Annotated in this window: 116 protein-coding genes, 3 pseudogenes and 1 other annotated feature (1 of these 120 running past the window's edge); of the genes and pseudogenes, 35 read left to right on the top strand and 84 right to left on the bottom strand. The window is 34.3% G+C overall.

Going from position 1 to position 115,343, the window contains the following annotated elements; genetic code table 11:
• On the top strand, positions 1-304 hold the final stretch of the coding sequence (locus tag ACIP9G_RS00595) for an MFS transporter (protein ID WP_401016598.1). Its footprint begins 914 nt before the window's first position; only the last 304 of its 1,218 coding nucleotides appear in the window; its start codon lies beyond the left edge, outside the window; it ends in the stop codon at positions 302-304.
• Positions 305-350: 46 nt separating this feature from the next.
• Here ACIP9G_RS00595 and ACIP9G_RS00590 read toward each other — a convergent pair whose 3' ends face one another.
• The 14 genes from ACIP9G_RS00590 to ACIP9G_RS00525 form a co-directional block, all read right to left on the bottom strand.
• Positions 351-1,217: a helix-turn-helix domain-containing protein gene (locus ACIP9G_RS00590; RefSeq protein ID WP_401016597.1), complete on the bottom strand. Its 867-nt coding sequence runs from the start codon at positions 1,215-1,217 to the stop codon at positions 351-353.
• 699 nt (positions 1,218-1,916) lie between these two features.
• On the bottom strand, positions 1,917-2,861 hold the full coding sequence (locus ACIP9G_RS00585) for an L-threonylcarbamoyladenylate synthase (RefSeq protein WP_401016595.1): 945 nt from the start codon (positions 2,859-2,861) through the stop codon (positions 1,917-1,919).
• Between the two features lie 663 nt (positions 2,862-3,524).
• Positions 3,525-4,505 carry a S8 family peptidase gene (locus tag ACIP9G_RS00580; RefSeq protein ID WP_401016593.1) on the bottom strand — a complete coding sequence of 327 codons (981 nt, stop codon included), beginning with the start codon at positions 4,503-4,505 and terminating at the stop codon, positions 3,525-3,527.
• 386 nt (positions 4,506-4,891) lie between these two features.
• Positions 4,892-6,613, bottom strand: coding sequence for an ABC transporter ATP-binding protein (locus tag ACIP9G_RS00575; RefSeq protein ID WP_401016591.1), 1,722 nt, complete (start codon positions 6,611-6,613; stop codon positions 4,892-4,894).
• A gap of 19 nt (positions 6,614-6,632) precedes the next feature.
• Positions 6,633-7,976, bottom strand: a complete 1,344-nt coding sequence (locus tag ACIP9G_RS00570) for a lanthionine synthetase C family protein (protein WP_401016590.1) — start codon at positions 7,974-7,976, stop codon at positions 6,633-6,635.
• 6 nt (positions 7,977-7,982) lie between these two features.
• Positions 7,983-11,042 carry a lantibiotic dehydratase gene (locus ACIP9G_RS00565; protein WP_401016589.1) on the bottom strand — a complete coding sequence of 1,020 codons (3,060 nt, stop codon included), beginning with the start codon at positions 11,040-11,042 and terminating at the stop codon, positions 7,983-7,985.
• Between the two features lie 644 nt (positions 11,043-11,686).
• Positions 11,687-11,827, bottom strand: coding sequence for a helix-turn-helix domain-containing protein (locus tag ACIP9G_RS00560; protein WP_401016587.1), 141 nt, complete (start codon positions 11,825-11,827; stop codon positions 11,687-11,689).
• A 149-nt stretch (positions 11,828-11,976) separates the two neighbouring features.
• Positions 11,977-12,162 carry an FDLD family class I lanthipeptide gene (locus ACIP9G_RS00555; RefSeq protein ID WP_401016585.1) on the bottom strand — a complete coding sequence of 62 codons (186 nt, stop codon included), beginning with the start codon at positions 12,160-12,162 and terminating at the stop codon, positions 11,977-11,979.
• A 640-nt stretch (positions 12,163-12,802) separates the two neighbouring features.
• Positions 12,803-15,895 carry an isoleucine--tRNA ligase gene (gene ileS, locus ACIP9G_RS00550; RefSeq protein ID WP_401016583.1) on the bottom strand — a complete coding sequence of 1,031 codons (3,093 nt, stop codon included), beginning with the start codon at positions 15,893-15,895 and terminating at the stop codon, positions 12,803-12,805.
• 55 nt (positions 15,896-15,950) lie between these two features.
• Positions 15,951-16,189: a binding site (T-box leader), on the bottom strand.
• A gap of 36 nt (positions 16,190-16,225) precedes the next feature.
• Positions 16,226-17,074: a DUF2785 domain-containing protein gene (locus tag ACIP9G_RS00545; RefSeq protein WP_401016581.1), complete on the bottom strand. Its 849-nt coding sequence runs from the start codon at positions 17,072-17,074 to the stop codon at positions 16,226-16,228.
• Between the two features lie 33 nt (positions 17,075-17,107).
• Positions 17,108-17,512, bottom strand: coding sequence for a hypothetical protein (locus tag ACIP9G_RS00540; RefSeq protein ID WP_401016579.1), 405 nt, complete (start codon positions 17,510-17,512; stop codon positions 17,108-17,110).
• A 100-nt stretch (positions 17,513-17,612) separates the two neighbouring features.
• Entirely contained in the window at positions 17,613-18,560 is a 948-nt protein-coding gene (locus ACIP9G_RS00535; RefSeq protein ID WP_401016577.1) for a DUF3221 domain-containing protein, read from the bottom strand.
• Positions 18,553-19,068, bottom strand: coding sequence for a sigma-70 family RNA polymerase sigma factor (locus tag ACIP9G_RS00530; protein WP_401016575.1), 516 nt, complete (start codon positions 19,066-19,068; stop codon positions 18,553-18,555). Before ACIP9G_RS00530 ends, ACIP9G_RS00535 begins: the two co-directional genes overlap by 8 nt.
• 66 nt (positions 19,069-19,134) lie before the next feature.
• Positions 19,135-19,578 carry an Lrp/AsnC family transcriptional regulator gene (locus ACIP9G_RS00525; RefSeq protein ID WP_401016573.1) on the bottom strand — a complete coding sequence of 148 codons (444 nt, stop codon included), beginning with the start codon at positions 19,576-19,578 and terminating at the stop codon, positions 19,135-19,137.
• Positions 19,579-19,719: 141 nt separating this feature from the next.
• Here ACIP9G_RS00525 and ACIP9G_RS00520 point away from each other — a divergent pair, with 141 nt between their 5' ends.
• Entirely contained in the window at positions 19,720-20,304 is a 585-nt protein-coding gene (locus ACIP9G_RS00520; protein ID WP_401016571.1) for a DJ-1/PfpI family protein, read from the top strand.
• 64 nt (positions 20,305-20,368) lie between these two features.
• Here the strand turns inward: ACIP9G_RS00520 and ACIP9G_RS00515 are convergent, their stop codons facing one another.
• The 5 genes from ACIP9G_RS00515 to ACIP9G_RS00495 form a co-directional block, all read right to left on the bottom strand.
• On the bottom strand, positions 20,369-21,613 hold the full coding sequence (locus ACIP9G_RS00515) for an MFS transporter (protein ID WP_401016569.1): 1,245 nt from the start codon (positions 21,611-21,613) through the stop codon (positions 20,369-20,371).
• Positions 21,614-21,962: 349 nt separating this feature from the next.
• On the bottom strand, positions 21,963-22,334 hold the full coding sequence (locus ACIP9G_RS00510; RefSeq protein WP_401016567.1) for a DoxX family protein: 372 nt from the start codon (positions 22,332-22,334) through the stop codon (positions 21,963-21,965).
• 471 nt (positions 22,335-22,805) lie between these two features.
• The gene (locus ACIP9G_RS00505) at positions 22,806-23,279 is read right to left on the bottom strand and encodes a MarR family transcriptional regulator (protein WP_401016566.1); all 474 of its coding nucleotides are present in this window, start codon (positions 23,277-23,279) and stop codon (positions 22,806-22,808) included.
• 154 nt (positions 23,280-23,433) lie between these two features.
• On the bottom strand, positions 23,434-26,139 hold the full coding sequence (gene acnA, locus ACIP9G_RS00500) for an aconitate hydratase AcnA (RefSeq protein WP_401016564.1): 2,706 nt from the start codon (positions 26,137-26,139) through the stop codon (positions 23,434-23,436).
• Positions 26,140-26,479: 340 nt separating this feature from the next.
• Positions 26,480-27,964 carry a methyl-accepting chemotaxis protein gene (locus ACIP9G_RS00495; protein ID WP_401016562.1) on the bottom strand — a complete coding sequence of 495 codons (1,485 nt, stop codon included), beginning with the start codon at positions 27,962-27,964 and terminating at the stop codon, positions 26,480-26,482.
• Positions 27,965-28,105: 141 nt separating this feature from the next.
• Between ACIP9G_RS00495 and ACIP9G_RS00490 the strand changes: the two genes are divergently transcribed.
• Positions 28,106-29,059 carry an MBL fold metallo-hydrolase gene (locus tag ACIP9G_RS00490; protein ID WP_401016561.1) on the top strand — a complete coding sequence of 318 codons (954 nt, stop codon included), beginning with the start codon at positions 28,106-28,108 and terminating at the stop codon, positions 29,057-29,059.
• 72 nt (positions 29,060-29,131) lie between these two features.
• Here the strand turns inward: ACIP9G_RS00490 and ACIP9G_RS00485 are convergent, their stop codons facing one another.
• Positions 29,132-30,973, bottom strand: coding sequence for a DNA ligase D (locus ACIP9G_RS00485; protein ID WP_401016559.1), 1,842 nt, complete (start codon positions 30,971-30,973; stop codon positions 29,132-29,134).
• Positions 30,974-31,075: 102 nt separating this feature from the next.
• Between ACIP9G_RS00485 and ku the strand changes: the two genes are divergently transcribed.
• Both ku and ACIP9G_RS00475 read left to right on the top strand, forming a co-directional pair.
• Entirely contained in the window at positions 31,076-31,894 is an 819-nt protein-coding gene (ku, locus tag ACIP9G_RS00480) for a non-homologous end joining protein Ku (protein WP_401016557.1), read from the top strand.
• A 167-nt stretch (positions 31,895-32,061) separates the two neighbouring features.
• Positions 32,062-33,099 carry a serine hydrolase domain-containing protein gene (locus tag ACIP9G_RS00475; protein ID WP_401016555.1) on the top strand — a complete coding sequence of 346 codons (1,038 nt, stop codon included), beginning with the start codon at positions 32,062-32,064 and terminating at the stop codon, positions 33,097-33,099.
• 41 nt (positions 33,100-33,140) lie between these two features.
• On the opposite strand, the gene ACIP9G_RS00470 is transcribed toward ACIP9G_RS00475, so the two are convergent.
• Both ACIP9G_RS00470 and ACIP9G_RS00465 read right to left on the bottom strand, forming a co-directional pair.
• Entirely contained in the window at positions 33,141-34,490 is a 1,350-nt protein-coding gene (locus tag ACIP9G_RS00470) for an MATE family efflux transporter (protein WP_401016553.1), read from the bottom strand.
• Positions 34,491-34,562: 72 nt separating this feature from the next.
• On the bottom strand, positions 34,563-34,985 hold the full coding sequence (locus tag ACIP9G_RS00465; RefSeq protein WP_401016551.1) for a MarR family winged helix-turn-helix transcriptional regulator: 423 nt from the start codon (positions 34,983-34,985) through the stop codon (positions 34,563-34,565).
• 303 nt (positions 34,986-35,288) lie between these two features.
• On the opposite strand from ACIP9G_RS00465, the gene csaA reads away from it, so the two are divergent.
• Both csaA and ACIP9G_RS00455 read left to right on the top strand, forming a co-directional pair.
• Positions 35,289-35,621 (top strand): chaperone CsaA, encoded by a 333-nt coding sequence (gene csaA, locus ACIP9G_RS00460; protein WP_401016549.1) that lies wholly within the window; start codon positions 35,289-35,291, stop codon positions 35,619-35,621.
• 394 nt (positions 35,622-36,015) lie between these two features.
• Positions 36,016-36,969 (top strand): TRM11 family SAM-dependent methyltransferase, encoded by a 954-nt coding sequence (locus ACIP9G_RS00455; RefSeq protein WP_401016547.1) that lies wholly within the window; start codon positions 36,016-36,018, stop codon positions 36,967-36,969.
• Between the two features lie 127 nt (positions 36,970-37,096).
• On the opposite strand, the gene ACIP9G_RS00450 is transcribed toward ACIP9G_RS00455, so the two are convergent.
• The 10 genes from ACIP9G_RS00450 to ACIP9G_RS00405 form a co-directional block, all read right to left on the bottom strand.
• Complete coding sequence (locus tag ACIP9G_RS00450) at positions 37,097-37,948, bottom strand: leucine-rich repeat domain-containing protein (protein ID WP_401016546.1); 852 nt, start codon at positions 37,946-37,948, stop codon at positions 37,097-37,099.
• Between the two features lie 49 nt (positions 37,949-37,997).
• Complete coding sequence (locus tag ACIP9G_RS00445) at positions 37,998-38,414, bottom strand: NUDIX hydrolase (RefSeq protein WP_401016544.1); 417 nt, start codon at positions 38,412-38,414, stop codon at positions 37,998-38,000.
• A 15-nt stretch (positions 38,415-38,429) separates the two neighbouring features.
• Complete coding sequence (locus ACIP9G_RS00440; protein ID WP_401016542.1) at positions 38,430-38,873, bottom strand: NUDIX hydrolase; 444 nt, start codon at positions 38,871-38,873, stop codon at positions 38,430-38,432.
• Between the two features lie 179 nt (positions 38,874-39,052).
• A complete protein-coding gene (locus ACIP9G_RS00435) occupies positions 39,053-39,805 on the bottom strand; it encodes an SDR family NAD(P)-dependent oxidoreductase (RefSeq protein WP_401016539.1) in 753 nt (250 codons plus the stop codon).
• A 378-nt stretch (positions 39,806-40,183) separates the two neighbouring features.
• Positions 40,184-40,357: a hypothetical protein gene (locus ACIP9G_RS00430; RefSeq protein WP_401016537.1), complete on the bottom strand. Its 174-nt coding sequence runs from the start codon at positions 40,355-40,357 to the stop codon at positions 40,184-40,186.
• A 425-nt stretch (positions 40,358-40,782) separates the two neighbouring features.
• Complete coding sequence (locus ACIP9G_RS00425; protein WP_401016536.1) at positions 40,783-41,988, bottom strand: EAL-associated domain-containing protein; 1,206 nt, start codon at positions 41,986-41,988, stop codon at positions 40,783-40,785.
• A gap of 154 nt (positions 41,989-42,142) precedes the next feature.
• The gene (locus ACIP9G_RS00420; RefSeq protein WP_401016535.1) at positions 42,143-43,039 is read right to left on the bottom strand and encodes a DegV family protein; all 897 of its coding nucleotides are present in this window, start codon (positions 43,037-43,039) and stop codon (positions 42,143-42,145) included.
• Between the two features lie 206 nt (positions 43,040-43,245).
• Entirely contained in the window at positions 43,246-44,349 is a 1,104-nt protein-coding gene (locus ACIP9G_RS00415; protein WP_401018129.1) for a TFIIB-type zinc ribbon-containing protein, read from the bottom strand.
• 14 nt (positions 44,350-44,363) lie between these two features.
• A complete protein-coding gene (locus ACIP9G_RS00410) occupies positions 44,364-45,683 on the bottom strand; it encodes an SPFH domain-containing protein (protein WP_401016533.1) in 1,320 nt (439 codons plus the stop codon).
• A 113-nt stretch (positions 45,684-45,796) separates the two neighbouring features.
• Positions 45,797-46,513 carry a nucleotidyltransferase domain-containing protein gene (locus ACIP9G_RS00405; RefSeq protein WP_401016531.1) on the bottom strand — a complete coding sequence of 239 codons (717 nt, stop codon included), beginning with the start codon at positions 46,511-46,513 and terminating at the stop codon, positions 45,797-45,799.
• A gap of 229 nt (positions 46,514-46,742) precedes the next feature.
• On the opposite strand from ACIP9G_RS00405, the gene ACIP9G_RS00400 reads away from it, so the two are divergent.
• Positions 46,743-47,525: an ABC transporter ATP-binding protein gene (locus tag ACIP9G_RS00400; RefSeq protein ID WP_401016529.1), complete on the top strand. Its 783-nt coding sequence runs from the start codon at positions 46,743-46,745 to the stop codon at positions 47,523-47,525.
• A gap of 2 nt (positions 47,526-47,527) precedes the next feature.
• Positions 47,528-49,147: a hypothetical protein gene (locus ACIP9G_RS00395; RefSeq protein WP_401016527.1), complete on the top strand. Its 1,620-nt coding sequence runs from the start codon at positions 47,528-47,530 to the stop codon at positions 49,145-49,147.
• Positions 49,148-49,296: 149 nt separating this feature from the next.
• Here the strand turns inward: ACIP9G_RS00395 and ACIP9G_RS00390 are convergent, their stop codons facing one another.
• The 6 genes from ACIP9G_RS00390 to ACIP9G_RS00365 form a co-directional block, all read right to left on the bottom strand.
• On the bottom strand, positions 49,297-49,764 hold the full coding sequence (locus tag ACIP9G_RS00390) for a GNAT family N-acetyltransferase (protein WP_401016525.1): 468 nt from the start codon (positions 49,762-49,764) through the stop codon (positions 49,297-49,299).
• Between the two features lie 223 nt (positions 49,765-49,987).
• Positions 49,988-50,413, bottom strand: a complete 426-nt coding sequence (locus ACIP9G_RS00385) for an acyl-CoA thioesterase (protein WP_401016523.1) — start codon at positions 50,411-50,413, stop codon at positions 49,988-49,990.
• A gap of 163 nt (positions 50,414-50,576) precedes the next feature.
• Positions 50,577-50,996 carry a hypothetical protein gene (locus ACIP9G_RS00380; RefSeq protein ID WP_401016521.1) on the bottom strand — a complete coding sequence of 140 codons (420 nt, stop codon included), beginning with the start codon at positions 50,994-50,996 and terminating at the stop codon, positions 50,577-50,579.
• A 390-nt stretch (positions 50,997-51,386) separates the two neighbouring features.
• Positions 51,387-53,087 (bottom strand): hypothetical protein, encoded by a 1,701-nt coding sequence (locus ACIP9G_RS00375; protein ID WP_401016519.1) that lies wholly within the window; start codon positions 53,085-53,087, stop codon positions 51,387-51,389.
• Between the two features lie 338 nt (positions 53,088-53,425).
• Positions 53,426-53,752 carry a hypothetical protein gene (locus tag ACIP9G_RS00370; protein ID WP_401016517.1) on the bottom strand — a complete coding sequence of 109 codons (327 nt, stop codon included), beginning with the start codon at positions 53,750-53,752 and terminating at the stop codon, positions 53,426-53,428.
• A 651-nt stretch (positions 53,753-54,403) separates the two neighbouring features.
• Complete coding sequence (locus tag ACIP9G_RS00365) at positions 54,404-54,616, bottom strand: hypothetical protein (protein WP_401016514.1); 213 nt, start codon at positions 54,614-54,616, stop codon at positions 54,404-54,406.
• A gap of 216 nt (positions 54,617-54,832) precedes the next feature.
• Here ACIP9G_RS00365 and ACIP9G_RS00360 point away from each other — a divergent pair, with 216 nt between their 5' ends.
• Entirely contained in the window at positions 54,833-55,330 is a 498-nt protein-coding gene (locus ACIP9G_RS00360) for a GNAT family N-acetyltransferase (protein ID WP_401016512.1), read from the top strand.
• 470 nt (positions 55,331-55,800) lie between these two features.
• On the opposite strand, the gene ACIP9G_RS00355 is transcribed toward ACIP9G_RS00360, so the two are convergent.
• From ACIP9G_RS00355 to ACIP9G_RS00335, 5 genes and pseudogenes are all read right to left on the bottom strand, one after another.
• Entirely contained in the window at positions 55,801-56,265 is a 465-nt protein-coding gene (locus tag ACIP9G_RS00355) for a GNAT family N-acetyltransferase (protein ID WP_401016510.1), read from the bottom strand.
• A gap of 452 nt (positions 56,266-56,717) precedes the next feature.
• Positions 56,718-57,095 (bottom strand): annotated as a pseudogene (locus ACIP9G_RS00350) (BclA C-terminal domain-containing protein); the annotation flags it as partial.
• Between the two features lie 601 nt (positions 57,096-57,696).
• The gene (locus ACIP9G_RS00345; protein ID WP_401016508.1) at positions 57,697-58,011 is read right to left on the bottom strand and encodes a hypothetical protein; all 315 of its coding nucleotides are present in this window, start codon (positions 58,009-58,011) and stop codon (positions 57,697-57,699) included.
• 152 nt (positions 58,012-58,163) lie between these two features.
• Complete coding sequence (locus tag ACIP9G_RS00340) at positions 58,164-58,484, bottom strand: YqfO family protein (RefSeq protein ID WP_401016506.1); 321 nt, start codon at positions 58,482-58,484, stop codon at positions 58,164-58,166.
• A 112-nt stretch (positions 58,485-58,596) separates the two neighbouring features.
• Positions 58,597-59,010 carry a hypothetical protein gene (locus ACIP9G_RS00335; RefSeq protein WP_401016504.1) on the bottom strand — a complete coding sequence of 138 codons (414 nt, stop codon included), beginning with the start codon at positions 59,008-59,010 and terminating at the stop codon, positions 58,597-58,599.
• Between the two features lie 328 nt (positions 59,011-59,338).
• On the opposite strand from ACIP9G_RS00335, the gene ACIP9G_RS00330 reads away from it, so the two are divergent.
• From ACIP9G_RS00330 to ACIP9G_RS00305, 6 genes are all read left to right on the top strand, one after another.
• On the top strand, positions 59,339-59,482 hold the full coding sequence (locus ACIP9G_RS00330) for a YjcZ family sporulation protein (protein WP_401012140.1): 144 nt from the start codon (positions 59,339-59,341) through the stop codon (positions 59,480-59,482).
• 626 nt (positions 59,483-60,108) lie between these two features.
• Positions 60,109-60,546, top strand: coding sequence for a general stress protein (locus ACIP9G_RS00325; protein ID WP_401016502.1), 438 nt, complete (start codon positions 60,109-60,111; stop codon positions 60,544-60,546).
• Between the two features lie 409 nt (positions 60,547-60,955).
• Positions 60,956-61,195: a hypothetical protein gene (locus ACIP9G_RS00320; RefSeq protein ID WP_401016499.1), complete on the top strand. Its 240-nt coding sequence runs from the start codon at positions 60,956-60,958 to the stop codon at positions 61,193-61,195.
• A gap of 317 nt (positions 61,196-61,512) precedes the next feature.
• Entirely contained in the window at positions 61,513-61,704 is a 192-nt protein-coding gene (locus ACIP9G_RS00315) for a hypothetical protein (protein WP_172771363.1), read from the top strand.
• A gap of 375 nt (positions 61,705-62,079) precedes the next feature.
• Entirely contained in the window at positions 62,080-62,373 is a 294-nt protein-coding gene (locus tag ACIP9G_RS00310) for an ArsR/SmtB family transcription factor (RefSeq protein WP_401018127.1), read from the top strand.
• A 38-nt stretch (positions 62,374-62,411) separates the two neighbouring features.
• Positions 62,412-63,410 carry an NADP-dependent oxidoreductase gene (locus ACIP9G_RS00305; protein ID WP_401018124.1) on the top strand — a complete coding sequence of 333 codons (999 nt, stop codon included), beginning with the start codon at positions 62,412-62,414 and terminating at the stop codon, positions 63,408-63,410.
• Between the two features lie 182 nt (positions 63,411-63,592).
• Here ACIP9G_RS00305 and ACIP9G_RS00300 read toward each other — a convergent pair whose 3' ends face one another.
• From ACIP9G_RS00300 to ACIP9G_RS00280, 5 genes are all read right to left on the bottom strand, one after another.
• On the bottom strand, positions 63,593-63,892 hold the full coding sequence (locus ACIP9G_RS00300) for a hypothetical protein (RefSeq protein ID WP_401016497.1): 300 nt from the start codon (positions 63,890-63,892) through the stop codon (positions 63,593-63,595).
• 277 nt (positions 63,893-64,169) lie between these two features.
• Positions 64,170-64,403, bottom strand: coding sequence for a hypothetical protein (locus tag ACIP9G_RS00295; RefSeq protein WP_401016495.1), 234 nt, complete (start codon positions 64,401-64,403; stop codon positions 64,170-64,172).
• Between the two features lie 555 nt (positions 64,404-64,958).
• A complete protein-coding gene (locus tag ACIP9G_RS00290; protein ID WP_401016494.1) occupies positions 64,959-65,804 on the bottom strand; it encodes an MBL fold metallo-hydrolase in 846 nt (281 codons plus the stop codon).
• An 88-nt stretch (positions 65,805-65,892) separates the two neighbouring features.
• Positions 65,893-66,024 (bottom strand): hypothetical protein, encoded by a 132-nt coding sequence (locus ACIP9G_RS00285; RefSeq protein ID WP_401016492.1) that lies wholly within the window; start codon positions 66,022-66,024, stop codon positions 65,893-65,895.
• A gap of 201 nt (positions 66,025-66,225) precedes the next feature.
• Positions 66,226-66,435: a VOC family protein gene (locus tag ACIP9G_RS00280; protein WP_401016489.1), complete on the bottom strand. Its 210-nt coding sequence runs from the start codon at positions 66,433-66,435 to the stop codon at positions 66,226-66,228.
• A 173-nt stretch (positions 66,436-66,608) separates the two neighbouring features.
• Here ACIP9G_RS00280 and ACIP9G_RS00275 point away from each other — a divergent pair.
• The 3 genes and pseudogenes from ACIP9G_RS00275 to ACIP9G_RS00265 all read left to right on the top strand — a co-directional run.
• Positions 66,609-66,719: pseudogene (locus ACIP9G_RS00275) on the top strand (manganese catalase family protein); the annotation flags it as partial.
• 40 nt (positions 66,720-66,759) lie between these two features.
• Positions 66,760-66,879, top strand: a pseudogene (locus ACIP9G_RS00270) (manganese catalase family protein); the annotation flags it as partial.
• A gap of 339 nt (positions 66,880-67,218) precedes the next feature.
• Positions 67,219-67,443 carry a gamma-type small acid-soluble spore protein gene (locus tag ACIP9G_RS00265; protein WP_401016486.1) on the top strand — a complete coding sequence of 75 codons (225 nt, stop codon included), beginning with the start codon at positions 67,219-67,221 and terminating at the stop codon, positions 67,441-67,443.
• A 128-nt stretch (positions 67,444-67,571) separates the two neighbouring features.
• Here ACIP9G_RS00265 and ACIP9G_RS00260 read toward each other — a convergent pair whose 3' ends face one another.
• Entirely contained in the window at positions 67,572-68,051 is a 480-nt protein-coding gene (locus ACIP9G_RS00260) for a GNAT family N-acetyltransferase (protein ID WP_401016483.1), read from the bottom strand.
• A 467-nt stretch (positions 68,052-68,518) separates the two neighbouring features.
• Here ACIP9G_RS00260 and ACIP9G_RS00255 point away from each other — a divergent pair, with 467 nt between their 5' ends.
• Entirely contained in the window at positions 68,519-68,665 is a 147-nt protein-coding gene (locus ACIP9G_RS00255; protein WP_401016479.1) for a YjcZ family sporulation protein, read from the top strand.
• Between the two features lie 218 nt (positions 68,666-68,883).
• Entirely contained in the window at positions 68,884-68,997 is a 114-nt protein-coding gene (locus tag ACIP9G_RS00250; protein WP_401016476.1) for a YjcZ family sporulation protein, read from the top strand.
• A gap of 724 nt (positions 68,998-69,721) precedes the next feature.
• On the opposite strand, the gene ACIP9G_RS00245 is transcribed toward ACIP9G_RS00250, so the two are convergent.
• Together ACIP9G_RS00245 and ACIP9G_RS00240 are read right to left on the bottom strand one after the other, a co-directional pair.
• Positions 69,722-70,462 carry a lysozyme gene (locus ACIP9G_RS00245; protein ID WP_401016473.1) on the bottom strand — a complete coding sequence of 247 codons (741 nt, stop codon included), beginning with the start codon at positions 70,460-70,462 and terminating at the stop codon, positions 69,722-69,724.
• A 131-nt stretch (positions 70,463-70,593) separates the two neighbouring features.
• Positions 70,594-71,406 (bottom strand): LysR family transcriptional regulator, encoded by an 813-nt coding sequence (locus tag ACIP9G_RS00240; RefSeq protein ID WP_401016470.1) that lies wholly within the window; start codon positions 71,404-71,406, stop codon positions 70,594-70,596.
• A gap of 131 nt (positions 71,407-71,537) precedes the next feature.
• Between ACIP9G_RS00240 and ACIP9G_RS00235 the strand changes: the two genes are divergently transcribed.
• A complete protein-coding gene (locus tag ACIP9G_RS00235) occupies positions 71,538-72,491 on the top strand; it encodes a TDT family transporter (protein ID WP_401016467.1) in 954 nt (317 codons plus the stop codon).
• A gap of 112 nt (positions 72,492-72,603) precedes the next feature.
• Positions 72,604-73,137: a hypothetical protein gene (locus ACIP9G_RS00230; protein ID WP_401016464.1), complete on the top strand. Its 534-nt coding sequence runs from the start codon at positions 72,604-72,606 to the stop codon at positions 73,135-73,137.
• A gap of 39 nt (positions 73,138-73,176) precedes the next feature.
• Here the strand turns inward: ACIP9G_RS00230 and ACIP9G_RS00225 are convergent, their stop codons facing one another.
• The 13 genes from ACIP9G_RS00225 to ACIP9G_RS00165 form a co-directional block, all read right to left on the bottom strand.
• Entirely contained in the window at positions 73,177-73,842 is a 666-nt protein-coding gene (locus tag ACIP9G_RS00225) for an ABC transporter ATP-binding protein (protein WP_401016461.1), read from the bottom strand.
• Between the two features lie 20 nt (positions 73,843-73,862).
• Complete coding sequence (locus tag ACIP9G_RS00220; protein ID WP_401016458.1) at positions 73,863-74,648, bottom strand: hypothetical protein; 786 nt, start codon at positions 74,646-74,648, stop codon at positions 73,863-73,865.
• Positions 74,648-75,445 carry a hypothetical protein gene (locus ACIP9G_RS00215; protein ID WP_401016455.1) on the bottom strand — a complete coding sequence of 266 codons (798 nt, stop codon included), beginning with the start codon at positions 75,443-75,445 and terminating at the stop codon, positions 74,648-74,650. The genes ACIP9G_RS00220 and ACIP9G_RS00215 overlap by 1 nt, the downstream gene beginning before the upstream one ends.
• Complete coding sequence (locus ACIP9G_RS00210; RefSeq protein ID WP_401016453.1) at positions 75,423-76,211, bottom strand: hypothetical protein; 789 nt, start codon at positions 76,209-76,211, stop codon at positions 75,423-75,425. The genes ACIP9G_RS00215 and ACIP9G_RS00210 overlap by 23 nt, the downstream gene beginning before the upstream one ends.
• 83 nt (positions 76,212-76,294) lie before the next feature.
• A complete protein-coding gene (locus ACIP9G_RS00205; RefSeq protein ID WP_401016450.1) occupies positions 76,295-76,687 on the bottom strand; it encodes a hypothetical protein in 393 nt (130 codons plus the stop codon).
• A gap of 254 nt (positions 76,688-76,941) precedes the next feature.
• Positions 76,942-77,463, bottom strand: a complete 522-nt coding sequence (locus tag ACIP9G_RS00200; RefSeq protein WP_401016447.1) for an SMI1/KNR4 family protein — start codon at positions 77,461-77,463, stop codon at positions 76,942-76,944.
• Positions 77,464-77,780: 317 nt separating this feature from the next.
• Complete coding sequence (locus ACIP9G_RS00195) at positions 77,781-78,662, bottom strand: DUF3298 and DUF4163 domain-containing protein (protein ID WP_401016445.1); 882 nt, start codon at positions 78,660-78,662, stop codon at positions 77,781-77,783.
• A 6-nt stretch (positions 78,663-78,668) separates the two neighbouring features.
• Positions 78,669-79,223 (bottom strand): RNA polymerase sigma factor, encoded by a 555-nt coding sequence (locus ACIP9G_RS00190; protein ID WP_401016442.1) that lies wholly within the window; start codon positions 79,221-79,223, stop codon positions 78,669-78,671.
• 99 nt (positions 79,224-79,322) lie between these two features.
• Positions 79,323-80,153, bottom strand: coding sequence for a polysaccharide deacetylase family protein (locus ACIP9G_RS00185; RefSeq protein WP_401016439.1), 831 nt, complete (start codon positions 80,151-80,153; stop codon positions 79,323-79,325).
• Between the two features lie 233 nt (positions 80,154-80,386).
• Positions 80,387-80,734, bottom strand: coding sequence for a YhjD family protein (locus ACIP9G_RS00180; protein WP_401016436.1), 348 nt, complete (start codon positions 80,732-80,734; stop codon positions 80,387-80,389).
• Complete coding sequence (locus tag ACIP9G_RS00175; protein ID WP_401016433.1) at positions 80,727-81,068, bottom strand: YolD-like family protein; 342 nt, start codon at positions 81,066-81,068, stop codon at positions 80,727-80,729. The genes ACIP9G_RS00180 and ACIP9G_RS00175 overlap by 8 nt, the downstream gene beginning before the upstream one ends.
• 11 nt (positions 81,069-81,079) lie before the next feature.
• Positions 81,080-82,339 carry a Y-family DNA polymerase gene (locus ACIP9G_RS00170; RefSeq protein ID WP_401016430.1) on the bottom strand — a complete coding sequence of 420 codons (1,260 nt, stop codon included), beginning with the start codon at positions 82,337-82,339 and terminating at the stop codon, positions 81,080-81,082.
• On the bottom strand, positions 82,336-82,557 hold the full coding sequence (locus tag ACIP9G_RS00165; RefSeq protein ID WP_401016427.1) for a transcriptional regulator: 222 nt from the start codon (positions 82,555-82,557) through the stop codon (positions 82,336-82,338). The genes ACIP9G_RS00170 and ACIP9G_RS00165 overlap by 4 nt, the downstream gene beginning before the upstream one ends.
• Positions 82,558-82,972: 415 nt before the next feature.
• On the opposite strand from ACIP9G_RS00165, the gene ACIP9G_RS00160 reads away from it, so the two are divergent.
• Genes ACIP9G_RS00160 through ACIP9G_RS00150 form a run of 3 tightly spaced genes read left to right on the top strand, consistent with a single transcriptional unit; the run spans position 82,973 to position 86,739 of the window.
• A complete protein-coding gene (locus ACIP9G_RS00160; RefSeq protein WP_401016425.1) occupies positions 82,973-84,493 on the top strand; it encodes a spore germination protein in 1,521 nt (506 codons plus the stop codon).
• Positions 84,494-84,509: 16 nt separating this feature from the next.
• Positions 84,510-85,631 carry a GerAB/ArcD/ProY family transporter gene (locus ACIP9G_RS00155; RefSeq protein ID WP_401016422.1) on the top strand — a complete coding sequence of 374 codons (1,122 nt, stop codon included), beginning with the start codon at positions 84,510-84,512 and terminating at the stop codon, positions 85,629-85,631.
• Positions 85,618-86,739 carry a Ger(x)C family spore germination protein gene (locus ACIP9G_RS00150; protein ID WP_401016419.1) on the top strand — a complete coding sequence of 374 codons (1,122 nt, stop codon included), beginning with the start codon at positions 85,618-85,620 and terminating at the stop codon, positions 86,737-86,739. The genes ACIP9G_RS00155 and ACIP9G_RS00150 overlap by 14 nt, the downstream gene beginning before the upstream one ends.
• 34 nt (positions 86,740-86,773) lie before the next feature.
• Here ACIP9G_RS00150 and ACIP9G_RS00145 read toward each other — a convergent pair whose 3' ends face one another.
• Together ACIP9G_RS00145 and ACIP9G_RS00140 are read right to left on the bottom strand one after the other, a co-directional pair.
• Positions 86,774-87,733, bottom strand: coding sequence for a nucleoside hydrolase (locus tag ACIP9G_RS00145; RefSeq protein ID WP_401016417.1), 960 nt, complete (start codon positions 87,731-87,733; stop codon positions 86,774-86,776).
• 614 nt (positions 87,734-88,347) lie between these two features.
• Positions 88,348-90,951, bottom strand: a complete 2,604-nt coding sequence (locus tag ACIP9G_RS00140) for a cation-translocating P-type ATPase (protein WP_401016414.1) — start codon at positions 90,949-90,951, stop codon at positions 88,348-88,350.
• 819 nt (positions 90,952-91,770) lie between these two features.
• Between ACIP9G_RS00140 and ACIP9G_RS00135 the strand changes: the two genes are divergently transcribed.
• Positions 91,771-92,343 carry a GNAT family N-acetyltransferase gene (locus tag ACIP9G_RS00135; RefSeq protein ID WP_401016411.1) on the top strand — a complete coding sequence of 191 codons (573 nt, stop codon included), beginning with the start codon at positions 91,771-91,773 and terminating at the stop codon, positions 92,341-92,343.
• Positions 92,344-92,654: 311 nt separating this feature from the next.
• Here ACIP9G_RS00135 and ACIP9G_RS00130 read toward each other — a convergent pair whose 3' ends face one another.
• On the bottom strand, positions 92,655-93,239 hold the full coding sequence (locus ACIP9G_RS00130; protein ID WP_401016408.1) for a TetR/AcrR family transcriptional regulator: 585 nt from the start codon (positions 93,237-93,239) through the stop codon (positions 92,655-92,657).
• Positions 93,240-93,348: 109 nt separating this feature from the next.
• Between ACIP9G_RS00130 and ACIP9G_RS00125 the strand changes: the two genes are divergently transcribed.
• Positions 93,349-94,749 (top strand): MDR family MFS transporter, encoded by a 1,401-nt coding sequence (locus ACIP9G_RS00125; RefSeq protein WP_401016405.1) that lies wholly within the window; start codon positions 93,349-93,351, stop codon positions 94,747-94,749.
• Between the two features lie 301 nt (positions 94,750-95,050).
• On the opposite strand, the gene ACIP9G_RS00120 is transcribed toward ACIP9G_RS00125, so the two are convergent.
• The 3 genes from ACIP9G_RS00120 to ACIP9G_RS00110 form a co-directional block, all read right to left on the bottom strand.
• On the bottom strand, positions 95,051-95,449 hold the full coding sequence (locus ACIP9G_RS00120) for a hypothetical protein (protein WP_401016402.1): 399 nt from the start codon (positions 95,447-95,449) through the stop codon (positions 95,051-95,053).
• A gap of 74 nt (positions 95,450-95,523) precedes the next feature.
• Positions 95,524-95,829, bottom strand: coding sequence for a hypothetical protein (locus ACIP9G_RS00115; protein WP_401016399.1), 306 nt, complete (start codon positions 95,827-95,829; stop codon positions 95,524-95,526).
• A 179-nt stretch (positions 95,830-96,008) separates the two neighbouring features.
• The gene (locus tag ACIP9G_RS00110; RefSeq protein WP_401016396.1) at positions 96,009-96,236 is read right to left on the bottom strand and encodes a hypothetical protein; all 228 of its coding nucleotides are present in this window, start codon (positions 96,234-96,236) and stop codon (positions 96,009-96,011) included.
• 90 nt (positions 96,237-96,326) lie between these two features.
• Here ACIP9G_RS00110 and ACIP9G_RS00105 point away from each other — a divergent pair, with 90 nt between their 5' ends.
• Positions 96,327-97,262 (top strand): hypothetical protein, encoded by a 936-nt coding sequence (locus ACIP9G_RS00105; protein WP_401016393.1) that lies wholly within the window; start codon positions 96,327-96,329, stop codon positions 97,260-97,262.
• A 413-nt stretch (positions 97,263-97,675) separates the two neighbouring features.
• On the opposite strand, the gene ACIP9G_RS00100 is transcribed toward ACIP9G_RS00105, so the two are convergent.
• The 4 genes from ACIP9G_RS00100 to ACIP9G_RS00085 form a co-directional block, all read right to left on the bottom strand.
• Positions 97,676-98,722 (bottom strand): phosphotransferase family protein, encoded by a 1,047-nt coding sequence (locus ACIP9G_RS00100; protein WP_401016390.1) that lies wholly within the window; start codon positions 98,720-98,722, stop codon positions 97,676-97,678.
• A gap of 11 nt (positions 98,723-98,733) precedes the next feature.
• The gene (locus ACIP9G_RS00095) at positions 98,734-99,510 is read right to left on the bottom strand and encodes an SDR family oxidoreductase (protein WP_401016388.1); all 777 of its coding nucleotides are present in this window, start codon (positions 99,508-99,510) and stop codon (positions 98,734-98,736) included.
• Positions 99,507-100,742, bottom strand: coding sequence for an acyl-CoA dehydrogenase family protein (locus ACIP9G_RS00090; RefSeq protein ID WP_401016385.1), 1,236 nt, complete (start codon positions 100,740-100,742; stop codon positions 99,507-99,509). The genes ACIP9G_RS00095 and ACIP9G_RS00090 overlap by 4 nt, the downstream gene beginning before the upstream one ends.
• Before the next feature lie 226 nt (positions 100,743-100,968).
• Positions 100,969-101,859: a LysR family transcriptional regulator gene (locus tag ACIP9G_RS00085; RefSeq protein WP_401016382.1), complete on the bottom strand. Its 891-nt coding sequence runs from the start codon at positions 101,857-101,859 to the stop codon at positions 100,969-100,971.
• A 128-nt stretch (positions 101,860-101,987) separates the two neighbouring features.
• Here ACIP9G_RS00085 and hutG point away from each other — a divergent pair, with 128 nt between their 5' ends.
• Both hutG and gltS read left to right on the top strand, forming a co-directional pair.
• A complete protein-coding gene (gene hutG / locus ACIP9G_RS00080; RefSeq protein WP_401016379.1) occupies positions 101,988-102,953 on the top strand; it encodes a formimidoylglutamase in 966 nt (321 codons plus the stop codon).
• On the top strand, positions 102,950-104,134 hold the full coding sequence (gene gltS / locus ACIP9G_RS00075) for a sodium/glutamate symporter (RefSeq protein WP_401016376.1): 1,185 nt from the start codon (positions 102,950-102,952) through the stop codon (positions 104,132-104,134). Before hutG ends, gltS begins: the two co-directional genes overlap by 4 nt.
• Before the next feature lie 79 nt (positions 104,135-104,213).
• On the opposite strand, the gene ACIP9G_RS00070 is transcribed toward gltS, so the two are convergent.
• The 7 genes from ACIP9G_RS00070 to ACIP9G_RS00040 form a co-directional block, all read right to left on the bottom strand.
• Complete coding sequence (locus tag ACIP9G_RS00070; protein ID WP_401016373.1) at positions 104,214-105,482, bottom strand: polysaccharide deacetylase family protein; 1,269 nt, start codon at positions 105,480-105,482, stop codon at positions 104,214-104,216.
• Between the two features lie 111 nt (positions 105,483-105,593).
• Positions 105,594-106,151 carry a hypothetical protein gene (locus ACIP9G_RS00065; RefSeq protein ID WP_401016370.1) on the bottom strand — a complete coding sequence of 186 codons (558 nt, stop codon included), beginning with the start codon at positions 106,149-106,151 and terminating at the stop codon, positions 105,594-105,596.
• Positions 106,152-106,161: 10 nt separating this feature from the next.
• A complete protein-coding gene (locus tag ACIP9G_RS00060) occupies positions 106,162-106,998 on the bottom strand; it encodes a D-alanyl-D-alanine carboxypeptidase family protein (protein WP_401016368.1) in 837 nt (278 codons plus the stop codon).
• Positions 106,999-107,120: 122 nt separating this feature from the next.
• Positions 107,121-107,732 (bottom strand): histidine phosphatase family protein, encoded by a 612-nt coding sequence (locus ACIP9G_RS00055; RefSeq protein ID WP_401016365.1) that lies wholly within the window; start codon positions 107,730-107,732, stop codon positions 107,121-107,123.
• Between the two features lie 51 nt (positions 107,733-107,783).
• Complete coding sequence (locus tag ACIP9G_RS00050; protein WP_401016362.1) at positions 107,784-108,206, bottom strand: DUF3995 domain-containing protein; 423 nt, start codon at positions 108,204-108,206, stop codon at positions 107,784-107,786.
• Between the two features lie 88 nt (positions 108,207-108,294).
• The gene (locus ACIP9G_RS00045; protein WP_401016359.1) at positions 108,295-108,807 is read right to left on the bottom strand and encodes a TetR/AcrR family transcriptional regulator; all 513 of its coding nucleotides are present in this window, start codon (positions 108,805-108,807) and stop codon (positions 108,295-108,297) included.
• A gap of 360 nt (positions 108,808-109,167) precedes the next feature.
• Complete coding sequence (locus tag ACIP9G_RS00040; RefSeq protein WP_401016356.1) at positions 109,168-110,856, bottom strand: AAA family ATPase; 1,689 nt, start codon at positions 110,854-110,856, stop codon at positions 109,168-109,170.
• Positions 110,857-110,949: 93 nt separating this feature from the next.
• On the opposite strand from ACIP9G_RS00040, the gene ACIP9G_RS00035 reads away from it, so the two are divergent.
• On the top strand, positions 110,950-111,378 hold the full coding sequence (locus ACIP9G_RS00035) for a hypothetical protein (protein ID WP_401016353.1): 429 nt from the start codon (positions 110,950-110,952) through the stop codon (positions 111,376-111,378).
• A gap of 129 nt (positions 111,379-111,507) precedes the next feature.
• Here ACIP9G_RS00035 and ACIP9G_RS00030 read toward each other — a convergent pair whose 3' ends face one another.
• Positions 111,508-111,948: a GNAT family N-acetyltransferase gene (locus ACIP9G_RS00030; protein ID WP_401016350.1), complete on the bottom strand. Its 441-nt coding sequence runs from the start codon at positions 111,946-111,948 to the stop codon at positions 111,508-111,510.
• A 100-nt stretch (positions 111,949-112,048) separates the two neighbouring features.
• Positions 112,049-112,237 carry a transmembrane Fragile-X-F protein gene (locus ACIP9G_RS00025; RefSeq protein WP_401016347.1) on the bottom strand — a complete coding sequence of 63 codons (189 nt, stop codon included), beginning with the start codon at positions 112,235-112,237 and terminating at the stop codon, positions 112,049-112,051.
• Positions 112,238-112,896: 659 nt separating this feature from the next.
• Here ACIP9G_RS00025 and ACIP9G_RS00020 point away from each other — a divergent pair.
• Entirely contained in the window at positions 112,897-113,682 is a 786-nt protein-coding gene (locus ACIP9G_RS00020; protein WP_401016345.1) for a hydralysin-2, read from the top strand.
• Between the two features lie 102 nt (positions 113,683-113,784).
• Here ACIP9G_RS00020 and ACIP9G_RS00015 read toward each other — a convergent pair whose 3' ends face one another.
• Entirely contained in the window at positions 113,785-114,222 is a 438-nt protein-coding gene (locus ACIP9G_RS00015) for a hypothetical protein (protein ID WP_401016342.1), read from the bottom strand.
• A 94-nt stretch (positions 114,223-114,316) separates the two neighbouring features.
• On the opposite strand from ACIP9G_RS00015, the gene ACIP9G_RS00010 reads away from it, so the two are divergent.
• Together ACIP9G_RS00010 and ACIP9G_RS00005 are read left to right on the top strand one after the other, a co-directional pair.
• Positions 114,317-114,547, top strand: coding sequence for a hypothetical protein (locus tag ACIP9G_RS00010; protein ID WP_172771310.1), 231 nt, complete (start codon positions 114,317-114,319; stop codon positions 114,545-114,547).
• Positions 114,548-114,908: 361 nt separating this feature from the next.
• Positions 114,909-115,343: helix-turn-helix domain-containing protein (locus tag ACIP9G_RS00005; RefSeq protein WP_401016337.1), on the top strand; the 435-nt coding region annotated here is incomplete at its 3' end.

Below are 115,343 nucleotides of genomic sequence, written 5' to 3'. Positions count from 1 at the left end.
ATTGTTAATAGGATTACTTATCGGTGGATTTGCACAAGGTTTATTTTTAATTTTTTTAAATACGTATTTACAAAGCAATGTAGAAGAGAAATATCTTTCACGAGTATACAGCTTATACCATTTCGTTTACACTGGAGTAAGCTTGCCAGGATATCTACTTTTCGGATACTTTATTGATCGTATCGGCATAATTAATACAGGTTTTATTATTGCAGCCTATTTAATACTAATTGCTTTAGTAACGATTTTCTACTTACCCTCTTTACGAGATAAAAAGGAAATCTTAGAAGAAAGGCATTCTTAAAAAAATCCAGCTATCTGATTTTTATTGATAGCTGGCTATTATATTTTTATTGGTTTTTAAGCTTTTTTATATATGATTGTAAGTATTCTTCATAATTTAGAGCATGATTCAAGGATTCAACCTTATGTAATATATCTATTGATTCTTGAGCAAGTTCAAGACCTTGTTTATATTTTGTATGCATTTTGAATATACCGAAGTAAAAATTTAGAATTGTTTTTTCTAAAATAAAGGTTTCAGGTATATTTTGATTTTTTAATTCATATAAGTATGCTTCAGTTTCTTTCAACTTATTATGCTCAAGACATGTTCTAATTGTATTAAAATAGATATCAAATAAATTACGCTTGTAACTTAACATGTTTTTGAAATACATACTCTTTTTTATGACTTCTGAGGATAGCATAATTACAGTATCTATAGCCAATAAATGTAATGTATTTCCATAAAGAATTATTTCATATTCTCCCCAGACTTCTACTTGCCATAAATAATCAACGAGTATTTCTAAATTTTCTTGTTTAACTTTGTTGTTAGTAAGGTCCGAAATAATTGCTTCGATCATGATGCTGTTTAATTTATATGACAATACATTAGTTAATTCGAATTTAAAAATTTCATCATTTCTTAACTTATTTAAAAACTTTAAATCTCCACGTAAATAAGCTTCCTTCATGTTTATAATTAATTCTTCAAAATGCCCTACTTTAAATTCATTATGGATATAGATAAATTCTTCAAAACTTACATTAATTCGATTAAGTAACAATAATAACTTAGAAACAGTTATGCCCGTTTCATCTCTTTCAAATTTAGATAAATGAGAAACAGACATTATATCTTTTGCTGTATTATTAAGACTATAACCTTTGTGTAACCGTAACTTGCGAAAAGTATGACCTAAGTTATCCATAAAAATCACCTTTATCATATATTAAAATAGAAATTATTGTTCAAATTGCCTCCCATTTTGTGCTTTATAAATTTCATCTTATATTGCTAGAATAAGTTCTGATTTTGCGTCTCAATCTCAATATATCCCTTAATTAAAATTTTCAGAAAAAAGATGATATTATTTTTAAAACCTTTATTTTCTTTTTTTCGTTAACTACATTTAGGGTAAGGTGGTGTTATCTTGAAAAAAGACATAATAAAAGTGGTATTAGTTTTTAGTATTGGTTCGATTTTAGTACTATTGGTTCCTTTTCTATTTTAGTATTTCTGTTTGACAAAGACGAAACAACAAGAAGCATATTATTTTACGCTTCTAAGTGAACTTGACAGGTAAAATGCCATTTCCAGAGCAAAATTATAAACAGTCCTAAACAATTTAACATTTGGGAAATTCTATCTTAAATTATAATTGTAAAATGCATCGACCATTTTAAGTAAACGATCATTTATTCTATGCGTCACCATTATAATTGTTAAATCACTTGTGCTAAATAAAAAATATTCTATTTTTTCGGCAGTTTCAGGGTCCAGGTTGGCTGTAATTTCGTATAAAAGTAGAATGTTTTTATTTCTCAATAAAGCCCTAGACAATGCAATTCTCAATTTGACCACCAGATAAAGGAATGATCTAGATTATAATCATAAACATGTTTAATAATCATAAGTCCTCCAAATTTATATATGTCCTATGGGCTAACATGCTGATTTTTTCATTAAATAATTTATCAGCGTAGATTAACGGTTCTCTCATTTCTGCGACAATAAACTTTACTCTATCAGTTTGAATAGAATTAATATTATCATATAAATTTTTTAAGGCTTCTTGGGAATCATCACTTATTACAATCACATTTTTAAGATTCGATAAATTGGTTTTCTTAGTTGTTTGTTCTCTAACTAACCAGATGTAATCATCATTTGTATAGTTGTACTTGTTTTCTTTTAATTGGCTCATAGAAGTCAGTAAAAATTTAATATTCCCTGCCAATGAATAATATATTTCTGATTGTTTATCACTTATAGTTTTCTTTAGGGTAGATTCAATATTATCTTTAGATATGATTCCATGCCTGATAATTTTATAGTTTTCATAAGATGACATATCTAAAATAGTTGATTCGATTCCGATACTTGGTTTTCCTCCATCCAAAAAGAATATGTCTGTTTGCGGAAAATAACTCTTAGTTTTCTCGATATTGGTGGAAGCTAATAGACCTGAAATATTTGCAGAAGTACCTGATATAGGAGCTCCAAAATTCTCAATAACTTTCAAAGTCAAACTGTTATCAGGCATTCTAAACCCTATGTTCTTTTCCTCACTGATCGATTTTAAAATAAATGTTATAGGACCTGGCCAAAAATATTCCATTAGAAGCCTAGTATCTTCTGAAATATAAGCTAATTTACTTACCATATCAATACTAGAGACATTTAAAACAAGAGGCTTATGTATAGGTCTATTTTTGATTTTATAAAGTTTTTTTAACCCTTCAATATTTTGAGAATCCACTCCAATTCCGTAAACTGTTTCTGTAGGATAAATTAATAAATCCCCTTTTTTCAACGCAGATATAGATTTTTCAATAAGGGCTTCCTCGTTCATCCTATATTCACCCCGTATATATAATCTTGATTTACATTTAGTTTTGTAAGGTAATCTCGACTTCCTTATCAAACAATTTCGCCTGAATGACATTTTCTCCTGATTGCACTTCCCCGAACAAAATGATGAATATCTTCAATAAATGTTCAGCAATCTTTATTTTGGGAACCACTATTTATTTACTGAGTGGTTTACTTTAATCTGGTACATATTTTAGATTTCATTGTTTTAACAACGTTTTGAGATTTATGAATTACGGTTTATTGAGCATAGCTATTAATGTAGTTATTCATATTTACAATGTTGGTCTCTCCAAGTTGCCTATTATGCTTCTTTAAATTTCAATAAGACCCCCCAGATTTGGAATGGTCTTATTTTTCAAAATCCTTTAAAAGGTATATGGCGCTGTATAGTTTGCAAAATAATGAAGTTACTTTGTGGGTGGACCTGATAAATAGTGAAATTAGGAGTCGTCGTATTTTAGCAGTTAGTTTTAACCAATAGGTTCATCCATGGTTGGTTTTCGCCTCTACACATTCCATAAAACACAGATATAGCGGAGCGAAGGGGCGGATAACCATACAATTACCAAACAGTCTGACCATAAATCGCAGTTACTCATTACCTACTATTTATCAAAATCTAGAAGTAACTTTCGAAATTTTATGATATTGAATCATGTAAAAGATTTAATAAATTATATGTATTAATCTCTTGGAGATTAATACAATTCGCATTTTCATCTTTTGCTTTATAACTTTTCTTTAAGTAATAGTTAATTATTTCAATACTTGGCTTTTCACCGTTCAACTCTAAAAAATAACTAATGAAAAGTGCAATTGTTCCACTAAAATGTGCACAAGAAATACTTGTTCCATAACTTATAGTATAGCCCTGCGGGAGGCCCAAATTTTTTCTTAAAGGATCTATGTTTTTTAAATGTTTTGGATAGGTTGTAATGATAACTTGCGTGGGATCATTAGTATCAAAAAACCATTCCCCTCCCGGAGCAAGCAAGCATTTATCACTGTAATTTGAATATGTTGAGAGTTCACCTAATTTATTGCTAGCTGCAACTATGTAAACACTGGGGTTAAACCCTAACATATGTAATTCTGGGTGGACATCTAAATTAATTTTAGTGTTACCTGCAGAAGTAATAATTAATATATTTTTATTAGTGGCCTCTTCTATCAATTGATTAATAATATTCAGTAAATTGTTATCATTAGTTTTTATAAACATTGAAAGACTTATATTTATTACATCTACATTACAACTTATTGCATATTTAAATGCTTGTAAGAAGAGTCTTAATTTAAACTTTTTATTATCCGTTATTTTGCAAATAATCAAAGAAATATTGGGGGCTAAACCCGTTAAAATCCCATTTCCACAAATAATTCCAGCAACCATAGTTCCATGACCATCGTAGTCCATTATATTTGTATGTTCACCTACAAAACTTCTTGAATTTTGAAAGTCTATGTTAGAAAGTAGATTTTCATGAGTATAGTCTATTCCACTATCGATAATAGCCACTTTAATTTCAGAACTTCCTATTGAAAAATTATAAACTTCCCCATTTTTTGTTAATTTAGAAATACTCCATTGGTATTTAAATAGTGTACTTTTATCAGACATTATTCGTCTCAAAAAAGAGTTGTATTTTACGGGAAAGTTCTTGCTTTTCCTCTCGATTTCTTATATTTGCGTTTAAAATTAGCCTGGATAGTTCTGAGTTTTCCTCGAATATTCGCTTGTTTTTGTCATATAAATCCTTTATTTCTGGATTATCTTTTGACAACTTGTCAACTCTTATATTTATTTTCCTTTGTGGAGTTCCATACCCCAATGCTACATATGCATTTATTATCAAATCAACGATTAAATCAAAGATTATAAACATATACTAACACTCACCTCATAATTAGTTATAATAACGTTTGTCATTACTAGTTCTAGACGTACTTCTTATTTCAGTGGCTCGTTAAAAGATTTAATTTAAGTGTTGTCATATGGGCATCCTCTTATAAATTGTTAATAGCTTGAGTTTCTACAAATAAAGCATATTTTTTATGAGTTTCTAATAATTCTTGATGTAATCCAATTCCTGTTATTTCCCCATTATCTAAGAATATAATCTGATCTGCATTTTTAATGGTAGATAATCTATGGGCAATTACTATAGTGGTTCTACTTTTCATCAATTTCTTTAAAGCATCTTGTACTAATTGTTCGCTTTCACTATCAAGACTAGCTGTTGCTTCATCTAATAAAAGAAGATTTGGATCACGTAAAAAAGCCCTACCAATAGCAATTCTTTGTCTTTGCCCACCAGATAGTTTTATACCCCTTTCACCTACAAGAGTATTAAAGCCATCTGGAAAATTTTTTATAAATTCATATGCATTTGCAAGTTTAGCATACTGTATTATTTTTTTATCATCTACATCATCTACTCCATACATTAAATTTTCTTTAATAGTGCCATTTATCATAGCGCTTTCTTGCATAACATAACCAATAACATTACGCCATTCTTTTAATCCATAGTCTGAAATAGAAACTCCACCATAATAAATAGCACCTACTTGTGGTTCATACATACGTTCTATTAAATAAAAGAGTGAAGATTTTCCTGATCCTGAAGGTCCGACTATAGCTGTAGTTTTATTTTCAGGAATCGTAATATTTAAATTTTTTAATACATTAACTTTTCCATCGTAACTGAAGCTTAAATTTTTAATTAATAAGTTAGAATCTACATCATTTATTGGGATGTTTGAGTTATATATTGCTTCTTGGGGCATAATGTATATTTCATACAATCTCTCTGTAGATCCTATAGTTTTTTTATAATCAGTATAAAATGAGGATAAAGATGCTATAGGAGTTATTAATTGAATTAAGTAAAAGAGTATAGCAACAAATGTACCTGCAGAAATTTCCCCATTAGATACTCTCAAACCACCATACCCTATTATTATTAATAGCATTAGCATCATTGTACCTGTTACAATTGGCGATACGATTGCTTGAATTTTGGCTTCCTTTAAATTCAAATTAAATAGTTCAAATAATTTTCTTTCCCCATTTTTAAACTCTTTCGTTTCAGCACTATAACTTTTGACAAGCCTTATCTCAGTAAGTACCCGATTTAAAAAACCAATAAAATTAGCAGTTTCATTTTGCAAATTGAGAGATATTTTATAAGTGAGGTTCCCTATAGGTAATATTACAAATAAAGTAACTGGAATAATTGATAACATTGCTAATGTTAGTTTCCAATCTAATACAATTAACATTGTTACTGAACCAATAATGATGATAATTTGCGAAAGTAAGTTAGGGATTTTCTCTGAAATAAAACTATTCATATTTTCAATATCATCTGTTAATCTACTTATTGTTTGTCCGCTGTCGTTACTATCAAAATAGGAAATTGGGAGTCCCAAAACATGATTCCACATTTTACTTCTAATACAATATATTGCATTATCTCCTATATATTTCAGCATATAAAAAGAAACTCCACTTAGAATGGAGTTAACAATAAAAAATACAATTAAATATACAACCCAGCTCCATTTAATATTATCAATTGAAAAGTCATCAATTATAGTTTTTGTGATAATTGGGAGTACTAAATTTATTAAAGAGGAAAGTATAGATAAAGTAATACTAATAATAATTATTTTCTTTGGCCAATTAACTAATTTAAGTAAGACTATTAGGTGATTTTTTTTCAATTTTTTAATGTCCCTTCTCTTAATTGCTCATTAAAAAAAGACTTTCCCATTTGGTAAAAGATTTTCTTTTGATGTAATATAAAAGAACTAGGTATATGCCAGAATTCCCAGTTAGCAGCCCAGTCTTATTAAATTTGTATTTTTCATTATTAAATGCTTCTATATCTTTAAAGCCAAATTTTGATTTTTCATCATATCTTTTAATAAGTTCTTCGATAAAAAAACTTTCCATTTCTTCGAAGATTGGAAGTTTTGTATCTTCATTCATCATTATTATTAAATGTAATAATCCTGCTATTCCATGACAATAGCTAGGGGATATTAAATTATAATCGTTTTTATGTGTATTTACAGTGTTAAAGAATTCCAAAGAAAACTCTTTTAAATAGCTATTGTTTAAGGCTGTCCCTGATTTCCATATAGTTCTAGCTATAGACAAGTCCCCATAACACCAACTAAAGTTAAGATAATCCGATTTCAAAGATTTATGATTAAAATATTTTTCTAACGGGATCTTTTTTTCCCAATAAGATGTATCTTCATTTTTAGTTAAATTATTAATTAGCCAATCAGTTACAAAGTATATTGCTTTTTCCACCTCTTTTTTATTTGAACAAACATCTAAAGAAAAGGTCAATACTGCAAGAACTCCTGTAATACCATGAGATATACCTACATTAAAATTTCCTTGAGGAAATGCTTCTACTTCACTCTCAATAAATTGATTTTTTTGAGGAATGTACCAATTAGGTATTTCAAGATGTTTGAAACTATGATTTCCGCACAATTGAATTAAATATCCTATAGATTCATTAAAGAGAATTTCAAAATCTTCATCATATTTTTTTGCTTCTAATAAGTAGACGACAATTCCGGATATCCCCTCTATTAAATCGTAATCGGGCATATGAACATCATGATTATTTAGATTTAGTTTTACTATTTTAAGCTTTTCTTTTATTAGTTTTTTAAGAAAAATGTTACATTCTTTAAGTAGGCTAACATACCTTGTATTATTTTTTGAAACAGCTTGAATTGCCATACATATTCCTGTTAGACCAGTCCATAATCCTGGATTTTCAACCTTAGAAATTTTCTCCCTATTAATACCTAATTTTAGAATTTCGTGTGAATAAGAGGAAAAATTCTTTTCAGGGAAAATATTATCCATCTCACCAAGCAATAAACAGTTGCTTAACAAACCTTGATTTAAATCGTAATAACTAAAATTATAAAACCATTCTTGAATTATTTGAGGAAACTTTTTTGAGTCATTCGATATATATGTTATTAATTCTTGTAGATTTCCAAAGTGATTAGCATAATCAATTGCTTTTTCTTCTATATTCGATTTATTTAGCATAATTAATCACCTTTTCTTATCTTTCATATAATCCTCTTTTTTCATGAAATATAGGAAGTTCATTATTCTTTGTTCACGTTCTGAATTTATACCATATCTGTTCAAGTGCATATGCAAAAATGATAAAACAATTTGATTGAAATATTCTTTATTAGAGTGAATTTGTATATACTTATTCGAATAATTTTGTATTAGTTTATTTAAATCTTTAATTTCGCTTGATACAGTAAAATTAATTTCCTTAACAACCTCAAAGTATTTACTTTTATTTTCTTTAAATAGTTTACGATAATCTTTATAATATTTTTTATCGATATTCATATTCTTCTCTAACCAATTGAAACTACACTCCTTACCTAAATAAGACTTCAACAAAATATCTAGTGTTATTAATGAATAATACTCCAATTCAGTTTTAGATTTTTTAATAGCAGGTAATAAATTCAATATCAACAGACTATCTTTGCAAAAAATATTTTCAGCATATTTTATTAAATATTGCCCTCCATATCTTTCAATTTCACGATTATATCCATCAAATGTTGCATTTATGATTAATTTTTTTCTCCGAAGTATACTAATCATTTCATTAATTCTTTCAATTATTATTAATAGTTGATTTCCCACTTTAATTCTAAGTCTTATATGTGGATATGGATCAGCATATCTAATGAAATAAAAATGGTTTTCCAGTTTATTTCTTTGAATAAAACCTGGAATATAATAAATAAGTAGATCATTATCAATATTATTATGGTGATATAATTTTAAGTATAACCACTCCTTTCCTAAATCTTTAAATCTATTCTCTTTTGAATAGTAAGAAAGTGGACGTTGATTAAATAATTGAGGTTTATTAATATTATCGAAAAATGAACTGCAAATAATTTCATTTACATAATAGGTATGTTTATCAGATAAAATACTTGTATTCATCATCTCATCTGCATCAATAAATTGAAAAAATTTCTTTTTTGATAATTCATTAATGAATAACTCAAACATACTTTCTGAGTGCGTGTCTATAAATAAATAATTATCAAAATCAATAATTTTGATATATCTAGATACTTTATAAGTAGTGAAAAAATTTTTTACCAGTTTTGAAAGAGTTTGCATGTCTTTATACGCTTCTTTTCTTACATCTATATTCCATAATTTGTTTTGTATAACTAAATTCCCGCTCTTCAACTTTGGTAGGTATGGGAGCTCCTCAAATTCCCCCCAATTAAAGGGGATAATTGCTGCTCTCTTATAAGCAGCTAAATCTAACAAAAATCTATATATATTAGGCATTTCAAATTGGTGATTTGCCATATGCGAAGTTATAGGGAATACTAATTTATCCTTTGATTTTGAAATTAAGTGAAATTGCACTCCATCACTAAAAATATAGATATCATCAATTTCAATAGCGTTTTTAGAGGAATTTGTAGTAGAAGCAATCGAAACTTCATAATTAAATTTATTGGAAGCACTCATTACATTAGTGTATTTTCCCTTAATTGGTTGAATATTAATATTTGTCAATTCCTCGTTAAATTGAATATTACTCTCTCTATCATATATTTCTGTATTAATAACTTCTTGTTGTACAGGAAATATATCAAGAAATCTACCCATAGTTTTACCTGCGAATGGGGAAGCAATATTACCAGAAGGGTAAATTGTATAGTTATTATTGCTAAGCTCTTCACTAGATTCAGCGTATATTGAAAAATATAAGTCTAGGCTAGTAGAAGGAATATCTTTAATATCCAGAAGGCTATTATTAAGATATTCTGTTATATCTAATTCGTTATCTCCTTTTATTAAAGATTGATATAAAATCTGTTTTAAAAAGGAATTATTATCTTCTTTTTTTTGTTTGTGATAATCGTATTCTAACAAACCTACAGGATTTGTATATGTAGGTGGAGGACCTAGCTCCGTTTTATCCTCTAACAAATCTTTTACCGATACGGCATTATATACTCCATAATAATCAATGAATTTCCTTTGATAGTAGTCCATGTAGTCTCTGTTTGAATCGGTTATGCTGGATAATTTAATGATAGTTTTACTGAGTTTTTCCAAATCCTTTTTCAGAGAATTATTTAACACAACTTCTTGAGGATAATAAGAATCTATATGTATATATTCAGTAGCTTCTTCAATTTTTTTCATGAAATTTTCTATTGAATTTAAACTTCCATAGTTAAAATTCAAATTATTCAGCGAATTTATTTTAGTCATTATTCTGGTTATAATATCCGAATAATAATGATTCCCATTTTCTAATTTTACTAGCTTTTCATGTAAATAATGTATAGGATCATCTATTGAATTCGAAAATTTTAACTCAGATATCAAAAAATCCTTTTTTATTAGCTCTAGAATATAATCAAGTGCCTTAGATTCTAAAATCTCATTATTAGTTGCTTCATTTAAAATTTTTAAGAAGTCACTAACCTTATTCTCTTCTTCAAAATTGCTGAGTACGAAATTAAGCAGATTATTTTTTTTAAGTGATACTTCTTCTACTAAATGATTATCTTTATTAGCACCATCTGTAAAATAGCTTAGATGATATTTGTCTGAGATTTCTATCAATAACTTATTACTTTTAAGTACCAAGTTTTTTAAGATTTCTCGATCATTTTCAACCTTTGAAATAAATTTATAAATCCACTCGTGACTAATTCTAATTTTATACTTTTGTTTACTTGTATCTAATGTTATAGAATTATTACTGTCTTCTTTAAATACACCCATACCGACGTTAGAAAAGGTACTAAAAGGAGTAGGGCGAGAAAACATTCTTATATAATATTTCAATAAAGAAAAGTAGATGCTTTTTATGTCTTTTGCTTCTTTCTTATATAAATCAATACATGCTTCATATAATTGAGGACTAGCTGTTCTAATTGCCGTTTTAAATTTTTCATTACTAAGCATTTTGTTTATTCGTTCTTTTTTCTCAAGATTTTCTTTATCAAAGAAATAAATCATTTCAATGGCATCTAGGCCTAAGCTTGGAAATCGATACATAAAGTTTTTTAATATATATGGATTTTCCTGTTTCATAAGCTCACACTCTCTATTTTTTAGTATTAAGAGGATAGTGTAACCGTCAACCCCAATTGAACATTTTTGTACATTAACTCTGAACACTTTTTACTCGTTAAAAATCTTATTGCTAATGCTTCAATCGATGACTTTCATTGTCCATATAAATAATTCAACTCATGTAACAACCAATCTAAAATGGCTGTCACCATCCCTTGATTGCCCATCAATTCAGTCCATTCCTTTCGATGTTAAAATGAGCGAACTTTGCTAAGATAAGTTGGAAGACTAACCTTGCCTCTTGTTAATTTAAGGCCCTATACATCATTTTGTCATTAAATATTAGGATAGTAACCTTCGATGTAAAAGGGCAATCCAATGACACCATATATTTCTTGTGTGATTGAGCCCGTTTGCCCCTAATCAACCTAAATTTGTTTACTAATGGTTGTTAATCTACTTCCTCGAACTCTCTTGCATTCTCAACTTTAATCAATTTGATAAATTTCCCTAATTTCAATACATTTGGTCTTACGGTACATTCACCAACATAGACATTTGGAAAATGATCCTGTAGCCAATCGAATACTTTCTCACCACTTAATATCTACTCATGCAGCCAATTAATAATCCAATCTTGATAGGAATTTAGCTTCTTTATTTCAAACTGCATGACTAAATATACTTATAGCTTCTTCAAATGACATCTCTAAATATTTATAGACGGTTTTACGTGAAATCTTAAAGCGTTTTGAGATTTGAGCAATTCTAAATCTCCGCTCCCGTAATTGATGTATCCTCAATTGTATAACCCAAGCTTCTCCTCCATTAGTACAGCCTCATATAAATTGATATTTCCATTTTATAGGCTTTGAATTTATTCAGCAAAACTGTTAGGTTCATTTTAACGTTTACAGATAGCTTGAATTAATTATATTAAATAATAATTTCACTACCCACAGAAAATTGTACAAGCACCAGTGCAATTACAAGTACAAGAAACTTTACAAGTCACTTTAGTTACAATTGTTCTTATAGGAGTAACAGTATTAAGATCCCCATCCATTTCCATAGAACTATTATCCACTTCGAAATCTAAATTAAAATCATTTTCATTAAAGTTTAAGGTTTTTTCCACAATACATTCCTCCATTTAATATTTCTTCTTAATAGTTGGACGTTTAATCAACGTTTCGCCACACGCTGTTATATCGGCTTTATCAAGCTCGTTCAAAATTGGAAGAACTGTTTGAACATCTCTGAATGAACCGAAATAATAAACCGGACGCGTAGCACGAAATTTAGATTTATAGGAAAGGACTAGCCCATTCCTATAAATCTACATCCAAATAAAAGCCTCTAACAAATTAATTGGAATACAAAAGTGAAGAACCACCTAAAAAGTAATTCACAGAAAATTATTTACATTTTACTCCACCTCCCCTCTTAAAAATAAAATTTGAAAATGAATATTATTTTTACAATTAGTATAAAATGCCTTTTGCAAGATGAAAAGTATATATTTTTTGAATATTTCGTGAACTAAAATGATATTATTTGTAGGAGGAGACATCTTGAAAACGATTAATTATTTAAATCCTAAAGTGGCAAGCTATCTATGTATCGGTGGAATATTTATAGTCTTAGGTTTTTCTCAAGGTTTAATCTTCTTTCTAATAGGGGCAATTTTATGCGTTATTATTTCGAATAAAAATAATAAGAAAAGCCGATTAAAAGGTTTTAGCGCTTCTTTTAATCGACTTTTCCAAAACTATATATTAGAAATTAAAAGTAATCTCGATTTCCTTATCAAACAATTTCGCCTGAATCACATTTTCTCCTGTTTTCACTTCCCCGAATAAAATGTCATTTAACAATACATTAGCTTTCAATAATGCAGTATAGTGTTGGATGATTCTCTTCGTTTCAGCATCTGCAGAGATTGAAATCGAAATATATTGTTCAACAGGTAATTGCCATTTTTTTCGTGTATCTTGGATCGTACGTATTAACTCTCTTATTTGCCCTTCCTGAAGTAAGTCATTCGTTAGTTGGGTATTCAGTAAGACACGACATCCATTCTCTTCTGCCAATACATAATGCTCCTTGATGACGGATTCTTTTAACACATGTGATTTTAACAAAGTAAGTTGTTGATGATCAATATCTATTGCAATTGCACCTGTTAACTGTAGTGCCTTTTGCTCTGCTTCACTTAATCGCGTAACATAATCTTTTACTTTATGCACTTGTGATCCAAATGCTGCACCAGCTGTTTTGTAGTTTAGTTTGTAGTGAATGGTTTCATAAGCAGTAAAGTCCTGTGTCCACTTACATTCCTTCACATTTAATTCATCTCGAATAATATCATTATACTGAGCATAATCTTCCACTTCTCCAACTACTGACATCACCATTTCCTTTAATGGCTGCTTCACTTTAAGTCCTTCACTATTACGAATACTTCGACCAAGTTCAACTACTGCAAGAACATTTGCCATTTGTTGTTCAAGATGTTGGTCTAGTATTTTTGCATCGTACTTCGGATAGTCTTGTAAATGGACACTTTCACCACATAAACTTCTGTATACATCTTCTGCAAGAAAAGGCGTAAATGGTGCAAGCAGTTTACTTACAGTTGTCAGCACTTCGTACAATGTACTGAAGGCACCACGTTTATCGTCTGATAAACCGTTTGCCCAAAAACGAGTGCGTGACCGACGTATATACCAATTGCTTAGCTCTTCAACAAGTTTGCCAATTTCCCTTGTAGCTTGTGTCATTTGAAAATCATCCATATATTTTGTCACAAGCTGAATCGTATGGTGTAACCGGGATTTTATCCAATTATCTAATTTCGTCCGTTTACCAGTTTTTTTAGCATCGTATTGAAAGCCATCTATATCCGCATACAACTGATAAAATTTAAATGTATTATCGAATGTATCAACGAGTTTGGACTTTGCCTCCATCACAATTTTCTTAGAAAACCGCTTCGAATTCCAAGGTGAACTATCCACTAAAAATGCCCATCGTAAAGCATCCGCACCATACTGTTGGATTAATTCAACTGGCTCTAATGCATTGCCTTTACTTTTCGACATTTTTTGTCCGTGCTCATCTAATACATGGCCTAAGGACAACACATTTTTGTATGGCGCTTTCTCTGTAAATAATGTGGATACTGCTAATAAACTGTAGAAAAAACCGCGTGTCTGGTCGATGCCTTCTATGACAACATCTGCAGGAAATTGATTGGAAAATGCATCAACATTATCAAATGGATAATGATGCTGAGCGAACGGCATTGAGCCACTATCGAACCATACATCAATCACTTCAGGTGTACGTTGCATATCCCCTTGACATGATGGACAACTACAAATTACGTCATCGATATATGGTTTGTGCAGTTCCATGTTTTCGTCCAATGCTTCTTTTGCTAGTTTATTTAGCGCAGCAATACTATTTGGCGCTTCTTCATGACCACATGTCTCACAAATCCATATATTTAACGGTGTACCCCAGTAGCGATTTCTGCTAATGTTCCAGTCTACGATGTTTTCTAAGAAATTGCCAAAACGTCCGTGTTTAATATGGTCAGGATACCATGTTACTTGTTCATTATTTTGTAGTATTTGATCTTTTAATGCCGACATTTTGATAAACCAGCTATCTGTTGCATAGTAAAGTAGCGGTGAATCACAGCGCCAGCAATAAGGATAGCTATGTTCATATTTTTCTTTAGCAAACAGCAGCCCTTTTTCCGCAAGCATTTTGATGATATCGACATCGCAGTCTTTGACGAACTTACCTGTAAGCTCCGGCACTTCTTCTGTATAGCAACCTTTGACATCCACCACATTGACAAAAGAAAGCTGATGTTGTTGCACAGTTTTATAGTCATCTTCGCCATATGCCGGAGCAGTATGCACAATGCCCGTTCCACTTTGATCCGTAACATAGTCTGCTAATACGACAACATGGCCTTTTTCAACTGTTACATATGAAAATGGCGGTTGATAGGCAACACCTGCAAAGTCTTGACCTAAATGCTCACTTAACACTTCAACAGGTGCAGAAAATACTTTATCAACAAGTGTTTTAGCAAGGATATAAATGGTATTGTCATGTTTTACCCTTACGTATGTGATATGTGGATTCATGGCCAACGCTACATTGGCAGGCAATGTCCATGGCGTCGTCGTCCAACCAAGAAAATATTCGTCCTTGTCTTTTCGTTTAAACATCGCTGTTACCGATAAATCTTTTACATCCTTATAACCTTGTGCTACTTCATGAGAGCTTAAAGACGTTTGGCAACTTGGGCAATAAGGGGACACACGATGCCCTTTATATAAAAGCCTTTCCTGATGCACATGACTTAAAATATGCCATACAGATTCTATATACTCATTACTTAACGTTAGATAAGGATCATCCAAGTCAATCCAATAGCCTAATTGTTCGGTAAACGTACGCCATTTCTTTTCGTACGTAAAAACACTACCTTTACATTCCTTAATAAATTGTTCTACACCATAGTTTTCAATTTCTTGTTTACCGGATATCCCTAATTTTTTCTCCACACCTAATTCTACAGGTAACCCATGTGTATCCCAACCAGCTTTTCGTTCAACGTAGAAACCTTGCATTGTTTTATAACGTGCCACCACATCTTTAATCGTTCTGCCAAAAGCGTGACCGACGTGTGGTAAGCCATTTGCTGTAGGTGGTCCTTCGTAAAATACAAAGGGCTTACTAACAGAACGATTTTTAACGGATGCTTGAAACGTTCTCTCTTCCTCCCATATTTTACGAACTCTTTTTTCTCTCTCTACAGTTGTCTCTTTGTTTTTTTCGACTTGCATGCAATCTCCTCCTATACAGTAGTGTATAAAAGGCATACAAAAAACCCCGTCCCAAGTAAGGGACGGGGTTAACCGCGAATACCACCCTAATTCTATTGAAAACCGCTCAATAGCACTCAGCAACGTACAATCATACGTGTTCTTTTTAACGGTAGACACCCGAATTAGCTTACTCATTTCAGCTAATCTTCTCAGAGAGGATCTTCATGAAACATTTGCACACCGACTTCCACCATACTGTCGGCTCTCTGTAGAACAAAATGCAACATTACTCTTTCTCATCAACGAATTTGTATGCTTTTATTGTCACTCATCTTAACAAACTGCCATTTACTTGTCAATATTCAGACAATCTACGACGCTTTGATGAAGTACCGCATATTGAGGATTGTCAGTTGTTTTAATATAAAAACTTTTTAATAATGTTTTCCAGTTAAATCGTACTATTCGATAGTGCTGTACATCAAGCTGTTCCTTTTGAGCAGCCAACGTTGCCATCGTTTCATTTAATAATGCGATAACTTCTTGCTGCTGCAAACCTTGTTCCAGCATTGTGAAAATAGGTACTAATAGCCTTTCATCCTCATCATGAATGAATGCATAATTTGTTTGCAACATCATGTTCCATAAAGGACGTAAAATATCCATAAAAGAAGCTTTCTTGAATTTCGGGCTTTTCACTAATTCATCTACAGCGTCTGACGCATGTGCCACACTATGAGCCCACCCTTTTACAGGTATATAGCCTCTTACATCTTTTTCAGCCAATAAATAAGTGCTGAACCTATTTGTCAGTTCCTCGATTTTGTGCACTTCTATAAAATCAGCTTCATTATCTTTTGCTAATATTAGTGCGATTAGTAACAAAGTAAACGTTCTAGTAAAAACTGAATCTGAATTATCTTCTCCAATGCCTTCACATAATAAAACAGTTAAACAGTAGTCCAACGTGTCGCTTAATATAGCATGATCTAATAAATTTCTTTCTAAAATCATTGTATAGAAGGAACCGTAGATTAAACCGTCTCGCAGTTCGCTATCTACCGAACCAATATGTGCAAGCATTGACTGAATGAGTATTTGTTGATCTGCTTGTTGCCAGGCATTACTGTCATTTAGGAATGCTTGAAGTTCACGTTTCAAATCAACTTCACTTAATAATTTTTCATGTAATATCATATGTAATCATTTCTCCTTTTGTTTTCAACTTCTTTAGTCTTGATTTAAATGCCATAATTTTTCCAATGAGATGTCCGCTAATTTATAGCCATACTTCTCAACTAGCAAACGATCAATAGCGATTTCTGGTTGCTCGATATAAAATTTTGTTATTACATCACAATGCGCAAGTACTAAATGCTCTGTTAATTGCTTTGCCAAATCCGCTAATGGCTCAATATACTCGTCTTGGACATTTTTCTCAGAAAAAATACTTACTGATACATAATTAGTTCGTAGTTCGTCTTCATCAATGATAAAATCAGCTGTATCCAATTCTTCCACAGCAGCCTTTCTTCTTTCATCCACGATAACCAAGCTGTAATGGACTCGTTGAATACGTATTGTCCAGGCTTCTAAATCTGTTAACCTTAATGTCCGTTCGAAATAATCAATCAATGATAAAGCTCCTTTTTCATTTTTATACAGTAACTTACAATAATTGTACCTTAATCCAAATGAAAAAACAGCTTATACTTGTAAGCTGTTTTAGGGGTTCCTATTCTGAAATTTCGATTTCATCCAAATTCGCAACAAAATCGTATTGATTTAATTGTGTTTGTAAACTATAGGTGACATTGACGTTTTGACCGATTGTAATTTTCTGTTGTACCTCAAGAAGAGGAAACCATACGCCATTTGTATGCTTGTTAATCATTTCTTCATTTGATAATCGGCCAATCTCCTCTTGTAATGCACCTGTAACAACTAAAAATCGGTCTTCCTCCATAGCAACAACTGTCCCATATTTGTATTGTGTAGACATGTTAGGTTTAGACACGTTGTATTTGTTTTCTAAATAAGCAATTTGTTGGCCATATTTAGCAGTGAAATAATCCATCGCTTCTTTTTTCACTGCAAAGTAAGCATGCAATTGGTAACTATTTTCGTATTTTCGGTAATATTCCTTCATTAGTTCTGCTTGGGCAAACCATTTAAGTGCATTTGCTTTGTAATATTTATCGAAAAATTCATCTAATGTTAGATTGAGCCTTGTTAAACCGTCTTTAAATACTGCACTCTCTTTATATGACTTTACTAATTTTTCTCTTTCCGCTTGCATCTGTTTAGCAATTGCCTTTTCGCTAAATTTGATGTTTTTACTTTCTGCATAGACATAATAAGCATCCAATTCGAATAATGTTTGAAAAGTCATATTAATAGATTCTTGGCTTTCATTTGCATCAATTGCTTCTTGAAGAACCATATCATATATTTTTTCATCTAATATTGGTACAGCATTTGCAGATAACTTGTCCACGTTGTTGACTTGTGCATATACAAATAAGCCTATACATACTGTCAGAATCAAGGTAAACATACTATACTGCCACCGTCTAGATTGTTTGGGTATTGCGCGTTGTTCTATCTTCCCCACTACATTTGTCATGACACGATTTTTACTAGCTTGTAAGTCTTTTAAAGCTTCTACTTCGTATTTACTCATGTAGCAACACCTCCCATTCAATATGCTGTAGCTTTGGCTTTAATAATTCACGTCCCCTACGTAGCCTTGTTTTCACTGTACTTTCAGGAATACTTAGAAGCTTGCCAATCTCCGCAATGGGCATTTCCTCAAAGTAAAAGTAACTGAGTACCTCCCGTTGCTTTAATGGTAGTGCGAATATGGCAGTTTCAATTAATGTTTGCTCATCTTGCTGTACGAGCATGTCCCTTTTCTCAATCGTTTGCTTAGCGAAAATTTTCTGTTGCACTTGTACTTTTCGATAGCTCCAACTGCGTAAATAATCTTTACTTTTGTTAATGACAAGCCTCGATAAATACGCCTTTAGCTCTCCGCGCTCTTCATATTCATGTTGATTGTCGTAAAACTTAATAAAGACATCTTGTACAATATCCTCTGCTTCCTGTAAATCTTTTACATAATAATAAGCAAGACGAATAAGTCGTTCCGTATGTAGCTCCATTATTTCTTCTAGTTCCTTTACTAGCAACGTCTCGCCTCCCTTCTCTACCTTATAAACGGTGCTCAAGATACAAAGGTTTGTTTTTAAAGGAAATTATTGTTGGTTTCCATCGAAATAAGGAAGAATCATTGATTTTTCATTGGAAGACAGCACAATATTTGTAGAAGGTGTACCGTATGGCATTGCCTCATCAATAAACTGTTCTAGTGTTTCAACTGAGTATGTTGCAAGTTTGACAATATAGCTAATTTCGCCAGCTACCCGATAACACTCAAGGACATCTGGATGGGCATTACAAAAATTTGAAAGACTTTTACAATCGATTGACTTAAACAAAATAATAGCCTGAATAGATCGATCCATTTTCTTTAAGTTCACTTTCGTTGTATAACCTTCGATACTCCCTTGCTCTTCTAGCTTTTTAACACGTTCTATTACAGCTGGAGATGACAAATGAACGTTTTTCGCTAATTCTTTCATTGAAATTTTTGCATTTAACTGTAATTGGCGCAAAATTTCCGTATCAATTTTATCCATTAGAATCCACCTTTTTTTATAAATTGATTTTCTAAAAATTCCTTTGAATATTAAGAAAATACTCTTATTTACATTATATAGTGTATGTAATTAAATCACTTCATTTATTACAATTAAATCTATAAAGGAGGCATAAACTATATGAAAAAAATATTATTACTATTAGCAAATGGCTTTGAGGCTGTAGAAGCAAGTGTCTTTACAGATGTGCTAGGCTGGAATAAATGGGAGGGCGATGGTACAACAGAAGTCGTTACTGTTGGATTACATAAACAGCTACAATGTACATGGAATTTTCAGGTCACACCAGAAAAATTGCTACATGAAATTGCACTAGAGGATTTTGATGCGCTTGCGATTCCTGGAGGCTTTGAGGAAGCGGGTTTTTATGAGGATGCTTTTAGTGAAGAATTCCAGCGAGTTATTCGTCACTTTAACGATTTTAAAAAACCAATTGCGACTATATGTGTAGCTTCTCTTGCTCTAGGACATTGTGGCATATTACAAAATAAAAAGGCGACAACCTACAATCATCCAACAAGTAAACGATTAGAGCAGCTCCGTTCTTATGGAGTAAATATTGTCAACGAACGAATTGTACACACAGAACACATTATTACATCATCGAACCCAGGCACTGCTTTCGATGTTGCCTTTGGTTTGCTTGAAATGCTAACAACATCTGAAAATACACTGAGAGTAAAAGATTTAATGGGATTTAACTAACACAAAAGGGTTTCAGAGCGCTCTGAAACCCTTTTTTAAGAAGCTTACTTTTGTTTATTAGGCTTTACCCCATCGATAGTTTTTCAAGCTTGCTTTTATACAATACGACTATTGCTGCTGTAATAAGGACCATCCCCATAAAAGCAGGAGCTGTATGGCCAAGTAATACATAGATTTGACCTCCAATGATTGGTCCAATTATTCTTGCTAAAGCTTGAATTGATTGGCTTGCTCCTTGAATTCTGCCTTGCTCACTCGAATCGACTGACTTCGAGAGCATTCCATTGAAAGAAGGTCCAAAAATCGAATCGCCAAATCCAAATAGAAACATTCCAGCGATTAAAAGAGGATAAAAGGTAAATAAAGCCGATGCTGCAATGAGACTGTAGCCTACAATCTCCGATAACATTCCTACAATTGCAATCTGTTGATCACTAAATCTTTTCAATAGCTTTGGCATTATGAAGCCTTGTGAAATGATGTCTTGCAAGCCCATAATTGAAAACATAAGCCCTATTAGCGCAGGCTTCCAACTGAAAGTATCCATTGTAAATTGTGAAAAAATTGCTTGTAACGATCCGTTCGGTATCCAAAGTAAAAATGCTGAGACAAGTAGTCTGTTTAAGTTTTTTATAGAAAGTACATTTGCAAGCTGGATAAATGGATTTAATCTAGAAAAGGTAATCTCTTTTAATCTATTTTTCTTGTTCAAGCTTTCAGGCATAAAAAAGAATCCGTAAACAACATTCAATAAAGTTATAATTGCGCCAAAGTACATCGGTGCAGCATAATCAAACTTGGCAAGTAATCCCCCCAACGTTGGACCAATGATGGTACCAACACCTACAACGGCACTAACCCATCCAAAGTATTTGGTTCTCTGCTCTGGAGGAATGATGTCTGCAAAATATGCGAAGATTGTACTAATACTTCCTCCTGTTATCCCTTCTATTATACGCCCAACAAATAGTACCCATAGAGCGCCACCTATGCCAAAAACGAAGTAGCCCATTGCGGAACCTAAAAGGCATAATAGAAGCAATGGACGGCGACCATATTTGTCACTTAAAGCGCCAAGTGCAGGGGCTGTGAAAAATACGCAAACTGCATATACAGAGGTCAGCAATGTCACAACTACTGCTTGTTCTCCTTGACTACTCGTATATGGCTGCACTAAAAATGGAACGATAGGTATTATAATACTGAAGCCTATTCCGCAAAGAAACACCGAGATAAGGCCGAATATTAATGCGTGTTTATCTATGGTTTGTTCTGTACTTCTTTCATTGTGTGATTTAAAGTTTGACATGTGAATTCTCTCCTTGAACGTTATTATTTTATTTCCTAGGAAACAAAATAATAACACCGTTTTGTTTCTTAGTCAACAAAAACCGAGAAAAAGAAATGCAAGACCAACTGGAATAGAGGGCTTCTCTATTTACGCTATATAATTCTTATTGTTTTAAAAAAACCTATTCTAATAATATCAATCTCGAAAAAAATCCCCCTAAAATGGCAACCAAAAAATGCAGACCGATTTAACTTTGGACGGACTGCATTTAGTATTATCTTTCATATTTAATTTTCTACTACCTGTTCTTAATTTAATGATTCCTTTAAATCAAGAACCAGAACCGTTTCATTTCTATTGCTTATTATTAAAAACCAGGAAAATTTAAAAGTGCAGAAATGTTGTTGATAAATAAGAAAATTGCCATTACACCTATTACTATAATCATTAGCATATTTTTAAATGAATCTTTAATGCGTACTTGTGCTAAAACACCGCAGATTGCTGTACATGTAATTAGAAGCGCTCCTACTGCAAGCCAACTAGCATCCCAATAACCGATAATTAGAGCGACTGCTGAAATGAGTTCGATGACACCTGTGATTACTCGAAACCATTGTGGTAATCTCAATTTATTAAATTCTTCAATAGGTGTTTTAGCACCCCTCAACTTCCCGAAACTTGCCATAAAAAACATAAGCATCAATAAGGTCTGAAAAATAATCGATACAATATTCATGTTCAAACTCCCCTTTTCCCTCAATTTAATATTATTTTGCTTTGTTAGAAACACTGATCCAATCGGAGAATGATCATCTTCATTGCATTAGTTTCTAATAATTTTGGACAACTCGATTATCATTTCACTCCTTTAAATGTTGTAGCCATATCATAATGTTCACTTATAAGGTAGAAACCTCTTCCATTAGGACCTTACAATCTGTTGCGGTTCGTTAAGTTTTTAAATTCCTTCACTACATTGAGAAAAGTAATTCGTCTTAATACTGTTGGCGATTGTATCCAGTGTAACTTAGCATATCGCTACCTTTAATATAGAGCTGCGTTGAACTAAATCCGGACTTAACACTTTTTTTGTTTCCTAAGAAATAAAATAATAACATATTTTTGTTTCCTGTTCAACAATAAAATAATCATAATAAAAAGCAACCTTTTTCTTGATAGAATGAGGCTACTTTTTTGTAATCCGAACTTATTCCTGCTTCAAATCTTTATCTTGTTTCTTTATTTCTGCATCCAAATGCGCCCGATACTTTTCTACAAAGCTAAGCATACTATCTAATTGAGCATCAGTTATCTGGTCAAAGACGATTTTATCACGCTCTCGAAACTCTTTATGGAGCTCCTCATGGATATTAAAAATTACTTTTCCTTGTTCAGTAAGTTTAAAATAGATTTCTTTTTTGTTATCCGCCTTTTGATAGCTTTCAATAAGGCCCTTTTTTATAAGTTTCTTCGTTAATTTACTAATGGCACCGCGCGTCATGTAAAAGAACTCCGCAAGTTTAGTTACATTGGAATCTACATTTTTTTCAATGTATTCGATGCAATGTACCTCTGAAGGTGTATGCCCTTTAAGGCTTTCTTCCATCTTATCTTTATTAAGCCAAACCATTTTGTTATATAAGTCCCGAAATCCCATTATAATTTGTTCTTCTTTGTTCATGGTCAGCCGCCCTCCTACTCGTTGGTGCATTAACAATATTATAGTAAATTTTTGTTTCTACTTCAACAATATTAGAGAGCACTTTAACATCGGTGTTCCGCCAATGCCGCAAAAAAAAAACCGACCTCCTAAGAGATCGGTTTTGATAAAATAATTATTCAGCAGCTTTCGCGCGAAGAACCATTTGTAGGATACCACCGTGACGGTAGTAGTCTACTTCTACTTCTGAGTCGAAACGAGCTAAAGCTTGGAAAGTTTTAACTGTACCGTCTTCAGATTTAGCAGTAACTGTTAAGATATCACGTGGTTTTACGTTGTCAGTAATGTTTACAGAGATTTCTTCTTTACCAGTTAAACCTAGAGAATCAGCAGATTCACCGTTTAAGTATTGTAAAGGAAGAACACCCATCATTACTAAGTTAGAACGGTGGATACGCTCGTAAGATTGTGCGATAACAGTTTTCACGCCAAGTAGGAATGTACCTTTCGCAGCCCAGTCACGAGAAGAACCCATACCGTAGTCATTACCAGCAAGTACGACTAAGCCAGTACCTTGCTCTTGGTATTTCATACATGCGTCATAGATGTACTCTACGTCGCCTGTTGGCCAGTAAGTAGTGAATCCACCTTCTGTACCAGGAGCTACTTGGTTACGGATACGGATGTTTGCAAATGTACCACGCATCATAACTTCGTGGTTACCACGACGAGAACCATATGAGTTGAAGTCACGGATTGCAACACCGTTTTCGATTAAATATTTACCTGCAGGTGTATCTTTACCGATTGCACCAGCTGGAGAAATATGGTCAGTTGTAATTGAGTCACCGAACTTCGCCATAATGCGTAAGCCGTCTAAGCCTTTGATAGCTTCTGGCTCTTTAGCAAGACCTTGGAAGAATGGTGGGTTTTGAATGTAAGTTGATTTGTCATCAAATGTGTATAGAGACTCAGTTGATGTTTCAATTTCATTCCATTTTTCGTTCGCTGTGAATACAGTTTCGTATTCTTTTTGGAATAATTCACGGTTAACTACAGTACCTAATACTGCGTTAACTTCTTCAGTTGCAGGCCAGATATCAGCGAAGTATACTTCGTTACCATCTTTGTCTTTACCGAATGAATCTTTTTGTAGGTCGATATCCACAGTACCAGCAAGTGCATAAGCAACAACAAGTGGTGGTGAAGCTAAGTAGTTAGCTTTTACAAGTGGGTGTACACGGCCTTCGAAGTTACGGTTACCAGAAAGAACAGACGTTACGAATAAGTCGTTGTCTTTGATAGCATCTTCGATTTCAGGAAGTAATGGACCTGAGTTACCGATACATGTTGTACAGCCGTAACCTACTGTGTTGAAACCGATTTGGTCAAGGTACGTTTGTAAACCTGAATCTTCAAGGTAACCAGTTACAACTTTAGAACCTGGTGCTAAAGAAGTTTTTACCCATTTAGGTACAGTTAGACCTTTTTCTACAGCTTTTTTCGCAACTAAACCAGCAGCGATTAATACGTATGGGTTAGATGTATTTGTACAAGAAGTGATTGCAGCGATTGCTACAGCACCTGTTGGGATTTCTACATCACCTTCAGCAAATTTAGCTACAGAAGTTTTTTCGAATTCAGCTTCAGTTAAACCGAAACCTTGAGTACCTTGTGGAGCCACTACTGCTTCTTTATAACGAGAACGCATTTGAGATAGTGGAATTAAGTCTTGTGGACGTTTAGGACCAGAAAGGTTTGGTTCGATTTCATCTAAGTTTACTTCTAATACATCAGTGTAAACTGGCTCTAATGTTGGATCAAAGAACATGTGGTTAGCTTTTAAGTAAGCTTCTACAACCGCGATGTGCTCTTCGTCACGACCAGTTAAACGCATGTAGTTTAATGATTCTTCGTCAATTGCGAAGTAACCACATGTAGCACCATATTCAGGAGCCATGTTAGAAATTGTAGCACGGTCAGCTAGTGGTAATTTAGATACGCCAGGTCCGAAGAACTCAACGAATTTACCAACTACGCCACGTTGACGTAAAACTTGTGTAACTTTTAATGCTAAGTCAGTAGCTGTAGTTCCGTTTGGAAGATCGCCAACTAATTTAACACCGATAACTTCTGGGATTGGGAAGTATGAAGGTTGACCAAGCATACCTGCTTCAGCTTCGATACCACCAACACCCCATCCAAGAACGCCGATACCGTTGATCATTGTTGTATGTGAGTCAGTACCTACTACTGAATCTGGGAATGTTTCGAATGTACCGTCAGCATTTTCGTTTACGTGTACAACTGGAGCTAAGTACTCTAAGTTTACTTGGTGAACGATACCAGTTGCTGGTGGTACAGCACGGAAATTATTGTAAGCAGTTTGAGCCCATTTTAAGAAATTATAACGCTCAGCGTTACGTTCGAATTCAAGGTCCATGTTTGCTTGTAATGCAGATGCATTACCGTATTTGTCAACTTGTACTGAGTGGTCAATTACAAGGTCAACTGGAATAGCAGGGTTGATTTTGCTTGGGTCGCCGCCCATTTCTTTCATTGCTGAACGAAGAGATGCAAGGTCAACTACTACTGGTACACCAGTAAAGTCTTGTAATACAACGCGAGAAGGTTTGAATGGTACTTCTGCTTCTGGATCAGCACCGTTACCCCATTTTGCTAACTCGTTTACGTGTTCTTCTTTGATTACATACGCATCATATTGACGTAAAACAGATTCTAATAATACTTTGATTGAGTAAGGAAGGTTTGAAACTTTTGCAACGCCAGCTTTTTCAATCGCAGCTAAGTCGTAGTAATTGTAAGTTTTACCATTAACTTCGAATGATGCACGGCTGTTGTGTAAATTACCTTGTGCCATTTGCGGATCCCCCTAAATATCTTTTTGAAAAGGCCTAATGTAAAGCATCTTTTCTCCACCACCCATGATAGCGTATTTATATTCATAAGTAAATTACATTAATATTATCTTTTTCAATAAGTATTTCTTATGACATTAAATTTAATTCGTTTAATTTACATGAATGAGCGAATTTGTGACGAAAATGACATATTTCGGCCTAATTTATTGTGAACATTTCTTAAAAAAATATTCATATATAGTTTTGAACAATAGCAAAACTATTTGTTTACTATAAAAATACAAGGAATATATCCTTAATGCACCAAAATCTGAGAGGAAAAGTTGTGTTGCAATTATGTTATGTTGCTAACTGTTCATTTGTAACAAGTGATTTCAACCTAATACTAAGTTTTTGGATTTGATCCGTTGTTGTCGTCATCATTTCAAGCATTTGATGTTCATCCTCTACTGAAAGTAAAATCTCACCTGTTGAAGCTGCATTTTCTTCGGTCATCTCATTTAGTTTTTCAATTTGTTGTTGAATTTTTTCAAACTGCTGGATTGCACTACTTAATTCATTCATACCACTTGTTAAATCTGTATTGGTCTTTGCATAAGATTCTTTTAATATATTGAAAAAATGGCTAACTTCCTGCAACAGACTTTCTCCATACTGTAATGCTTTTTCCCCTTCACTTGAACGTTGTTGTGCTTCCGTAGATTTTTCAAATAATGTTTTTGTTACATTTGTAATGCTAACAGTAATGGCAGCACTTTCTTCAGCTAATTTCCGCACCTCATCTGCAACGACAGCAAAACCTTTTCCTTGCTCACCAGCTCTCGCTGCCTCAATAGCCGCGTTTAAAGCTAGTAGATTAGTTTGCTGCGCTATATGATGGATTCCTTTTAATAACGTATCAACGGTTTGCAAACTATGCTGTAGCGCTTGGACTGTATCAGCAGTTGAACACATCGCATTGTTCATGACGCCCATTTGAGCCATCGCTTCTTGCATTTTCCCCCAACCCGCTAACACTTCCTGTTGTAAATCACTTGATTTAGATACAGTATCCTTTGATATTGTAAATGTTTTATTTACAAAGTGTACTGATTGCTTCATAGTGCCGTGAATCACTTGTAAGCTTGATGCCTCTTGTTGAATACTTGCTGCAATATCCTCGGTTGCTTGAAGTATTTGCTTACTTGATCCTGAAATATTATTCATCGTTTGGTGAAATAATGTTGCATGCTCATCTAGTTGATCGCTACTTTGCTCAATTTGATGGAAGGTCGCCTGTAGCTGTTCGAGAGAAATCCTTACTGCATTTTGCTGTGCAGCTGCATGTGTAATAAGTTCATTTCCCCATTTCGCAAGTAGGAAGAAAACGATGATTACCCCATTTGTAATAGCTAGAAGTGTAACGAATACAATAATATCGTTAAATGGCCCCAGTAACGATTCTGATTTAAAGATATATAAAATAACAAAGCAACTGTTTAGTATAACCCCATAAGAGACTATTAGCTCCTTTTTAAAATACAACGCAATAATGGCAATTGTGCAAAGCAAAATATAATGTTTGTTTAATGAAAAGCTATCAAGTAAAAACAATGTAAAGACAATACATGTAGGAATCATGCCGAATATAAAACCTTTCACATATGTACGAATTGGTAAAAAGTAATTACATATAGCTAAAGCAATTACCGCTAGACCAATGAATAAAAATACTATACCTTTCGACAGAATCATAGGACCACAAATAAGAATGGCCAAAATTGATATGATTGCTAAATTTACTTGATGAACTTTACGTGTGTCATAGCGAATATTTTTCTCCATTATATCTTTCTCCTTTTTAAAAATGAATGGACATTCAGTTTGTTTTTCCATTATTATATAGTATAACTACTATTTTTTGTAGATAAAAAAGGTATTTTAGAGAAAAAATAGGTTTTTTCAAACTAGGAGGAGATTTATTTGATGGAGCGAACACAAAAAATAGCACCAAACTTTTTTTGCATTGATACAAATGATTTAAATAGGAAGGAACGTACAAGTGCATATTTACTGATTGATGAAAAAATTGCTTTAGTCGAGACATCAGCTAGTCCTTCAGTTCCCTATATAATGGAAGGTTTAAATGAATTGCAAATTACATTAGACGATATTGATTATGTCATTGTTACTCATATTCATTTAGATCATGCGGGTGGAGTGGGACTTTTCCTTCAAAGCTGCCCAAACGCAAAGTTGGTCGTACACCCGCGTGGCGTATCACATATGGTTGATCCAACTCGTTTAATTGCAAGTGCAAAAGCTGTATATGGTAATGAATTCGAGCGCCTTTTTGACCCAATAGTGCCCATTGCTCCAGAACGAATTATTGAAGCTGGACATGGAGATATATTGTCATTAGGCAGTCAACAGCTAACGTTTTATCATACGGAGGGTCATGCAAAGCACCACGTGTCGATGCATTATTCTGCTACGAATGGATTGTTTGTAGGTGATACTACGGGCGTCCGATATCCAGAGATGGCGGATGAAGCAATTGATTTAATCATCCCTTCTACCTCCCCTAATCAGTACGACCCTGAAACGATGGAAAAATCTATTCAATTATACGAGGAACTAAATGTACATGAATTGTATTTCGGTCATTACGGTGCATATCAAAATCCGACTGAAGCTTATCGCCAAGTACGTTACTGGACACCATTGTTTTTAGCTGAAGGTGAAAAGGCACTAGCAGCGTCTGATACATTTGCAGAACAAGTTAAATTGTTAGATAGAGGATTGCAAACGTTATTACATCATTTTCTACAAGAAAATGGGATAGCAGAAAGCCATCCTGTCTATCAAACCATTCCTTATGATACAATCGTATCGGCCATGGGTATTCTCGACTATCTACAAAAAAAGAAGAACGTCTAACAAAATAAACATAAGAATCTGCAATGTTTCTCCATACTATTTTGAGAAATATTGCAGATTCATTTACGACAGTCATTGATTATTTAAATGCTGGAGCACAGAATGAAAATCCTGTTCCTCCCCTACTGCTCGAAAATTTCTAAATGGGTTGCCTACTTGTTTGATTCGCTCAATGACAGCTGGTATTGTAAAGTGTTCCGGTCTTAGCTGTTCATTTACTTCGTCCCAATATAACGGTGTAGCTACTAAACCCATTGGATTACCACGTGTGGAAAATGGTGAAATAATAGTCTTTCCTTCCGCATGTTGAATATAGTCTAAATACAATCGGTCATTTCTATTTTTCTTTAACCGCTCAATTGTATATAATTCCGGTTTTTGCTCACATAAAAAACGACAGACAAACGCTGTAAATTGCCGTACTTGCTCATACGAAAAAGCATTATACCGCAATGGAATATAAACTTGTAAGCCTTTGCCCCCAGAAGTTTTAACGAATGACTGCAACTTAAAATAATCAAATATTTCTTTTAAGTGGCGTGCACCACTTATTGCAAGTGGAAATGCATCTACCGAAGGCGGATCTAGATCGAAAACGATTTCAGTCGGTTTATCAGTGTCTATTGGTTGAAAAGGAATGTGCAATTCTAACGCAAGCTGATTTCCTAGCCACAATAAAGTTTCAAGATTATTGCATAAAATTGCCTGATGATCACTAACTTTCTCCGTTGCGACAAATTCAGGTAGATTGTCTGGACTGCTTTTTTGATAAAAACTCTCACCAGGTACCCCGTGAGGAAAACGAATTAATGTCACAGGTCGTTGGTGCAAAAAAGGCAGTATAAAAGGAGATATCAGTTGTAAATAGTGCAAATAGCTATCCTTAGTAATACCGATGTCTGGCCATATCGGCTTGTTTGGATGTGTTACTTGTACACTTTCAGGTATTGGCATTAGCTGTCGTTGCATTTGTTGCCAATTACATTCCTGTGGATTCATCTCTAATCGGAATGCATGAAATCGTGGCTCTCTTAACTTTTTGCCATCAAAGTCTATACATGCTATATCAACACAGATGGATGGTTCTAATTGCCATGTCTCATTCAGTTTGCGACCATTTGCTTGGAAAAATGCTATGAGTGTATTTAATTCATCATTTTTCATACCATGTCTAAAAACACCATGTCTAAAAACAACCACTTCTGTTAATTCTCCCTGTTGCTCAACATAACCATGAAAATAACCATTTCCTTTATCAAATTTTGTGACAATCACCGAAACAATTCTCCAATTTTTTATCTTCATCCATTGCGTAGAGCGTATATCTTCCTGCCATTTACTCGTCTTTTTCTTTGCAATAAGACCTTCGCCATTATTGATCGTTATTAAATGCCATAAAGTTTGACTCGCCTCGAAAACATCAATTGCTTGCAAACGTCGGTTCTCTTCATAATTAATAGTAGTCGGCAGCTGCAAATTAGTAAAAAGGGCCGTTAGTTGCTGTTTACGTGTCTTTAAATACCGATTCGCTTGACTTTCCCCTTTCAAATATAGTAAATCAAATACTACATAATGGCATGGAAAAGATTTTGCGTGTGCAGCTATTACTTCTTTATTTTGCATTCTACCTCTTTGTTGTACGATTGAAAATTCACTTTTATAGTTGTTCATTAAAAAGACTAGTTCACCATCAAATGTTAAGGGTAAGTATGCTTTCATTTGATCATAAATAGTTTTACAATACGCAATAATCTCCGGAAACAAATGATTAAGAACATTACCATTTCTACTTATTAAAATGGGTTCTTCTTCAGCCCACTGTAAAATACAACGGAAACCATCGTATTTTGCTTCGTAAAACCACTCTTCTCCTGTTGGTGGTTCCATTGCTTCTGTTAATAACATTGGTTTCATGATGCACACCTACTTTCTTTTTTCGTCCAGTAGTGCCTATTTCTATTTAGCATACATAAAAATCATCAAAATATAACATAGTAAGTAAAACGAGGTGACAACATGCATACAGTTTGGAAGGGCAGTATATCATTCGGACTTGTCAACATTCCTGTAAAATTACATGCAGCTACAGAAAATAAAGACATCAAATTACGACAGCTTCATAAAGAATGTCATACACCAATAAGCTATAAAAAAGTTTGTGAGGGCTGCAACCAAGAAGTTACAGATGAAAATATAGTGAAAGCATATGAATATGCAAAAAATAAATTTGTCGTTCTTGATGAAGAAGAAATCGAAAACTTACGTAAAGAAAATGAAAATAAAGCAGTTGAAATTATAGATTTTGTTAAATTAGGCGAAATTGATCCCATTTATTTTGAACGTACTTATTTTTTATCACCAGATACTACTGGCAGTAAGGCATATGCTCTATTACGACAAACATTAGAGGAATCAGGTAAAATCGGTGTTGCTAAAATTATCATTCGTTCAAAGGAACAGCTTGCAATCGTTCGTGTCTATCAAAATGCGTTAGTGATGGAAACAATCCATTTTCCTGATGAAGTACGAAATGTACAAGATGTTCCAAATATTCCAAGCGAGCCAACGATTGTTCAAAAGGAATTGGACGCTGCGCTAATGCTTGTCGACCAATTAACAACTGTATTTAACCCTGAAAAATATACGGATGAATATCGAAATGCCTTGATGGAACTTATAGAGGAAAAGAAAGCGACAAATTCAGTTTCTGCAAGCGAAAAGCGTCCTCTACCTGATAATGTCACCGATTTAATGTCCGCACTTCAAGCTTCTTTAGATAAAACGAAAAAACCAGCAACAAGAAAAAGAGCAACCAAAACGAAGAAAAATGCGTAATGGAAGCTCTGTCTAAAAAAAAAATAGGCATCGAGAAATTTACGCTCGATGCCTTTATTATGCGCTCATTTGAGTTAAAAAAAACGACGTTCCACATGTGAAAATCATAAATAAAAAACATATGTTCGCCATTTGTGATACACTAAATGAAAGGAGGGAGTGTAAAAATGACGAACATAAACATCGAAGAGCGAATGAAACATTATCGTGTGCAAGGGTTAAGTTTATTGGTTATTGAAAATGGCCAGATCAGTAAAATGGAACACCACGGGACTCTTGAAGTAGGAACACATCATCAAGTAAATGAACGTTCTGTTTTCAATGCATGCTCCATTAGTAAATTTTTCACTAGTATGTTAGTGATGAAATTAGTAGAACAAGGTTATTTAAATTTAGATGAGGGTGTTAATGAGAAACTAATATCATGGAAGGTACCCGAAAGTCCATTCACGAAGCACAAAAAAGTGACATTACGTAACTTACTTTGTCATCAATCAGGGATTATTGACCCTGCTGATAGCTTTCCCCCATTACACGCTCTTCAAGCTAAACCTTCAATCGTAGACTTGTTAAATGGTAAAACTCTCTACTGTCAAAGTCGAATTGAAGTGTCAAAAGAACCGTGGCATGAATTTCATTATTCAGATGCGGGCTTTTGTATAATTCAGCAATTAATAGAAGACGTTATGAAACAATCATTTGATGCTATTATGGACGAATTTATTTTTAAATCGATAAACATGGAAAATAGTACTTTCTCTACGTCTATTACAAAATCACAAGAAAAAACATTCGCTTGTGGTCATTATCAAAATGGCGAATTAGTTGCAGGCAACTACCCAATTTACCCTTATCCTGCTGCTTGTGGCTTATGGACTTCCCCCAATGATTTAGCGAAATTACTGCTAGAATTTATGAATGCTATAAAGGGGTCTAGTAAAATTGGTATCTCAGCAAAGCTTGCCAAAGAATTTATTCAACCACAAGGAGGCAAGGCATGGACTGGTCTAGGCTTATTTCTTGATGGCACAGAACATGAAGTTGAAATTTCCTCACTTGGTTGGGGGGTAGGATTTCAATGCATGCTCGTTGCCTATCCGTATTTAGAAAAAGGATTTATCGTGATGACAAATACAGATTTAGGAGTTCATCAAATGAAAGGAATTATTGGTGAACTATATCAATCGTTCATGACTTCTACATGAAAGAGCATGTTAGCCAAAACTTGCTCTTTCATTTTCTATCATTAGTCAAATTGCAGTTCTTCTATATTAACCGTTAATTTATTGCGTAAAACATATAAAACGCTTATGCCAATTAAGAAAGTAAGGAAATCCCCTATAAAAATGGACCAAATGATTCCATGGAATCCTGCGATACTACTCATAATAAATAAAATTGGTATCATGATGAGACCTTGTGTCAGAGACATGATCATCGCTGCTTTACCTTGACCAGTCGCTTGGAATATCCCAATGATAAGGAACGTAAAACCAGTAACGAATAGAGATAGGAAAATTACTTTAATTACATAACTCCCTAGTTCGATTAACTGTGGATCAGTAGTGAAAATACCGACTAAATGACTTCCTGTTAAAAATACAAGAATCGCAAATATTGCTGCGAGAATCGCTACTGTCATACTCGTAAATTTTATCGTTGATTTCATACGTTTTTTATTTGATGTAAAATTATAGGCAATCAGTGGAACAACACCTTCACAAAGTCCCATAATTATGAGCTCTGGAAATTGCAAAATACGTTGTGATATACCATAAGAAGCAACTGCTGCATCTCCATAACTAGCAGCAAAATTGTTGAACACCAATGCTGTTAATCCCATTAAAGCACTCATTAGCGCAATCGGAATACCAATTTTCAACACTTCAAAAACGACTGATTTTTCAATTTTAAAATATTTCATTGATAAAGTTAAATACTCACTTTTACGGATTATATGGCAGCTATAATAAATTACCGCTCCGATATTACCAATAAGTGTCGCTAATGCAACACCTGGTACACCCCAGTGACAAGCGAAAATAAAAATGGGATCTAAAATTAAATTAATGCCAACACTTATAAACATACCGACCATTGATACGATGGCAGAACCTTCAGCACGTACAATTTGCTCCAATGAAAAGTTTAAAATAATAAATGGCGAACCAATTAGCATCACTAAAATATATTGCTTCGTGTAGTCAAAAGCCGCTGCACTGGCACCTAGCCCTGTTGTAATGCTATTAGTAGCTACAATCCCTACTAGCATGGCGATAATTCCTAAAGCAATAGAGGCGTAAAATGAAAAAGATGATACTTCTTTTATTTGTTCAAGCTTTTTTTCTCCGAGCAGACGTGAAATAAATGTACCGCCCCCTACTCCAATTAAATTCCCAAGTGCCATTAACACTGCAAGGATAGGAATTGTCAGTGTGATGGCTGTCATCATCACTGAGTCGTGTAGTAAACCGATAAAATAGGCATTTAATATTGTATAAATGACACTGACAGACATTCCTAGCATCATTGGTAATGAGAAATGAGCTACAGCTTTTGCAATGGGCGCTTTCTCAAAATAATATGTGTTCTCCATATAAAATCTCCTTTTTAATAAATCGTTAGATATCTAACTAAATGAGCAGAAGAACTGAATCCATCAGCCTTCTTAATCTAAGTTTTTAATTATGCGGTTTAACAATAATATAAGCTGTTCTTTTTCCTCTTTTGAGAAGTCTTTTGTCATCTCGTCATCTAGCTCTTTAAAAAACAATTGAAAATCCTTAACGATTGCTATGCCCTTTGGAAGCGGTCGAATAATTTTACGACGTTCGTCCGTTAAATCCGTCTTACGTTCAACTAAACCCTTTTTCTCAAGATTCGTCACAATACTTGAAATCGATGAGCCTCTACGTTGAAAGACGTTCTCCATATGTTTTTGCGTAATGCCCTCTTCCATATGTGAAACTAAGTAGTCTAGAGCATGACCCTGTTCAATCGTAATGTCGTACGATTCGAGCTTTTTGTCTCCCCGCTGCTTCATTTGATGACCAATCATACGAATTTGAAATTGATAATTGACTTCTTTCATCGTATCACCTTTTTCAATTAGATTGTCTTTTTAGTTAGATTTCTAACTAATAATAAATTATCAATCTTTAGAAGTCAATCATTTTAGTTAGAACTCTAACGAATTCTCCGAGGATCATTTTCCGAAATTTATCGGCGATTCCACATAGTTTATCAGCGATTTCTAGCGTTCTTCCGGCGATTCACATGAAGTTATCGGCGATTCTTAAGTTCAATCATAACAACTTCACGCAAATATCTTTCTTTGGATATTAAACCATTTTATGATAACATTTACAAAAACACATATAAGAGGAGTACAATTATGGCGACCATTGAAGACTTTATAGCACTTGATATTCGAATCGGTACGGTTATCCAAGCCGAAGAACTACCGAAAGCTCGTGTTCCAGCGATAAAAATGAACATTGATTTTGGAGAAACTTTAGGAATTAAGCAATCCTCCGCACAAATTACAAAACGTTATACACCCAATGAAATCATTGGTAAACAAGTAGTAGCAATAGTCAACTTCCCTCCTCGTCGAGTAGCAGGCTTTAAATCAGAGGTTCTAGTTATCGGCGGCGTACCTATAGAAGGAGATGTTATTTTATTAACACCTGATCAAACAGTACCAAATGGCACTAAAATTAGTTAAGTAACTTAGCTAGCTTTACTCTAACGATTACAAAGGATTTTTTTAATCTATTTCACAGGCAAATGGCTATTTCTTTATAGCTTCATCAGCATATTAATAGTAGTGTAAAGCTTAAATAGCCTTACAAAAACTCTCCTGTTTTGGGGTCACTTTCTATATGGAAGTGACTCTTTTTTTTATTTAGTCTCACGTATTTTCGTCTATTATTATGCAGCAAAAAATCGGTCAAAATTTTGACAGCAAAACCTACTTTCTTCCTAAGAATTCAATTATTACTGAAACTATGTTAGACTTAAAATTTAGTGCACATAGACATCCACATATTTGGTTGTCTTTTTTAGTAAATAAAGCATTAAGGATTTAGAGCAATAGTAATTAGAAAAGGATGAATTAATTGCGTAACATACAAAGTGAGAGTAAATATATATACACATATGTACATCACGTAGACGAGTACGATCTATGTAGAATGGAGATGCGTTCATTTTTTAGTGTTGATTCCCAATCAAATTTTATTATAAGCAATATTGAGGTCGACCCTAGCCGTAGTCCTTTTATACAAGATCGACTTGAAGTGTTGTATGAAGATAACAGCATAGATAACATCAAAGAATTAGTGACCAATCTAATAGTAAATGCAAAAACCTATAAAGTGGTTTGTTTAAATAATTTTGATATAGGCGAAACAAAAAAAATCCCTCAATCAGAGCGTCGATTGATAGAACGTGAAATAGGACTATGCATTGAGGGAGAACCAGACCTTAATTTCCCTGAAGTTGTCTTTGGTCTTTTATTTATAGATGGAAGATGGTACTTTGGCATACATAGCAAAAGTGAATCCATTTGGCGTAAACATTTACACAAGCCACATAGCTATTCAACGGCGCTGAGCACAAGAGTAGCTCGGGCTGTTGCAAACATTGCGGTTCCTCAGCCTCAAAACATTCGTGCTATTGATCCTTGTTGTGGTATAGGGACGGTAATAATCGAAGCTCTTTCCATGGGAATTACTATTGAGGGGCGAGATATGAACCCCCTTGTATGCAAGGGTTCACGAGAAAATATTGCCTTTTTTGAATTACAAGGAAAAATTACATTAGGTCCCATTTCAGAAGTAGAAGGTCACTATGATGTTGCCATTATTGATTTACCATATAACTTATTTACGCATTCATCACGCGAAGATCAATTTGATATTATAAAACATGCACGTCGCATTGCCGATAGAGTTGTTATTGTTACAATTGAAACTATTGATGACTTAATAGCAGAGGCTGGTTTGGTAATATCAGACCGGTGCATTGCTAAAAAGCATAGGTTTTTACGTCAAATTTTATTGTGTAATTAACTTAGGTAGATTTTCAAATATACATTAAAATAACCCCATTCGAGCTGATTTTTTTGCGTTCTTTGAATCACTACATCAGCTCGAATGGGGTTTTAATTCCAAGTAATAACTTGTTCTCGCCTATACTTTATAAATAAACGATACAGCCTTTTCCTTCTAATTCCCCTAACCAATTTGGAATCTTTAAATCATGATTCCATCTAAGATCCAGACGTTCTAGCCCTTCTATTTCCAACAACGATTTTGGTAGCTCTGTTAGAAGATTACTTCTTAAATCTACTTCCAATAAATTTTTTAATCGCCCAATCTCTTCCGGCAATGTTGTCAATTGATTATGTCTTAAATTTAATCGTCTTAATTTTAAACAATTATCTATCGATTGAGGTATCGCTTTTAATTGGTTTTCTTCCAAATCTAAAACCCGTAATGATGATAACTCTCCTAAATTCCCCGGAAGTGTTGTGATTTGATTATTTTTTAAATGCAATTCTTTTAAATTACGTAAACTACCAATAGTTGTCGGCAACTTTGTCAATTGATTATTCATGACACGAAGTTCTATTAGTTTGCTTAATTGTCCAAATTCTTCTGGTAATTTTATTAATTGATTATCACTTAAATTTAAATATTTCACTTTGACTAGTTTAGCGATTTCAGGTGGTATGGATTGTAATTTATTATTATGAAAATATAAATAATCCTCCATATTATGTAGTAGGCCAATTTCTGGTGGGATAACATCAATATCATTATGCCCTGCATCTAGCATTGTAAGTTCTGTTAAATCGCCTATCGCAGCAGGCAAATGACGGATTTTATTAACGGATATATTTAATTTTTTTAAATTTTTCAGTTTGTAAATTTCAGATGGAATCGCCGTTAACACATTATCGAATACGCTTAAATCAGTTATTTCTTCTATAAGTACTTCTAAATTTGGTAAAGTGTCTAAATTCATATGGTGAAAGTTTAATTTCATTTGTCTTTCTCCTCGAAAAATGCATTTTGTTAGATTAGTATAATATAAATTATTTAAAGATTAAAAGTAAATAATCTCCGTGACCACGACTTAGTTCAACATCATCTTTTGATGAAATCCAAAAATAATGGAATATTAATTCTGCCTCATCCCCACCGCCTGTTGGCTTGTAATCCCATTCATCTAGCGTATCGCTTACATTTATTTTGTAAAAAAATCTATTATGTAAAACACCATCATCATTTTCCCATAAATCCTCCGCAAGTAGCTTTTCTACATTGAAATCTTTCAATCCCGTTTCTTCTTTCATTTCCCTTTTAACGGCATCATAGGTGGTTTCATTAGTGTTTACAGTACCTTTAGGAATCTGAATCCCTGCTTCAGTCACCGAATGACGGAAAACTAATACTTGGGTTGTACCTTCTTTAACGCGGGTTACATAGCCATAAGCTTTTTTAATCGGCAAAATAAACCTCCCCTTTTATTTACATCTTATTGCTTCATTTATAGCCCAGCTTTGATGTTCATGAAATAAAATCTCTTTTGCCTGATTTGGTTCCATCCATTTAAGGAAGTGATCTTCCTCTATAGGACTAGCAATTTGTCTACCTGTATTACATAAGTAAAAAAAACCATCATTTAGATAATATTTTAATTCAATTGTAGAATAAAAATATCTTCGTGCGCGTCCTATAAAAGGACCTACTGTAACATCCATTCCCATTTCCTCAAGTGCTTCTCTTTTCAAACATTGCTCATGTGTCTCATTATTTTCTAAGCCCCAACCTGGAAGAAAAAACTTACCATTACTTGTTTGAATAATTGCAATTTTATCTTTCTGAATATTGAATATTACACAATAGACTGCAGGTCGTAATATGTATTCTATTTCTTCTTCGTTTTCACCGAACGTTTTAATATCCATTATTATCCTCTCTTTTTTTATTTTTAACATGAAAATATTAAAAAAAGCGGTATCCTCATTCTACGTTGAAATTCACTTTCACTGCTAAAATTTTCGATTTTAGGCATTCCTTCTCGAATATCATTAATTGTAAATCCAGAAAGCTTCAAAAGATGAAAGTACTCTTCAAGTCCGGTGAACTATCTCCCCCCACTAACATTAATGATTTCACCTAATATATAATTCGAAGCATCTGATGCAAGAAAAGCTATACTTTCCGCAATTTCAACTGGTTGTGCTACTCGTTTTATCGGTATAGTAGAAGACATGCGAGAAAGTCGATCATCATTTGGCGCAAACTTTTCATGGAATGGAGTTTCAACCATCCCTGGGGCTATGCCATTGACAATGATTCCGTATTCGATTAGTTCTTTGGCCATGCCAATCGTCATTGTATTTAATGCCCCCTTGGATGAAGCGTAATGAATGCTTTCACCAGCACCTCCAATGCGAGCAGCAGTTGAAGATATATTGATTATCTTGCCTTCTTTTCTTGGAATCATATGTGTTAATACGGCTTGTGAACATAAAAGAACACTATTGATGTTTAGTCTGTATGTTTCTTCCCACAATTCTTCACTTGCATCCATAAACGTACTTTGTCGGATACCACCAGCAGCATTATTAATTAGAATATCAATTTTCCCAAAGGATGCTAGAGCCTGATCCACCATTGCATTTACTTGCTCTTTAATTGTGACATCCGCTTGAATAATTATCGCATCTCCACCATTTTCTTGAATGCACTGTACTGTTTCTAGAGCACCTTTTTTATTCGAAAGATAGTTAACAATAATTTTCGCACCTTTAGACGCGAGCAATTCCGCTGTAGCCCGTCCAATTCCTGAGCTTGCACCTGTTATTAAAACTACTTTTCCAAGTAAGTTTTGCATAGTTTCCCTCCCAAATATTTATTATAAATATAACTTAGCAATTAAATTTTCATTTGTAAGGAATTTTAATTAACATAATTTATATGAAACAAAAAAATTAGTTTACTTTTATCTAAAAATAGAATTTAACTCTAGCAATCCTAAAAGACTGCAAAAATTAATATAAGCTTATTATACATCCTATATAATTATCCAAACGTAGAAAACCAATAAATGTAACTAAATAAACAAACAAAACCCCATTGCAATGAAATCTTCTTTTTTCATCTGCAATACGCACGTTAGGAATTCTTACTGACTTTTAACTTCATTCAGGAGGACGGAAAAAAGCACCCAAATTGGGTGCCCTTTGAAAGTAGTTTAGTTTTCATTAAACAATTAAACTGGAATTGGACATGCCTTTCCAGGAACACATGTTGGAGGCTTAGAAGGATACCCTCCGCTGCTACCTCCTCCTTGATCGTTTGTCGCACTTGCGCTCGCACCAAATGATAAAGTTACTACTAGAAGCGTTGCAGCAGCCACTGACCATATAGTTTTTTTCTTTTTCATTATTACATTCACTCCTTCATCTATTTTTTGTACTACAATTACTATATTAGACATTATTTGTAAAAACCCTTCAATTTTTTAAAAATTTTTTTATTTAATTTAAGAGACGAATCTTTTACACCACTATCGATATTTAATGCTCAAACTAATTCAATACAATTTATTGCATAAAAAAATACTCAACCTTTAAAAATCGGTTAAGTACTCAATTCATTAAAATATTCTAAATCTGGTTCATCTAAATACGGTAACAAATCATAAATTATATACAATTTCTAACTAATCTCAAGATCCATACGATGAGCCACGATACTAAAGTTGATATTGAATTGGATATTCTGGAAGTTTTCATCACTTAATTCAATTTATTGGGGTACAAACTAATTTTGCACCCCACAACCCTTGCTATATAAGCATGTATCACTCTATCGAAATATATTATGTTCATAGAGAAAATCATAAGAAAGATCGACGAATAAATATTCGTGTTCACTGATGGCAATCGAAAACGTTCGTGTAATTTCCCCTGTTTCGATATCTCGATATAGTTCTGAAATTTCACCATTTTGATCATTACGCATTTTAATAATTGTTTGCAGGAAATACGGTCGCCAACTCCAATTTTTATTAATCGCGTTTGGCTGTAATTCCCATTTCCCTTCTAAACGCATAACGTTGGGCGTTAATTGGAAACCATCCTCATTACAAATATATAATCGGAATGAATAATGATCTAATAGTTCCGCTAAATGCTCTAATTGTGAAATATTATCGCTAGAAGGTTTTACACGATGAACAATTGCCTCTAGCTCTTCTCTTAATTTCTTTAACTCGAAATATTGTGCCTCAAGCATTTTCTTTTCAGAAGTAATAAATTGCTGACATTCTTCTTTAAAACGTTCCTTTAATATATCTTTCTCCACAAATGTCTTTGCTGCATTTGCTAAATATGAACCTTGATAGAAGCGTCCGCCATTTTTCCAAGCAAATTGCAATTGATAAACTGTGCCAATCCCTTCAAACAATAGGTTTGCGCCTATTTTATAAGCCAAACTTCCAATTGCAGAAATCATGTCGGATTGAGCAGACCACGAATCATAATTCAAATCGCGAATATTTACCTTTAAAATTTGAGGTGATAATAATGCGATATGCTCTAAATGGCTTTCAGCTCCTACTTCCTGTACAGCTATTTTCATACCAAATGTTGTAAAATAACGAAGTGCATGGTGTAGTTTATTAATATCACCTAAAAACCGATGCTCGGAAACCACCAATACGATGCGGTGTAAGTCATCTTCGCCAATATATTGCTGAATAATATTAAAGTGACTTTCACCGAAATCTTGCATTAACAAATTCGGATTACTAGGAATATAAATATCAATGTCAGATGCTATTGTATCTATTTGGGTTAGTGCTGCGTGCAAAATTTTATGTTCCATATCAATACGATATTCTTCTGGTATATCTTCATTATTAACAAAGTCTTTTAAGTTAATTTGCTGTCCTTCTATTTGTAACTGACCGGAAATTTCGTAGGCAATCACCGTATGCGCATCAGCGCTAAATATAGGTTGAAAATACCCATGTATTTGGTCTAAATTAGTTAACACTTCAATTGCGTCCATTGTCGAAACCTCCATACTTGAATAATCATTATTATTCAAAAATAACATTACATCTACAGTACATTTTATGAAAAAGCTCTCTGACTGTATAATAGTGTGTTTATTGGAATTTCGCAACTTCACATGCACAATTTTTGGCCAATAGCCAATCACTTTAAATGGTCACTAATTCTTTTTCTTGCCGTTTCGGTGCTATAAGTTCTGGCAGACGCACCCAGCTCAATCCAAGCGTACCCTCTCCTGCATGAACGCCAACACAAGCACTCAATGGCAGAACACGAAAAGTAATAAGAGGATAAGCTTTTTCTAAAGCTGATTTCCAAATAATCGCGCCTTCTTCATTGTTGCAGTGAATAACTGCTACCTCAGGGATAATACTTGATGCCAAATCGTTGCTTAAAAGGTTTTCCACATATGCTTTTGCTTTTGTTGCTGCGCGTACTTTTTCTTTCATAACAACTTTCCCATTTTCAAAAGAAATAACGACCTTTATATTTAATAGGTGACTCAAAAATGCCTGTGTTCCTGAAACGCGACCACTTTTATGCAATTGTGATAAGCTTGCCGGGATAAAGGATAGCTCACTATGATCAGCAAGTTCATTTATCTTTTCAACGATTTGATTCGGTTCGAAACCTTCTCGCTCTAATTGCTGACCCAGTTCAATCATTTTCATCATTGGAAATGAGCCGATTTTTGAATCGATTGGATATACGTCAAATTCTGCTTGTTGTGCTGCCGTGAAAGCGCTTAAATAAGTGCCCGACAAATGTTGCGAAGTATGAATAGCAATAGCACAGGCATAGCCCTGCTGCTTTAACGATTTATATAACTCTACCACATCACCAATGGCAGGCTGAGATGTCTTTGGATGTGTTTTAGTAGTACGAAGTTTGTCATAAAATTCATCATGTGTCATATCAACAGTTTCTCGTAATACACCTTCATCAAAAACAATATTAAGTGGTAAAACGTGAATTTGATTGTCCTGTATGAATTTTTCATCTAACAATGCTGCTGTATCTGTAACCCATGCTATTTTCTTTTTCATTAAATGCTGTGCTCCTTGTCTATTGTAAAATATTATTATCCTTATAGCTTATGCAACTATACATAGACAGAACCGTGATGAATAGTGACATTTATCATAATCAGAAAATTTATTTACATCATTCGACATCATTCCGACAATATTCGCAATAAAAAACAGTATTCTAAAAGTATGTAGTGTTCACACTTTTAGAATACTGCTATCGCTTATTCATTCATAAAGAAATACCAAACTACAGCTAGGACCATCAACGATAAAAGAACTGCAATCGTTACACGTAGTGGTGAAATCGGAGCATCTCCTCCTACACGCCCCGTTTGACCATTTACCATAAATCTGAAAATTTTATCTTTATATCGGAAAGAAGAAAGCCAAATTGGTAACATTAAATATTTATATGTAATGTCATCATGTGTTGTAGAGAAGCGCACATTGGAAACAACATCTGCAAACTTTTCCACACGGATTTTTGAAGTAATTTGTGCGTTTAAGTGGTCGTGAATTTCTCTCTTTGCTTGACTCCAACCATCCTGTAACCCAATGCTATATCGCTCTGACAGAAAACCTGCCACATATTCTGGCTTATAGGATTTATTGTTCAGTAAGTTAAATGGTTCAATTTTACGCATCATTTGACGGTCATAACGAGTCGTTGCACTTATTAAATGATCATCTATAAACTCCTGGTAAAAACCACTTGTAGAATACCAATCTGTTACAGTCTTTTGATTGCCATCTTTGTCAGTTACCGTACGATGTTTGCCATAGCTTGCTGAGTAGCGTGAGCTTGTTTTTGTATCAAATGTCCAATACGGCAGATATACACCTTTAAAAGAATCTGGCCTTGCACTAATTTTTGCTGCTTTCGGCGTAAACCATCTACCTTTAATCCACTTTTGAAAATGTTCCCCTGCTTGTTTATCTGTTACTTCAAAAGCACATACACCATTTGGAGCAAGTGTGTTTTCAGCACTTGCTTCCATTACTTGATTTGAGCCACAATACGGACAGCTATCCGCTACTTGTAATGCATCGTAAATTGTTTCAGCTGCACAAGCTTTACAAATCACTGTTTTTTTCTCTACGCCCCAGTTAAAGTTTCCTCGTTCCTCAGCTTTTGCAAAGTCCATTTCCTGCGCCACTTTTTCTTGTTCCATTTCTGGTGTAGCAATCTCTGTTTCAAAGCCACAGTAAGGACAAGTCAGCTTGCCTGTTGCTGGGTTAAATTCAATTGATGCACTGCATGATGGACATTCAGCATCGAATTCTAGCTTTGCCTCTTTGACGTTTTCCGCTTCTTGCGTCGTCATCATCAGTCATCTCCTTACTTCATATCATTATCATCAAAAATATCGCCACACTCAGGGCAAAACTTTGGAGGATTTGCAGGGTTTTCTGGTTCCCACCCACATTTATCACAAGCATATTGCAATGCTCCAGTCGGTTTTTTTGCCCCACATTCACTACAGAATTTACCTTTATTGATCGTGCCACATGCACATGTCCAGCCCTCTTCTACTGGCTTCGATGCTCCACAATTCGAACAAAATTTACCTGTATTCTCCTGCCCACATGTACATGTCCAAGCATTAGAAGGGCTAGATTGTGTTTGCGTAGTTGCTTGCGCATGTTTATTTTGCTCGCTCATTTGGAATAGTTGACTTGCGTTGACACCACCTGCTTGTGTTGCCATGTTCATACCCATGAATCCTGCCATCGCACCCCCATCGTTGTGTGCAGCAGCAATCATGGCTTCAGCCTGTGCACCAGTTAAGTGAGCAGCAGCCATCCCTGGATCGCGCATTACTGCATTACGCTGTAGTTGTTTAATCATCGTTTCATCTTCTTCAGATGCTTTTAATGAACTAATTCCAAAAGACACAACAGCTAAACCGCGTGTTGCTAGCCATTTTTCTGATAATACTTTGTTAAGGGCATCTGCTAGCGCCACTGTATGAGCAGGTATTTCACTATAGCGTACGCCACTTGCAGAAATATGAGCAAAGGCAGGTTGTAAAGCAGTCATAAGCTCTGTTTTCAATTGACTATCAATTGCGTCACGAGTATATTCGCTCTCTACATTTCCACAGACATTTGTATAAAATAATAATGGGTCTACAATTTTATATGAATACTCACCATGACAACGAATCGCAATATCAATATCTAAGCCAATATTGCGGTCAATGACACGGAAAGGAATCGGTGCAGGTGTCCCATACTTATTGCCGACAATTTCTTTCTTATTAAAATAATACACACGCTGATCTTTTCCTGGCTCCCCACCAAAGGTGAAACGCTTTCCAATTTGCTTAAACGTCTCCGTAATGTTTGATGAAAGGTCTTCCCCATACATAATAGATGGCTCAGTAGATGTGTCATAGACATATTCACCGGATTCTGAAGAAAACTCCACTACTTTGCCCTGCTCGACAATCATCATACATTGCCCTTCATTGATTGCAATAATAGAGCCATTACTAATAATATTATTATTTCCTTTATTTGAGCCGCGTTTAGAAGAGCGTTTTTCACCTTTAGCAACAAGAACATCCGCTGATAAAGACCCACAGTAGAAATACTCTCGCCACTGATCTTCTAATACACCTGTTAATGCACCAATACCTGCTTTTAATAAACCCATTTTATTTCCCACCTTTAAATATATACTTAACACTATTTTATCATTAAAAATATTGAACTCACTATTGTATTACGCAGGAATGGACATTTTGTTTCAAAATTTTTGCAGGGACGTTATTTCCCTATCGAAAAACCTTCAAAAAATTGCCCACCGTACGACTCAAGTACTTTGTCCACTAATTTTATAATCTGTTCTTTAGCCCCTGTTTTATAAAAAATATCAAAAGCATTAATAAACTGTTGTGTAAATGTCTCATCATATTGCATTAATGCACGTACTACCCATTTCGAATGACCAATCCATTGACGGTTCGTTCTTAACACAAATTCACTTACTAATTCAGCAAGTGTATTCGCTATAAATAATTCTTCTGCTTTATTTGAACAACCTATAAGATCACTCAATGCATCCGAGATAAAATATTGTTTTGTTTTAATCGTTTGTTGTGACCATTCTTCTGGGCCCTTCTTTAATAGTTGATTGGCTTCTTCTTTAATGGATTCAATAAAACTGTTATCTTTTAAAATGATTCCTTCTGAAACCATTCTTGGCATGGAAGGTCTTGCTCTTTTATAATCTTCGTCAAAAAACTGCTTATACGATGTCAAATTATGTACAAACACCTCTATCGCCCAACCAAACGCTATAAAAGACTCTCTATAAGAGGTCATACGATGATTGTCAAATACAACGATATCTAGGTCAGACGTTTCTGTGGCTTCGCCACGAACAACACTTCCAGCTAATAATGCTCCATCACAATGAGGAAAATGTTTTGCAATAAACTGCTGTGCTGCCTCGATTGCATTGCCCTTTTTTAGATGATTCACTTTTGCCACCTCCGCTTAGTAATTATCATACTAAAACAATTTGCTTTGATGAACATTCTACATTTTAAATCATATTCCTTTAAAAAGACCTAACTAATAATTACCTCTTCTTAATAAGAATATTGGAATTAATAACAAATTGTTGAAATAATGTATAATAACTATAGAGGACTATTTAGCCTTATAGTTACTTTTGTATAGTAATAATCCAAAAGGAAGGAGCTATTCCATGGAGCAACAAGAAATTTTAACAATTACGGATTTGACAAAGAGTTATGGTAGTAAGGAAATATTAAAAGGAATCGACTTACGTGTTTCAAGAGGAGAAATTATTGGTTATATCGGTCCGAACGGTGCTGGCAAAAGTACGACTGTTAAAATTATTTTAGGGATTGAGGCCGAATACGGTGGAGAAATAAAGCTATTCGGAGAAGATATTAAGCAAAATAACATTGAATATAAACGAAAAATTGGCTATGTGCCAGAAATAGCCGATGTTTATGATAATTTAACTGGTTACGAGTATTTGACCTTTATCGGCCAGCTTTACGGTTTAAATTTTGATTTTGCCGCTACTAAGTCTAAATCATTAATGGAATTGTTTGGGGTTGGAGAAGCATATCATGCAAGAATATCCTCGTATTCAAAAGGCATGAGACAAAAGCTATTAATTATCGCCAGCCTTATACATAATCCAGATTTACTGTTCTTGGATGAACCTATTAATGGCTTGGATGCGAATAGTGTAATGATCTTCAAAGAAATTTTAACGCAATTAGCAGCCAATGGTAAAACAATATTTTATTCCTCTCATATCATGGATGTTGTTGAAAAAATCAGTAGTCGCATCATTTTATTGAACGATGGAATAATCGCTGCTGACGGAACATTTGCCCAATTACAAACAGCTAATACGGCAGGAACTTTAGAAGGGATTTTCAATCAACTTACAGGTTTCCATAATCATAAGGAAATTGGTGAACAATTCGTATCGGTAGTCCAGGAGGTGTAGAAATGAAAGATTTCAAAATCCTGCAACTGCTTGATAAATTGCATTTTATTTTTCGCAAACTAGGCATTGATTATCAGATTATGAGACAAATCCTTCATATTAAACTAACTATGGATGAAAGAAAAGTACCGACCATCTTTAACCAAAACAAAAAAGATCAGAAAAATAGTTACATAAAGTCTTTATGGATTTATGCCCTATACGGCCTTGTGCTAATTCCATTTATCGTCTTTGGCCAAAACTATCATTTTCAGATGAGCATTGCTTTTGGTATGATAATTTTTATCATCATGACAACATTAATCTCTGACTTTTCTTCAGTACTTCTGGATGTACGTGATCGAAGCATCCTCTCAACTAAGCCCATTACTGCTAAAACGGTGAACGCTGCCAAATGTATGCATATACTCATCTACTTAACTTACTTAACAATTGCCTTAACAGCAATTCCGCTTTTAGTCGGCTTATTTACTCAAGGGGTACTATTCTTTCTATTAACTGTACTAGCACTTATCTTCATTAATATTTTCATTGTCGTTTTAACGTCGATTTTATATATTGTGATTTTGAGATTTTTTGATGGAGAAAAACTAAAGGATATTATCAATTATGTGCAAATCGGTTTATCATTGGTTTTGATGATTGGTTACCAAGTACTGATTAGATCCTTTGAATTTGTTGATTTTAATATAGTCGTAACGTCTAATTGGTGGAGTATTTTCATCATCCCGATGTGGTTTGCTGCTCCATATGAGCTAATCCTTAATGGGAATAACTCATTTTTCATTATTTTATGTACTATTTTCTCTGTCATCGTACCACTTTTATCAATATTGCTTTATATTAGGCTTATCCCTACATTTGAACGTAATTTACAAAAGTTATTAGGTACAAGTAAATCAAAAAAAGAAAAGAAAAGTCGCTTAAAAGATTATTTATTAACGTTCATTTGCCGAACATCAGAGGAAAGAGCCTTTTACCGATTTGCCTCCCTTATGATGAAACAAGAGCGAGAGTTTAAATTGAAGGTTTATCCATCTTTAGGCTTTTCATTTGTCATTCCTTTTATTTTTATATTTAATATTATTCGTGCAGAAGATGTTGATTATTCTGTCAGTATGAGCTATTTAAACATTTATTTTAGTATGCTAATCATCCCGTCAGCCGTGATTATGCTTGGCCATTCAGCAAAGTTTAAAGCAGCTTGGATATATAAAGTCTTCCCAATTAAAGAATATACAGACTTACAAAAAGGCAGTCTAAAAGCTTTTCTAATAAAGTTGTATATTCCTTTGTACATTGTCCTTAGCATCGTATTTTGCTTTATTTATGGCCCAAGAATCATTCCAGATTTATTGACTGTTTTAGTAGCAAGCTGTTTGTACACGATTATTTGTTATGTAGGTTCTGGAAGTAAGATTCCCTTTACGAAGCCCTATGACGAAATCGGTGATGGACAGAGCTGGCAGTCCTTAATCTTATTTATTCCTTTAGGTATTCTAGCAGGTCTGCACTATTACATGGCGACACGCATTTCCTATGGCACAATTATTTATTTGATAGTACTTCTAATCGCGAATTTCATTTCTTGGAAGCTCTTGTTTAAACGATCTAAGCATTAGTACAAGGGGCTTCCGATAAGCACTATTCGAATTAATAAATAATAAAATCCACTTGCTATTAGTGGTCACAGTGTAAACTGTTTCTACTAGTGCAAGGTGGATTTTTAAAATTTGTATCCTTTTAATGAGCAGTTCGTGAGTATCATTCTTTACAAATCATGACTCATTACGATTAATTCCCCTTTTATCCCCATTACTCTTTCACCTTTATCGGTATATCCGCACTTCTTGTATAGTCCTTGTGCGGCTTCATTCTTTACATTTACAGCCAATACAATTTCATTTATCTCACTATACTGTTTTTTTACAAATTCAGGCAATAGCAGTAAAGCCTTTTTGGCATATCCTTTCCCTTGATGACGGTAATCTGTTGAAAAGGCTCTTATTAATATCGCATTTTCATTATTAGAATATGGCTTTACCCCCTCTTTTCGATGTAATACAAAGAAAACAACAAGTTTTCCTTCATCGATAGCTAGAATTGAGTGACGATTGGCGTCCACTTTAGAAAGTTCAAGACATTCCTGAGGTGTTCCTGTAAATTCAAGTTGTTCTTCAGTTAATTGATACTGTTCAATTAACGGCATAAAGCTGTCTTCAAATATGTATAATTGCATAGTTTCTCGCCTCCTAAGAACATTTGTTCTTATTGTATCAATATTACGTGTGATATTCAACATAAAAATGTATTATTGTGGTATATCAACCAATTTGTTTTACAACTTTATAAGGAAGAAACTAGTACAAGCAAAAGACAGCACCAGCTATTTGCTCTAGTACTGCCTTCGTAATTGATGCTTTTATTAGTATTTTTAACGCAGAGCGACAACACCCTTTGTTCTATTTTGTTTCAATAGCAATTTCTTTATATTTCGCATCCCAAGCTGGGTCAATTTTACTTAAAGAAACCGGGCGTAACGTTTCTTTGTGCGCTAGAATATGTACGGATTGTGCTGTAGCAGCAATCGTGCCATCTTCATGTAAAATTTCATAACCATATGTTGTACGTAGTCGATCATGCTTTTCTACCCAAGTACGAACAGTTGCTACTTGGCCATAGTGCATCGCTGCCTTATAAGAAATAGATAAATCCATCACTGGTGATACATATCCTTCTTTTTCTAATGCTGCGTACTTAAATCCTACATCACTTACTAACTGTGTACGTCCAATCTCCATCCAAATGATGTAGTTTGCGTGGTAGACAACGCCCATTTGGTCCGTCTCCGCATATCGAATCTCAATCTGTTTTTCACTCACAAACATTTTCTTCACCTCGTCCTACATTATAGCGTAAAAATATTGACTTGGCGGGGTTTAGGCTTGGGAGATTTCGATAGGTTGTAAAATGCAGGTTAAAAAATTTTGAAATTAACTTAAAATATCAATAAATACTCTACGCCATATTAACACATATATGTTACTTGCTTTATTTCTGATATAATGATGTACCACAGTATTCACAATGGTTTTCTTTCGGGTTTAATGCTGCAGCGCAATTTGGACAATTTAAAGCTTTAACCTTCTCTACATCGCTCCCTTTCAAAATATCCAACTCAATAGTATCATTTAGTTTTTGTTGACGAGCCTTTGAACCTGGAATTTCACTTTCCCTTTCAAATCTCTCAGCTGCTGTTTCTCCTTGATCAATAGTTTTGTTATACTTCATAGGCTTTTTCCATAAGTAAATTCCTAAGTATATAAATATACTAATAATTATTAGAAAAGTAAATATAAATATCGGTAATATGTGGTAATTAGTTTGAATGACAACTAAAACTCCAATCATAGTAAAAAAAAATGCCCAAAACCATAAAAATAGTGATACAAGACGCAAGAAAAATTTCACTATTATCCCTCCTCATACACAAATATACAGAATTCAGAGGGATTTAACTATATCAATTTTGCATAATGGGTAATTTATCGCTTTCTCTTCCCCTTGCCATTACCACTTCGTTTAGCCTCCTTTTCAGCCTTTTCATCAGCAGCAAGTTTAATTTGCACAGCAGCTATAACGAATGCTTTTTCGTATTTGGGTAATGTATCAAATTCTGACGCCACTTATGAAGTTTGTGAAAGCAGTAATACGGCTGTTTGATGTAGTTTTCAAAGCAAAATCAAAACCCCTCGAATCCGCTCAAGGGGTCTTGCATTCTTCTATTTAGTTATTGTGATAATTGTCGATAGCTCACTCTTCAGGTCATAGAAGTTTGGAAGAAGGAAGCCTAAGTTCCTATTAATCTAATGTAAAACCTCTAGAACCATCAACTGCTAATGCCATAGCTAAAGCGTAGAATGCTCGACGAGCTCCAGCACAGTTCGGAGATTCTTTATCAGTGGTAGTAAGGTCTGTAGCAGAATCAACAGTTCCACTTGTATTTGAAGTATCGGCTAATATATCTAAGCGAGCCAAATCCCAAAGGCCAGAACGACCGTGCGATGGAAACTTACTTTGACCGTGTAAAGCTTGACCAACATCAAGTTGAAGTTTAATTGCTTTTGATACTTTATTATCCATACTTGCTATTCCTTGTCCTGTAATTCCAGGATAAACATTAAATAATCCAACCATAGCTTGATTAATTCCCTCGCCTTTATTAGGCATTTGCCACGGATTTTTAATCAACTCGGATGAACCTAACATGGCATTTTCAGGAATATACATTCCCCAATATTTCGCTTGGCTAAACGAATGACTAACTAAGTTATTTTTAATAGTTGAATAGTTATCAAAAATCTCCTTGTAGGTATTAATTAATTGGGTAACCATAACTCCAGAATCCGAATCTATATTCGGAACAAGACTGTGCCATAATGAGGCTGTTGGGTTTTCAATTAAGCTTGCATAAATTTGCAAGAATGTTATTGAAAAAGCATTATATGCAGGAGAATCGAATCGAGCACGTAGCATATTATTTGTCAGGTTCACATCAGAAAACCCGTGAACAGGAAGTACTCTTTTTGCAGATAATGAATTGTTATAGGGCTCTTGCAGGAAACAACCTTTTGAAGCATTAGCCACTGAAGTATTGGAACCCCATTGAGTATAACTAAGAACATCTCGGATTGCATTTTTCAGGTTATGTGCAGGATCTAATGAAGCTCCAGTCTCATTAACCTTTACATCATATACATGCGCTGCCATCCAACAAGCAACAGCATTTAGTGAGGAATTAAGAATAAATCGTTCGTTTTTAGTACTAAAATATGCATGATGATTAATATAATCTTTACCGCTTGTACCTGGTTGAATACCAGCGAAAGTAACCTTTCCCGAATCATCAAGAACAGTTGGATTATCTAAGTAATCATTCTGAGGATCAGTTGATAAATCCGCTGTAGTGATCCAATATCCGATTTGTCCCTCATATGGCCCAGCAGCAAAACGATATGATTTTTCTGAATCATCGTATGTCCAAGCAGACGGAGTACGATAATACTTTAAAATATTGTATTCTCTGGAACTTAATATTTCATTAGCAAAATGCTCTCGGTATTGATCTAACAATGAATCTACATTAGAAAATGAAACATCGCTCTGAGATTCATCTAATTTCTTAAGCATCGCTGTCCCAAGATAAATTAAACCTGCTAGTTGATCAATTGGATTCGTCGGAAAATTAAAAGCTTTATCGATAAGTTTTGGAATAACAGTATTAACAATTTCTTTGTAAACTGCATCATGTTCTCCAGCTTGAGCCTTTTGTTGGGCGAACTGAGCACAGAACATCATTAATTGTCCAACACCTTGTTGAATTGGAGAAGAATTGAATGTTTCACTTGAACCATTTAATAAATAGTTTTGGATAAATTTTCTCACTCGTGGATATCGACCTTTATCCCTCTTATAAGGATGGTTTATAGATAACTGCTCAATAGGTAGTAGAAAAGCTTCTGCGAAGGCTTGAGCTTCTTGCAAGGGTGTAAATTTAGTCAAATTAAATCACTCCAATTTTTTATTTTTCACCTTTCTCTATTAAGATACCTAATCTTTTTAAATAATTAGGCCGGCCATGTTGTCTTGCCTCGAACGACTTTATGAGGCGCTGGTCGGTCGTCAGTCTGTCTTCCCCTAATATTTAGGATTTTATAAATACCAGGGGAGGAAACCTTTACCGCACAGAACCTACCTCCGAGTTTACATTATTGTATTAATCTTAACTAATGTTGAAAGTATGGCAAGTTTGGAAAAAATACTTTATGTCCACTATTGTGATATATTCTTCTGACATTTAGCAGCCATATCAACTCTCCTATTAAGAACGTTCGTTCGTTTTATTGTAGAACTTCCACTTTTAAAATACCTTTCTGATAAGTCTCTTTTAACAATTCTTTTAAATCCTCTTTAACAGTTGATGTTAATGTGTTAGTCATTTTAGGTTCCTCCTTTTGTTGAATTGTTGTTTTCGGCTTCATAGCTTCTTCAATTCGTTTTAAGAAGCTATTCCAGCGATTTTCACTTAATATCCGATGCGGACAGTATTTTCCATTCCAATCTTGATGTTTTTTCACTCGTTCAATGCCCCATCCAGATTGTTTTAATAACAAAGCTATATCCTGCACTGCATTTTCCATTTGTATTGAAAGTAACCTCACCATCATTCGGGATTCCTGGTTGTGCAGTTGTATCATAAATATAAGCAAACCCTGGAAGACCTGTACCTACAGGTTGTTGAGGTACCTGTACTCCTTCCCGGTTATTTTTGTGTTTTAACAAAAGCATTAACATTCGTCAGTATTGACCTCGCTAAAATTGATATATAATTGACTGGGGAAATAAGTTAAAAAATCTATTGCTGACGGATCGCCGTGTGCGATGAAAGTCGCCTGCCCGGTGAAGGCTCGTTATAAAATCGAGACAAAAAGGTATAAGACGAGAATAGCTTAACACCATCAGCACCAAGCATCACCTCTGTCTTTACGTCAATTACTATAAACTTGGAACCAAATGCAGATTTTAAAGTGTATCAAGTTATCAACGGGAATATTGTATTTTCTTATTATGTTCATTTTCCGACTAACAATGGAATAATAAACCATCAAAATCCTCAATTTGTTTCTGGTTCATCTTGGTGCGTAACACAAGTCGTAAACGGAGTAGAGAGCCCTTATTCAAATACAATAACGTTTCCGTAAATAATTTCTTTATGACCTCACCATTCGGTGGGGTTCTCTTTTTATACAAAAGTTACTGCACAATTTTTTTCAACTATTACACAGCACTAGTTCTTTATTCTTCTTAAACTCCTCAAACTAATCATCATTATCACCATCTAACCTTTTGCCGATTAACTCATGATTCCTTGGTTTGATTACACCTAATAACTCCAAATCTATAGGAATAAGAGCTGCACTAACCTTATGAATATTTAACTTCCGATAAATCAAAATTGATAGAGAAATCAGCTTCCCCCATACCAATAAATTTTGGAATAAAATGTATCTTCCTTTTACTTTTCGATCCACTCAATCGTCACCTCTGTCCTCAGATTATCCGAATAACACTTATTTTTAATGAAAGATTATTCATACATTTGCCTCGTCATAATTGTAGAAAAAGGGACTATTATTAGAAAAATAATACTGATATTCCCTACCATTAGTGATACAATAAAAAACTATCAATAGAAGAACAAAGTAAACTCTATGGTGAAAATCACGAAAAAGGAGTTGTAATGTTAGATGGTACAGATTACCCTTCAACAATCCAAAAATTCGGATGTTGAGACAATTGCTAATTTACGGGCAATTGTACTGCATGATGATTTAACTAGACTAGGAAGATTTGAAGAAGAAAAGGTACGCCAACGCTTTCGTGATGCATTTGACCCAGTTCATACATGGATCATTAAAGTAGGTTCCTCCTTTATTGGTTGCGTAGCTTTTAAACCGATATTAGATGGGTATCTGGTGGAGCATTTTTATATTCATCCCAATTACCAAGGTAAAGGTATTGGTAGTCAGGTATTAGAATATCTTCTAAAACAAGATTATGTAATAGGAAAACGAGTGACATTAAATGTCCTGCAAGGAAGCTCTGCTCAACGTCTATATGAACGCTTAGGTTTTAAAGTGGATAGTGAGGATCTTATTGACATTTACATGTCTATGGTAGCAGAGTTGAATACAAATAAATGTACCACCGTTCTCTCTGAAGTGGATGATTCCAAAATTGAGTAACATTATGCTTTTTACGAGACTCTCAGAACAGGTTAAATGGAGAACGATAAATTAATCATAATCAACCGTCTTTTTGTTGGACGTTTTCTTTAAGTCGAAAATCAACATTATCGTTTTACATAGCTAATTTAATAAAAAAGTCACTCATTATTTTTTAAAATGAGTGATTTTTTTATTGCCCTATCAATATTTCTTCTACTCCTGATTTTAACGCTTGTTGCGCACATCTCATCACTTCATCTTCACCAATTGTAGTTATGGTTACATCGTTTATCTAACTTCTTTGGCTTTGAGCCTTTTGTTAGTTTTGGAACAGCTATGTATGACATTTTGATCTCTCCTTTTACAAGAACGTTCGTTTGTATTTATAACAGAACGATTGCTCTTTTTTTGACAAGTGTATATTTTTGAGAAATAAAAGAAGCCCAGGCTCAAAATTAATTGAGTACCTAGGCACTTCTGTTACATGATCAAATTGTTTTAGCCATAGTTATATTCGTAATTTCATAACCCATTTTTTCATATAAGCCACGTGCAATTTTGTTTTGACCAAAAACGTGTAAACCAATTTTATTTACACCTAACCCTTTAGCAATAGTTTCAATTTCTTTCATTGCTTTCTTAGCATAACCCTGCCCTTGATATTGTTCAAAAATCATAAAATCATAAATAAAACCTTCATTAGGTTTTGTAGGGTCTTTTTGTGCAATCCAAATCATTCCAACTAAAATATCATTGTGAAAGATAGAGAATAAATGATTATTCTCTGTCTGCTCATCTTTTGGTAGCAGTTGATTAAATGATTTCTTCGACAAATCAATCGCTTCATCTTCACTCCAATTTCCAGAAGCGATCTTGTCTTTTGCATAGTCTTCAATTGCAAAACTGATATAATGTTTGAACTCTTCTTGGTTCATAGGTTTTAATGTAATCAATTTATTTTCCTCCCATTCTATTTTTCAATCTTAGCATTTTTTGAAAGTTCCCCAAACTAATTGGTATTACTTCATTTATTTACTATTTACCTCTCCACTATTGAATTGTACTATACAACCCAATTAAACAGTCAGTCATCATTTCTAAATTCTTTAGTAGTCTCTCCTCTCGTTTATAAGCGCTCCAAAAAACGAAATCAACTAAGCAAATACATAGAATCGACCATACGACTTGAATTTGCTACTTGGCTTACAGCTGTTACTGTTGTTACCGAATCCATTCCATCATCGATCCTTTACCCTATTCAAAATAAAAAGCCATGAGAAGCATTGAGATTCAGTAACGTTTACCATCGCCAATCTCGATTGTTCTCATAGCGGATAATAAATATCCTCCATAGATAATTGCGGAAGGAAAAATAAAAGAGCACCCAAGTGGATGCTCTTTATCATTATTTCTTTGTAATACTTAACGAAGTAACTTTAGTCGGATCACCAGGAGTTAATATAGCTACACCCAAAAGATTATATAATTGCAAACTTAAAGAATCACCCGCGATTAAGTTTACTGTAGCTTTTTTAGTTAAATAATTCGTAGGTACTACTGGATTTACCACACTATCTGTAATTTGAGTTCCATTTACCTGTATTCTTGAAGATACCAATATTGGTGTAGTGAGATAAACATGATACTCAAGTTCATAAGTTCCTGATTGTTGAACTGTGAAAGTATTACTTCCAACATTTACAGTTACATTGTTTAACTGTTGATCGTTAGGTAATGGGATATCTGTTCCACTCAATACCACAGCAATCATTGCCCCAGTTGTGTTTTTTGCAGAGTTTAAAACTGTGCTATTCTCGTCTTATCCTTCTCTATCTCTAAGTTTTATAACGAGCCTTCACCATACAGGCGACTTTCATCGCATACGGCGATCCGTCAGCGATAGATATTTAAAACTTATTTCCCCTCAGATAATTATATATTAATTTAAATAATGTCAATACTGACGAATGTTAATAGTAATGTTAATAACAATATAAATAACGCTAAGCCTTTGCTTACGTTTACTATGTTACTAAACAATATGGGACGATTATGCCGTTTGCTGTGCGTCCATTGTTGTTAATAATTGCGTATATTCTTCATCTGCTAGCTGATTCTGCATAGCACCATACTCATATCGTTTACGTTCAATTTAAAACTCATCGCAGCTTACCCAAAATGATACGTTTGGAACATCTGGACCCTTTGGCACATTTGTAACATTTCATAAATTTAACTACATCGGACCTCTTAGTTTAAGGCTGTTTTCTCAAAGATTGTTGCTTCTGGTTTGGCTATCTTCTTCAACTAAAGCACCCTAGAGTTTAGTAGATTTCTTCACAAACTTGTATTTTTAAACTAAATTAATTATCACTGTCCACACGCTACTTTATTTTTCTTAAGTCAATTATAAGCCATTTTAAGATTGCAATTATTAGTATTAAAAGTGGAATTGCCTGGACGATAAAAAAACCTGTCCAAAAATCTTTCATAGTACTGGTCGGTGAGTCTGTTGCCATTCCACCTATAAAAAAAGCAAATGGCGTTGCGATTACAATCAATCCCAAACTAAACATAATGAATGACAATTTTTTACTTTTAATCTTTTTAATCTTCGGTAATCCAGCCGACCAAAATAAAATTCCTGCAACTAACAAAATCAAAATAAGACAACTACCCCAAACCATCAAATACCTCAAAGCCTCTACCTCCTAACTAAACGATAGCCCATCCCACTTTTCTGTAAAGATGAAGATGCACCTACCGTCTACTATTTTACCGCAAAAACCCATATCATTATTCAACTAAACTGCTCCGTTAGTTGAATAGCAACAATCTTTTCGAAAACAGCCTAGTTTAATAAAGGAATTACATTTATAATAGGTTCCTCATAAGGATGAATAACATTTATTGCGTTTTTCACTTCTTCTATTTTTGAATATAGACATCTAAATTCCAGCTTACATTCAGTTCCAAATGAAATTTCTCCAATTTCCCCATCATAGGGTACCGCTTTGTCAAGTGGCCTCCAATATCCCTTTGTAACAGTATAAGAAACAACATGGTCATAATTACCGACCGTTAAAACCCCTAATTTATTTAGCTCATTCCTTAGTTGTTCAATGTATTCTTCTGATAGTAAGACTTCAACTTTTACTGATTTTATATCCATTTGACACCTCAAAATTTTCATAGTTTTCTAAATGATACATAATTCTACCTAATAAATCTTCTAAAAATGTCAGTCTTATATTTTTAAGCATAAAAAAAGAAGGGGTCCAAGGTTACTTCATCATCAAATAAATAACTCGTACTCGTTGTACGCTTATATGGCTCATATTAAGCTTTGCACCAATCCAACGGAAAGGCATGCCCTCTAGCAACCAGTAAAGTACTTCTTGCTCTATATCTCCAGCTACCTTGCTTGTTAAATTTTGAACCAAAAGTAGTTCTTCTTTAATCTTGTTAATTCGCACTTCTCGCGCTGCTCTGTTTTGAACATGCGTATGTACTAGATCACTTGTGCCACCAACTGCTTTTGGCATTATTGCCTCAATTCCGTATTGTACAGAAGATGCGGCTGCTGTAATTGTAACAAGTTCGTCCTTCATTCTCATGTACTTACACATGTTGTCGTGATACTTCTTAATGGCCTTATCTAGTTGGTAGCGATTTAATTCTTTTTTCTCTTTTAACATAGTTTTGCCCCCTATGATATAATCCTTGTTTACTAAGCCATTAAAGGGCGCAATTCGAGCTGTAGCGTGTGATGACGCTATAGTTTTTTTTGTTTTCAAAGGCTATGAACTATACAAACATTACTATCACATCATAATAATAGTAAGGTAAAGCTAAACTTAGCCTTACGTCTCCTTTTCTTTTTACTAAGGGTCACTCCATCCCAAGTGGCTCTTTTTTTATTTTCTTATCTCATAAAAATATATTTTTTAGTGCTTCTAAATGGTTTAACACCCCACTCATTCTCTACAGGGAACATATTATAAATTGTAGAAAGGAGGTGGTTTTATGGGATACTATGGTGGAAATGTTGGTGGCATTGAAAACGGCGGCTATTCTGGCGGCGGTTATGGTAATGGTTCTCAATTTGCCCTAATCGTTGTTCTATTTATTCTTCTAATTATTGTCGGCGCTACTTTCTTGAAATACTAGATATTAATTTTCCATTCTAAGGGTCGCCTCCCAATCCGGTGACCCTTTTATAGTTTCTTCCCTCATATTGTTCAGTAACTACATCGCTAATTTCCGTGTAAGTTCTCCTCTGCCCCTCTCAAATGTTGCTTCGACTAACTTCTTAGGTATATTAGATCATTCGTTATACTTTTTACTATAATTATTCCATTCAATTTCACCTTGGGACTTTTCTGTTTTAGGTTCAAATTTAGGTTACTTTTTCATTTCGTTGGCTTTTAAGTGGATAATCATAATTGATTTTTGTTACCACACCAGGAGTCTACGAAGTTACTTTCATCGTATCAGGTGTGGAACATAACCATCACATTCATATCAACTATCTAGGAATTATCATTCCAGATGATTTTTTTACAGCCGTCCTTTATGCCTTAAGTGTAAATTTGCGGAAATAAATAACTTTAAACAGTTCCTATACTTTGGAATTGAGCTAGATTACTGAAGATCATTATGTTTGAAAGAAGGAGCTAAAAAACAAAACAGGTGTGGAATTCTAAAAAGAATAAAGCTTGAAGGTGAAATGTGTCTAGTAATACTAACAAACGGGTAAAGAATACATAGTTAAAGCAAACAGGAGGTAATTGTTAATGAAGAATCAAGTTATTGGTGTATACGATAATGAACAAAGAGCGGCTGAAGTTGTCGAAGATTTAAAAGAGAAGGGCTATACAACAGAGGAGATTTCAGTTATTACTAAAGAAACAAAAGAACTATCTAAAAACACACAGGAAGTAAAACCTTCCACTATGGATGGAGCCCTTGCTGGAGCTGCAACTGGAGCTGCCATTGGCATAGCAGGCATGATAGCAGGTTTATCCACTGTGTTGATTCCCGGATTTGGCGCTGTGTTGGCTGCAGGTCCTATTATTACAACAATTGGAGGAGCAGTCGTAGGTGCTAGCTCTGGTGCTGGTGGATTAAAGCATGCTCTTATGGAAATTGGAGTCCCAGATGATGAAGCAGAACGCTATTCGAATGACGCTCAGGATGGTAAATTTTTAGTATTTCTTCACTCCAAAGAGTGAGGGCGGTTGAATGCTCGTTGTTCGCATAAATAACACGTAATTATTTTAGAAAGTTGCTCAATCACTTGAAATGGAAAGCACGTGAGATTCCAGTTCTTAAGATGCAGGTTTGATTCCTGCCGAGTGCGGACGAAATTAGTGAGTTTCTATGTTTGTATGGATTTTGTACAAACATAGAAACTTTTTTGTTTGGGTGCTTTTCAATTGCTAGTATCGAGTGACTTCTTAATTATCCGTAATTCTTCTACCTGCGATTTCAATTTATGCTACTAGTACAGGCTCCGAACAAGTCTGTCTTTCCCCTAATATTTAGATTTTTTTGTTACAATTTTGTGTTTTATATTTTCTATTTTATTATTTTTTTTTAGAATAAAAGAAGAATCAGAATATTAAAGGAGGCGTTTTACAAATGAGAAAATTGTTTTTTATGTTGACTTGTTTGGTTCTTTTATTCTTTTTCACTGGAAATATAGCTTTTAATGCTTCAACTGTAGTTGCAGCTGAACAGAATGCTGATTTTGCCATTACCATTTTAAATGAAAGTACGATGCGTTTAGAATTATTAAATGATGAGACAACAATTGAAAACGATGAAGTTGGATATATTATTGTTAAAAAAGGTGATTATTCGGAGGTATTGCCAACTTAAGCAATAGAAAGTAATGAGAATGAGGTTAATTTAATTTATAAATCAGTTGATAATGGACTGATTATAGAATTACATACCGGTGAACAACCGATTCAAACGACTACTTTAGCTCGTTAATGGAATTGTGCATTAGGAGTTCTTGGTGGTTATTATCTTGGTGCAATAACTGGTTTAGGGGTTGGTATTGGTGCTGGAACTGTATTACCTGGTATTGGAAAAGCAGTTGGTGCTGTCGGAGGAGCTATTATAGGTGCAGCGGGTGGAGCTATGTCAGGTGCAGCATCCTCTTGTTTTGATTAGCGTATAGGAGGAATTGTATGTTTGATATAGATAAAGTTTTTTGTTGGCCGATGATATTTGCTTATTATGTTTGCATGATTTTGTGGATTCTATTACTTTTAGCATTAGAAACAAATTTACTTTGGGTTTTTTTGAATCCGCTAAATTTTGGATTAATTTTTAACATAGTGTTTGGAATTACTTATCAGATTAAAGCTAAAAAAGAATAAAATGAGTAATTTCCATAAAATATTTATATATAATTAGCTCATTCATCTGCTTATAAAATATATGTTTTTAAGAGGATGAACAGTTTGTCACTATAATATCTCGAGGGTGCTTCCCTCGGGGTATTTTTTTGTAGTTAAAATCAACTTTCCTGAGTGTTTATGTGAAAATCATCTCTTGTAAGAACAATTATTTTTAGCGTTTTCTTCTAAAGGGCATTCGTCTCGATTTACTTTCTCAATATTGCAGAGGTTATCGCATTAATATATTGTTGTATTCAATAACATGGTTCAATAACTTAAACTGTTCAACTAACCATCGGAGGTATTTAATTGATAAATAAAAAAGACCAACTAAACACTATTAAAGAAGATTTTATGAATTGTCAAAAAGTACTATTGGCTATCGGTGATGAAACCCGCCAATCGATTTTGTTAGTTTTAATGGGAACCGATTGTCAAACAGGATTACGAGTTGGTGAAATTACTGAACAAACACACCTTTCTAGACCTGCAGTGTCACATCACCTAAAAATTTTACGAGATGCTGGAATTATTTTAATGCGAAAAGAAGGTACAAAAAACTTTTATTATATTGATATACGGACAAAATTAAGCCTATTAAAAACGCTTATTGTGGATATTGAAACATTGTTAAAGCAATACGATTGAAAATAGCTTATTAATACAATTATGGAGGAATGAACACAGTGAAAGCGTTGGTTATTGATAAATATGGTAAAGCTCCGATGCGTTTAACGGAAATACCTACACCTGAAATGAATGATTACGAGGTACTTGCAGAAATTCATGCAGCTAGTATTAATCCTATTGATTTTAAAATACGTGATGGAAAAGTGAAAATGTTACTCAAGTATGAAATGCCGTTAATTCTCGGAAATGATTTTTCTGGCGTTGTAATTAAGGTTGGCAAAAAAGTGACTCGTTTTAAAGTTGGAGATGAAATATATGCACGTCCACGCAAGAATAAAATCGGTACTTTTACGGAATATATCTCTGTTCATGAAGATGATGTAGCGCTAAAGCCTAAAAATTTGAGCTTTGAGGAAGCTGCATCTATCCCCCTTATTGGCCTAACCTCTTACCAAGCTTTACATGACATCATGCAATTACGAAAAGGGCAAAAAATTTTAATTCATGCCGGTTCCGGTGGTGTCGGTACGTTTGCTATTCAACTAGCAAAAGTTATGGGTGCCATAGTGGCAACAACTGCTAGTGAAGCTGGCGCAAATTTAGTTACATCTCTTGGTGCAGATGAAGTAATCAATTATAAAACAGAAAAATTTGAAGATATACTTAAAAATTATGATGCAGTGTTTGATACCATTGGAGGACAAACACTTGAAAAATCTTTTAATATTATTAAAGACGGAGGGAAAATTGTTTCCGTTTCGGGTACGCCGAATGCTCGTTTTGCTAAAGAATATGGCTCAGGGCTTTTCAAAACATTGTTATTTTCCGTAGCAAGTCATAAACTTACTTCTCTTGAAAAGAAGCATAGGGCTCAATATTCGTTTTTATTTATGAAGCCAAGTGGCGATCAATTACGTATTATCGCAGACTTCATTGAGTCAGGTAAAATTACACCTGTAATTGATCGAATTTTTTTATTCGAAGATGCACAAAAGGCAATGGAATACGTAGAATCTGGAAGAGCTAAAGGGAAAGTAATTTTAAAGATCAAATAGTTCCAAGAACAACTGCTTCCTTTCCATATGACTTGCACTATATCAAATAGTGAGACCAAGTAGGCATGTAAATCTTTGTCCTCTAACAATGCCTTTAAATCCACCTAGTAAACTAGTGTTAGCGTCCCATTTATAGATAAATAGGAACCTCACTAAAATAGTGAGGTTTCCTTTTGCTTTAATTATGGAGCAGTAACAGTTACTTTTTGAACAGTTTTAGAACCATCTTTCATAATAGAATAAAGCGCATATGAAACCCTTGTTCCTGGACTGTGCCAATCACCGAAACCATCGTTACCTTTATAAGTAATATCCGCATACTTTGGACTGCTCTCGTCAGCTTCATTAGTATTGGAAACTAGAATATACATTGTATAATGTGACCAATTTGGATCACTATTGCCGTTCCAAGATATATTTATTTCCCCAGAGCCTGTCGCCCCAGGTGTTGCCTTTAAGTTAATTGCTGGATTTACTGGCACTACATTTCCGCTATTCTCGTTTTATCTTCTCAGTTTATAACGAGCCTTCACCGTACGAGCGACTTTCATCGCATACGGCGATCCGTCAGCAATAGTTTTCAACTTATTTCCCCGTCAACATCTTAATTTTATTTCTATATGAAATCAATAGAATTTCGACAAGGTAAAGAAATCTTAACTTTCTATTGTTTTCGCTCTTTACAATATAGTTCATCCCAAATGCTAGCTGATTAGTAAAATTAAAAAGCCATCTCCGATTTGGAAATGACTCAAATACTTAATCACACGAGCTTCCTGAAGAATCACTGCTACTCGAAGTGGTGTCCGAACAATTATTATTATCCGTGTTAGTTAACGAAAATACAGAACCTGTTGTATTAAAGTCAGTCGCATTATTACCTGAATAGCTAGAACTACTAGAAGCATTAACATTATTACGATCTGTCTTTTTCAATGTAGTTACAATCCCAATACATATAGCCAAAAATATCATTACAATGAAAAACGCCATTCATTACACCTCCTATCGATAACAATTTAATTTTATCACTTAAACATTATTTTCACTATGGACACTCGCTCTGTCTTTCCCTTGTGAACTAACCTGCTAGTTTCTATTTCAGATTAGACAGATCAATCTCTTATATGTATTTCCCTATTTGGAAATGTTTTTAGGCTAGGAAATAAAAAAATAATTTCCCGGGTAAGCGCAAGAAACGACAAGTTTTACATTACTAGCAGAATTCCTGATTAATGATTTATTCATCTTGCCCTTGTTCCAGCACTGGATGATAGCAGTTGGAATAAAGGAACACCTTCTTGCCAACAATGTTTTCTCCGACGAAATCTTTCAAAAAATGACTAGTATCTATGAAAGGGAAATATTTAAACAAGAACTAACGTTTCTAATTTAGGGTAATAACCTTTAAAAATAATTAATTATTCATAGGGAATAGTTGAAAAACCTTACCTTGCAAGGTAAAGGCTTTTACGTATTATTCACTAATTGTCGTGTTAGGGCACTATCTTATCATGGTATTGCTCCTCCACTTGATTAGTGTATGCATTAATTTAAATATTTCCCGTGCTTTGGTAGAGCTATTTGATCAAAACTTTCTACAAGCTTCTTAAGGTTGTTCTTGAGTTCTTCTCCATTCATCGCCAATCCATGACCTGTAATAGCTATGAGAGGTTTTAGTGCTTCTAACTTCTCAACAGATTCTCGCGCAGCTTGCCAATCCGTTGTTAAATATTGAGGTGGACCACTAATCTCTTTTGCTTGTGTTAATACTTTATAAAGTGATTCTTGTTTGACAGTAACAAATGCATCTCCAGCAATGAGTACTCGATCCTTTTCACGAAACAACGATATATGTCCTGGTGAATGACCAGGTGTGTGTATCCACCGAAAACCTGGCATAAAAGGAATACTTCCGTCAGAAGGAATTGTTTCAATATTGTCACCTAAGTTAATAGCTTCATTAGGGAATAAAGGTGACATCTTGGCAATTAGTCCATTACTTACAGAAGGATCAGGTTCTGGATAGTTTTGTTTTCCTGTTAAATAAGGCATTTCTAAAGAATGGGCATAAACAGGGACATTCCAACGCTTTATTAATTCTATAATTCCTCCGACATGATCGAAATGGCCGTGAGTCAAAATGATTGCTTTTGGACGAGAATTAGGACCATATCGTTCCTCTATTACTGAAATTATCTCATCCGCGCTTTTTGGCATACCTGCATCAATCAGTACAAATTCATTAGTATTCTTATTACCATAAAGTACAATATTTACAATTTGAATTGTATACTGATATAAATCAGGCATTACTTCTATACCGACCCCACTTCCCACCGAAGTAGCAGGTATAAACTTATAATCTTCACCATAATTCAAATCATTGTCCATATTAAACCCTCTTCCTTCACTTACATCCATTAGAACTCGCATTTTAATGTAAGAAAAGCCACAACCCGAAGATTGTGGCACTGTTTCATTACTTCTTTTCTTTTTGTTGTTCTTTCTGTTGTTGCTTTTCTTCTTCTTTTTCTTCTTCAAACTCTTCAGGTAAAAATTCATTTGCAAATTCTTCTTGTTCTAATTCGTTCTTTTTCTTTTCTTTAGTCATGAGACTCACCTCCAATAGATACTAATCTATCCTTAATAGCAGGATTTATACTTTTTACTTTACGAATACTTCAAATAACGTATAAATAAACAACATACAGCCAAAATAATATTTCGTAGTGTTTCACTACTTATAGGGCTGCAGTGTGAAAATAAGCGCTGTAGCTTTTTTATATTTTTCATAAAAGCAAATGGTTTAAATTCAAAACATAAGTTTTTCCATTATAGCCCAGACTTTATTAGAAGTTGGATTTTTAATCGTTTGTTCTCGTTCATTTTGAAAACCACGCCTTACCAAACGAAATCCTCTTGCTTCGAGATCTGCAATAGCAACATCTAACTCTTTATTATTTTTCCGCTGTATTGGTGGTAATCTAAATACACCATTTTGTGCTGATAAACGATTGAACATTCAATCATCCCCTTTAAAATATTCAGCTTATCGTGAGCAAAATGGATATGTTTTATTCTGATAGTACACTTAAAAAACATACTCATTATAAATAAACCAATTGGGGAATTGGATGTATTCCTAACAAACGAACCCTCAGGCAGTACAGAGAATGCAAGAAAATACTAGGTTGACATCATGGTGAAATAAGAACCAAAATGCAATACCTCTTTCAAATCTCAAATTTCAGAGGTAAAGAAACACAATACCGTGATTTACTTCGTGATGTTTTCTTAGCAGAAATGACATAACGGATTGAAATAGGTTATCATAATGCTCAATTAATCCCCAAGTAGGAGTGGCCAAGATTTAGAAGTGACTCCACCACCTGAAGGTTTCCCAGTACCACTTATGCCAGAGATGCCAAATGAACACAATCCTGGTCTTAATGATATGAATTATTAATCATTTTAAGCTGTAACGTGAGTCGACGTTACAGCTTTTTAATGTATAAGTAACCTTAATTTGCACACATTATTATGGAGTGTATCGCACGCACTTATTAGGTTGTGATGCTAGTTGACCGTCACTACCTCCCTCAATTCTTACTTTGGGTCACTTCTTTGCATTGTGACCCTTTTTTGTGCTTAAGCTATATCGTTCTGCTTCTCTTTATTTGTTATAGAATAAATGTAATAGTTTATAACGCTTCGCTGTTATAGCCTTTAAACAGATATGAGTTAAAAATATTTGTAGGATACAAAAGCACCTTCTGCACAAGCTATATTCAGGAGGTGATTTACAATGGCAAACCAAAACTTTGGGAATAAGTCTGACGTTAATCAAATTAAACAACAAATTCAGCAAGCTGAAGCAAACAAACAACAAGCTTCTGGAACTGCGAATTCAATGAGTCAAGAATTCGGGATGGAATCTGATGTTAATCAAATTAAACAACAAATCCAACAAGCTGAAGCAAACAAAAAATTCGCATCTGGTCGATTTGCAAATGAAAACAATTCAAATTAAGCTATTTAAACCGACAAATTTTTGTCGGTTTTTTTTATCTTCATTTGATTGTTTACTAAACTTTCCACATAAAAAAACAGAGTTGTTCTACAAAATGTAAAATCAACTCTGGTAATGATATTTTATTTTTATTTTACTAATTGTCTCATAATAATTTCTTCGCCAATACGGCCTGTTAACCTCTCATTTGTATCTTCAAATCCCACTTTTAAATATAGTTTTTGTGCAGGTATATTATCTTTGTCTACAACTAAAACTATTTCATCGCAATTCGGGAATTCTGCTTTAACAAACTCACCGAGTAATGTCATTCCTTGTTTTGCATACCCTTTTCCTTGCTCTGTATGATTTATGGATAGTGCAGTCAATAGCAAAGCATTTAAATTACTCGAATATTTCTTTACTCTTTCATTTGAATTAAGGAGGAAGAAACCAACAGGTGTATTATCACTTAAAATAACAACACGATACTGTCCTTCATTAACTTCTTCAAATTTGCTTGGAAGTGCAGAAAATTGTTTTTGTTCTTCTGTAAGTACAAAAGAATTTAGTTCTTTCATATATTTACTTGAAAAATGCTTTAATTCGACCTGTTTAAATTTTTCCATATGACTATTCCCCACTTATTTTTCATTTCCTATATTTTACTATCTACTTATGTTTCGGTCATTATTTTTCTGAAATATTTAAAAATTGATTATCGAAAGTATTGGCGGGAATGCATTTGTAATTGAATACACATAAAAAACTGGAAAAAGCTGCAGCGTCGTTACACGCTACAGCTCTAAATGGTTTAGTCAATTCATTATAACACAAAGGAAGACAAACTATGGCTTAAGACAAATGTCAGTTAAAGGAAGTAGTCACAGAAGGTTGAGGACTTTTTTATCGCATTTATAGGTTTTAGTATTGTTGACCGTCGCAACTTTCTACTTCACTTCTACAGGGTACACTTGTTTGTTTACAAAATGTATCACTATTAGTATTTTCAAAATGTTAGTTCTAAAGGGTTGGATAAAAACCTCTACACTTTTAAAAACTATACATATTATATAATTAGAAAGGAGGGATAGTCATGGGATACCAAGGAAATGTTGGAAATTACAACAATAGTTGTTATTATGGAGGCGGAAATGAAGGCGGAGGTTATGGTTCTACATTTGTTTTAATCGTTGTTCTATTTATTCTATTAATCATTGTGGGAGCTACTATCGTGTATTAATTTTTTTTTAGTTTAATCAAAGTCTATTTTTACCTAGCAGATTTTATTAGCTAAAAGTCTCTTACCCTTCTCTTAATTGAACCTCCAAGTAGTACCATTTATTTTCAATTTATAAATTATAATTTATATCCTCTTGATATTTATCGCAATTCATTTTTACAACTTTTCATTATATTAATTATAGAAATAAATAAATTATAGAATGGAGGGAAGTAATTATGTCTCAAGAATATTATGGTGGTAGTGGTAATGGATCAGGTTCAACATTTGCGCTAATTGTAGTACTATTTATCCTTTTAATTATTGTTGGTGCTACTTTCATCTCATATTAAATAGTTAAAATGCATACTGATTCTGCGCTCGCTTTTAAGCCCATAATTTTTTGGATAGCGTAGACTTATCCTTTACCTATCATTCTTTCTTTTAAAGGTCACTTTATTTTAGGTGGCCTTTTTTTTGAGAGCTACTTTCTCTTTCCCTTGCAACATCGCTTTCACTATAGTCTTAACTTATTTTATCTTCATGTTATATAGCTCATCCTGTATTTGACATGTAATCATGTTCATATAATTAATACGGCATTTATATATAGGGTTGGCTTATTTCCCAACTAATATTTAGAGCAACAAGGTCTTATTTTTTTGCGGACAATTACTATTTAACACCTGTCAAGATTCAGTTTTAAAGAAAATACGTGCACACTTGCCTACTTGTATGACTTCAATTGTAAATTCTTATCTAACAAACAGAAAAATTACAGTTTTAAAGAAATTTTTATTGTATACTTTATAGAATGGTTCCAATAAAATGTAAACAATAGGACTGACTGACTCGTGTGAAATGGAGGAATATTATTTTATATGAAGAAAATATTTTTTTGCTCAATTTTAATAGTATCATTTTCATTTTTACTCGTTGGGTGTGGAAGTAAAAATGTTCCTTACGACTATGAATATGATAGATAAAAAAAGACCAAGACAGCTAACTAAGCAATCTTGGTCTTTTAGGTGACAGGCACTCAAACAATTTAAAATTGTTTGAGTGCCTGTCACACTACTATTGCGCTGTACCACGAATCGTTGCGTAGTTTAATTTCCCTGCTACAATAGCTCTCTCGGCAATTATTTTTGCTTCTTCTTGGGTGTTATACCAACCACTAATAAACCGCCATCCATTCTCATTTGAACTATCTTTTACTGGTTCTACGTACGATAAATATTTCTGTTTAATTGCTTCGTTCATCACGGCTATCATTGCTTCTTGACTGCTGTATCTCCCACTTTGAATACGATATTTCCTTGGTTCCTTGTCAAGCTCGACATATTCGATTTTTTTACTTACATCAACTGTCGCCACAGGCTTTAAAAAAAGTGCAATTTCGTCCAAACGACGGTTAACAAGCCCTTGGAGCTTTTTCCCTCCAGCATAGATGTATAATAACATCTCTTTGGTTACTTGTTCCCATTGCCTATTATTCAAGTATTCTAATAGTGAGCTGTTTCTTAGAATGTAGCGTCCTAAATTATATTGGAAACTTGCAAGAGCATCGTACTGATTTTGGTTAAGAGGAACATTAACATAGTATTCTATTGTATTTGCATGCTCTTGAGCTTGCTTTCTCAGTAGTTCCCACGCTTCTTCTTTTGAAATTGTTTGCCCCTTTTCTACTAATTTTCCACTTGGCCATTTTGTTGTTCCATAGCCAATTGTCCAAACATTATCTGAACCAATATAAGCGTCCGCCCGAAACCCTTCCCATTTTGCAATGAGCGTTAGTGCATTATTTGAAATTTCCATATTAAATCCTCCTCTCTCTAATTTAAATTTCTGCACCTTCTCTAGCATATTCAATTCCCGATGTAATGAACGTTCACATATATACTGAGCCCACGTGCCTGACACTCAAACAATTCTGAATTGTTTGAGTGTCAGGCACCTCTATCCATAATAAACTTTTCTAACTCGTTGATTCTTGTTTTTAAATGATTTTCTTTCGCCAAAAAATAAAAGTTTCGAGTATATTTTGGAGACAATGGTTGCCAATTAACGCCCTCTGGTACAATTTTTTGAGAAATTACAGTTTGCCCTATTCCCGCCTTTAGCAACGCCGCTATCATTTCATTGTTATTTAGATAAATATGTATCGGTTTTAAATTTTTCTCTTTTACATACATATCGGAGTAAAATTGTGTCCCCGAATCTTCTTCACGGTTTAACCAGTAACTAGCTTCAGGATCACCAGCTAATACAAGTTGATCTACATTTAATAGACTGCGTTTCAAGCTGCCTGTATCCACTATTTTTTCAATAAACCCTAAATCCGCTTCGTTTTGTTTTAAGTGTTTTACTACTTCTTCTGAATTCATCAATTGTAAGGAAAAATCCATATCTGGAAAGTTCTCTAGAATAGATTTCATTATATTTGGAAGAAAGTAAATCCCACATGTATTAGAACAGGCAATACGGCATTTTGTTCGGACAATTTCTTTGTTATTAAGTGTTTCTATTGTATCTTCCCAGTTATCTAAAATACTTTGCGCTCGATTATAGAGAAAATCAGCATCTCTAGTTGGAACAATCTCATGTCGCCCTTTTCTAGTAAATAGGATCACATTTAATTTTTTCTCCAAATTAAGTATTTGAGTGGATATTGTTGGTTGTGATAGATATAACTCTTCCGCTGCCTTTGTAAAGTTTTTCATTTCATATACTTTCACAAATGTTTTTAAACTTTGAAACATAATCAACACTCCAATTCAATTATTGGTTTTTTTAATAATTGGTATCTAAATTATCAATTTCACAAATAGTATAATCCGATTTACAATGTTTATACAAGGTAAAATTGAATTAATTAACCGGAGGGAACATAATGAAAAACTTTCTTAAAAACATTCCTATACCTATTTGTGGCTTAATTTTAGCACTTGTTTCTTTAGGAAATCTTATTAAAACTGATGGAATGCCGAGATTTGGTATTTTAGTTGGCCTCATTGGAATGGTATTAATGTGCTTGGTAATATGTAAACTCATCTTTACATTTAAACATACGCTTTCTCTTTTAAAAAATCCGATTGTGGCTTCAGTAGCCCCCACTTTTACAATGGGATTGATGATTATTTGCACTTATTATCTTGAAGTCGATTGGCTAACACCTTATTTGTCTTATATATGGCTAGGTATTGTTATCGTGCATTTTATGTTAATGGCTTATTTCACACACTATTTCTTAATAACAAAATCAGTAAAACTCCATCACGTTTATCCTAGTTGGTTTATTACTTATGTAGGTATAGGCGTTATTACTGTAACGTCATGTAATTTTTATCCTGCATTTGGCCGTTCGATTTTCTGGATTGCATTATCTTTATATTTAGTGTTATTACCAATAATTTTGCACCGTGTCTTTACTATAAAAAATATGGAGGACTCTACACTTCCCCTTATTACAATTATTGCGGCACCAGGATCTCTTTGTTTAACAGGCTATTTAAATGCTTTTGATAATAAAAACGTCCTACTTGTCACATTGCTATTTGTCTTATCCCAAGGGCTATATTTTCTCATTTTGACTCAGCTTCCAAAATTACTAGCTATTGACTTTTATCCAAGCTATGCTGGATTCACGTTTCCTTTAGTCATTTCAGCAACTGCCATTACTGCAACTAACAATTTTTATAACCAACTAGGATTTACTTCAGCACTGTTCCATTGGATTGCCATTTTTGAATCGATTATCGCGTTTATTATTGTCTTTTATGTTTTATATAAATATGTTATTTATCTTACAAAACAATATATTGATACTAGAGCAAATTCTATTTAACTAGTTCAGTTGGATTCAAACGAAGAAAGCAACCTAATATGGTTGCTTTTAATTTATTCTCATATGTAATTTCCAAATGTAGTATAATTTAAGGAGGGAGTGTGATAATATTTTGTTGGTAAAAATGAAAAAACAAGGTTTTAATTTAACTGCTTCTGACTTAAGCGATAAATGTTTTGAGCCTCTTATTCATCTTTATAAAATGGGCATATCCAATGAAACGGATACTACTCAATTTAAAGAACAATTTTACATGCAATTATCCCAAGGTCAAAGGGCATTATTTGTGTTTTATACGTATTATAATCATGCCAGTAAATCGCTTATAGAATTTTATTGGTGGAGTGCCTATTATTACGCCCAACCTAAAAGTTGGCTAGCACTTAAAGCTAGTGCTAAGTATTTTGAGGATAAATCCTTGCTAGTGCTTTTTGAAAAGATTGAACAAGTATTTCTACAAAATAATTATCCGAACACTTTAGAAAACTTTACTGTTATACGTGAAGACTTAGACAAAAACAAAGAAATTCAAGCTTCTATTATTTCGCTCCATACTATGTTTGACCAAATAACACCATTAACAGTTAGAAAAATAAATGACCGTATTGAAAAAAACATACAGGAATTTGTTGAATTGATAGATTAGATTGCCCCTAACAGCATCCTTTTCCAGGATGCTGTATTTTTAAATAAGCTGTGTCGTACTTCCCGTATTTACAGTATGACGAGTTAACTCCCCTGCATCCATTTTGTAAACCTCATCGCAAAGCAAAGAAATATCTTCAGGATTATGGCTTGCTAAAAGAATAGTTATTTCCTGCTTTTTAAAGTTAAGAATCATATCGCGCATTTCCGATACACCTGATTCATCCAGCCCATTCATCGGTTCATCCAATAATAGTAATTTTGGTTTTTCCATAATAGCTTGTGCAATCCCTAACCTTTGCCGCATGCCCAAAGAATATTTACGAACTGGTCCTTTATCATTAAAATCGAGGCCAACCAATGTCATTACATTTTCAATATCCTTATCATTGATTTTGTTCTGTATCGAGGCGAGTATTTTTAAGTTTTGAAAACCTGAATAATGGGTCAGAAATCCTGGCGTATCTAACAGTGCACCAAAGGATTTCGGAAAATTACCTTTCCCGATAATGTCACCAAATACACTTACAGTGCCACTACTCGGAACAAAAAGTCCTGCAATCGTCTTAAATAATAGACTTTTTCCTGAACCGTTTCTACCGACAATCCCATAAATTCCAGGTTTATCAATGACTAGTGTTATATTTTTCAGCAGTTCACGGCCTTTTATCTTTTTATACAAATTGTGTATTTCGAGTATTGTCATTTATACAACCCCCTTTTACGTTAAACACCAACTATTTTTTCTCGTAAATTAATAAAAAGCATAGAAAGCACACAATAGGACAAAACGATACATAGCAGGACTATACTATTAGACCAAGCAAAGGTTACCTCCTGCATTTCTCTCAAGCCGAGCAAGAAATACGTTAACGGTAAAAACTTTAGTAAGGATGGAAACAAATAACCGATAGTAGCCGATGAAATCATACTAATAATAACGGTGAACATTGCGAAGACAGCATTATGGATAAATAACGAAAAAATAGTGTGGACAATAAGTAATAGCAATAACGTTAAGATAAATAGCGTAAAATGATGCAACAGCACTTGCCATCCATTCGTGTTTAGGAACAACGATAAGCCTATGTCACTTTGATTCCCTGTTTGATTATTTAATAAGAAAACAACTATTCCCGTAACCCCATAACCTATTCCAAGTGTTCCAACTAAACTGATGCATATCGCAATAAACATACTGTGAAAGCAATGACGGTAACTTTTCATTCTTAGAATGAGATATGTTGGATGATCACGTATCTCACGTAAAATAAACGAACTAAGAAATAGGAGGATAGGGATAAAAATCAATAACCAACGTAATAAGTCGAATTGGATATTTAAAGGCATATAGAACATAAATACAATCTGATTTGCATAGCCATTTGGAATGAGATCGCCATATGAGGCACGAACAAGAATACCATTCAGTACAAAAACGCCAACGATACATAGAACATACGTAAGGTTAAAGAAAGAACGTAAATAGTAGGAAACCAATTTATTCAGCATTATTTTCTCTCTCCGATATACATATCCTTTTTATTGATAATGTAAAATCCAATGAAATATAGTATTAAAATTAATACAATCCAATACTGTAGAATTATATAGGGAACTTCTCCTATTTCAGACATTGTGCTAGTATATTGAAAAATATTGATATGATCATAAAATAAATAGGCAGATATCGCCGTTATTTTTGATAAAAACACACCTATATTCAACATGTTGACTAAAAGAACGACTAAACAAGCTAATAATATCCTTCCTGTAAATACATAGCTTATGTAAAAAAGCAGTCCAAAAGACATTAAAAACAACCATAAAAGAATGACTGACAACGTAGTTAAGAAAATAGGTGTGCTATTTCTTAATAGCTCAGTATGATGTTTATAGTAATAAACACTATAATTACTCCATTGATTCTTAAAATCTAAGACAAATATAGCTTCAAGTACCATTATGGCAACAAGCATTAGACAGAAATATGTAGCTAATTTTGCCACTCGTAAAAGGTTTGCATGATACCAATGCCGTTTCGTAGAAAACCGAATCAATAAATAGTTTTGCACATTCCCCAATGAAAATAATGATATAAGAATAATTGTAAATGCAGGCATGATGATATAAAAAAGAGGATGAAACTCCGTAAGATGAAGTAATAAATCAAAGATATTTCCTTCGACTAATTTTGTTGATAGCAACAAATTATAGAAATATAGCATCAACACAATATAAACGAAAATGATACTCTTTTTGGATGAATATAGCTTTACTTGTTTTTTACTCTTTAAACCGCTCTTCAATCTTTGCTGCCCCTCCTATAAAAAATAGTGTCATCCCCACTACAACAAGCACTACGCCGTATAGAAAAGTTTGTTCAATATGATATTGGTCGATGATATCCACATCAAACAATGCCATCGCATTTAAAGCAGGGTGAATTTTCGCCAATACTGTCACTGAAATAATAAGATAAATAAACGGTATAAATATCGCAATATATTTATTTTGAATTACCGCAGATATTCCTAAACCTAGAGTTGCAAAAATCATCCCACAACAAAACATAATTCCAATCATTATCATCATCATGAGAATTGGTGAACTTACACCGATACTTTGAAAAAAACGTACAGGATCTAATTGATCTCTGGATCTTAACATTGGTACATTTAATAGAAGCTTTAAAACCATTAAAAAAGTAAAAGCAATAATAGGACCAATTGCAACAGCTACTCCTCCTGCAAAGGCATTTACAGCTAAACGAATTGTCATATAGCGTCTTTTTTTCATACGGTATTGTATATAATGATGGAAGCCTGTCTGAATATCTGTTCGATAAGAATGCGCATACGGCATACATGCAATAATGGGAAACGCAATAACGATAAAGGATGCCGTTCCAGCGTTATAGCCTTGTAAAAAGGCGTATACAATCGAAATCACCCCGCTATTAATCCATATTAATGCTTCCAGCATACCGATAAACACAAGTAGCATTGAGGATATCATTGTGATAATTCCCATTTTGGATAACAATGCTCTTTTAAATTCTTGCCTAGTATACATAATCATCTCAAACACCTCAACTTTCACCATCTCCAATCAATTGATTGAATGACCAAAAATTGAGTATCTTATATTTTATTAGTTTAATTAGGTGTCCACGTACCTGCAGTATCAACTGTTTCTAACGTACCTGGAGAAGTTGATATATTTAAATAAACATTCTCCCCTACTAAAGAACTAGCATTTCCTAAATAATCCATTACAATAACTTTGCGCTCTTTGTATGCTTCTTTTTTTGTAACATTTCTAGTTCCCTTTTCAACCCATGACACCAATTTGCCTTTCTGAATATACGTTACTACATTGTAAGCACTGCCCGTAGTTTCTTTAATAGCATCATTGGTCTCTAAATCTTCGAATCTCGGAACTTTCCCTGAATATTCGTGATATGTTGGGGACGCATTTGCAAATGAACCAAGCCCTATAGTTAACAAACTAACAGCTACAATACTGGCAAAAAGTTTAGATTTCTTCATTTTGCTTTCCTCCGAATTGTAAGATGTTTCACTATTTTTGGTCATTAAATTATTATAATCTTACTATTATTCAGTTTATTTAGTAAAGATTTTTTGTTAAAATTGATATATTTAATTGATATTTTATTAGTATACAAGGTAAAGTTACTATTTTTACCGTTGCGTGTTATATAAAAAGACCGACTACTTTTTATTTATAAGTAGCTGGTCTTCTTCTAGATGTTCAATACTGTTTAGCGAGGTTAAAATGAGCTTTACCATAGCCAATATCTAGCTCCCTGTGTGACAATGAACCTGTCAAGCCATGTTTCAAAATTCATCTGCAATCTTTGAATGTCTCCTTCGTGAACAAAGATAAGATAATCATCTTCCCCATTAGCAACTTTTTGCGAATCAATGAACATATAGTCGCCATATCCTCTATAATTACCCATCATAAACCAATTTTTATCATAGGCACTTTGATAATATATATTTGTCTCATATTCATGGATATAATTTAGTATCTCGCTTAACTTAAATATTTCAAAGAAATCATAACCAAGACCTTCAACATTAAATAATTTCGCCCCATCACTTTGTTTTAAAAATAAGGATAATTCTTTTGGTAACACGTGATGGGTATTTAATGTGAATTGCTGTAGTTCATTGTTTGATATTGGACTATTCCACTCACATGTTACATTTAAAATTTCTCCATTTTCCCTTTGGATGGTAATGCTGTTCTCTTTATCTAGCCTTTTATTTAATGATGCTAAGACTAATTCAATAGACATACTAACTTCACCTAATTTCTAATAGTTTACCCACCAAGGAGATACTGTTGTTCTATGAAATGTATATGGCAAAGGAATTAAATTTTGCTTTCCCCGGAATTGTAAGATGTTTCACTATTTTTGGTCATTCAATTATTATAATTTTACTATTATTCAGTTTATTTAGTAAAGATTCTTTTGTTAAAATCGATATATTTAATTGATATTTTATTAGTATACAAGATAAAGTTACTATTTTACCGTTGCGTGTTATATAAAAAGACCGACTACTTTTTATTTATAAGTAGCTGGTCTTCTTCTATATGTTTCAATATTGTTTAGCGTTTTATCTCAAATTCCTGTGGTCCTGCATATGGTGGGGCGATGTTATATTCATAGAAAAAGATGACAGGGTTCCCTTGTTCATTAATATAGAAGTTTTTAGATGTATACTCATCTATTCCTCCAGCACCCTTTGAAGCATAATATTCCTCATAATACCATAATAGATTTTCATCAGCCTTGGCACGCTCCTTCACTTGACGTTCAATCTCAGGATCTACCTTTTTCTCGTAGTCTGGTCCTAGTAAATCAACGAGCGTTAGTTCTTTACCTGTTGTCAGATCAATATTATAAAAATATTTCGTAACAAACGTTAGTCCGTTCGTTGTTTCCGTTTCATTAATGATAAATGACAACGTCTGTTCATTTGAACTTTTCACTTCATAATCAAATTTGTATGTACTCGGCGTATATTCAATATCCTCGGAATACGCTCCTTCCCCAAGGTAATTTTTCTTGAATTCAGCTGAGTCTTGCTTTGCCTTCTCAGCAAGACTCTCAATTTTTTCCTTAATCATCGTATTAATCCGATTTTCTATTGATGGATTACGTATATCAGTGAACTGTGGAATTTTAATATGCGCATCAATATAATCCGTCTTTTCTATATATTCATCAATTGTTATCACTTTGGCTACTGCCCCTAGTACAGGAACCTTTGACACTGCCAGTGCAAATGTAGGGCTTAAGTTCACAAAAAACATAAATATAAGACATGCCGTTAAAGGAATCGCAATAGATTTCATTTTCATAATTGTTATTCTCTTCTTCGGTACTATTTCATCAGCCGTCGATAGTACTTTTTTTCGTATCAATTCCTTATTTGCTAAGTTTTCTTCAATAACACGTTTTAATACTTTTCGTTCATGTTCCTTCATTTTGCTTCAACCGTCCTTCCCAAACTTTTTTCGTATTTCGTGAGTGGTGCGGTAAATATGATTTTTTATCGTGGATTGATTTAAATGCATTAATTGAGCAATTTCAGGAATTGATAGTTCAGCATAATAAAATAAGTAAAATACTTTTTGCACCTTTTGTGGTTTTGATTGCAAAAAGCGCCAAATAGCCGATAGCACTTCTTTATTTTCTACTGTAATCTCTATTTCATTTTCGTATAGCTCACTATTTATATCAGCCTGATTATATTCTTTTTCTTCTTTATTTATATCAAACAACGGTATGATACTTTTTACTTTTTCCTTTAAAGAATAATGGTTGTAGATTTTAGATTTAGCGATTCGTATTACATAGGCCTCTGGATTTTTAATGTAATTGAGTCCCTTGTCCTTTAGTATTTGATAAAGTGCTAAATATGTTTCTTGAATAATATCAGGAATAACACTCGTATGATTGCATTTACTAATGACATATATTAAACATTGATGATAAGTGTTGTCATAAATTTCGTTAAATTTTTCTTCGACTACTTGCGTATCCAAAGACTCACCTCCCTTTAATAATACGAGGGAATGCAATCTACGAATGATTGAACAAACATCTTGAATGTTTTAATTGATTAGTTTCGTTTCTTGGCACAATCAATTGCCAAAATAGGGATCGACTTTTTCTTCTTGTAGCGTTAAAAGCTCCGATACTGTTACAAACTCATATCCGTCTTTTTTTAATGTCATTAATAACTCTGGTAAAGCCTCTGCTGTTGCTGTATGAATATCATGCATTAATACGACAGATCTATTTGTGACATTACTTAAAATTTCTTTTTTTATCGTGGTTGGATTACGATTTTTCCAATCTAGTGAATCAACAGACCATAGGATGGTTGTATAATTATTTGACGCTGTATAGTTTAAAATATCTTGATTGTATACCCCATAAGGAGGACGGAATAAAGTTGATGTTATACCTGTTGCCATTTCAATTATATTGTTTGTTTTATCTATTTCTTCTATCATTTCTTTATGCGTCATTTTCTTTAAATTCGGATGACTAAAAGTATGATTTGCTATTTCATGACCCTCAGCAGCTACTTGTGCCGCAATATGTGGATACATTTCAACTCTGTTCCCCAACATAAAGAAAGTTGCTTTCGCGTCATGCTGCTTTAAAGTTTGTAATACCCGTGGTGTTACTTTTGAGCTCGGCCCATCATCAAATGTCAAGGCTATGTATTTTCCATCAGGATCTAATGCAATTGTTTCTACTTCTTCTATTACTTCCACATTAGGCTCAATATCTTCTGTTATTTCTTCAGTTTCTACAAGCCTTGCCTCATTACTAACAATATTTTCAGCTTGTCCATGCTCCTCGATTTTTCCACCTAATAAGTAATAACTAGCTCCTAACATTATAGTAAAAAACACAATAACCGCCACAATTCTAGCCCATCTAATTCTTTTCCTACCTTTCATTTCAATACACCTTTCTTTTCTAAATTTAATCTTTATAAAATAGAAGAGAATAAGAGAGTTGAAAAAGTTTCAATGAATTTTTAAAAAATATCATTTTTTTGTAGCAATTGCGCTATAACATTTTTCTACCCAGCCAATCTGTAACAAACACATTAAAAATAGTACATTTCTGTGAATGCTAATCCTTAAACGGCTTCTTTCTTACAAAAAAACAGGTCTCTCATGAGTACCTGTCATTTGTTATTGCTTATATGATTAATCAACAGCTTTTCCACTTGTGATTTAAGGGCCTGATTAGCGTAACGGAGCACTACATCATTACCTGCCGTCGCAACTTGCACGTCACTAAAGTATTCATCTACAGGCTGCCATCCTACTACTCGTATGCGATGCTGTGCAAGCTGACGTTTGAGGTTGAAATATTCTTGACGTAATTCCTTAAGCAATGAATCCATTAAAGGTAGAAAGACTATTTTCATTTTAAATTGTTCTGTTTTTTTATAATCAATTTGCAATGACTTCACAGCTAACTCCAACAACAAATATTTGTGTAATAACTGTCTCTCATCAGCTTTAATCATAATAATCAGCTTCCAATTGCGCTGATTGTATATGCTGTAAAGGAATGCGTTTAGTTTTTATAAGCGTTTCCAGTATAAGTTCATTGGTATTGAAATTAATCGATTTTATTAATCCAATCCATTGCGTAGTTTTACTGTCCATCCATACTTCTAACTTAATATTTATTTGCTGATTGTAGGCTTGATTTATTGTTTGTTGTAATTCTTCTAGCTCCCAATCCGTTAGCTCTCTTGGTGGCTCTACATATTCTGTTTGTTTACATGCTCTAAGCAGCTCCAAATGTTCTGGTAACATCATCGATGCCCATTTAATATTCCCTCTATCCTTTATCATTCCAATCACTCCTATGCCAAATGACCACCAACTAAGCGATCTCGTTTAATAGCTGTACCCGCTTTTGTATAAGAAACGGCTCTTAATATTGAGGTAGCCCCAAACCTATTGCGTATGGCATCCATTGTAGGACCAATAATTTGACGTTGTGGTTTACGTTCATCAAATAAATCCAATTGAATGCTATGTTCTTTCTCTAGGTTGGATATTCTGACTGATAATTGTCGTGCTGGCTCTCCAGCAAAATGTTCATCCAGTAATTCAATACAAGTTTTATACATCACAAGCGTTTCACTTGTTGGCACTGCAATTGTTTTAGACCGATGAAACCCTTTGGACATAGCATTATGACTATATGAAAGACCTAAGCTGATTGTACGGCCAACAAACCCTGCATCACGTGTTCGTTTCATTACGTCTTCGCACATTTCTAGGAGCACTACCGAAATCTCTTTTCGTGTGTGATAATCCCTCATTAGCATTTGACCCTTACCAAAACTTAAAGCGCCGTTTGTTATTAATGGCTCTCCTAATTTGGATAAATCTATTCCCCATGCATGGTAATAGAGCTGGTTGCCCATTACACCAAAGCGCTTTTCTAATTGTTCTAAATCTGCATTAGCCAAACCACCAACTGTTTGTATTCCCAGAGCATTTAAATTTGCTTCCATTCGTTTTCCTATACCCCACATCTCGGATAGAGGTCGAACAGGCCATAATTTCTTTGGAATATCCTCATACGTCCATTTCGCAAAACCAGTTTTCTTGGCATCAAGGTCTAAAGCTAATTTAGCTATTAACATGTTTGGTCCCATACCTACTGCACTAGGTACATTAAATTGATCAAGAATAGCTTTTTGTATTTCCTGAGCCGTTTCCTCAGGCGAGCCCCAAAGCTTTCCAGTACCAGTTAAATCAACAAAGCTTTCGTCCACACTATACACATGTATAGCATCAACAGGTACGTAATTAGAAAGCAATTTTGTAATCGTCATCGACATTTGAATAAAGAAGCTCATTTTTGGTTCAAATAATCTAATGTCAGGATGTTTAGGTATTTCATAGCGTCGACTTCCAGTTTTGATTTTAAATTTCTCTTTCATCAATGGTGATGCAGCAAGTACTACGCTGCCTGGTTGGTCAAAGTTGGCAACTACTGCAACTGGCGTTTTTAAAATATCTAGCCCATGTAACATCGCTACGCAGCTGGCATAAAAACATTTCATATCGATACACATAATAGGTCTATTTGGCATTCCCTCATAATTCATACAACTTCACGTCCCTTACTAACAATAGGAATAATGGCTAGAACATTGCTGATTAAAAAAGTACGCCTTGCATGTCTTGTGAAACAAAATGCTTGAAATGAATCCCCAACCATTTTAATGACTTTTACACGCCTTTTTGTCACGGAACCATCTTTCGCTATATACATCATGTTCACTAGTTGACTGCGTTGCATAGCTTTCATCAGTTGCTCTCTCATCTTAGTTTCCTCCTCAGTGCCAGTCATTCAAAAAATTTTGTATCCAATAGTCAACACCATTTTTGTTCGCTTCAGTGTACCTAATTATTATTGGCACAATAATTTTTCCCTTTACCTATCTTATGTAAGAACACTTGTTTGTATACATATTAGAACAAATGTTTGTATCTTGGCAAGGTTCAATTTTTGGAAACAAAAAAAGACCAGTTACTCAAATGAGTCCCTGGCTTATCCCTGTCTAGTAGACGGCTGTAAAATGACTAAGAAGCATCTAAAATCGTGTATTTCTGAGGTTTGTTATGTGCTCCCTACTTAATAATAGGAATGATTGAAAATTATTGAAATAAGTATAGAACATCCTATTAAAGTCTATTCTAAAAACTAAGCAAGAAATGTGAGGAGCATACAATTCAATATGAAATTTAAACTACCTTTCTGGAAAAAGAAAACTCCTGTAGAAGTGCATATACCTAAAGAAAATTCCGAGAGAATTGCCCAATCAACAGATTGTTTTATTCAGTCAATAAAAGATGCTACGAATAATCCATCTGATTTAATTATAAAATCTCTTCCGCCCAATCTTAGCCTTATTTATATTGATAATTTAGTCGATAACCAAACATTAAACAATGGTATTATAGCTAATTTACAAAACAAACCAAATGAAACACCAGAAAACATAAAGGATAACCTATCGATACCTGAAGTCAATGTAACCAGTCTTCTAGAAGAAGCAATAGAAGCAATGGTAAATGGGTCTGTTGTTATCCATGTAGATGCGTTCGCACAACTAATAGTAGCAAATATTGCAAGCCGAGAATCACGGTCATTGTCGGCACCTGAAAATGAATCACAAGTGATTGGAACACAGGTTGGATTTAATGAGAGCCTTGCTACGAATATTTCCTTAGTTCGTCGCTACATAGTTAACCCTGATCTATGTATTGAAAAAATAAAAATTGGACAACGTACAAATACTTCCATCACGCTTATCTATATAAATGGTATTGCCTCCGAGCAAATGGTGAATACGTTACATCAAAGAATTAAAGATCTTAATATAGATGCGTTACTTGATAGTGCGGTTCTAGCTGAAATGATTGACGATAACTCAATGTCCGTCTTTCCCCAAATGTTGTTGACTGAAAGGCCCGACAGATTTTGCAATTGTCTATTAGATGGCAAACTGGGCATTATCGTGGATGGTAGTTCAATGGCCATCGTTTGCCCTCAATCTTTTACTGAGTTTTTTCAGAGTCAGGAAGATCAAAACTTAAGATGGCAAATTGCTACCTTTGTTCGGCTATTGCGCCTTACTGCATTCTTTATATCTGTTTATTTAACACCGATCTACGTTGCAGCGTTAACTTTTCATTATGAGGTCATTCCTCAAGCTTTCTTAGTTCCATTAAGTGAGTCCAGAGCTTTAGTACCTTTTCCACCAATATTTGAAGCACTACTCCTTGAATTTATTATTGAATTACTGAGAGAAGCTGGGGCAAGATTACCAACAAAAATCGGACAAACAATCGGTATTGTTGGTGGTATCGTAATTGGAACGGCAGCCGTACAGGCAGGTATTACAAGTAATATATTACTAATTATTATTGCATTAAGCGCCTTGGCGTCTTTCACTTCACCAAGTTATATGATGGGTAATGCTATTCGGCTTATTCGCTTCCCAATAATTATACTTGCAGGATTTTGGGGTTTTTATGGTATAATGCTGGCATTTTGCTTTATCTTAATTCACCTTTTACGTCAATCTAGTTTAGGTGCACCGTATATGTCTCCACTTTATCCACCTAGAGTGAGAGAAATGCGAGATAGTGTTATTAGAATGCCTATGCCATTCACGGCAAAAAGACCTGCCCTGACAAGGCCATCTAATCAGGATAAATACGAGCCTGAACCTGTAAAACCGGAAGAAAGTTGAAATGAAGGTGAAATGAATGAAAAATCCGCTACAACTTAGCCCTAAAGACATGATAAATGCTTATTTGCTATTTTTTGTCATCCACAGTGCTCAAGTAGGAGTCGGTATACAAGGATTTCAACGTATTGTGTACAAAGATGCAGGACATGATGCATGGATTTCAGTTCTATTGGCGGGCATTGCCACACATATCGTCACTTTTTGTATGATAAAAACATTGGAAATATACGGTTCTAATGATTTATATGGGATACAGCAAGATATCTTTGGCAAGTGGATAGGCAATTTTTTAAATGTCATATATATTGCTTATTGTTTTGTAGCATCCTTTTCTGTTTTACGGAATTATATTGAAGTGATTCAAGCATGGATGTTCCCTAGTATAGGTACATGGTTTCTATCAGCTACTATACTAATAATCATAATATACGCCTTCACTGGTGGACTTCGAGTAATTGTCGGTGTTTCTTTTTTTAGTATTGTACTCTCGTTATGGATTTTCCCTATGCTATTATTCCCAATGAAGTTTTCAACAGTAGACAGTCTACTCCCTATTTTAGAAACAAACTTTAGTTCACTATTAAAAGGTGCACAATCGATGACTTTTACAATTATTGGATTTGAAATTCTTAATATTATTTACCCTTTCATAAAGGACAAAAAAAACGTCAGCAAGTATGCACATATGAGTTTGTTGGCTACAACTATCCTATATCTAGCTGTTATGTTAGTTTCCATTACTTACTACAGTGAAGGAAAACTTCTAAAAACAATATGGGCAACATTGACATTATTTAGCTTTATAAGCTTTCCTTTTATGGAGCGATTTGAATTTGTGGCAGTTTGTTTTTGGATGTTGATCATTTTACCAAATCTTTGTCTCTATTTATGGGCTGCTTATCGAGGAACTCAACGATTAGTCAATATAAGTGGAACGAAATTCGTGTGGATTTTCTCTATTCTTGTTTTCATTGCCACATTGCTCGTTCAAACGCGCACTCAAATCAATACAATTAATACGTATTTCGGAAAAGTAGCTTTTTATATCATCTTTGTTTATCCGATTTTCTTATTTTTCATCGCCATAATTAAAAAAAAGTTCATAGCAAAGAAGGAGCATAAAAATGAAAAAGCTTAGGCATATTATTATCCTTCTTTTATTATTTATTTTTTTATATGGATGTGCAGAGACCAATATTCTAGATCAAGTGGGCTTAACGACTTTAGTTGGCTACGATGTAGGAACGGAAGAAAAAATAGCTACGACTGCTGTTATTCGTGAAGTGAATCCCGAATTTCAGAGTAAGGTAGAGGTCCTTACAACAGAGGACACAACTAGTAAAGGAAGTCGGATGAAATCTAATCGAAAGCTAGCTAAAAAGATTATGGTCGGTCAAATGAGGGTAATATTGTTTGGCGAAGAAGTAGCGAAAGATGATCTTCATTATTACATTAATACAAATCTGGAAAATGCAAGTGTAAGCAATAGTTTGTATATGGCTGTCGTAGAAGGAGAAACAGCACCATTACTTAAATACGAATATAAAAATATTGATGATATTGGTCAGCACATATATAAGCTTTTAGAACAAAACATTAAACAAGAGTATATGATATCCCCAACACTTCATGAGATTGCGCACGATTATTATACGACCGGTAAAGATATCGCTATGCCTATTTTAAAAAGAGATAAAGAACTTGTTGAATTAAGCGGAATAGCCCTATTTAAAGACGGTAAAATGGTCAGCAAACTCTCGGCGAAAGATAGCTTTTACATCAAGGTTGTCAGAGATACATTTAAGGTAGGGATTTTTGAAACTACCATACAAGAAGATGATGTGCCCCCAACATTATTGAAAAAAGCTGAAGAAATCCCTGTAGCATTTGATGCCATTCAATCTAAAAGAGACATTAAATTAGTCGATGCTTCTAAAACCGAGTTTGATCTAAACATCAAAATGAAGGCAAGAGTATTAGAAATACACAAAGATATAAATCTAGGCAATCCTAAGCAGGTAGCAGAACTTGAAAAGGCGATTAGTAAAAAATTATCAAAGGAAGTATCTAGAGTTATTGCACAAAGTCAGGAAGCCCAGTCAGATGTCTTTGGTTTTGGAGAGAAATATAGAAGCACTGTGCGGAATTCGAATCTGACAAAAGAAAAATGGCATGAGATGTATAAAGACATCAAAGTGAATGTGAAGGTCGACTTTGTTATCGTAAGAAACGGTGTTTTTGAATAAATTGCATTGTTTTAGTTCAGTAGTTAAAGCAAAATTATTTTAATTCACTATTAGCTTGATGGCCAGTCATAACGGACAAAAAATCATGAAAGAACTTTTCATAATTTATATCAAATGCAATACGATGCGTTTTTTGCCCATTCTTTATGTTTTCGTATGGTCGGGTTTCCGCAATACTTTGCCCCCGTTCAGGACCATCTAGTTTATCGACGACTGTAACAGGATAGGACTCATACGTGAACATGTCAGGGTTAATGATAGCCATAAGGGTTAGTGCATCGTGGAGAGGACTCCCTAAAAGTGTGGGGTCCCTTTCTTGATAAAAACGCGTATAGTACTCCATTAATGGTTTGAAGATTTTCGCCTTCCCAAAATGATCGATATAGTCGACCATGCCGGGCGTAACAATGGCTTTTTGTGTTGCATTTAAAGGAATAATTGTCACATTCGTAGCGTATGTGAGTACAATATTTACCGCAAAAGGATCTCCGTGAAAATTCGCCTCAGCAACAGTAGTGATATTTCCTGGAAACCCAAAAGCGCCACCCATAATATAAAATTCCTTTACGTTTTTCATTAACTCTTTGTAGAAAATAAACATCGTGGCAAGTGAAGTGAGCCGACCAATATTTACGATGATCAGCTCATCCTTATATTTTTTAATGATATTTACGATTTCCAAAAAATTTTCCGTTTTTAAATCGTAGTCTTCATTTAGTATGATTGGTCCAAGTCCATGCTCTCCATGAATTTCAGGAAAGTATGTTGGCTGTTCGCCAGTTAAAGGTACTTCTGCCCCTAAAATAACAGGGATTCCCTTAGGAAAATTAAACAACTTCATCAAATATAAAATATTGGCCACTGCAACTTCTCTCGATACATTTCCGTAATCTGCAACTAATCCGACAATTTCTATTTCACGGTGTAGTCTAGCGTAGATTAACGCAGCTGTATCATCAATGCCAATATCCCCGAACAAAAGTACTTTTTTCACTAAAGAGCCCCCTTTTATTTACAATAAAGCTCCTCTTATAGCAAGATTAAAATGCCAAAGGTGACACTATTTCGAACCTTTTTTCAAAATAAAGGGTGATTAAAAAGCCTTTTACGACCTATATTTAATAGTAAATAAAATGACTCAAGCATCATACTATAATCTCCCTCTTTCACCCTTGAAAATTCAATGTTTTTCACATAAAAAATCAAGCATACATAGTGTATGAATATAAGGAGTAATTCGTTATTAATAATAATTATCCAAATGATTGGAATTTTAAAAAACGTTGCAAAAACAGATTCAATTAAATGCAATAGCACCTAGTCGTATTTGCACATCACTTATCCCTTCCAGTTTTTCTTCTGATAAAACACACTACACGGAACGAATCTATTTGATTAAATGGCCTAGCCTTTTGAAGTTGCTCCTACATTTGTATACATAGCATCTAATGATTCTAGAGTCGTTACTGGGCAAGTACTAATGTGCAGTATCCTATTTGTTTGCAATCGGAAGCCCCATACGTTTTTCCAACAAAAAAATGCCCGCTATTTGATTAGCGAGCATAAAAGTAACTTGATGTCAGGTGCCTGGCACTTTTATTAAGTGCATTATTTACTTCTCACAAACAATAGTTTGTACCATTGATTAACTAAAAACGGTAAGAACGATAAGCTATAAATAAAGCCTAATTGTGCGCCAGTTAATGTGGCAACTTCAAATATATCCGTGAAAGATGGCACAAATAATACTACATGTAGAGCAACAAAGCCGATTAAAAATGCTAACCAAGTATATTTATTCGAAAATACACCGATGGCAAAAATCGACTGTTTGGATCTAGAGTTAAAGCCATGTATTAGTCTTGATAAACATAAAGTTGTAAACGCCATTGTACTTGCTGTTAAAGTATCTCCTGTTGACAATCCTATTTCGAAAGCAACAGCCGTAGAAATAGCAATTAATAAACCTTCAAGTACCACTTGGGTCGTAAATATTCTATTTAGTAATGGTGTGTGAATATTTCTTGGCTTGTCCTTCATAGTGTTTTTATTATTTGGTTCCAGCCCGATGGCAATTGCCGGCAAACTATCGGTCAGCAAGTTAATAAATAATAGATGGACCGGCGCAAATGGAACTGGTAAACCTAAAATAGTCGCATATAAAACGACAAAGATAGCTCCTGCATTCCCTGATAGCAAAAATAAAATGGCATTTTTAATATTCGTATAAATACTTCTTCCATTTGATATTGCTTTGACAATCGTGGAAAAATTATCATCGGTTAAGATCATAGAAGATGCATCTTTTGCCACCTCAGTACCGCTTATTCCCATCGCTACACCGATATCGGCTTGCTTTAAGGCTGGCCCATCATTGACTCCATCCCCCGTCATAGCAACGACGTTCCCTTTTTCTTGCCAGGCTCTCACAATACGAATTTTTTGCTCTGGTGTTACGCGGGCATAAACTGAGAAATCTTGCACTTTTTCTTGCAGTTCCCGATCAGTTAATTTTTCAATTTCAGCTCCTTCAATCGCTTCACTTGGATCCTGTAAAATACCAATTTGTTTTGCAATCGCAGTGGCTGTTATTTTATGGTCACCTGTGATCATTACAGGTTTAATCCCTGCTTTGATACAACTTTCAACTGCTGCCTTTGATTCTTTTCTAGGAGGGTCCATCATTGCGATTAATCCGACAAAGATTAAGTCTCTTTCGTCTACAACGGAGATTGCTCGAGGTTCATATACCTCCTTGTACGTAATAGCCAAAACTCTTAAACCATTCATCGAAAAGTCTCGGTTAACTTCTTCGATTTTTTTCTTATGTTCATGAGTAATAGTTAATAAACCATTAGAAGTATTAATTTTTGTAATTTTTGAAAGGAGAACATCTAATGCTCCCTTCGTAATCATAATATTTTGCTGATTAATACGATTCACCGTGCTCATAAGTTTTCTATCTGAATCAAAAGGAAGCTCTGCTACCCTTGGACAATTTTCTCTGACGATTAATTCATCAAAGTCGTATTGCTTCCCTAATTTCACAAGCGCAATTTCAGTAGGATCACCAATTTCTTTATGATCTCTTTCCAACGCATCATTACATAATAGTGCCTTCCAAATCAGATCTTTTTCGATTGTGTTTTTCATTTGTAGCTGATCGTGTGAAATAACTTTTTGATCAACAAATACATGTTGCACGACCATTTTGTTTTCAGTTAAGGTTCCTGTTTTATCTGAACATATAACAGAGACACTTCCCAAACTTTCAACAGCAAAGAGCTTTCGTATAATAGCATTTTCTTTTGCCATTTTTTGTGTCCCAAAAGCCAACACAATTGTCACAATCGAACTTAACGCCTCTGGTATAGCGGCAACAGCCAATGAAACGGCAAACATAAACGATTCCACCAACTCACGGCCTCGAACAAGATCAATTGTGAAAATAACTACACAGATCATCGTGATTCCTAAGGCTAATTTCTCTCCAAATTGATCTAGGCTAACTTGTAGCGGAGTCTTCTTTTCTTTCGCAGTATCTAGCAAATTTGCTATTTTACCAATTTCCGTTTCCATTCCGATAGATGTGACAATCACAATACCTCGACCATTTGTAACAAAGCTACCAGTGAAAACCATATTTTTCTTATCAGCAATCGTTACATCTTCCTTAATGGGATCAGCAAATTTCGCAACGGCTAAAGATTCACCAGTAAGTGAGCTTTCATTTATATGAAGATTATGGCTTTCTACTAATCTTCCATCAGCATTTATATAATCGCCAGCCTCCAAATACAGAAGATCTCCTACTACTATATCTTTAGACGGAATTTCGATAATCTGATTGTTTCGCATCACTTTCGCAATTGGAGAAGATAAAGCTTTCAAATTACCTAAAGACTTTTCCGCCTTTACATGCTGCACAGTACCGAGAATTGCATTTAAAATTATGACAATCAAAATGACAATTGTGCTTTCTACTTCACCTAATAGAAATGAAATAAAAGCCGCTATCATCAAAATAATTACTAATAAATCCTTAAACTGACCGAAAAAAACGGCAAGCGTACTTATTTTTTTACCTTCCTCTAATACATTAAAACCATACACTTCTTGCCTTTTTTGAACGTCAGAATCACTCAATCCTTTATTGGTCACGCTTAATTTATTCATGACTTCTGCGGACGACTGCTGATGATATTGTGTCATTTCATTTAGTTCTCCTTCCAGTGTAATTTTATTAGACTATCATACTCATGACGAAAAACGATTGCTGCTATTTTACTAACGATAGAGTCTCGCAAAACTCGAATAGACCATTATAACTTATGTGTTATTCATCGTAGAGCTGACTATTTCAATAGAAGGAAAATGTCTATTGAATAGTCTTTTAGCTACCAAATTTCATTTACCCTTGTATTTTTCGACTACAAACTCCGAACTTTCTTTCATGAATTCCGAGAAAATCCCATTCTAAAATACGTTTCTCCATATCTACTCCATCTTCAAATATTCGAACTATAACAATCTATTCCTTGTCCTAATCCAGTATGATAATAATTGATATAGAGATTTAATTTTTTATACTATTGTTGATGTAAACTCACAGAATTTACCAACCTTATGGAAATGAAAGCCCCCTCGACTAGTAGCGTCAAGGGGGCAAATTAACTTATTAAGTACTATATTTAAATGATTTTAATGATACACAGAGTGCTAATACAAAGCATCCTATTAAGATAAATAGTGACTGGCACTCTCTTCTATTGATTTCAAAAGATTTATAATACATAAACACAACTATAATTTTTTATTTTGTGGTATACTACTTCGAGTAGCGCCATCAAAGGGCCACAACCAATTCTGAGCTGTAGCGTATTTCATACGTTGCAGCTTTTTTTATTGTTTTTATTAAAAAGAATATACTCCAGCACCATTTTACAATATAATGTATAAACTAGAAAATATTAATAAGCACTTATTTAAATAGCTTTCCTAAATTATTAAAATCACTAAGGAGAGAATACGATGAATGTAGAGAAAATCTTTGAAAACTTCCCGCTATTAAGTTCGAACAACCTACAATTTAAAAAAATTGAAGCAAGCCACTTAAACATGTTATTTGCCATCTACGATAATGAAAAAGTATTTGAGTTTTGTGGCATCATTCCGAAGCACAATATCCAGACAGTCCAAAAAATGATTGGTCATTTTGAACGTGATTTCACGAAAAGAAGCCGAGTGAAATGGGGTATTTTTTTTAAGAATCAACCAGACAAATTAGTCGGTATAATAGAAGCGATGGATTTTAATCAAAAAGTGAACATGGTAACAATTGGTTACTATTTAGCTGAGGACTATTGGAATAAGGGCATCGCTACTGAATCAGTGCAATCAATCATTAAATTTCTATTTGACGAAGCCGACATCAATAGAATTCAAGCAGAGGTTATGCCAATGAATGATGCTTCAAAAAAAGTGCTTATAAAAAGTGGTTTTATAAAAGAAGGATTATTAAGACAAGCCTCTTCCTGGTCTGGCAAAGGAATTATTGATTTGGAAATTTACAGCATCCTGCAAGAGGATTACAGTAACTTGTAGATTCAATTTGAACGGATGTTGGAAGAAGAAATAAAGCCCGCACTAAAATGAATATGTAATTGCAATCACGAAACATAGGACAATTAGAGTCATTAGCTATACTTTGCGTATTTTCATAATCAAAAAGCACTCTAAACAGGGATATCCCTGCTTAGAGTACTTCCACCCTGTAGCTTATCCCTTATTTTCATACCAAAAGAGTATTGTAAAAAATTGTTGCACTAAAGCCATAGTTGGTAGTTTGTTATTGTTTAACAATATGATGCCATTGTCTATTTGCCCTAATACTACCCAAAAATTTTTTGTTTCACTTACATAACTAAGGTATGTCTATATACAGGCATAAAAATATTATTAATCATCTGAGTAGCCACTTCTTCATTAAAATCTCCTGACAACACAGCATTCACAATAAGTATAACAGCGAAATTTTTCATATTTTTTGTAAGTTTGCTCTTATTAATTTCCCCACGTTCATCTGCATTATTAAATATTTCTTCAAGAACAGAAAACAATTTATTTTCAGAATTGATTTTATTTAAGAAATCCATAAGCGATATTTTTGGTAATTTATCCAGTAGGAGCCCTCTAATAACATCCAATCCAATTTCCTCGAGTTTTTTAATTATAAGAATGAAAAAAGTTAATAAATCATCATTTAATTGACCAGTATTAGGAACTGTAAAATGGAATTTAGGTGTATGTCGCTGGATTGTAGCAACTACAATTTCTGCTTTTCCGTCCCATCTTCGATACAATACATTTTTTGTTGTTTGGGCATTTTCAGCAATACGATCCATTGTTAATTGCTCGTATCCCACTTCTTTTAGTAATTTCCAAGTACTATCTAAAATAGCTTGCTCTAATTCCAATCCTCTCCGACGTGCTTTAGTCATTTCAATCCCTCATCTTCTCTTATTTGTTGACAATTATACCACGTTCGCATAAGATACTACAGTATTCTATTTTAGATACTGTAGTATCTTATTTTTAGGGGGAGTTACATTGAAAAAAGAAAAGTCACTTATTGGAATAGCTTTTGTTTTGGTATTAGGTGCTCTTGCGCCAATGTTAGATACCACTATGACGAATATTGCAGTCGATGTTATGATGAAAGATTTAAACGCGACTGTGGATTCGATTCAATGGGTAAGCACTTCCTACGTATTAGCTTTAGGGATTGCAGTTCCTATTGCAGGATGGGCTATTGATTACTTTGAAGGAAAAAAATTATATTTATTTGGGCTATTAATTTTTTTAATAGGTTCTATTATTGCTTCAGTTTCTTCGTCAGTTGATTTACTAATAGCTGGGCGAGTTGTTCAAGGTTTAGGAAGTGGTATTATTGTTCCATTGTTATCGACATTAGTTGTTCGATTAGCAGGAGGAGAAAATCTAGGCAAATTAATGTCTGTTATTGGGATTCCAGCAGTGTTGGCACCAATTTTAGGACCAACATTCGGAGGATTTATCATTCATTCTTTAAATTGGCATTGGATTTTCTATATTAATGTTCCAATCGTTATTTTATCAGCATTATTAATTATATTTATGCTTCCAACTTTCAAACCTAGTGGGAGTGGGAAGAAACTTGATGTTATAAGTATTCTTTTATTAAGTGGAAGTTTTACAAGTTTTATTTTAGGTATTTCAGAAATACACGCGTTCAGCACTGGGTTTTCAACTAAAGCTTTTGTGGCGTTACTAATAGGTGTTGGCTTGTTAATAACGTATATTGTGTATGCGGCTTTAAAACCAGAAAGAGCACTTGTAAGTTTAAAGCTTTTCAAGATTAAAAGTTTCTCTGCGTCTACAGTTTTATTAATAATGTCAGGGTTAACAGTAAATGGCGTTATGTTTTTACTACCACTGTTTTTACAAAATATTTTAGGATTAAGTGTTACTTGGTCAGGGATATTCTTAATTAGTCAAGGTATCGGACTACTCGTTTCAAGAAGTTTAGTAGGGAAATTAACAGATCAGTTTGGTGCACGAATTGTTGTACAAATTTCAGCAGCTATCGGTATTGCAAGCACATTGCCATTTGTGTTTTTTTCTGAACATACAAGTAGTACTTTAATTATTTGCATGTTATTTGTAAGAGGTATTGCACAAGGTGGGCTAACAATTTCCGTAATGTCTGATTCCTACCGTAATGTACCGAAAGAACTGATTTCTGAAGCAACAACAGCAACGAGAATGCTTCAAAATATTGGAGGTGCTATTGGAACAGCAATTTTAGCGACCGTGATTCAACATTCGATTAATAACCAGCCTGCCACAACAGAAGTGTTATTGACAGGTTATCATCACGCCTTTGTATTTACGGTTATCAGTTTAGTTATTGCATTCATTCCAGCTTTCTTTTTGACTAGTACAAGAAAAAAGAAAGAACATAGTATTTAAGCAAAACAAGAAAAGAGCTCACAAAATTAAAATACATGAGCTCTTTTCTATTGTTAGATATTAAAGTGAATCATAATTAAATAAGAAAAGAAACAACAACTACTCTCCCTCTTAAACGATAAAGTTTAAAACTTTTATCCATACTATGAATGTTTAATTTCTTTCCCCACTAAGCAATACAAAGGGTCTAACCCTTGTTAATGCAATAAAAGTACTCAAACAGCTGTATCTTTATTTAGAGTACTTTTATTGATTATGTTAATGGATATTTAAAATCTTTCCATAAATCAAATCTACAATCTTAAGATTTCATTTCTCGCCATTTCCAATATGCTTCATATAGCATATCGTGTAGAAATTCCTCATACTCTCGCTCCTCATCTAGACCTCTCCGTTCTAGTTTTAGCCCTAACCACACCGTATCATCATATCTAAATTTAGGATCACCAACACCATCTATAATACAGAAAAAGTGAAAAAAGGTTGAAAGCATCCGATCGCGAACAATCTTTTCAATGCCACATATACTATGAAAATCAAATTCATTTGCTTTTAACGCTTTGATTTCCTCAGTAGTTAATTTAAGCTCATCTTCTACGCTTATTATCGCGTTTTCTGGATGACTTAGGCTATCACCCAATTTAGAGTATTCTTCAATTAATTCATGAACCTCCATTAGTAAACTCATTTGACTATCCATCTATATCACCACTTTTAAGTTAATTTAGAAAAAACCAACAACTATCATCGCTTAGCCATTTCCTTAATGGTAACTTATTTACTTACGCCATACAGTTTAAAAAGTTCGCCGGATTCATATTGTTCAAGAACTATGTTTGCATGAAAACTGGTCATATTCTGTCCCATTCCTGCAATCTTTTCAAGCATTTTTAAAGCATCCGCTCTGCGATAGTCCACTATAATTGCATAAATACTGCAAACATATAAAACAAAAGTATTTTCATGTAGAAACAACTCATCTAACACTGCTGTAGCAAGTTCGGATGATTGCTTTAGTTGATCCAAAATAACTAGCAATGCCCTATTGGATTTATTTCCTCTTTTATAATCTCCAGTCATCTGCGTTTCTTCTGCTATCAAGCAATGATTAATAAACTCATCTACTAATATTTTCGTATATAATCACCTACTATATATTAGTTTAGCAAGCCTAACTTTGTATTAAATAAGCTTACCGACATTTACGAAAGCTGTTCTTTTCTATTGTATAAATGCAGATATACTAATTAGTTTTCATTCTATTTTTTTAATTTTCTTTTAATATCTGATGCATGTAAATCAATCTTATCTTTATCTTTCAAAGCGTTTCTAAACGCTAAAAATCCCAATATTAGCATTGCTATACTTAGAGGAGCAAATAAGAGGAAAAACACCTCTTTACTTACTTTATTAGTAAAGAATAAAATTAGTACAAGGATTGCGATTGCAGTAATATAGCTTACATATTTATTAAATTTGCAAGACATACGATGCACCCTTTCTAGCTTTAAATTATTTGATATTTCAGTTAATTTAATCTAGTATAAAAATAATAACACACTTAGGAGGTGCATGATATGAAATTAACACAAAAAATAACTAGTTTATTTGCCGCTTTTCTTTTATTGAGTGCAACTTTAAGTAGTGCTACATATGCAGATTCACTAGTTCCTTCAGCGGCTATTAAGACAGAAGAAATTACTGGTACTAATGATTTAATTAAAACAAACGAAAATGGTGTTGCAGAAAATGATTTTAATATTATTAATCTACCGAGTGAGTTTGATGATGGAATTCTTCTGAAAAGTAAGGGGACTGGAGAAGATTTAAAAATTGGTGTACCGAATAATATGAAGTTAAGTAAACCTACAATTACAGAATCAGGCAGCTATGAGTATAAGAATGACGGACCAGTAGACTTGATTTTGCAACCGACGGAGTTTGGAGTTAGAAGTATTATAAATATTAAAGATTCAAGTGCTCCAATGGAATATAAATTTGAGTTGGATATACCAGAAGGACATAAGCTGATTTCATCTGCTGATTATTTTGGTGACGTCCCTGGAAATGAGTTAGATACAAAAGAAGTCTTTATTGTAGATGAAAATAACATTATTCAAAGTGTTTTTGGGAAAGCGTGGGCAGTTGATGCTAATGGTGTAGATGTACCCACCTATTATGAAGTGGTTGATAACACTTTAATTCAAACCGTGAATTTTAATGAAAATACTGCATTTCCTGTATTGGCCGATCCAGATTGGGTAGCAATAGGAGCATGTAGTGCAGCTTTAGTTTGGTTTGTTGGTTCAAATTTATTTGTAGCAGCTAAAATTATCAAAGTTAGAAATTATATTAAAGCTCTCGGTGGTTTTAAAGAAAGTGCAAAATTAATTGCGGGTGCTACATCTTGGGAAGAAAAATTACGTGTGGGGGGATCAGCTTTACGTAGTTTAGCAGCAGAAATTACAGGTGTTACAGGTTTATATGCGTGTACTAGATTCTTTAATAAATGATGAAAATATTTTAAAATGACTTGAAGAAGAGTAGACAAAATCGTCTGCTTTTTTTTGTCGTGCTTTGGATGCTAGTAGGAGGCAGGCGAGGATTACAATAAATAAATTGTTATGGGCGTACTGATTAGGTTTTTCAATGAGAACCTGATTTTTTTAAAAAAATCGGCATTACTTCGTTCTGTTATGCAAGACGCAAAAAAGAACACACATTCCCCCTCTTTAATTTCTTTATCGTGAATATTTAGTTTTATACTATGGGTATGGTGCGAGAAGATAATTTAAAACTAGAAAATATAGTGTCGGATAATCTGTTGATATTTTCTAACAATTACATACGCAACCAACAAAAAAGATTGTAGATGCCCCCGAAAATTAGGAGCAGCTACAATCAAACAGCCTCTATCAACCTACTTTTACTTAATACTTTTAGCAGCTTGCTGAATAAGTGCAGCTACCATCGTATCCATTTGTGCAAAACGATCATCCTTCGTTTGCCCGTTTACAAAGCGGTAATAAATCTGTTGGCAAATCACCGCTAATTTAAAATAAGCAAATGTGATATAATAATGGATTGCTGAAACATCACGACCACTTTTCTCTGCATAACGTTCGATGAATTCTTCTCTTGTATAAAAGCCAGGTAAAATCGTAATCGGTGGCTCGCCTAGTGCATACAGCAGCATTTTTGGATCATCTGCATGCATCCAGTAGCTCATGGCAACACCGAGATCTGCTAAAGGATCCCCTACTGTTGTCATTTCCCAATCAAAAAGCCCAATCATTTGTGAATAATCCTGTGAAAACATCGCATTATTGAATTTATAATCATAATGAATAATTGTCGCTTCAGCATTTGTCGGTATATGTTCCTTTAGCCAAGCTGTTAGCGATGCTACCTCTGAAAGCTCAGCTGTTTTCGCTTTATCGTATCGATCAATCCAGCTATGCACCTGGCGTTCCATAAACCCATCAGGCTTCACCATGTCTATTAATGGCGTTTCTTTATATGGTATGGCATGGAGCGCTACTAATGATTCCACCATCTTTTCAGACAACTGACGGGCTAGTTCTACTGTCGTATCGTTACCAGGTGGAAAATGCGTATCCAATACAACTCCCTTTTTTCGTTCCATTAAGAAAAAATCACTACCGATAATGCTATCATCATCAACATAAACATATGGTTTTGGCACAACTGCTAAAAACGGATGGAGCGCAGATAAAATTGTAAATTCACGCTTCATATCGTGCGCCTTTTTTGCAACTGGTCCAAGAGGTGGCCTGCGAAGTACGACTTCAAAATCCGCTATTTTTAAACAGTAAGTTAAATTAGAATGGCCAGCACTAAATTGAGAAATTTCTAGTTTCCCCTCTGGTAAGTTTGAGAAATGTTGCTTTAAAAAAGCATGTAATTGCTCTGCATCAATCCGTTCACTTGCCCTTACTTGCATCGTATCCATAGGAACCCCCCTTAAATAATTGCACTCATTCCACCATCTACGACAATGACCTCACCTGTAACATAATCCGAAGCTGCTGCTGCTAAAAATAGTGCAACTCCCTTCAAATCATTTTCAGAACCTAAACGCTTTAAAGGTGTAGCGCCCATTAAATAATCTTGTCCTCGTTCAATTAAGACATTCGACATTTTCGTCGGGAAAAATCCAGGAGCAATGGCATTGACGTTGACACCCGCTGGTCCCCATTTCACAGCTAAATCTTTCGTGAATGTAATTACTGCACCTTTACTTGCGTTATAACCGATCGTATCCATAAAATCAGGTAGTGTGCCACCAAGCCCTGCAATAGAAGCAATATTAATAATTTTCCCAGCGTTTTGTTCGAGCATCACTTTACCAACTGCCTGAGTCATTAAAAATGTCCCATTGACATTCACATCAAAAACCTTTTGCCAAGCCTCGTACGGCATGTTTACAGCAGGCGCACCCCATGAGGCTCCACTGTTATTTACTAAAATATCAATTTTTCCAAATGTCTCTAATGTTTTAGACACGACATTCGCTATTTCTTCGGATTTTGTCACATCACAGGCAAGCGCAAGTGTCTGGACACCCAATTTCGCAAGCTGTGCAGCCACTTCCTCACAAGCCTCCACTTTTCGTGAACATAGCACAACATTTGCACCAGCCTCTGCAAAGCCTTGGGCAATTTGCGCACCAAGTCCGCGACCGCCACCCGTAACAATAGCGGTTTTCCCTTTTAAGCAAAATAAGTCCAATACACTCATTTCATCAGCTCCTTTTGCTTTGTGGCATGTTTTTTCAGTTCCAATTTCGCTACAGTATTGCGATGAACCTCATCTGGTCCATCTGCTAATCGCAAAGTACGTGAATTGGCCCATTGTGCAGCTAATGTTGTATCGGGTCCCACTCCAGCAGCGCCAAACGCTTGAATTGCACGATCGATCACACGTAAAGCCATATTTGGTGCAACAACTTTAATCATTGCAATTTCAGCCTTCGCTTCTTTATTGCCTACCGTGTCCATCATATAGGCAGCCTTTAACGTAAGCAGTCTTGCCTGCTCAATATCAATGCGTGACTCGGCTATCCGTTCACGCATTACGCCTTGATCGGCTAATGGTCGATGAAAAGCATGACGCTCCTGTAAACGAATACACATTTCCTCTAAAGCTCGTTCAGCTGCTCCAATTAGGCGCATGCAATGATGTATTCGTCCTGGACCTAAACGCCCCTGTGCAATCGCAAAGCCTTTGCCCTCACCCCATAAAATATTTTCCACAGGTACTCGAACATTTGTAAACGTAACCTCACCATGTCCTTCAGGGGCATGATCATAGCCAAAGGCAGTTAACATGCGCTCTATTTTGACCCCTGGTGTATTCATCGGTACTAAAATCATTGACTGTTGCTCATGTATAGGTGCATTAGAATCCTTATGTTTACCCATAAAAATAGCGACTTTACAACGAGGATCTCCAGCCCCTGTTGTCCACCACTTATGGCCATTTAAAACGTAATAATCGCCATCACGTTCAATACTTGCCTCAATATTCGTTGCATCACTTGAAGCTACTGCTGGCTCTGTCATCGCAAAACAAGACCGAATTTCCCCACGTAATAACGGTTCTAGCCACTCTTTTTTTTGCTGTTCAGAGCCGTAGCGTACAAGTACCTCCATATTCCCCGTATCAGGGGCATTGCAGTTAAAGACTTCGGGCGCTATTAATGAACGCCCCATAATTTCACACAAAGGAGCATATTCTAAATTCGATAAACCTGCACCGTACTTACTATCAGGTAAAAACAGATTCCATAGCCCCGCTTCCCGTGCTTTGCTCTTCAATTCTTCCATAATTGGAGGGTTCGCTCCCCAACGATCCTCCATTGCATCCACCTGTGCCGCATATACTGCCTCATTTGGATAAACATATTGCTCCATAAAATTTGTCAGTTTTTCTTGCAGTTCTACTACTTTTTCACTATAAGAAAAATTCATATGAACGCCCCCTTTGATTGACAATGCGAATGAAAAATGAATGATTGTTCATTCTTATTCTTACAATAAATGTTACCGCTATATGCCACGTAAATCAATCATCAATTCCACAAAAAATAGAATAAAAGAGATAATGCATTCACAAAACAGCTAAATTAAGTACCGTTTATTCCTTCTTTCCATGAAACACATACAAGATATTAACTATTTTAAAAAAATATAATTATTATCTTTTACTATCAAAGTATTGCATAACACCATCAATAAATTGGCGGATTGCAAAAGGTAGATGTCGATTTTTCAAATACACTAAATAAACATTTCGCTGTAAATTTGGGCAATCAATTTCTTTTTGAACAATTGTCTTTGCAGTTGGTCCCTGTAAATAATTTTTAGGCAATATCGTAATACCTAAATTTTCACGAACGAGTGATACAGCGGTTTCAAAACGTTCGATTTCAAATTGTACATTAATCTCTTGACCTGCATTTTCAAATGCTTTCAAAATGTCTTGCCGTGTCTGAAAACCATCCGTACTAATGATGAAAGGTTCATTGGCTAAATCCGAAATAGACAAAATATCTTTTGCTGCTAACGGATGATTTAAAGGTAACACTGCGACAAGTCGTTCCTCATACAAACATTTCACCTCGAGCTCTTCATCATCAATCAACTGATTAGTAATAATGACATGTGTTTTATAACCTTTTAGTGATTTTTTTACACGTTTGCTACCTAAAATATCTACTAAATGAAACTTCATCTGTGGATAGACCTTTTTATATTCAACAATTGCTTTTGGTAACCAATGCTTGATTGATTCCATCACGCCTATAGTCAAATCACTCGTACCATGTACAATGACCTCGTCCATTTCAATTTTTAATACTTCCATATTTTTTAATATAACTTTTGCTCTTTCATATAGAAGCTCACCAGCTTCAGTTAAGTGCAAATTTCTTGTATTTCTTTCAAGTAAAGAAGAACCCACTTCTTGCTCTAATTTTTTAATCGCATTACTTAAAGAAGGCTGAGAAATATGCAGTTTTTCAGCTGCTTTCGAGTAATTCATATGCTCAATAACTGCGATAAAATATTGTAATTGTTTTAAATCCAAAACAACATACCTCCACATTTATAGTTTAAAGCTATAGATTAATAATAATTATATATTAGTAAATATAATTATGTGAATATATAATAAATTAACACTACATGAATAATGTTAATGGAGTTGATAAAGAGATGTATATAATGACAGATCAAAAACAATGGAAAGGTCGAATAGACTCAACTACAAATACGAGCAGTTTCCGTTTACATCAAAAAGTAAAACGATTAGCTATTAATGATGTAAGCGCTTCAGAACAGAAAAATGCTGGCATTGTAGGTTTTATATGTGATGAAGGTGTACGCCGTAATCAAGGGCGTGTTGGTGCTGCTAATGGACCAAATGCAATGCGCGAAGCTCTAGCAAGCTTACCATGGACATTTGATGATCAACAGGAAATTATCGATGTTGGAAACATTATTTGCCTAAATCATGCGTTAGAAGATGCGCAACGTGAACTAGGCGAAGTTGTCCAAGGGTTACGAGCAAAAAACATGAAGTGTATTATTCTTGGTGGCGGTCATGAAACTTTATATGGCCATTATTTAGGCGTTCGTGCAGCACTACCAAAAGATGCTAGCATCGGAATTATCAATATCGATGCACATTTTGATTTACGCCCATATGATGAACAGCCTTCATCTGGTACAATGTTCCGTCAAATTTTAGAACAAGATCCACATGCGGATTATTTTGTACTAGGCATTCAGCGTTACGGAAATACAAGAGAGCTTTTTGACAAGGCACATGAGCTACAGGTGAAATATGTATTAGAAGAACAAATGACAGCAGAAAATCACACGAACATGATGAATGATTTACAGCAATTTATGGATAATCATGATTATATCTTGCTTACTTTATGTATGGATGTCGTTAACACTGCTTTTGCACCTGGTGTAAGTGCGCCATCACCTTTTGGACTAGATACAAAAACTGTTCGCTCTTTAATTCAGAAAGTAGCATCACATCCAAACACACATTCTTTTGATATATGTGAAGTGAATCCGTTACTTGATGAAAATGGTCAAACAGTCAAATTGGGTGCTTACTTTGTCTACGATGCACTCAATCACTTAATTAGGGGGAACGGTTCATGATCGAAATTAATCAAATTACTACCATATTTCTCGCAGTCGCTCTATTTGCATTCGGGAGCTTTCTTATTAATAAAATTAACTTTTTAAAGCGTTTCTGTATTCCAGCACCAGTTGTTGGTGGTTTACTGTTCGCAGCATTAGCAACCATTTTAAAAACAACTGGCGTTTTAGAAATATCTCTTGATACTTCATTACAAAGCTTATTTATGATTGCGTTTTTCACAACAATTGGGTTAGGAGCTAGCTTTAAACTTGTAAAGCTTGGCGGTAAACTACTTGTGATTTATTGGTTAGCTTGTGGCTTCCTTGCATTAATGCAAAACGTAATTGGTGTCTCACTTGCTTCACTTATGGGCATTCATCCACTAATCGGTATGATGGCTGGCGCTGTTTCGATGGAAGGTGGTCATGGTGCTGCAGCTGCATTTGGACAAACTTTAGAAGATTTAGGTATTTCATCAGCGATGACAATCGGTGCTGCTGCTGCAACATGCGGCTTAGTAGCAGGTGGACTAATCGGTGGACCGATTGTAAAATATTTAGTCGGAAAGTACAATTTAACACCTGATAAACAAGAAACTGAAGCAGTTGAATATGAGAATAAAAATGAACAAATAACATCTGATTCATTCTTTACACAGGTAGTAATCATAACATTTTGTATGGCTGTAGGAACGTATGTTGGAACTTTATTCTCAGAAGCTACAGGCTTTGTTTTACCAGGCTATGTTGGTGCAATGTTTGTCGCTGTATTAGTTCGTAACATTTTAGATAAAGTGAAACCTAACGCAATTAACATGAAAAGTATTTCTTTAATCGGTGACGTAACACTAGGTGTCTTCCTTTCAATGGCGTTAATGAGCATTAAACTATGGGAAATCGCTGATTTAGCATTACCTCTATTTGTAATTGTTTTTGTACAAGTACTATTTATCGTTCTATTTTGTATATTTGTATTATTTAAATTACTCGGCAAAAATTACGATGCTGCCGTAATGGTTGCAGGCTTTGCAGGACATGGCTTAGGCGCAACACCGAATGCAATGGCGAATATGTCTGCTGTTGTTCAACGCTTTGGTCCTTCTACAAAGGCTTTCCTTGTTGTACCAATCGTAGGCGCATTTTTAATCGATGTGTTTGGTATTCCTATTATTATTACAACGATTAATTTATTTAAATAACATGATAAAAGCCGTGCACCGTCTACATAAGACAGTTGCACGGCTTCTTTTATTATAGTAAAGAACGTACTAGATTTAATTAATGTAATATATCACTAACCGTTACGCATTCATACCCTTGTTTCTGTAAATAAACAATGACATTTTCTAGCCCATTAGCTGTCGTTTGATGAATATCATGCATTAAAATAATACTTCCGTCTTTTACAGATGCTTTAACATACGTTAGTATTTTATCGGCATTTCGATGCTTCCAATCGAGTGTATCTATCGACCATAAAATAGAAGGCATAGCTATAACAGATCGTACTTCGTCATTTGTAGCGCCATATGGTGGTCGAAAAACTGTAGGATATTGACCGATAGCCTCATAAATAGCATTGCTTGTTCGATCAACTTCTTGTTTCACACTTGCATTCGTCAAACTGGTTAGCTTCGGATGATTCCAAGTATGATTACCAATTTCATGACCTTCTTTATATACTTGCTCTACAATTTTGCCATTGCTAGCGGCATTTTTTCCAACCATAAAAAATGTGGCCTTCACATTATACTTTTTTAAAATGGCTAGTATTTGAGGTGTTACCTTGGCATCAGGACCATCATCGAAAGTTAAAGCTACTCGTTTTTTTGCCCCTTTTGCTACAGGAACACCTTTATTATAAACTTTATTATCAACTATCGTTAAATCTGTTAGCTCAGAAGCCTTTATGTAACCTTTTTGCTCGCCTGCTTCCACATATGCCCAACCTGCCACTATTGTATACTGCTGGACAATCGTTTTATTCGCTAGTGTACCTAGCACTTCACCGCTTGGACTCGCTGTTAAATGAATTACAGCCCCATTAGGAGCGTTTACCTGTTTTTTTGTTCCTGTTGGCTTTTTAAGTGCATTTGTTGCGACATAGCCAAATCCATGTCCGTATTGAACATACGACCAACCACCAGGCGCTGTACCATACACAACCAACATACTATTTTCATATAGCTGTCCGGCTTTTTGTGCATTTGGACTTGGATAAGTAAATAAGTTTGTGCCGCCTTTTTTAGCGACTACAGCCTTTTCAGGAGTTACCTCAGCTAATGTTGTTGCTTCTACATACCCTTCTAGCTGTGACATTTGGATATGTACCCATTCTTCATTCAAAGGTGTGGCTAACACAAAATTACCTTTTGTTACATGGCCGCTCACCTTACTTTCTGTTGAAGCTTCTACATAGACCGTTGCATCCTTTGTAACAAGTTGGATAGCAGCCGTACTCACTGTATTTGCAGAAGCATGCCCTACAACAGCAATACTGCATAAAAATACCCAAATGAAAGCAAATGGTAATAATTTCTTCATCATTCTACACCGCCTTTTACAATCACTGATGTCGTCTCCCGTTAAAATATGCTAAAAAACATAGGATTTGATTCTAATTATAGATGAAGATTTCATACCAGAAAATAGTAATAATCAACTAGATTTACTAATTGAAAATTTAGCTAGGAATGTTTTTTGATAATTTGAATCAACAGCATGCTGCTGAATTGTTTCTTCATGCTTTTGCAAAAATGCTTTTACCTTTCCTTCATCAAACAATTCATCGCCTTTGGGTAATGTGGAAAATAAATTTTCCATTTCATCAATTAAGACATCTCTCGAAATTTCATACAAGTCTCCGTCCACCTCAAAGCCGAAGCCTTTGGCATTTGGCACTAAAACGGCGCCCATCATTGTGTTATAAACAATTGCTTTATCTTTGGATATTGATGAAGAAAACCACTTACTTAATGCTTCATTATCATTTTTATAAATAACGCGGAGCACCTCCCCTCGCAAATCAAAGTGGTCGATTGTATCCCCATGTAAAAAGACTGTATTCGCAATTTTGCCAACATTCATCGCATCCCCCACATATGTGCCAATTAAAGGCTCCCAAGTGGCCTGCTCCTCTTTCACTTCAGGTGCTTGAGCAGTGCATCCTGTAATTAAAACTAAGCAAAAAAGAAAAGAAGTTATTATTTTTTTCATTGTTTTCCTCCTATAGTGCTTGATAAGCTGCCATTGCATCTTCTACATGGAATGGAGGGGTCCAAACATGCCCTTCCGCATTCGTCGTAACAAAAATAAATAATTCACCGTTCTTTTCCATTAAGGACGCTAAGCAAAGTCCTGCCTCAGGTGTATAGCCAGTTTTTCCACCAAGAATAGCACCTTCCACACCATCCATTTTCGTAAATAATGTGCTCGATATCGTTAATTCATTTGGCACTAATGTCGTATAACTTTTAGTAGTCAAAATTTGATAAAATGTAGGATTTTCAAGCGCATATTGAAAGAGCTTACTAATATCACGCACACTAGATACATGTGCAGCATGATGGAGCCCACTGACATTTTCGTAATGGGTATCATGTAACCCTAGCTCCTGCGCTTTATCGTTCATCATTGCCACAAATGCCTCCTCACTACCTGCAACGGCAATTGCAAGCGTAGCAGTTGCATCTGCACCAGATGCCAGTAATGTACCGTATAATAAATCCTCTATCGTCACAAAATCTCCTGCTTGAAAGCCTGCCATCGAAGCATTTTGCGCAGTATATTTTGCAATTGTTTGTGGTGTAACCATTGTTTGTGTTTGAAGATCTTTACTCGCCTCAATTGCTACGATTGCCGTCATAATTTTAGTTAATGATGCTGGAAAAATAATAGCATCTGCATTTTTTTCATATAACACATCTCCGTTATCGTTTAATAATAAAGCATTTTTACTATGTAACGAAGGTAGCTCAATGTCCACTACTTGTTCGTTTGTTTTATTAGTATAGAAAAATACTGCAACAGCACATATACAACAAAATAATACAAATTTTTTCATAAAAAAACGCCTCCCACACATTATAATAGGAGGCAATTATGAATATTCCTGTAGGAAATTTATGAAGAAATTCTTAAGGATTACTGTAGTCTCACATTATGTAATAAAACAAATGCTACTTATCAATAAAAATCATCAAATTCTAAAGAGATGTTTTGAATCTTTTTTTGTGTTAATTTAAAAAATACATCTTGTGAAACATCTAACTTTAGTGCATTTTCCTTTGCTAGATCAGCATAGACCCCACGTAAAATTCGCCCCGTAAGTCCATGTGACACAACAATTACTTTTGGTTCATCCCTTATGCTCTCAAGCCAATCTGTTAATCTGCTCACAACTGTGTCGTAGCTTTCTCCATTTGGCGCATTGAAAAACCAGTTATAATGATCTGTATTTGCAAAAAGATTCGGCCAAGTATGTTCAATTTCTTTCGTTGTTAAGCCAGCCCAATCTCCCACAGCCACCTCCGCTAGTCGATTGTCCTGCTCCACATTGTTAAAATCGTAGCCAATTGTATGACAAATAATTTCTGCGCTCTGTAAGGCCCTTCCTAAAGAGCTTGCAAATACTTTCCACTCTTGCGGATCACCAATTAAACTTTTCAACATGTCCGCATTTTGCTGAACTTGTTCGATGCCAACAGCCGTTAATGGTGAATCAAGTTCCCCTTGGTATCGTCCTTGTGTATTTAAAACCGTCTCTCCATGACGCAGTAAATAAATAATTTGGTTCAATCATATTCCTCCTCTACAATGCTAAAAGATAATCAGATTGTACAGGTAAAATTAAATGAGTACAAATAAATACATTGCGGCTAATAGCAAACAGAGCGGGCTATAAAACCACGTGTCATTTCTTGCAAACTGAGAATGTTTTATTTTTTTGAAAAACCCGACATATTTAAAATCCCCTATTGCTCGAATAAAAAATATAGCCGCACACACAATACAACCAAGTGTGAAAAAGGTGAATTGTTGAACATTTTGCAAATAAATTCCTTGAATAAACAACAATACTGCTGCGAATAGAAGTAGGAGTGCCACTAACAATGTTCCTATTTTTCTAGGGACAAAAACGGGTTCTTGCCCTCCCTTTTTTATAGGTAACACCACTTTAGAGCCCCAGCTCCCCCCACAAGCCCAATAAACATGTAACATACTAATGAGAAACAGGACAGTGACAGCCAATAATAGTAAACTTATAACCATTTATTCTCCTCCCATAACGTTTTAAAACATACTATATCGTATGTTTTAATTGTGAATTTGTCCCTCACATTTATGAGAGACATTCATCTTATATCTTTGCTAAAAGCTCCAGCATTGTTCCTATCGTGAAATTAGGATTCTCTTCAAACCTCGTCATCCAGCCTATATAAGTTAAATATGCAAGTCTAGCTCGCTCTAAAGCTTCAAAAGCGTTGTTTCCCTTTTTTTCATATAACAATGCAATACATCGAATTCTTTGTTCCTCAATATCAACTAGTCGACTTGCGACAATTTGGTCATATTTAGCCCAAGCATAAATGCCCATTTCAATTTTTTTATCGCTACTAAAACTAATTGTTAAGAGCTGTTCTAATGATGAATCCTCTTGCTCCATACTTTGAATGATTCGTTTTGTTGCATGCATTTCCCAATAATCTAACATCCCATCTAACAGTTCTTGATGATCCCGAAAATGATGATAAAAACTCCCTTTACTTATTTTCAGCAATCGCGCAAGCGTTTCAATACGAACTTTATGAATACCTGCATCCGCTAATTGGTGTAGACCTGCCTTGACCCAGTCTTCTCTCGTTAATTGCATTATGAAAACCCCCGTCAACATACACTACCGTATGTTTAATTTAGATTACGGTTAATTCTAAATTTTGTCAATCAAAAAGAGCATATAAAAAAGCCCCATAACAGTTTGTCAGGGGCAATGAGGTACTACGTCTAATCTTGTGTTTTACTACCTTTATGCACATCGATATTGTTATTAATCGTAATCTTAATGTGTAAAAATGTTGGTAAAACACACGCAAGAACTAACAGCAATGGCACTATTTTCTTCATCAAACTCTCCCTACTATATAAAAATCATCTATTTACTATATTAATAGTTCCTTGTATTTATGATTCTTAAAATAGTTGCAAAGCGTTGTGATTTTCATCCAAATAGCTTCTAAAACGTACTATCAAAAAGATTTTCAGAAATCGCTTGTACAATATCTGCATCAGTAAATTCCATCAGTTCATCTCTCGTAATATTTTGCTGCTGGATTAAACGATTCGATTGAATTGTCACCAGCTTTTCAAATACATTGCGAATATAACGGCCGTTTGAGAAATTTGGGATCGTTTCAACAGGAATCTGGTTTAATTGTGTTTTCATATGCTGTGCAAACGCGTCGCCATAACGATAATCGTTATTTTTACATAGCATCGCAAATATTTCGTATAGCTCGTCTGTGCTAAAGTTATCAAATTGTACAAAATGATTGAAGCGCGATTTGAAACCTGGATTTGCTTGTAAAAATTCCTCCATTAGCTCTGTATAGCCTGCCACAATGATTACTAGATCATCACGTAAATCTTCCATTGCTTTTAACAAGCTATCAATCGCCTCTTTACCAAATGCATCCTGCTTATCATTAATTAATGCATAAGCCTCGTCGATAAATAACACGCCACCTGTTGCTTTTTTCACAACTTCCTGTACCTTTAAGGCTGTTTGACCAACATAGCCTGCTACTAGACCCGCACGATCTGTCTCAACGAAATGCCCGCTGGACAAAACGCCAAGATGTTTGTATATTTGTCCAATAATGCGAGCAACAGTTGTTTTTCCAGTTCCAGGGTTTCCAGAGAATACGAGATGATACGTAATAGGGAAGCTCGTTAAGCCATGGTCAACGCGTAAGCTTTGAATTTTAATAAAGTTGATTAGATTATGTAATTCCTTTTTGGCATTTGGGAGCCCTACAAGCCCATCTAATTGCGCCTGTAGCTTATTTATTTCCCTCTCTATTTCAGGTGTGATACGCAGACGCTCGCCGTGGATAAATTCTCCACTATAAATTATTTTGCCATCTTCATTATAATAGTCACCACGACCATGCTTTTCCCCATTTACAAGGTCGCCAATATAGGATGCTTGCCCATTTGCATAATAAAGTGTGCCTTTCCCAGTCATAACATCCTCTTTAAATTGACCTTCCGCTTCAAGCGCACCTTGCCTTGAAAAGACTTTACCTTTCCCATGCTTCATATCTTCAAAAAAATAACCTTCATAGTGTAGAGCTGTTACACCCGATTGAAGCTCTATTGAAGTAGGCGTTTCTGGAACATAATACAGCTTCCCTGCCCCCTGCATATGGTTCCACATAAAATCACCTTCGTACTGTAAAAAACCACTCGGGTAATATTGTATACCCTTGCCTTTTTTCATACCATGTACAAAATCTCCCTCGAATTGCGGGCGATTTAAGTGCGGATACTGCTCCCGTAAATCTTTAAATGGTGCAATGACGTCCTCTTCATAATATAAAACGCCATAGCCATCCATTAAGTCATTGCGAAAATGTCCATCGTAATAAACCTTTCCATCTTTATATAAAATACCATGTCCTTGTTTTTTATTTTGAATAAATTCGCCTTGATAGATTATTTGACCTTTTAAATACATAATGCCGTTGCCTTGCTTCATATGATTGACGAATTCTCCCTCGAATAGCAACTCACCCTCCTGATCAAAAATCGTTCCCTTGCCATCATAAATATCATGGCCAAAATCGTTTTTCTTAACGCCACCACTGTACATTATCTTCCCATCTGGGTAAAAAAGCTCTTTTTCTTGATGATTATAGTTCATTTTATTGCCTTCCTTTATCAATTCAGTATATGCTCAATTATAGCGTGGAACAGAATACATATGTGTGAATTTTTAGAATTTAAGGAGAGTACCATGAAAAAAATTTATAAACTAATTTTAATTGTCCTATTCCCCCTAATTATTTTGTTTGTGACGACATCATTACTAACTCGAGATTCTACTTTCAATAAAGAAGTTATCGATCGACTTGATATCGAACAGATAAATGAAATTGAAATTATTCGTGCATCTGACGAAAAAACAATTACCATAAAAGATGCAGCGAAAATCAGTGAAATTATGCAGTTATTTGAGAACAAAGAAATTCGAAAAGTATTTTTTTCGAAGTCAGATTTTAAAGAGGCATACTGGTTAACATTACAGATTAATGATAATCGCGAAGTCGGCATACGCCTTGATGATGCAACACATCTATTTGTGTATTTATACGAGGAAAATTACATGAAAGACTATAAACTGTTAGACAAATTGGATACTAAGTATATTGAAGAATTATTTTAATATACGGTTAAAATTAGAAAGAATCCCCAGTAATTCATGAACAGTACATGGTGTAAGACGCAAAAACCGCGCATTGAATATTGCGTCTTACACTGTGCCCTAAAGTAGTTTTATTGGCAAATAGCATTATTAAACTAAATGTTTAACCATTGTGAAATAGCTACTTCCCGGAGGATAATCTTTTATTTCCCCAACAACTACATACCCTCTTGCTTCATAAAACGAGCGAGCTTGAAAATCATAGGTAGTTAATAATGCCTTTTTTGCCCCCATTTTGATTGCAGTTGCTTCAGCTTGAAACAGCAATTTTTCACCCAATCCCTGTCTTCGATATTCCTTACTAAACCAAAACTTATTAATTTCTAGCCAATCCCAATAAACCTCAGCTGTTAATCCGCCAATCCATTGACCATCATTTGAAACAATAACATTCAATGGCTGCACTGCCCCCTCTTTTCTTATTTCTTTATGGTAGGCAGAATGTTCATTATTAAACTCTCTTAAACTTGTATTTAGAAATGTGACAAATGCTTCATGATTTTCTAATAAAACTTCTACATTGTAATTCATCGTTTTTCCCCCTTCATACACTGCATAGCGGTCTCCCCTTGGATTATCGTTCGATATTTCTACTAATAAATTATCACTAGTTGCATACTTCATTCAACACCTATCGTTCATTACGTTTTTTCACAGTCATTATCGTTGCCATAACGATTGCTACCTTTACCAATAAAATTAGTACGTAAATACTAAAAGAAATGATCGATGGTAACAGCACTATCCACCACGACCATGTAATGACTTCAGTTAGCTTTAGCACAATAAAGACAATGGTTAAAACTTCTGCTACTCCCACAATCTCACCACCGTTAATCATTTATTTAGTACAAAGTATAGCCGATTCTTCTTATTTTTAGGAAGGCACTCTAAGGAACATAGAGGTATAAAATTCGTTTAAATAAAACAGGAGGGAATGTATGGAAATAACCTTGAATATATGGTCACTGATTTTTTTAATATGTAACATTATTTTATTTTTTATTGTAAGTTCATCCGCAACATGTTTAAGCTTTTTCATCGCTCATTTACATTTTCATCCTTTGAACGCTATATTGCTCCTAACAATAGGATGTTTCTTTCTAGCCCTTCTTGGGATGAAAGATATTAAAAATTGGACTACTTTAATTATTAGCTATATTACGATTACTTTAATTTTCATTGCAATTATCTCTTTTATATTAATCATTGGGCACTTATTAGGTTAGTTGGTACTAGCTACTTGTGCAACTGCAGATAGAATCATGTGAATCGCTCGTCATTAGGAACATGTTAAAAATTGTTAATAATCCAATTATTAACATTCATCAGTATTTCATTGCCTCGTATTGTTTTACAGTTATAGAGAGGTACTTACATAAAGTTGAGTATCAAAATAGAAATGAAGGAGGTTTCCTTTTAGGTTAAGGTAGAAATTCGAGTTTACTAAAAAGCACGACTATACTAGGAGGGAAATAAATGCAAACTCAGCTAATTCGAGAAAAATTTTTATTTTCAGATTTACCTGCAATGAATTCAAGTTATGACAAAGTGAGAGAAGCATTCAAAGAAAAATTCAAAGTAAATCCAGATGGTATTGCAGTAAATAGCGAAACTTATTTTAAAGGAGTTACGCCTGCAATCACTGAGCAATATGGCCACCCTTGCTACAAAACACTTGGTGACTTTACTTATACTAAAGGAGACGGGGCACCCCCTAAATCTGTCATTGTCGGTAGTAATATTGCTGTAAATCATGGGGATGAAGCAGCCACTATGACTTTAGAAGTTCAAGGCAGTTGGCAAAGTCAACAAACATGGTCTACCGAAAGTACAACAGGCTTAACTTTTTCTTCTAAATTTACAATAGAGGGATTTTTTGAATCAGGCATGGAATTCTCTGTTAGTACTACTATAGGGGAATCAAAAACTGAAACAGAATCAAAAACGGCAACTGCCAAGATAGAGGTAACAGTACCACCAAGAAGTAAGAAGAAGGTTGTTATAGTTGGGACATTAAAAAAAGAGACTATGCATTTCCGAGCACCGATTTTTGTCAATGGCATGTTTGGTGCAAACTTCCCTAAGAGAGTACAAGATCATTATTTTTGGTTCCTTAATGCGACAAGTGTACTCAAAAATACTTCTGGAGAAATATCTGGAACAATTAAAAACTCCGCCGTCTTTGATGTTCATACGGAGATTGGTAAAACAGAGCCTTTAACAGCTGAAGAATTAAGTGAATTTATGGCATTAACTAAATAGCTTTACTTTATCGGTGGGTTAACTCATACCCACCGATTTTACTATGGCTTAGAATAAAAAGAAATCACTGATAGGATCCTTCAACAAAAATTCAGCCCTTCATTAGGACAAAACTTCGTTAAAAATTTGTCCACCATCTTTTATATTAATTATTTTTAAACGATTCGTATTTTTAATAAAAATAGATTTATAAAGCTTTGTGCCATTTTCATCAATAATTAATAAAATACGTTTATCACGGGTATCGGTTACCTTTTCAAAGTGAATGCCGTCTTTATTGTCAATTTGTTCATTAATTTTGCTATATTCAGGTAATGAAGTCCATTCACTAAGGTCACTATTTTCCTTATCTTCACCTTGTACATTTTGTTCTGGCTGTACTGGTTGTTCAACCTGATCTTTTCCTTGTTGATTTTCCTGTTTCTCCTGCTGTTGAGAGATATCTTGATTTGTAGTCTCATTTTTTTCAGTTGCTTCATTATTGCTGCAAGCTGCTAACATTGTTACGACAGCACAAAATATTATCATTTTCTGAAACACGTTGCATTACATCTCCTTGTAGTCTCATAGTTTACGATAATCGCCTAATTATGCTATTATTTTTTTGTATTTTTAAGCATAAGGAGGAAATATTATGTCAAATAACACAATGAAGTGGACCATTATTACTGCTGTTTTAACAGTTTTCGTGTACATTGATGGCTTCTATTTGTGGGACATCTTTTATGTCACTATTCCTTTGGCGGTTTTATCATCTATAATTGCGATGGTAGTTACGTATAAAGAATTACGACCTGTTTATATGCTTTTAAACGTTTTATTCACATTTATTGCGATTGTCGCTTTTTTTGTTTTAAACAAATGACTTTACTATGGCTATCAATAGTTTGATAGCTATCATTGATTTATGTTACACATAGCTCTTCTATCTGCTGTTTACCCAAAATCCATCTAGTTTACTTGCCCGTTTCAGCTTGAAATATAATTATAGCTTTCATATAGTTTAAGTGTAAATCAAAAGCTCTAATTACGAACGTCTTTCTATCGTAGTTTTTTCTTTATTAACCACTAACTAATAATCGTTTTAGGTCACCTGTTGGTCACTTTTTAGTCACGATAGCAAAAGACCCCCCATCACTGAACCACCCCCCGATTGTTAGACACAATCTAACTGAACTGCCCCCCAATTGTTAGACACATCTAACAATTGGAGGTGCAGTTTTTCTATGGGGAAATTTACTGCTGAGGAAAAATTAGACGCTACTTTGCGGTATTTAAATGGCAAAGAAAGCTATAGAGAAATCGGGAAATCCATTGGCATAGATCATAAATCAATTGTTCAATGGGTGAAACTGTATGAATATCACGGCGTTAAAGCTTTTCTAAAACCATATACAAATTACACAGAGCAGTTTAAACTAGACGTACTTAATTATATGGCTGAACAAGGGACGTCCTTACATGAAACAGCGGCTATCTTTAATATAGCAACACATTCAACGATAAGAGTTTGGACAAATCTATTCGAAACACAAGGATTTGATGCCCTTCAGTCAAAGAAAAAGGGGCGTCCATCCATGAAGAAAGACTCTAATAAACAACCAAAACAAGCACCGGTAGAAGGCTCACCTGAAGCACTTCAAGCAGAAATCGACCGTCTA

The organism is Lysinibacillus sp. NPDC093197 (assembly GCF_044754025.1).
GTDB lineage: Bacteria > Bacillota > Bacilli > Bacillales_A > Planococcaceae > Lysinibacillus.
This window is presented reverse-complemented; position numbering and strand designations above follow the sequence as displayed.

Excerpts from the sequence above, each read along its gene's own strand:
- ACIP9G_RS00590 (WP_401016597.1), bottom strand. The coding sequence starts at position 1,217 with ATGGATAACTTAGGTCATACTTTTCGCAAGTTACGGTTACACAAAGGT.
- ACIP9G_RS00585 (WP_401016595.1), bottom strand. The coding sequence starts at position 2,861 with ATGAACGAGGAAGCCCTTATTGAAAAATCTATATCTGCGTTGAAAAAA.
- ACIP9G_RS00580 (WP_401016593.1), bottom strand. The coding sequence starts at position 4,505 with ATGTCTGATAAAAGTACACTATTTAAATACCAATGGAGTATTTCTAAA.
- ACIP9G_RS00570 (WP_401016590.1), bottom strand. The coding sequence starts at position 7,976 with ATGCTAAATAAATCGAATATAGAAGAAAAAGCAATTGATTATGCTAAT.
- ACIP9G_RS00565 (WP_401016589.1), bottom strand. The coding sequence starts at position 11,042 with ATGAAACAGGAAAATCCATATATATTAAAAAACTTTATGTATCGATTT.
- ileS (WP_401016583.1), bottom strand. The coding sequence starts at position 15,895 with ATGCAAGTCGAAAAAAACAAAGAGACAACTGTAGAGAGAGAAAAAAGA.
- ACIP9G_RS00545 (WP_401016581.1), bottom strand. The coding sequence starts at position 17,074 with ATGATATTACATGAAAAATTATTAAGTGAAGTTGATTTGAAACGTGAA.
- ACIP9G_RS00535 (WP_401016577.1), bottom strand. The coding sequence starts at position 18,560 with ATGAGTAAATACGAAGTAGAAGCTTTAAAAGACTTACAAGCTAGTAAA.
- ACIP9G_RS00525 (WP_401016573.1), bottom strand. The coding sequence starts at position 19,578 with ATGGATAAAATTGATACGGAAATTTTGCGCCAATTACAGTTAAATGCA.
- ACIP9G_RS00520 (WP_401016571.1), top strand. The coding sequence starts at position 19,720 with ATGAAAAAAATATTATTACTATTAGCAAATGGCTTTGAGGCTGTAGAA.
- ACIP9G_RS00515 (WP_401016569.1), bottom strand. The coding sequence starts at position 21,613 with ATGTCAAACTTTAAATCACACAATGAAAGAAGTACAGAACAAACCATA.
- ACIP9G_RS00510 (WP_401016567.1), bottom strand. The coding sequence starts at position 22,334 with ATGAATATTGTATCGATTATTTTTCAGACCTTATTGATGCTTATGTTT.
- ACIP9G_RS00505 (WP_401016566.1), bottom strand. The coding sequence starts at position 23,279 with ATGAACAAAGAAGAACAAATTATAATGGGATTTCGGGACTTATATAAC.
- acnA (WP_401016564.1), bottom strand. The coding sequence starts at position 26,139 with ATGGCACAAGGTAATTTACACAACAGCCGTGCATCATTCGAAGTTAAT.
- ACIP9G_RS00495 (WP_401016562.1), bottom strand. The coding sequence starts at position 27,964 with ATGGAGAAAAATATTCGCTATGACACACGTAAAGTTCATCAAGTAAAT.
- ACIP9G_RS00490 (WP_401016561.1), top strand. The coding sequence starts at position 28,106 with ATGGAGCGAACACAAAAAATAGCACCAAACTTTTTTTGCATTGATACA.
- ACIP9G_RS00485 (WP_401016559.1), bottom strand. The coding sequence starts at position 30,973 with ATGAAACCAATGTTATTAACAGAAGCAATGGAACCACCAACAGGAGAA.
- ku (WP_401016557.1), top strand. The coding sequence starts at position 31,076 with ATGCATACAGTTTGGAAGGGCAGTATATCATTCGGACTTGTCAACATT.
- ACIP9G_RS00475 (WP_401016555.1), top strand. The coding sequence starts at position 32,062 with ATGACGAACATAAACATCGAAGAGCGAATGAAACATTATCGTGTGCAA.
- ACIP9G_RS00470 (WP_401016553.1), bottom strand. The coding sequence starts at position 34,490 with ATGGAGAACACATATTATTTTGAGAAAGCGCCCATTGCAAAAGCTGTA.
- ACIP9G_RS00465 (WP_401016551.1), bottom strand. The coding sequence starts at position 34,985 with ATGAAAGAAGTCAATTATCAATTTCAAATTCGTATGATTGGTCATCAA.
- csaA (WP_401016549.1), top strand. The coding sequence starts at position 35,289 with ATGGCGACCATTGAAGACTTTATAGCACTTGATATTCGAATCGGTACG.
- ACIP9G_RS00450 (WP_401016546.1), bottom strand. The coding sequence starts at position 37,948 with ATGAAATTAAACTTTCACCATATGAATTTAGACACTTTACCAAATTTA.
- ACIP9G_RS00440 (WP_401016542.1), bottom strand. The coding sequence starts at position 38,873 with ATGGATATTAAAACGTTCGGTGAAAACGAAGAAGAAATAGAATACATA.
- ACIP9G_RS00435 (WP_401016539.1), bottom strand. The coding sequence starts at position 39,805 with ATGCAAAACTTACTTGGAAAAGTAGTTTTAATAACAGGTGCAAGCTCA.
- ACIP9G_RS00430 (WP_401016537.1), bottom strand. The coding sequence starts at position 40,357 with ATGAAAAAGAAAAAAACTATATGGTCAGTGGCTGCTGCAACGCTTCTA.
- ACIP9G_RS00425 (WP_401016536.1), bottom strand. The coding sequence starts at position 41,988 with ATGGACGCAATTGAAGTGTTAACTAATTTAGACCAAATACATGGGTAT.
- ACIP9G_RS00420 (WP_401016535.1), bottom strand. The coding sequence starts at position 43,039 with ATGAAAAAGAAAATAGCATGGGTTACAGATACAGCAGCATTGTTAGAT.
- ACIP9G_RS00415 (WP_401018129.1), bottom strand. The coding sequence starts at position 44,349 with ATGACGACGCAAGAAGCGGAAAACGTCAAAGAGGCAAAGCTAGAATTC.
- ACIP9G_RS00410 (WP_401016533.1), bottom strand. The coding sequence starts at position 45,683 with ATGGGTTTATTAAAAGCAGGTATTGGTGCATTAACAGGTGTATTAGAA.
- ACIP9G_RS00400 (WP_401016529.1), top strand. The coding sequence starts at position 46,743 with ATGGAGCAACAAGAAATTTTAACAATTACGGATTTGACAAAGAGTTAT.
- ACIP9G_RS00395 (WP_401016527.1), top strand. The coding sequence starts at position 47,528 with ATGAAAGATTTCAAAATCCTGCAACTGCTTGATAAATTGCATTTTATT.
- ACIP9G_RS00390 (WP_401016525.1), bottom strand. The coding sequence starts at position 49,764 with ATGCAATTATACATATTTGAAGACAGCTTTATGCCGTTAATTGAACAG.
- ACIP9G_RS00385 (WP_401016523.1), bottom strand. The coding sequence starts at position 50,413 with ATGTTTGTGAGTGAAAAACAGATTGAGATTCGATATGCGGAGACGGAC.
- ACIP9G_RS00370 (WP_401016517.1), bottom strand. The coding sequence starts at position 53,752 with ATGATGGTGAGGTTACTTTCAATACAAATGGAAAATGCAGTGCAGGAT.
- ACIP9G_RS00360 (WP_401016512.1), top strand. The coding sequence starts at position 54,833 with ATGGTACAGATTACCCTTCAACAATCCAAAAATTCGGATGTTGAGACA.
- ACIP9G_RS00340 (WP_401016506.1), bottom strand. The coding sequence starts at position 58,484 with ATGGATATAAAATCAGTAAAAGTTGAAGTCTTACTATCAGAAGAATAC.
- ACIP9G_RS00335 (WP_401016504.1), bottom strand. The coding sequence starts at position 59,010 with ATGTTAAAAGAGAAAAAAGAATTAAATCGCTACCAACTAGATAAGGCC.
- ACIP9G_RS00330 (WP_401012140.1), top strand. The coding sequence starts at position 59,339 with ATGGGATACTATGGTGGAAATGTTGGTGGCATTGAAAACGGCGGCTAT.
- ACIP9G_RS00325 (WP_401016502.1), top strand. The coding sequence starts at position 60,109 with ATGAAGAATCAAGTTATTGGTGTATACGATAATGAACAAAGAGCGGCT.
- ACIP9G_RS00320 (WP_401016499.1), top strand. The coding sequence starts at position 60,956 with ATGAGAAAATTGTTTTTTATGTTGACTTGTTTGGTTCTTTTATTCTTT.
- ACIP9G_RS00315 (WP_172771363.1), top strand. The coding sequence starts at position 61,513 with ATGTTTGATATAGATAAAGTTTTTTGTTGGCCGATGATATTTGCTTAT.
- ACIP9G_RS00310 (WP_401018127.1), top strand. The coding sequence starts at position 62,080 with ATGAATTGTCAAAAAGTACTATTGGCTATCGGTGATGAAACCCGCCAA.
- ACIP9G_RS00295 (WP_401016495.1), bottom strand. The coding sequence starts at position 64,403 with ATGGCGTTTTTCATTGTAATGATATTTTTGGCTATATGTATTGGGATT.
- ACIP9G_RS00290 (WP_401016494.1), bottom strand. The coding sequence starts at position 65,804 with ATGGACAATGATTTGAATTATGGTGAAGATTATAAGTTTATACCTGCT.
- ACIP9G_RS00285 (WP_401016492.1), bottom strand. The coding sequence starts at position 66,024 with ATGACTAAAGAAAAGAAAAAGAACGAATTAGAACAAGAAGAATTTGCA.
- ACIP9G_RS00280 (WP_401016489.1), bottom strand. The coding sequence starts at position 66,435 with ATGTTCAATCGTTTATCAGCACAAAATGGTGTATTTAGATTACCACCA.
- ACIP9G_RS00265 (WP_401016486.1), top strand. The coding sequence starts at position 67,219 with ATGGCAAACCAAAACTTTGGGAATAAGTCTGACGTTAATCAAATTAAA.
- ACIP9G_RS00260 (WP_401016483.1), bottom strand. The coding sequence starts at position 68,051 with ATGGAAAAATTTAAACAGGTCGAATTAAAGCATTTTTCAAGTAAATAT.
- ACIP9G_RS00255 (WP_401016479.1), top strand. The coding sequence starts at position 68,519 with ATGGGATACCAAGGAAATGTTGGAAATTACAACAATAGTTGTTATTAT.
- ACIP9G_RS00250 (WP_401016476.1), top strand. The coding sequence starts at position 68,884 with ATGTCTCAAGAATATTATGGTGGTAGTGGTAATGGATCAGGTTCAACA.
- ACIP9G_RS00245 (WP_401016473.1), bottom strand. The coding sequence starts at position 70,462 with ATGGAAATTTCAAATAATGCACTAACGCTCATTGCAAAATGGGAAGGG.
- ACIP9G_RS00240 (WP_401016470.1), bottom strand. The coding sequence starts at position 71,406 with ATGTTTCAAAGTTTAAAAACATTTGTGAAAGTATATGAAATGAAAAAC.
- ACIP9G_RS00235 (WP_401016467.1), top strand. The coding sequence starts at position 71,538 with ATGAAAAACTTTCTTAAAAACATTCCTATACCTATTTGTGGCTTAATT.
- ACIP9G_RS00225 (WP_401016461.1), bottom strand. The coding sequence starts at position 73,842 with ATGACAATACTCGAAATACACAATTTGTATAAAAAGATAAAAGGCCGT.
- ACIP9G_RS00220 (WP_401016458.1), bottom strand. The coding sequence starts at position 74,648 with ATGCTGAATAAATTGGTTTCCTACTATTTACGTTCTTTCTTTAACCTT.
- ACIP9G_RS00210 (WP_401016453.1), bottom strand. The coding sequence starts at position 76,211 with ATGTATACTAGGCAAGAATTTAAAAGAGCATTGTTATCCAAAATGGGA.
- ACIP9G_RS00205 (WP_401016450.1), bottom strand. The coding sequence starts at position 76,687 with ATGAAGAAATCTAAACTTTTTGCCAGTATTGTAGCTGTTAGTTTGTTA.
- ACIP9G_RS00200 (WP_401016447.1), bottom strand. The coding sequence starts at position 77,463 with ATGTCTATTGAATTAGTCTTAGCATCATTAAATAAAAGGCTAGATAAA.
- ACIP9G_RS00195 (WP_401016445.1), bottom strand. The coding sequence starts at position 78,662 with ATGAAGGAACATGAACGAAAAGTATTAAAACGTGTTATTGAAGAAAAC.
- ACIP9G_RS00185 (WP_401016439.1), bottom strand. The coding sequence starts at position 80,153 with ATGAAAGGTAGGAAAAGAATTAGATGGGCTAGAATTGTGGCGGTTATT.
- ACIP9G_RS00180 (WP_401016436.1), bottom strand. The coding sequence starts at position 80,734 with ATGATTAAAGCTGATGAGAGACAGTTATTACACAAATATTTGTTGTTG.
- ACIP9G_RS00175 (WP_401016433.1), bottom strand. The coding sequence starts at position 81,068 with ATGATAAAGGATAGAGGGAATATTAAATGGGCATCGATGATGTTACCA.
- ACIP9G_RS00170 (WP_401016430.1), bottom strand. The coding sequence starts at position 82,339 with ATGAATTATGAGGGAATGCCAAATAGACCTATTATGTGTATCGATATG.
- ACIP9G_RS00165 (WP_401016427.1), bottom strand. The coding sequence starts at position 82,557 with ATGAGAGAGCAACTGATGAAAGCTATGCAACGCAGTCAACTAGTGAAC.
- ACIP9G_RS00160 (WP_401016425.1), top strand. The coding sequence starts at position 82,973 with ATGAAATTTAAACTACCTTTCTGGAAAAAGAAAACTCCTGTAGAAGTG.
- ACIP9G_RS00155 (WP_401016422.1), top strand. The coding sequence starts at position 84,510 with ATGAAAAATCCGCTACAACTTAGCCCTAAAGACATGATAAATGCTTAT.
- ACIP9G_RS00150 (WP_401016419.1), top strand. The coding sequence starts at position 85,618 with ATGAAAAAGCTTAGGCATATTATTATCCTTCTTTTATTATTTATTTTT.
- ACIP9G_RS00140 (WP_401016414.1), bottom strand. The coding sequence starts at position 90,951 with ATGACACAATATCATCAGCAGTCGTCCGCAGAAGTCATGAATAAATTA.
- ACIP9G_RS00135 (WP_401016411.1), top strand. The coding sequence starts at position 91,771 with ATGAATGTAGAGAAAATCTTTGAAAACTTCCCGCTATTAAGTTCGAAC.
- ACIP9G_RS00130 (WP_401016408.1), bottom strand. The coding sequence starts at position 93,239 with ATGACTAAAGCACGTCGGAGAGGATTGGAATTAGAGCAAGCTATTTTA.
- ACIP9G_RS00120 (WP_401016402.1), bottom strand. The coding sequence starts at position 95,449 with ATGGATAGTCAAATGAGTTTACTAATGGAGGTTCATGAATTAATTGAA.
- ACIP9G_RS00115 (WP_401016399.1), bottom strand. The coding sequence starts at position 95,829 with ATGACTGGAGATTATAAAAGAGGAAATAAATCCAATAGGGCATTGCTA.
- ACIP9G_RS00110 (WP_401016396.1), bottom strand. The coding sequence starts at position 96,236 with ATGTCTTGCAAATTTAATAAATATGTAAGCTATATTACTGCAATCGCA.
- ACIP9G_RS00105 (WP_401016393.1), top strand. The coding sequence starts at position 96,327 with ATGAAATTAACACAAAAAATAACTAGTTTATTTGCCGCTTTTCTTTTA.
- ACIP9G_RS00100 (WP_401016390.1), bottom strand. The coding sequence starts at position 98,722 with ATGGATACGATGCAAGTAAGGGCAAGTGAACGGATTGATGCAGAGCAA.
- ACIP9G_RS00095 (WP_401016388.1), bottom strand. The coding sequence starts at position 99,510 with ATGAGTGTATTGGACTTATTTTGCTTAAAAGGGAAAACCGCTATTGTT.
- ACIP9G_RS00090 (WP_401016385.1), bottom strand. The coding sequence starts at position 100,742 with ATGAATTTTTCTTATAGTGAAAAAGTAGTAGAACTGCAAGAAAAACTG.
- hutG (WP_401016379.1), top strand. The coding sequence starts at position 101,988 with ATGTATATAATGACAGATCAAAAACAATGGAAAGGTCGAATAGACTCA.
- gltS (WP_401016376.1), top strand. The coding sequence starts at position 102,950 with ATGATCGAAATTAATCAAATTACTACCATATTTCTCGCAGTCGCTCTA.
- ACIP9G_RS00070 (WP_401016373.1), bottom strand. The coding sequence starts at position 105,482 with ATGATGAAGAAATTATTACCATTTGCTTTCATTTGGGTATTTTTATGC.
- ACIP9G_RS00065 (WP_401016370.1), bottom strand. The coding sequence starts at position 106,151 with ATGAAAAAAATAATAACTTCTTTTCTTTTTTGCTTAGTTTTAATTACA.
- ACIP9G_RS00060 (WP_401016368.1), bottom strand. The coding sequence starts at position 106,998 with ATGAAAAAATTTGTATTATTTTGTTGTATATGTGCTGTTGCAGTATTT.
- ACIP9G_RS00050 (WP_401016362.1), bottom strand. The coding sequence starts at position 108,206 with ATGGTTATAAGTTTACTATTATTGGCTGTCACTGTCCTGTTTCTCATT.
- ACIP9G_RS00045 (WP_401016359.1), bottom strand. The coding sequence starts at position 108,807 with ATGCAATTAACGAGAGAAGACTGGGTCAAGGCAGGTCTACACCAATTA.
- ACIP9G_RS00040 (WP_401016356.1), bottom strand. The coding sequence starts at position 110,856 with ATGAACTATAATCATCAAGAAAAAGAGCTTTTTTACCCAGATGGGAAG.
- ACIP9G_RS00035 (WP_401016353.1), top strand. The coding sequence starts at position 110,950 with ATGAAAAAAATTTATAAACTAATTTTAATTGTCCTATTCCCCCTAATT.
- ACIP9G_RS00030 (WP_401016350.1), bottom strand. The coding sequence starts at position 111,948 with ATGAATTACAATGTAGAAGTTTTATTAGAAAATCATGAAGCATTTGTC.
- ACIP9G_RS00020 (WP_401016345.1), top strand. The coding sequence starts at position 112,897 with ATGCAAACTCAGCTAATTCGAGAAAAATTTTTATTTTCAGATTTACCT.
- ACIP9G_RS00010 (WP_172771310.1), top strand. The coding sequence starts at position 114,317 with ATGTCAAATAACACAATGAAGTGGACCATTATTACTGCTGTTTTAACA.